107 protein-coding genes and 1 tRNA gene are annotated in these 105,547 nt (G+C 67.2%); 60 read left to right on the top strand and 48 right to left on the bottom strand.

Going from position 1 to position 105,547, the window contains the following annotated elements; all coding sequences use genetic code 11:
- Window positions 1-251: hypothetical protein (locus TW83_RS21795; protein WP_204245726.1), on the top strand; the 251-nt coding region annotated here is incomplete at its 5' end.
- Between the two features lie 105 nt (window positions 252-356).
- Here the strand turns inward: TW83_RS21795 and TW83_RS06540 are convergent.
- From TW83_RS06540 to leuB, 5 genes are all read right to left on the bottom strand, one after another.
- On the bottom strand, window positions 357-1,397 hold the full coding sequence (locus TW83_RS06540) for a serine/threonine-protein kinase (protein WP_045981964.1): 1,041 nt from the start codon (window positions 1,395-1,397) through the stop codon (window positions 357-359).
- Window positions 1,391-1,813, bottom strand: a complete 423-nt coding sequence (locus tag TW83_RS06535; protein ID WP_204245725.1) for a hypothetical protein — start codon at window positions 1,811-1,813, stop codon at window positions 1,391-1,393. The genes TW83_RS06540 and TW83_RS06535 overlap by 7 nt, the downstream gene beginning before the upstream one ends.
- 774 nt (window positions 1,814-2,587) lie before the next feature.
- Window positions 2,588-2,664 (bottom strand) — tRNA-Pro (locus TW83_RS06530).
- A gap of 49 nt (window positions 2,665-2,713) precedes the next feature.
- Entirely contained in the window at window positions 2,714-3,664 is a 951-nt protein-coding gene (locus tag TW83_RS06525; RefSeq protein ID WP_084697306.1) for a DMT family transporter, read from the bottom strand.
- A gap of 6 nt (window positions 3,665-3,670) precedes the next feature.
- Window positions 3,671-4,792, bottom strand: coding sequence for a 3-isopropylmalate dehydrogenase (gene leuB, locus TW83_RS06520; RefSeq protein ID WP_045981962.1), 1,122 nt, complete (start codon window positions 4,790-4,792; stop codon window positions 3,671-3,673).
- A gap of 172 nt (window positions 4,793-4,964) precedes the next feature.
- Here leuB and TW83_RS06515 point away from each other — a divergent pair, with 172 nt between their 5' ends.
- From TW83_RS06515 to TW83_RS06485, 7 genes are all read left to right on the top strand, one after another.
- A complete protein-coding gene (locus tag TW83_RS06515; RefSeq protein WP_052714679.1) occupies window positions 4,965-5,468 on the top strand; it encodes a hypothetical protein in 504 nt (167 codons plus the stop codon).
- A gap of 88 nt (window positions 5,469-5,556) precedes the next feature.
- Window positions 5,557-6,744 (top strand): MFS transporter, encoded by a 1,188-nt coding sequence (locus TW83_RS06510; protein ID WP_045981961.1) that lies wholly within the window; start codon window positions 5,557-5,559, stop codon window positions 6,742-6,744.
- Window positions 6,737-7,765 carry a glycosyltransferase family 4 protein gene (locus tag TW83_RS06505; RefSeq protein WP_045981960.1) on the top strand — a complete coding sequence of 343 codons (1,029 nt, stop codon included), beginning with the start codon at window positions 6,737-6,739 and terminating at the stop codon, window positions 7,763-7,765. Before TW83_RS06510 ends, TW83_RS06505 begins: the two co-directional genes overlap by 8 nt.
- On the top strand, window positions 7,762-8,379 hold the full coding sequence (locus TW83_RS06500; RefSeq protein WP_045981959.1) for a glycosyltransferase family 29 protein: 618 nt from the start codon (window positions 7,762-7,764) through the stop codon (window positions 8,377-8,379). The genes TW83_RS06505 and TW83_RS06500 overlap by 4 nt, the downstream gene beginning before the upstream one ends.
- Before the next feature lie 84 nt (window positions 8,380-8,463).
- Window positions 8,464-10,422 (top strand): M28 family peptidase, encoded by a 1,959-nt coding sequence (locus TW83_RS06495; RefSeq protein WP_045981958.1) that lies wholly within the window; start codon window positions 8,464-8,466, stop codon window positions 10,420-10,422.
- 189 nt (window positions 10,423-10,611) lie between these two features.
- The gene (locus TW83_RS06490; protein WP_045981957.1) at window positions 10,612-11,634 is read left to right on the top strand and encodes an aspartate-semialdehyde dehydrogenase; all 1,023 of its coding nucleotides are present in this window, start codon (window positions 10,612-10,614) and stop codon (window positions 11,632-11,634) included.
- 3 nt (window positions 11,635-11,637) lie between these two features.
- A complete protein-coding gene (locus tag TW83_RS06485; protein WP_045981956.1) occupies window positions 11,638-12,237 on the top strand; it encodes a DedA family protein in 600 nt (199 codons plus the stop codon).
- Window positions 12,238-12,259: 22 nt separating this feature from the next.
- On the opposite strand, the gene TW83_RS06480 is transcribed toward TW83_RS06485, so the two are convergent.
- Window positions 12,260-12,907 (bottom strand): carbonic anhydrase, encoded by a 648-nt coding sequence (locus tag TW83_RS06480; protein WP_045981955.1) that lies wholly within the window; start codon window positions 12,905-12,907, stop codon window positions 12,260-12,262.
- Between the two features lie 140 nt (window positions 12,908-13,047).
- Here TW83_RS06480 and TW83_RS06475 point away from each other — a divergent pair, with 140 nt between their 5' ends.
- Genes TW83_RS06475 through TW83_RS06465 form a run of 3 tightly spaced genes read left to right on the top strand, consistent with a single transcriptional unit; the run spans window position 13,048 to window position 15,677 of the window.
- Window positions 13,048-13,425: a hypothetical protein gene (locus TW83_RS06475; protein ID WP_045981954.1), complete on the top strand. Its 378-nt coding sequence runs from the start codon at window positions 13,048-13,050 to the stop codon at window positions 13,423-13,425.
- 57 nt (window positions 13,426-13,482) lie between these two features.
- Window positions 13,483-14,853 (top strand): leucyl aminopeptidase family protein, encoded by a 1,371-nt coding sequence (locus TW83_RS06470; protein ID WP_045981953.1) that lies wholly within the window; start codon window positions 13,483-13,485, stop codon window positions 14,851-14,853.
- Window positions 14,853-15,677 (top strand): NlpC/P60 family protein, encoded by an 825-nt coding sequence (locus tag TW83_RS06465; RefSeq protein ID WP_045981952.1) that lies wholly within the window; start codon window positions 14,853-14,855, stop codon window positions 15,675-15,677. Before TW83_RS06470 ends, TW83_RS06465 begins: the two co-directional genes overlap by 1 nt.
- Here TW83_RS06465 and truB read toward each other — a convergent pair.
- Genes truB through rbfA form a run of 3 tightly spaced genes read right to left on the bottom strand, consistent with a single transcriptional unit; the run spans window position 15,667 to window position 17,779 of the window.
- Entirely contained in the window at window positions 15,667-16,560 is an 894-nt protein-coding gene (gene truB, locus TW83_RS06460; RefSeq protein ID WP_045981951.1) for a tRNA pseudouridine(55) synthase TruB, read from the bottom strand. The two genes, TW83_RS06465 and truB, sit on opposite strands and share 11 nt — an antisense overlap.
- Before the next feature lie 60 nt (window positions 16,561-16,620).
- Entirely contained in the window at window positions 16,621-17,328 is a 708-nt protein-coding gene (locus TW83_RS06455; RefSeq protein WP_232303339.1) for a phosphodiester glycosidase family protein, read from the bottom strand.
- A gap of 31 nt (window positions 17,329-17,359) precedes the next feature.
- A complete protein-coding gene (rbfA, locus tag TW83_RS06450; RefSeq protein WP_045981949.1) occupies window positions 17,360-17,779 on the bottom strand; it encodes a 30S ribosome-binding factor RbfA in 420 nt (139 codons plus the stop codon).
- Between the two features lie 72 nt (window positions 17,780-17,851).
- Between rbfA and dapB the strand changes: the two genes are divergently transcribed.
- On the top strand, window positions 17,852-18,691 hold the full coding sequence (gene dapB / locus TW83_RS06445) for a 4-hydroxy-tetrahydrodipicolinate reductase (protein WP_045981948.1): 840 nt from the start codon (window positions 17,852-17,854) through the stop codon (window positions 18,689-18,691).
- Here the strand turns inward: dapB and TW83_RS06440 are convergent.
- A complete protein-coding gene (locus TW83_RS06440) occupies window positions 18,682-19,281 on the bottom strand; it encodes an SH3 domain-containing protein (RefSeq protein WP_045981947.1) in 600 nt (199 codons plus the stop codon). The genes dapB and TW83_RS06440 overlap by 10 nt on opposite strands.
- Window positions 19,282-19,380: 99 nt before the next feature.
- Here TW83_RS06440 and tsaE point away from each other — a divergent pair, with 99 nt between their 5' ends.
- The 5 genes from tsaE to trxA all read left to right on the top strand — a co-directional run bounded on the left by tsaE (window position 19,381) and on the right by trxA (window position 28,117).
- Complete coding sequence (tsaE, locus tag TW83_RS06435; RefSeq protein WP_045981946.1) at window positions 19,381-20,757, top strand: tRNA (adenosine(37)-N6)-threonylcarbamoyltransferase complex ATPase subunit type 1 TsaE; 1,377 nt, start codon at window positions 19,381-19,383, stop codon at window positions 20,755-20,757.
- Complete coding sequence (locus TW83_RS06430) at window positions 20,757-21,410, top strand: nucleotidyltransferase family protein (protein ID WP_045981945.1); 654 nt, start codon at window positions 20,757-20,759, stop codon at window positions 21,408-21,410. The genes tsaE and TW83_RS06430 overlap by 1 nt, the downstream gene beginning before the upstream one ends.
- The gene (gene addB / locus TW83_RS06425; RefSeq protein ID WP_045981944.1) at window positions 21,403-24,351 is read left to right on the top strand and encodes a double-strand break repair protein AddB; all 2,949 of its coding nucleotides are present in this window, start codon (window positions 21,403-21,405) and stop codon (window positions 24,349-24,351) included. Before TW83_RS06430 ends, addB begins: the two co-directional genes overlap by 8 nt.
- A complete protein-coding gene (gene addA, locus TW83_RS06420) occupies window positions 24,344-27,715 on the top strand; it encodes a double-strand break repair helicase AddA (protein ID WP_239441297.1) in 3,372 nt (1,123 codons plus the stop codon). Before addB ends, addA begins: the two co-directional genes overlap by 8 nt.
- 81 nt (window positions 27,716-27,796) lie before the next feature.
- On the top strand, window positions 27,797-28,117 hold the full coding sequence (gene trxA / locus TW83_RS06415; RefSeq protein WP_042251409.1) for a thioredoxin: 321 nt from the start codon (window positions 27,797-27,799) through the stop codon (window positions 28,115-28,117).
- A gap of 34 nt (window positions 28,118-28,151) precedes the next feature.
- On the opposite strand, the gene TW83_RS06410 is transcribed toward trxA, so the two are convergent.
- A complete protein-coding gene (locus TW83_RS06410; protein WP_045981942.1) occupies window positions 28,152-29,051 on the bottom strand; it encodes a hypothetical protein in 900 nt (299 codons plus the stop codon).
- A gap of 99 nt (window positions 29,052-29,150) precedes the next feature.
- On the opposite strand from TW83_RS06410, the gene hslV reads away from it, so the two are divergent.
- The 3 genes from hslV to TW83_RS06395 all read left to right on the top strand — a co-directional run bounded on the left by hslV (window position 29,151) and on the right by TW83_RS06395 (window position 31,318).
- Window positions 29,151-29,705, top strand: coding sequence for an ATP-dependent protease subunit HslV (hslV, locus tag TW83_RS06405; protein ID WP_045981941.1), 555 nt, complete (start codon window positions 29,151-29,153; stop codon window positions 29,703-29,705).
- A gap of 63 nt (window positions 29,706-29,768) precedes the next feature.
- Window positions 29,769-31,076, top strand: a complete 1,308-nt coding sequence (gene hslU / locus TW83_RS06400; protein ID WP_045981975.1) for an ATP-dependent protease ATPase subunit HslU — start codon at window positions 29,769-29,771, stop codon at window positions 31,074-31,076.
- 62 nt (window positions 31,077-31,138) lie between these two features.
- Window positions 31,139-31,318, top strand: a complete 180-nt coding sequence (locus TW83_RS06395) for a PLDc N-terminal domain-containing protein (protein WP_045981940.1) — start codon at window positions 31,139-31,141, stop codon at window positions 31,316-31,318.
- Between the two features lie 51 nt (window positions 31,319-31,369).
- On the opposite strand, the gene TW83_RS06390 is transcribed toward TW83_RS06395, so the two are convergent.
- Both TW83_RS06390 and TW83_RS06385 read right to left on the bottom strand, forming a co-directional pair.
- Window positions 31,370-31,981 (bottom strand): Smr/MutS family protein, encoded by a 612-nt coding sequence (locus TW83_RS06390; protein ID WP_045981939.1) that lies wholly within the window; start codon window positions 31,979-31,981, stop codon window positions 31,370-31,372.
- Window positions 31,981-32,643, bottom strand: a complete 663-nt coding sequence (locus tag TW83_RS06385; RefSeq protein ID WP_045981938.1) for a Tim44/TimA family putative adaptor protein — start codon at window positions 32,641-32,643, stop codon at window positions 31,981-31,983. The genes TW83_RS06390 and TW83_RS06385 overlap by 1 nt, the downstream gene beginning before the upstream one ends.
- 111 nt (window positions 32,644-32,754) lie before the next feature.
- Between TW83_RS06385 and TW83_RS06380 the strand changes: the two genes are divergently transcribed.
- Genes TW83_RS06380 through TW83_RS06370 form a run of 3 tightly spaced genes read left to right on the top strand, consistent with a single transcriptional unit; the run spans window position 32,755 to window position 34,482 of the window.
- Window positions 32,755-33,294 carry an FxsA family protein gene (locus TW83_RS06380; protein WP_045981937.1) on the top strand — a complete coding sequence of 180 codons (540 nt, stop codon included), beginning with the start codon at window positions 32,755-32,757 and terminating at the stop codon, window positions 33,292-33,294.
- Between the two features lie 57 nt (window positions 33,295-33,351).
- On the top strand, window positions 33,352-33,867 hold the full coding sequence (gene secB / locus TW83_RS06375; protein WP_045981936.1) for a protein-export chaperone SecB: 516 nt from the start codon (window positions 33,352-33,354) through the stop codon (window positions 33,865-33,867).
- A 6-nt stretch (window positions 33,868-33,873) separates the two neighbouring features.
- On the top strand, window positions 33,874-34,482 hold the full coding sequence (locus TW83_RS06370; RefSeq protein ID WP_045981935.1) for an HD family hydrolase: 609 nt from the start codon (window positions 33,874-33,876) through the stop codon (window positions 34,480-34,482).
- A 54-nt stretch (window positions 34,483-34,536) separates the two neighbouring features.
- Here the strand turns inward: TW83_RS06370 and TW83_RS06365 are convergent, their stop codons facing one another.
- From TW83_RS06365 to TW83_RS06355, 3 genes are all read right to left on the bottom strand, one after another.
- Window positions 34,537-34,848 carry an H-NS histone family protein gene (locus tag TW83_RS06365; RefSeq protein WP_045981934.1) on the bottom strand — a complete coding sequence of 104 codons (312 nt, stop codon included), beginning with the start codon at window positions 34,846-34,848 and terminating at the stop codon, window positions 34,537-34,539.
- Between the two features lie 80 nt (window positions 34,849-34,928).
- On the bottom strand, window positions 34,929-35,480 hold the full coding sequence (locus TW83_RS06360) for an ActR/PrrA/RegA family redox response regulator transcription factor (RefSeq protein WP_042252328.1): 552 nt from the start codon (window positions 35,478-35,480) through the stop codon (window positions 34,929-34,931).
- Between the two features lie 77 nt (window positions 35,481-35,557).
- A complete protein-coding gene (locus tag TW83_RS06355; protein ID WP_045981933.1) occupies window positions 35,558-36,187 on the bottom strand; it encodes an SCO family protein in 630 nt (209 codons plus the stop codon).
- Window positions 36,188-36,279: 92 nt separating this feature from the next.
- Here TW83_RS06355 and TW83_RS06350 point away from each other — a divergent pair, with 92 nt between their 5' ends.
- Together TW83_RS06350 and TW83_RS06345 are read left to right on the top strand one after the other, a co-directional pair.
- Window positions 36,280-37,626: an ActS/PrrB/RegB family redox-sensitive histidine kinase gene (locus tag TW83_RS06350; RefSeq protein ID WP_239441296.1), complete on the top strand. Its 1,347-nt coding sequence runs from the start codon at window positions 36,280-36,282 to the stop codon at window positions 37,624-37,626.
- Between the two features lie 65 nt (window positions 37,627-37,691).
- A complete protein-coding gene (locus TW83_RS06345) occupies window positions 37,692-39,284 on the top strand; it encodes a PAS-domain containing protein (RefSeq protein WP_239441295.1) in 1,593 nt (530 codons plus the stop codon).
- On the opposite strand, the gene TW83_RS06340 is transcribed toward TW83_RS06345, so the two are convergent.
- The 7 genes from TW83_RS06340 to TW83_RS06310 form a co-directional block, all read right to left on the bottom strand.
- Window positions 39,285-43,763, bottom strand: coding sequence for a translocation/assembly module TamB domain-containing protein (locus TW83_RS06340; protein ID WP_045981931.1), 4,479 nt, complete (start codon window positions 43,761-43,763; stop codon window positions 39,285-39,287).
- Window positions 43,763-45,622, bottom strand: coding sequence for an autotransporter assembly complex family protein (locus TW83_RS06335; RefSeq protein ID WP_045981930.1), 1,860 nt, complete (start codon window positions 45,620-45,622; stop codon window positions 43,763-43,765). The genes TW83_RS06340 and TW83_RS06335 overlap by 1 nt, the downstream gene beginning before the upstream one ends.
- A gap of 113 nt (window positions 45,623-45,735) precedes the next feature.
- A complete protein-coding gene (locus TW83_RS06330; RefSeq protein ID WP_045981929.1) occupies window positions 45,736-46,662 on the bottom strand; it encodes a glucokinase in 927 nt (308 codons plus the stop codon).
- Window positions 46,663-46,676: 14 nt separating this feature from the next.
- Entirely contained in the window at window positions 46,677-47,783 is a 1,107-nt protein-coding gene (gene ugpC, locus TW83_RS06325) for a sn-glycerol-3-phosphate ABC transporter ATP-binding protein UgpC (RefSeq protein ID WP_045981928.1), read from the bottom strand.
- Between the two features lie 3 nt (window positions 47,784-47,786).
- Window positions 47,787-48,641 carry a carbohydrate ABC transporter permease gene (locus tag TW83_RS06320; RefSeq protein ID WP_045981927.1) on the bottom strand — a complete coding sequence of 285 codons (855 nt, stop codon included), beginning with the start codon at window positions 48,639-48,641 and terminating at the stop codon, window positions 47,787-47,789.
- Window positions 48,631-49,503: a sugar ABC transporter permease gene (locus tag TW83_RS06315; RefSeq protein WP_045981926.1), complete on the bottom strand. Its 873-nt coding sequence runs from the start codon at window positions 49,501-49,503 to the stop codon at window positions 48,631-48,633. Before TW83_RS06315 ends, TW83_RS06320 begins: the two co-directional genes overlap by 11 nt.
- A gap of 65 nt (window positions 49,504-49,568) precedes the next feature.
- Entirely contained in the window at window positions 49,569-50,810 is a 1,242-nt protein-coding gene (locus TW83_RS06310; RefSeq protein WP_045981925.1) for an ABC transporter substrate-binding protein, read from the bottom strand.
- 181 nt (window positions 50,811-50,991) lie between these two features.
- Here TW83_RS06310 and TW83_RS06305 point away from each other — a divergent pair, with 181 nt between their 5' ends.
- The 3 genes from TW83_RS06305 to TW83_RS06295 all read left to right on the top strand — a co-directional run bounded on the left by TW83_RS06305 (window position 50,992) and on the right by TW83_RS06295 (window position 53,587).
- Window positions 50,992-51,696, top strand: a complete 705-nt coding sequence (locus TW83_RS06305) for a response regulator transcription factor (protein ID WP_045981924.1) — start codon at window positions 50,992-50,994, stop codon at window positions 51,694-51,696.
- Window positions 51,683-53,095 (top strand): ATP-binding protein, encoded by a 1,413-nt coding sequence (locus tag TW83_RS06300; RefSeq protein ID WP_052714677.1) that lies wholly within the window; start codon window positions 51,683-51,685, stop codon window positions 53,093-53,095. The genes TW83_RS06305 and TW83_RS06300 overlap by 14 nt, the downstream gene beginning before the upstream one ends.
- A 69-nt stretch (window positions 53,096-53,164) precedes the next feature.
- Complete coding sequence (locus tag TW83_RS06295) at window positions 53,165-53,587, top strand: hypothetical protein (RefSeq protein WP_045981922.1); 423 nt, start codon at window positions 53,165-53,167, stop codon at window positions 53,585-53,587.
- On the opposite strand, the gene TW83_RS06290 is transcribed toward TW83_RS06295, so the two are convergent.
- The 4 genes from TW83_RS06290 to TW83_RS06275 form a co-directional block, all read right to left on the bottom strand.
- Entirely contained in the window at window positions 53,588-54,328 is a 741-nt protein-coding gene (locus tag TW83_RS06290) for an amino acid ABC transporter ATP-binding protein (protein ID WP_045981921.1), read from the bottom strand.
- Window positions 54,325-54,999, bottom strand: a complete 675-nt coding sequence (locus TW83_RS06285; protein ID WP_045981920.1) for an amino acid ABC transporter permease — start codon at window positions 54,997-54,999, stop codon at window positions 54,325-54,327. Before TW83_RS06285 ends, TW83_RS06290 begins: the two co-directional genes overlap by 4 nt.
- A gap of 1 nt (window position 55,000) precedes the next feature.
- The gene (locus tag TW83_RS06280) at window positions 55,001-55,756 is read right to left on the bottom strand and encodes an amino acid ABC transporter substrate-binding protein (protein ID WP_045981919.1); all 756 of its coding nucleotides are present in this window, start codon (window positions 55,754-55,756) and stop codon (window positions 55,001-55,003) included.
- A gap of 172 nt (window positions 55,757-55,928) precedes the next feature.
- Complete coding sequence (locus TW83_RS06275; RefSeq protein WP_045981918.1) at window positions 55,929-56,555, bottom strand: enoyl-CoA hydratase/isomerase family protein; 627 nt, start codon at window positions 56,553-56,555, stop codon at window positions 55,929-55,931.
- Window positions 56,556-56,630: 75 nt separating this feature from the next.
- On the opposite strand from TW83_RS06275, the gene TW83_RS06270 reads away from it, so the two are divergent.
- The 3 genes from TW83_RS06270 to TW83_RS06260 all read left to right on the top strand — a co-directional run bounded on the left by TW83_RS06270 (window position 56,631) and on the right by TW83_RS06260 (window position 60,444).
- Window positions 56,631-58,253, top strand: coding sequence for a hypothetical protein (locus TW83_RS06270; protein ID WP_045981917.1), 1,623 nt, complete (start codon window positions 56,631-56,633; stop codon window positions 58,251-58,253).
- 66 nt (window positions 58,254-58,319) lie between these two features.
- Window positions 58,320-59,681, top strand: a complete 1,362-nt coding sequence (locus TW83_RS06265; RefSeq protein ID WP_045981916.1) for a TldD/PmbA family protein — start codon at window positions 58,320-58,322, stop codon at window positions 59,679-59,681.
- Window positions 59,668-60,444 (top strand): 3'(2'),5'-bisphosphate nucleotidase CysQ, encoded by a 777-nt coding sequence (locus TW83_RS06260; protein WP_045981915.1) that lies wholly within the window; start codon window positions 59,668-59,670, stop codon window positions 60,442-60,444. Before TW83_RS06265 ends, TW83_RS06260 begins: the two co-directional genes overlap by 14 nt.
- Here TW83_RS06260 and TW83_RS06255 read toward each other — a convergent pair.
- Window positions 60,441-61,979 (bottom strand): hypothetical protein, encoded by a 1,539-nt coding sequence (locus TW83_RS06255; RefSeq protein WP_045981973.1) that lies wholly within the window; start codon window positions 61,977-61,979, stop codon window positions 60,441-60,443. The two genes, TW83_RS06260 and TW83_RS06255, sit on opposite strands and share 4 nt — an antisense overlap.
- Window positions 61,980-62,076: 97 nt before the next feature.
- On the opposite strand from TW83_RS06255, the gene TW83_RS19250 reads away from it, so the two are divergent.
- From TW83_RS19250 to TW83_RS06240, 3 genes are all read left to right on the top strand, one after another.
- Window positions 62,077-63,135, top strand: coding sequence for a phosphatase PAP2 family protein (locus tag TW83_RS19250; RefSeq protein ID WP_052714673.1), 1,059 nt, complete (start codon window positions 62,077-62,079; stop codon window positions 63,133-63,135).
- Complete coding sequence (locus TW83_RS06245; protein WP_157001375.1) at window positions 63,126-64,952, top strand: hypothetical protein; 1,827 nt, start codon at window positions 63,126-63,128, stop codon at window positions 64,950-64,952. The genes TW83_RS19250 and TW83_RS06245 overlap by 10 nt, the downstream gene beginning before the upstream one ends.
- Before the next feature lie 78 nt (window positions 64,953-65,030).
- Window positions 65,031-65,408, top strand: coding sequence for a hypothetical protein (locus TW83_RS06240; RefSeq protein ID WP_045981913.1), 378 nt, complete (start codon window positions 65,031-65,033; stop codon window positions 65,406-65,408).
- Between the two features lie 118 nt (window positions 65,409-65,526).
- On the opposite strand, the gene TW83_RS06235 is transcribed toward TW83_RS06240, so the two are convergent.
- The 7 genes from TW83_RS06235 to TW83_RS06205 all read right to left on the bottom strand — a co-directional run bounded on the left by TW83_RS06235 (window position 65,527) and on the right by TW83_RS06205 (window position 72,255).
- Window positions 65,527-66,192 (bottom strand): PqiC family protein, encoded by a 666-nt coding sequence (locus tag TW83_RS06235; protein WP_052714671.1) that lies wholly within the window; start codon window positions 66,190-66,192, stop codon window positions 65,527-65,529.
- Window positions 66,193-66,194: 2 nt separating this feature from the next.
- The gene (locus tag TW83_RS06230; RefSeq protein ID WP_052714669.1) at window positions 66,195-68,246 is read right to left on the bottom strand and encodes an MlaD family protein; all 2,052 of its coding nucleotides are present in this window, start codon (window positions 68,244-68,246) and stop codon (window positions 66,195-66,197) included.
- Window positions 68,247-68,288: 42 nt separating this feature from the next.
- The gene (locus TW83_RS06225; protein ID WP_045981912.1) at window positions 68,289-68,951 is read right to left on the bottom strand and encodes a paraquat-inducible protein A; all 663 of its coding nucleotides are present in this window, start codon (window positions 68,949-68,951) and stop codon (window positions 68,289-68,291) included.
- A complete protein-coding gene (locus tag TW83_RS06220) occupies window positions 68,948-69,643 on the bottom strand; it encodes a paraquat-inducible protein A (protein ID WP_045981911.1) in 696 nt (231 codons plus the stop codon). Before TW83_RS06220 ends, TW83_RS06225 begins: the two co-directional genes overlap by 4 nt.
- A gap of 78 nt (window positions 69,644-69,721) precedes the next feature.
- Window positions 69,722-71,446 carry a sensor histidine kinase gene (locus TW83_RS06215; protein ID WP_239441294.1) on the bottom strand — a complete coding sequence of 575 codons (1,725 nt, stop codon included), beginning with the start codon at window positions 71,444-71,446 and terminating at the stop codon, window positions 69,722-69,724.
- Between the two features lie 76 nt (window positions 71,447-71,522).
- Window positions 71,523-72,089, bottom strand: a complete 567-nt coding sequence (locus TW83_RS06210) for an RNA polymerase sigma factor (protein WP_045981909.1) — start codon at window positions 72,087-72,089, stop codon at window positions 71,523-71,525.
- Window positions 72,090-72,144: 55 nt separating this feature from the next.
- Window positions 72,145-72,255, bottom strand: coding sequence for a NepR family anti-sigma factor (locus tag TW83_RS06205; protein WP_231558891.1), 111 nt, complete (start codon window positions 72,253-72,255; stop codon window positions 72,145-72,147).
- Between the two features lie 131 nt (window positions 72,256-72,386).
- Here TW83_RS06205 and TW83_RS06200 point away from each other — a divergent pair, with 131 nt between their 5' ends.
- The gene (locus TW83_RS06200; RefSeq protein ID WP_045981908.1) at window positions 72,387-73,190 is read left to right on the top strand and encodes a response regulator; all 804 of its coding nucleotides are present in this window, start codon (window positions 72,387-72,389) and stop codon (window positions 73,188-73,190) included.
- A gap of 36 nt (window positions 73,191-73,226) precedes the next feature.
- Here the strand turns inward: TW83_RS06200 and TW83_RS06195 are convergent, their stop codons facing one another.
- The 4 genes from TW83_RS06195 to TW83_RS06180 are packed head-to-tail and all read right to left on the bottom strand — an operon-like array spanning window position 73,227 to window position 76,316.
- Window positions 73,227-74,117, bottom strand: a complete 891-nt coding sequence (locus TW83_RS06195) for a YihY/virulence factor BrkB family protein (RefSeq protein WP_232303326.1) — start codon at window positions 74,115-74,117, stop codon at window positions 73,227-73,229.
- Window positions 74,118-74,177: 60 nt separating this feature from the next.
- Window positions 74,178-74,885, bottom strand: a complete 708-nt coding sequence (gene dnaQ / locus TW83_RS06190) for a DNA polymerase III subunit epsilon (protein ID WP_045981907.1) — start codon at window positions 74,883-74,885, stop codon at window positions 74,178-74,180.
- Complete coding sequence (coaE, locus tag TW83_RS06185; protein ID WP_045981906.1) at window positions 74,878-75,465, bottom strand: dephospho-CoA kinase; 588 nt, start codon at window positions 75,463-75,465, stop codon at window positions 74,878-74,880. The genes dnaQ and coaE overlap by 8 nt, the downstream gene beginning before the upstream one ends.
- On the bottom strand, window positions 75,462-76,316 hold the full coding sequence (locus TW83_RS06180) for a shikimate dehydrogenase (protein ID WP_045981968.1): 855 nt from the start codon (window positions 76,314-76,316) through the stop codon (window positions 75,462-75,464). The genes coaE and TW83_RS06180 overlap by 4 nt, the downstream gene beginning before the upstream one ends.
- 492 nt (window positions 76,317-76,808) lie before the next feature.
- Here TW83_RS06180 and TW83_RS06175 point away from each other — a divergent pair, with 492 nt between their 5' ends.
- The 7 genes from TW83_RS06175 to TW83_RS06155 all read left to right on the top strand — a co-directional run bounded on the left by TW83_RS06175 (window position 76,809) and on the right by TW83_RS06155 (window position 84,060).
- A complete protein-coding gene (locus TW83_RS06175; RefSeq protein ID WP_045981905.1) occupies window positions 76,809-77,255 on the top strand; it encodes a CopD family protein in 447 nt (148 codons plus the stop codon).
- 127 nt (window positions 77,256-77,382) lie between these two features.
- The gene (rho, locus tag TW83_RS06170; protein ID WP_045981904.1) at window positions 77,383-78,654 is read left to right on the top strand and encodes a transcription termination factor Rho; all 1,272 of its coding nucleotides are present in this window, start codon (window positions 77,383-77,385) and stop codon (window positions 78,652-78,654) included.
- Between the two features lie 10 nt (window positions 78,655-78,664).
- Window positions 78,665-79,930, top strand: coding sequence for a tRNA uridine-5-carboxymethylaminomethyl(34) synthesis GTPase MnmE (gene mnmE / locus TW83_RS06165; RefSeq protein WP_045981903.1), 1,266 nt, complete (start codon window positions 78,665-78,667; stop codon window positions 79,928-79,930).
- 12 nt (window positions 79,931-79,942) lie between these two features.
- On the top strand, window positions 79,943-81,802 hold the full coding sequence (mnmG, locus tag TW83_RS19755; RefSeq protein ID WP_084697302.1) for a tRNA uridine-5-carboxymethylaminomethyl(34) synthesis enzyme MnmG: 1,860 nt from the start codon (window positions 79,943-79,945) through the stop codon (window positions 81,800-81,802).
- Window positions 81,799-82,389, top strand: coding sequence for a 16S rRNA (guanine(527)-N(7))-methyltransferase RsmG (gene rsmG / locus TW83_RS19750; RefSeq protein WP_084697296.1), 591 nt, complete (start codon window positions 81,799-81,801; stop codon window positions 82,387-82,389). Before mnmG ends, rsmG begins: the two co-directional genes overlap by 4 nt.
- Window positions 82,382-83,167, top strand: a complete 786-nt coding sequence (locus TW83_RS06160) for an AAA family ATPase (protein ID WP_045981902.1) — start codon at window positions 82,382-82,384, stop codon at window positions 83,165-83,167. Before rsmG ends, TW83_RS06160 begins: the two co-directional genes overlap by 8 nt.
- Complete coding sequence (locus TW83_RS06155) at window positions 83,167-84,060, top strand: ParB/RepB/Spo0J family partition protein (RefSeq protein ID WP_045981901.1); 894 nt, start codon at window positions 83,167-83,169, stop codon at window positions 84,058-84,060. Before TW83_RS06160 ends, TW83_RS06155 begins: the two co-directional genes overlap by 1 nt.
- A gap of 42 nt (window positions 84,061-84,102) precedes the next feature.
- Here TW83_RS06155 and TW83_RS06150 read toward each other — a convergent pair whose 3' ends face one another.
- From TW83_RS06150 to rph, 5 genes are read right to left on the bottom strand one after another with little or no spacing between them, the layout of a single operon-like run.
- Complete coding sequence (locus TW83_RS06150) at window positions 84,103-84,447, bottom strand: YbaN family protein (RefSeq protein WP_239441293.1); 345 nt, start codon at window positions 84,445-84,447, stop codon at window positions 84,103-84,105.
- Between the two features lie 15 nt (window positions 84,448-84,462).
- Window positions 84,463-85,629: a radical SAM family heme chaperone HemW gene (gene hemW / locus TW83_RS06145; protein WP_045981899.1), complete on the bottom strand. Its 1,167-nt coding sequence runs from the start codon at window positions 85,627-85,629 to the stop codon at window positions 84,463-84,465.
- The gene (locus TW83_RS06140; RefSeq protein ID WP_045981898.1) at window positions 85,626-86,000 is read right to left on the bottom strand and encodes a RidA family protein; all 375 of its coding nucleotides are present in this window, start codon (window positions 85,998-86,000) and stop codon (window positions 85,626-85,628) included. Before TW83_RS06140 ends, hemW begins: the two co-directional genes overlap by 4 nt.
- The gene (locus TW83_RS06135; protein ID WP_045981897.1) at window positions 85,993-86,601 is read right to left on the bottom strand and encodes a non-canonical purine NTP pyrophosphatase; all 609 of its coding nucleotides are present in this window, start codon (window positions 86,599-86,601) and stop codon (window positions 85,993-85,995) included. The genes TW83_RS06140 and TW83_RS06135 overlap by 8 nt, the downstream gene beginning before the upstream one ends.
- A complete protein-coding gene (gene rph, locus TW83_RS06130; protein ID WP_045981896.1) occupies window positions 86,598-87,311 on the bottom strand; it encodes a ribonuclease PH in 714 nt (237 codons plus the stop codon). Before rph ends, TW83_RS06135 begins: the two co-directional genes overlap by 4 nt.
- An 86-nt stretch (window positions 87,312-87,397) precedes the next feature.
- On the opposite strand from rph, the gene hrcA reads away from it, so the two are divergent.
- From hrcA to TW83_RS06075, 11 genes are all read left to right on the top strand, one after another.
- Entirely contained in the window at window positions 87,398-88,453 is a 1,056-nt protein-coding gene (gene hrcA / locus TW83_RS06125) for a heat-inducible transcriptional repressor HrcA (protein WP_045981895.1), read from the top strand.
- A 6-nt stretch (window positions 88,454-88,459) separates the two neighbouring features.
- Window positions 88,460-88,990 carry a nucleotide exchange factor GrpE gene (locus TW83_RS06120; RefSeq protein ID WP_045981894.1) on the top strand — a complete coding sequence of 177 codons (531 nt, stop codon included), beginning with the start codon at window positions 88,460-88,462 and terminating at the stop codon, window positions 88,988-88,990.
- Between the two features lie 107 nt (window positions 88,991-89,097).
- The gene (gene gfa, locus TW83_RS06115) at window positions 89,098-89,682 is read left to right on the top strand and encodes an S-(hydroxymethyl)glutathione synthase (RefSeq protein ID WP_139598320.1); all 585 of its coding nucleotides are present in this window, start codon (window positions 89,098-89,100) and stop codon (window positions 89,680-89,682) included.
- Between the two features lie 108 nt (window positions 89,683-89,790).
- Window positions 89,791-90,921 (top strand): S-(hydroxymethyl)glutathione dehydrogenase/class III alcohol dehydrogenase, encoded by a 1,131-nt coding sequence (locus tag TW83_RS06110; protein ID WP_045981892.1) that lies wholly within the window; start codon window positions 89,791-89,793, stop codon window positions 90,919-90,921.
- Window positions 90,922-91,000: 79 nt separating this feature from the next.
- Window positions 91,001-91,633: an ATP-dependent Clp protease proteolytic subunit gene (locus tag TW83_RS06105; protein ID WP_045981891.1), complete on the top strand. Its 633-nt coding sequence runs from the start codon at window positions 91,001-91,003 to the stop codon at window positions 91,631-91,633.
- Window positions 91,634-91,647: 14 nt separating this feature from the next.
- Complete coding sequence (locus TW83_RS06100) at window positions 91,648-92,151, top strand: GNAT family N-acetyltransferase (protein ID WP_341872746.1); 504 nt, start codon at window positions 91,648-91,650, stop codon at window positions 92,149-92,151.
- Complete coding sequence (gene fghA / locus TW83_RS06095; RefSeq protein WP_045981889.1) at window positions 92,141-92,974, top strand: S-formylglutathione hydrolase; 834 nt, start codon at window positions 92,141-92,143, stop codon at window positions 92,972-92,974. Before TW83_RS06100 ends, fghA begins: the two co-directional genes overlap by 11 nt.
- 169 nt (window positions 92,975-93,143) lie before the next feature.
- Window positions 93,144-94,946: a methanol/ethanol family PQQ-dependent dehydrogenase gene (locus TW83_RS06090; protein ID WP_045981888.1), complete on the top strand. Its 1,803-nt coding sequence runs from the start codon at window positions 93,144-93,146 to the stop codon at window positions 94,944-94,946.
- 129 nt (window positions 94,947-95,075) lie between these two features.
- On the top strand, window positions 95,076-95,738 hold the full coding sequence (locus tag TW83_RS06085) for a c-type cytochrome, methanol metabolism-related (protein WP_045981887.1): 663 nt from the start codon (window positions 95,076-95,078) through the stop codon (window positions 95,736-95,738).
- A complete protein-coding gene (locus tag TW83_RS06080; RefSeq protein WP_045981886.1) occupies window positions 95,735-96,556 on the top strand; it encodes a quinoprotein dehydrogenase-associated putative ABC transporter substrate-binding protein in 822 nt (273 codons plus the stop codon). The genes TW83_RS06085 and TW83_RS06080 overlap by 4 nt, the downstream gene beginning before the upstream one ends.
- Window positions 96,553-97,083 (top strand): PQQ-dependent catabolism-associated CXXCW motif protein, encoded by a 531-nt coding sequence (locus TW83_RS06075; RefSeq protein ID WP_045981885.1) that lies wholly within the window; start codon window positions 96,553-96,555, stop codon window positions 97,081-97,083. Before TW83_RS06080 ends, TW83_RS06075 begins: the two co-directional genes overlap by 4 nt.
- Here the strand turns inward: TW83_RS06075 and TW83_RS06070 are convergent.
- From TW83_RS06070 to TW83_RS06060, 3 genes are all read right to left on the bottom strand, one after another.
- Window positions 97,058-97,921, bottom strand: a complete 864-nt coding sequence (locus tag TW83_RS06070) for a YncE family protein (protein WP_204245723.1) — start codon at window positions 97,919-97,921, stop codon at window positions 97,058-97,060. The genes TW83_RS06075 and TW83_RS06070 overlap by 26 nt on opposite strands.
- Before the next feature lie 66 nt (window positions 97,922-97,987).
- Window positions 97,988-98,545, bottom strand: a complete 558-nt coding sequence (locus TW83_RS06065; protein WP_045981884.1) for an SRPBCC family protein — start codon at window positions 98,543-98,545, stop codon at window positions 97,988-97,990.
- The gene (locus TW83_RS06060) at window positions 98,542-99,048 is read right to left on the bottom strand and encodes a DUF3280 domain-containing protein (RefSeq protein ID WP_045981883.1); all 507 of its coding nucleotides are present in this window, start codon (window positions 99,046-99,048) and stop codon (window positions 98,542-98,544) included. The genes TW83_RS06065 and TW83_RS06060 overlap by 4 nt, the downstream gene beginning before the upstream one ends.
- A gap of 175 nt (window positions 99,049-99,223) precedes the next feature.
- Between TW83_RS06060 and TW83_RS06055 the strand changes: the two genes are divergently transcribed.
- From TW83_RS06055 to TW83_RS06030, 6 genes are read left to right on the top strand one after another with little or no spacing between them, the layout of a single operon-like run.
- Window positions 99,224-100,396 carry an ABC transporter substrate-binding protein gene (locus tag TW83_RS06055; protein WP_045981882.1) on the top strand — a complete coding sequence of 391 codons (1,173 nt, stop codon included), beginning with the start codon at window positions 99,224-99,226 and terminating at the stop codon, window positions 100,394-100,396.
- Window positions 100,397-100,404: 8 nt separating this feature from the next.
- Window positions 100,405-101,376, top strand: coding sequence for a YVTN family beta-propeller repeat protein (locus tag TW83_RS06050; protein WP_045981881.1), 972 nt, complete (start codon window positions 100,405-100,407; stop codon window positions 101,374-101,376).
- 37 nt (window positions 101,377-101,413) lie between these two features.
- On the top strand, window positions 101,414-102,031 hold the full coding sequence (locus tag TW83_RS06045; RefSeq protein ID WP_239441292.1) for a hypothetical protein: 618 nt from the start codon (window positions 101,414-101,416) through the stop codon (window positions 102,029-102,031).
- A 6-nt stretch (window positions 102,032-102,037) separates the two neighbouring features.
- Window positions 102,038-102,760: an ABC transporter ATP-binding protein gene (locus tag TW83_RS06040; RefSeq protein WP_045981880.1), complete on the top strand. Its 723-nt coding sequence runs from the start codon at window positions 102,038-102,040 to the stop codon at window positions 102,758-102,760.
- Window positions 102,757-103,581 carry an ABC transporter permease gene (locus tag TW83_RS06035; RefSeq protein WP_045981879.1) on the top strand — a complete coding sequence of 275 codons (825 nt, stop codon included), beginning with the start codon at window positions 102,757-102,759 and terminating at the stop codon, window positions 103,579-103,581. Before TW83_RS06040 ends, TW83_RS06035 begins: the two co-directional genes overlap by 4 nt.
- Window positions 103,578-104,168 (top strand): hypothetical protein, encoded by a 591-nt coding sequence (locus tag TW83_RS06030; RefSeq protein ID WP_045981878.1) that lies wholly within the window; start codon window positions 103,578-103,580, stop codon window positions 104,166-104,168. The genes TW83_RS06035 and TW83_RS06030 overlap by 4 nt, the downstream gene beginning before the upstream one ends.
- Here the strand turns inward: TW83_RS06030 and TW83_RS06025 are convergent.
- Window positions 104,165-105,151 carry a glycosyltransferase gene (locus TW83_RS06025; protein ID WP_045981877.1) on the bottom strand — a complete coding sequence of 329 codons (987 nt, stop codon included), beginning with the start codon at window positions 105,149-105,151 and terminating at the stop codon, window positions 104,165-104,167. The genes TW83_RS06030 and TW83_RS06025 overlap by 4 nt on opposite strands.
- A gap of 172 nt (window positions 105,152-105,323) precedes the next feature.
- Between TW83_RS06025 and TW83_RS06020 the strand changes: the two genes are divergently transcribed.
- Window positions 105,324-105,547 (top strand): dTDP-4-dehydrorhamnose 3,5-epimerase family protein (locus TW83_RS06020; protein ID WP_045981965.1); only part of this gene is annotated, 224 nt, incomplete at its 3' end.

Here is a 105,547-nt window from a genome sequence, read left to right as displayed (position 1 = left end):
ATCTTCACCGGGTCGATACACTCCTGGCTATTAATCTCCGATTGGCAGCAGCCGCTCACCCGACAGGCTGTATCGTATATCCTCACCGCTGCCAGAAAACGTTCTGGCCTCTGCGCACTTATCGCGAATTGATCTGGCTGCGAGATACATCAAAATCTCAGCTGCTAGGCGGATATGTAGAGCATCCTATTTCTTGTCATTTTTCACTTCACGAAAGTCGACGTAAAAATCAAGGGATACTGGAGCGTTGAGAAAGCGCTCTAAGCCCTCTTTTCTCTCTCGAAGGCCTCGTGGAGCGCTTTTAGGAGCCTTTACTTCTCGTCTTTTGTAGTTTGCTGGGTTGTTCGAGAGGGTTTTCATCCTTCATTCCTCAGGACCCGTTTGACTTGGGCCGTTGTCATTGTGGCCAGACAATGCTCATTCTTGCGCCGCGACCTGCCGTTCCTCAAAGATATAAACTCTGTTGAGCCATCTACCATCACGCTGAAACACTTCTCTGTGTCTCCCTCATGGCGGCGCCAAGTCTTCCGATCGGCATCTTGTTCAAACTGCCAGTCAAAGCAGCTATCGACTTTCGCAAGCTCATTTGCCAACTCAAGCGCAGAGGAATACCGATTTTGAGGATCTGGTTGTAAGCATCGCACGATTGCCCGCTTTAGTCTATCAGGGATATGTTCTGCGAAGATAGAGCGATCCGGGAATGTTCCGGCGCGCAGCGACTCAGCAAACTCTCGGCGGTCCAGTGCCCCGGCAGCGTCGCGGAAGTTGTCGAACTGCTCCCGTAGGGCACCTTGGCCGCAGCACATCCGGTAGAGCGTTAGGCCGACTTGGTAGATGTCAAACCGGAGATCATATGGCGGACCCACCGTCGCTTCGGGTGCGGCGATGAGCATGTAAAGCTGATCGGGCTCAGCCTGCCCAAAATACATTTGCTTCGCTAATCCGAAGTCTGACAGCAGAGCTTCTCCCCGATCAGAAAGTAGAACATTGTCTGGTTTGATATCGAAATGGATCAAGCCTTTAGAGTGAATGTTATGGAGGCCAGAAAGGAGTTGGCAGCCGAGCCTAACAATCTCTCTTACGGTAAGGTGCCTATCATTAAGAAGCGACTTCAGAGAGCCAACGCTATAATACGGGAGCGCGATATAGATATTGTCCGCGTCCTCACACGCGTAGATTATAGGAACTACGTTCTGATGTGAGGTGGCGTATAGTGATTTTGCCTCATTGAAGTACTCCGCGGCTGACCTTAATTTTCCCTTGCTTATACATTTCATTACAATTTGAGCGTCCATTTGGACGTCGTGCACGATATGTGCGGTCGAGTTTCTACCGTCCTGACCGATCTCTCGGATTCGGTGGAACTCAATCTCTGCGCGATTGTGGGGTTTTAGCACTTTTCCGCTCCCATTGCGCAAAGGATAGCTTCTCGTTTTTCTTTACTGATATCAGCCCAGTTCTGAATATCCACTTCGGCTGTACCGTCAACCATCGGTAATATTTCGTCCCTGTTCTTACCAATGCGGGCTGCAATGGTGGATATTTGCCCGTAGTAATATTTTTTCAGCCCACTGCTCGCGAAGGCCTCGATTATGACTCCTTCAATCTGAATTCGATCAATGTTCTTCTGTTGTGAGCTTGGTTCCGTAGTTCGAACGCCAGCCTGCTCTACCTTGTATTCCCTAAGAATATCCAGAACGTTGCTCCGCACGTACTTCAGGGCATCATGGGTTTCGAAAGCAAGTGGTATTACGATCTCATCAATCGTAACAATTGATGAATCTTGTGTATCTACGATGGCGTAATAGATCACCTTCGGCGTTGCCCTGATCCCGATAGTAATCACACAGAAACTCCACCTTGGCGTGTTTATGACTTTCGCGGAATCTACCTATGGACATCTCGTCCATCAAGATGCTTCGAGACACAGAGGCTTGATTCCCCCTGTGAGGCCGTATGCCGCATGTAGCGGTATATTTCCGCATCTACTTTGAAATTAAACGATTCCGTTACCAGACGAGATGTATCGCAGACATCTTCTCTGCGCGGCCCATGCGGTGCCTGCTGCGATCCACGAAAAACTCCGGCTAACTGCAAACGACATGCCAGCTCGTGCTACACGATGCCATTGACGACCAGCTCGACGAAGTTGCACTGCAGCTGTGTCCGGCTTGATGAATGTCCGGATTCGGGCCGAAATTGCCCGCTGATGACCTGATCTGCGGACTGGTTTAGCGATCGTTGTCCTCACCGTCGCTCCATTGGTCATCTATGAGCGCCTTCAGTTCGGCCGATGTAAGCGTTTGCTCGCTGTCGCGCTGACTTGCCCTTTCCTGCAAAGCTGCGATGCGCATTTCCCGCGGCCTCGCTCGATCTGCTATAGGATTCGGAGGTGCCTGATCGCTTCTTCCCATGTTCCTGGCCCCGAGATTGACGCGGGGAGGATAAGCGGACGGCTGCCCCAAACAAAAATTTCGCTGCAAGGAGCGAGCGAAGAATCCTCGAGGATTACGTCAGCCTTGCTGCCGTAAAGGAAGAATAGTGGCCACTTCAGGAAGACTTCAGTGGCAATCCACAATCGGGGAAATGGTCGGAGCGAGAGGATTCGAACCTCCGACCCCCTGCTCCCGAAGCAGGTGCGCTACCAGGCTGCGCTACGCTCCGACCGTAGGACGGGCAGGTAGCGCGACGATCCGGAGAATGCAAGCCCCCATCAGCCACGGGGCGCCCACAATCTTTGCAGGATCGTCGATTTCGGCGCCGTCACCGTCTCGGCGCGCAGGCGGGCGCTGGTGGCGGGGCGATTGGCGCTGACGCCGCGGCCTTCGCGCCAGACGATGTAGATGCCCGAGGCGATGATCACCCCCGCGCCCAGCAGGGTGGCGGGGTCGACGCCCTCTCCGAACAGGAACCAGCCATAGCCGGTCGCCCACAGGATCTGCGAATACTGCATGGGCGCCACGATCGCGGCCTCTCCGGTGCGATAGGCCATGATGACCAGGAACCCGCCCATCAGGCCCAGCCCGGCGATGATGCCGGTCATCGCCAGATGCACCAGCTCCATCGGCTGATAGCTGACCGAAAGCGCCGCGCCGGTCGCGAAGAAGTTGCCCAGCATCGGCCACATCATCAGCACCATCGGGCGTTCGGCCCGGCCAAGGCGGCGGATGATCACCGCGGCCAACGCGCTGGCCGTGGCGCCGGCCATCGCGGCGATGTGGCCCAGCTGGATCTCCTGCCCGCCCGGGCGCAGCACGATCAGCACGCCGGTCAGGCCGACGATGACAGCGGCCCAGCGGTGCCAGCCGACCCTCTCGCCCAGAAGCGGGATCGACAGGATGGTGATCAGCAGGGGCGTCGTGAACAGGATCGCATAGACCTGCGTCAGCGGCAGGGTCGAGAAGGCGAAGAACCCCGCCATCCCCGCCACCACGGCGCACAACGTGCGCAGGATCACCCAGCCCGGATTGGCCGGGCGCAGCGTGCCGGGCTGGGGGTCGCGCATCAGCACGATGCTGACCAGCGGGAACGACAGCAGCGATGCGAAGAACAGGATCTGCATCGCCGGATAGATGGCACCCAGCGACTTGATCACCACGTCATGCGTGGCATAGAGGCCCATCGCCGCAAGCTGCAGCAGCGCGCCCCTGACATTGGCGGTCAGGGCCAATCAGGCCTCCAGCGCGGCGACGATGGCATCGCCCATCTGCGCCGTGCTGATCGGGGTGCCGCCGTCGGGCCCCATCAGGTCGGCGGTGCGCAGGCCGTCGGCCAGCACACGCTCGACCGCGGCCTCCAGCGCGTCGGCCGCGGCACCCTCGCCGAAGGAATAGCGCAGGGCCATGGCGAAGGAGAGGATGCAGGCGATCGGGTTGGCCTTGCCCTGCCCCGCGATGTCGGGTGCCGATCCGTGGACCGGTTCGTACAGCGCCTTGGGCCGGCCGTTCGCCATCACCGCGCCCAGCGACGCGGAGGGCAGCATGCCCAGCGAGCCGGTCAGCATCGCCGCCGCGTCCGACAGCAGGTCGCCGAACAGGTTGTCGGTCACGATCACGTCGAACTGGCGCGGCGCGCGCACCAGCTGCATCGCGCCGTTGTCGGCATACATGTGCGACAGGGCCACGTCCGGGTATTCGTTGTCATGCACCCACTGGACCTCCTCGCGCCAAAGGATGCCCGATTCCATCACGTTGGCCTTTTCCATCGAACAGACCTTGTTGCCGCGGGCGCGGGCCAGCTCGAAGGCGGACCGGGCGACGCGGCGGATCTCTCCGCTGGTGTAACGCTGGGTGTTGATGCCGACGCGGCCACCCTCGTTGTCGGGATTGTTGTCGTCGGAATGGATGCCGCGCGGTTCGCCGAAATAGACGCCCGAGGTCAGCTCGCGCACGATCAGGATGTCCAGGCCGGCCACCACTTCGCGCTTCAGGCTGCTGAAGTCGGCCAGCGCGTCAAAGCATTGCGCCGGACGCAGGTTGGCAAACAGGTCCATCTCCTTGCGCAGGCGCAAAAGGCCGCGTTCGGGTTTCACGCTGAAATCAAGAACGTCGTATTTCGGGCCGCCGACCGCACCCAGCAGGACCGCATCCACCGCCTGGGCCTTGGCCATCGTCGCATCCGCCAGGGGCACGCCATGCACGTCATAGGCCGCGCCGCCCACCAGGTCATGGGTCACGTCGAAGGCCATGCCGCGGTTCGCCTGGAACCAGTCGATGACCTTGACCACCTCGGCCATGACTTCGGGGCCGATCCCGTCGCCGGGCAGGATGAGAAGCGAATAGCGGTCGGACATGATCCCTCCTTCAGGTGCCAGCCGCGACAGCGCAGGCTGCGGCTTCGGGTTAGACGCCGCCCGCCCTAGGGTCAAGCGCGGCGGGGAACGGGCGCTCACGACAGTTTGCCTTGCGCCCGGGGGGCTGCTGGTCGACCCTGTCGCCCGACCAGCCCTGTGAATGAGGAATGCGATGACCCGCTGGACTGTCCTGATGATCGCCGCCGCGGCGGCGCTGACGCAACCCGCCCTGGCGCAGACCTCGGACGGGGTGCCGGGCGACCGGGTCGTGGTACCGCTGCCGGACGTGTCGGGGCTGTCCGACGACGAGGCGCAGGCGCTGGCGCACGACGTCGCGCAGATGACCGTGATCACCGCGGAATGCCCCGAACACGATGTCAGCGGCCCGGAATTTCAGCTGATGGCCGGCACCACGGATGCGCTGACCGAACGGCTGGGGCTGGACCCGGTCAGCTATGACCGCGACTATGTCCGCCCGGCCTTTGCCGTGGTCGAGGAGGCGGATGCCTGCGATCGCCTTGGCCCGCAGGTCCCCGAGCTGATCGCCCGGCTGGAGGGGATGGGCGGCAGCACCCAGCCCGTGACGCCGGGCCTGGCCGAGGCCGCCGCCGCCAAGGCCGCCGCCGCGGGCACCAGCGACACGGCCCCCGACCCGGAAGCCGCCCCCGCCGAATAACGCCCCGCCGCCCCCGGCGTGATTTGCACATCTTGCAGCTTCCGCGTCCTTGGCCCAGCTTGGCGCCGGGGAACGGAGGAACGAATTCATGCTCAAGGCCGGATTGGTCAGCCTGGTGCTGGCCTATATGCTGTCGCAATTCTATCGGGCCTTTCTGGCCGTGCTGGCCCCGGTGCTGCAGGATCAGGTCGGCGCCGGCCCCGGCGATCTGGCCCTGTCATCGGGGCTGTGGTTCATCGCCTTCGCGCTGATGCAGCTGCCGGTGGGGGCGGCGCTGGACCGGTTCGGACCGCGCCGCACGGTGGCGTGGCTGATGGCGGTGGGTGGGGCCGGAGGCGCGGTGATCTTTGCGATGGCAGACGCGCCGTGGCACCTGCATCTGGCGATGACCGCATTGGGCATCGGTTGCTCTCCGGCGCTGATGGGGCCGTATTTCATCTTCGCGCGCGAATACCCGCCCGCGTCCTTCGGGATGCTGGCCGGGGTGCTGGTGGGGTTCGGATCGCTGGGCAACATCCTGGGCGCCTCGCCCCTGGTCTGGGTGATCGAGGCCGCGGGCTGGCGCCAGACCCTGTGGGGTCTTGCGGCCGCGACGCTGATGGTGGCCGCGCTGGTCCTGGCGGCGGTGCGCGACCCGGCGCGGCTGGGCGCGGGGCATCCGCAGGGCTCGATCGGTCAGATTCTGCGCCTGCGCGCGCTGTGGTTCATCGTGCCGCTGTTCGGCGTGAACTATGCGGTGACGGCGGCGATCCGCGGATTGTGGGCCGCCCCCTGGCTGGAGCAGGTGCATGGTGCCGACGCGACCCAGATCGGCCGCGTCACGCTGGCGATGGGCCTGGCCATGGTCGCGGGCAGCTTTGCCGTCGGGCCCGCCGCGCGCTTGGCCGGCAGCGCGCGCCGTGCGACGATGCTGTTTTCCGCGGTGATGATCATCACGCTGGCGGTGATGTGGCAGGCCCCCGCCCTGCCCCTGCCCGCGGTGACCGCGTTGCTGGTCGTGCTGGGGTTCTTCGGGTCGGCCTATCCTTTGCTGATGGCGCACGGGCGATCGTTCCTGCCACCACATCTGGTGGGTCGCGGGATGACATTCCTCAACATGATCTCCATCGGTGGGGTCGGGGTGATGCAGTTCGCGTCGCGCCCGGTCTATGCCGCGGCACAGGGTGCCTATGCGCCCGCGCAGGCCTTCGCTATGCTGTGGCTGTTCTTCCTGATCCCGCTGGCGATCGGGTTCCTGCTGTATTTCCTGACGCCCGAGGCCGCCGCCCATGACTGACCCGCTGATCGTCGCACCGAACCTGAAACGTCGCCTGTCCGGGGTGACGGCGACGGTGGTGCGGCTGATCCCGGTCCAGGCGCGGATGATCGACATCCGCGCGACCGGCCCCGGCCTGCCCGTGGATGTCCCGCACATTCCCCTGGTGCGCGCGGCCACCCTGCCCCGCGACCGATGGCGGGTGTGGCACGCGCGCCGCAACACCGAGATGGCGCTGGGGCTGATCCTGCGTCGCCTGCTGCGGCGCCGGTACCGCCTGCTGTTCACGTCCGCCGCCCAGCGCAGGCACACCGGCTTCACCCGCTGGCTGATCCGGCAACAGGACGCACTGATCGCGACCTCGCCCCAGGCGGCCAGCTATCTGGAACGCCCCGCGACCGTGATCCTGCACGGGGTCGACACGGACGTGTTCCACCCCGCCCCGGACCGTGCGGCTTTGCGCGCGCGGCTGGGCATGGACCCGGACGCTGTGCTGATCGGCTGCTTCGGCCGCATCCGTGCGCAGAAGGGCGTCGATCTGCTGGTGCAGGCGGGGCTGGAACTGCTGCCCTCGCGCCCGCGGGTGCAGATCATCTTCACCGGCCGCATCACCCCCGACAACCGGACCTTCGCCGATGACCTGCAGGCGCGCATCAAGGCGGCCGGGCTGGACGGTCGCATCCGCTTCCTGGGCGAACTGCCGTGGGACCAGGTGATCGCGCATTACCAGGCGCTGGATCTCTTTGCCGCCCCTGCCCGCTGGGAGGGCTTCGGCCTGACGCCGCTGGAGGCCGCCGCCTGCGCCGTCCCCACCGTCGCCGCCCGCGTCGGCGCCTACGAGGCGCTGATCCGCGACGGCCAGACCGGCAGCCTGGTCCCGAAAGACGACGCCCCCGCCCTGACCGCGGCGCTGGCCCGCTGGCTGGACGACGACGCAGGCCGCGCCGCGGCGGGTCAGGCCGCCCGCGCCCATGTCACCGCGAACCACGCCATTGAGGGCGAGGCGCGGGCCATCGTCGACGTCTATCGGTCGCTGCTGTGAACCGGTTGGCCTTTGCCACGGCGCGCCTGATGCGCCGCGACGCGCCTCTGGCCGCGCTGTCGGTCCCGCAATCCGCGTTGCTGGCCGACCTGTCGGGCCGCCATGTCGCGCTGATCGGCAATGCCCGCGCGCTGGCCGATCAGGCCCACGGGGCACGGATCGATGCCGCCGACAGGGTCGTCCGCATCAACCGCGCGCCGATGCCCAGCCCTGCCAGCCACGGTACGCGCACCGACTGGCTGGGACTGGCCACGCGCCTGCCGGACGCGGACCGTGCGCGCCTGGACCCCGGCCGCATCCTGTGGATGTCGCCCAAACGCAAGCGGCTGGACTGGGACAGCGCGTCCAGCCCCGGCTTCTACCTGCACCCCTTGGCGGATATCGACATGCTGGCCGGGCGGCTGGGTGTGCCCCCCACGACGGGCGCGATGCTGATCGATCTGTGCCTGCGCAGCGATCTGGCATCGCTGACGCTCTATGGTTTCGACTTCTTCGCCAGCCTGTCGCTGTCGGGACGGCGCAATGCCGCGCAGGTGCCGCATGATTTCGCGGCCGAGGGCGCCTGGGTCGCCGACCTGTTGCGCCAGGACCACCGTCTGACGCTGATCCGCTGAGGCGGCCTTGCACGCGCTGCGCGCTGTGCAATCCTGTGCGCTTCCCCCGCGCGGGGGACACCAAAAAGCAGGCAGGGAAACCCCATGAGAACCATCAAGGCCGCCTTGGCCTCCACGGCGCTGATCTGCGCCACCCCGGTATTGGCGCAAGATTTCGGCGCCTATGGCTATGATACGATGCGCGATTTGGCGCTGAATTATCCGGGCCGCTTCACGGGCGCGCCGGACAGCGGTACGACCTTCTTCAATGCGGCCCAATACATGCGCGACCGCCTGTCCTTCGGCAGCAACGCGGTCGTGCGTCAGGACTTCACCGCCACCAGCCGGTCTGGCGCCACGCTGGGCCCGTCGCAAAACCTGGTCGTGTCGATGCCCGGCGCCAGCGACCGCTTCATCGTGGTGGGGGCGCATTTCGACAGCGCCGGAACATCGCCCGACCTGCAGGGGGTCGACGACAATGCCTCGGGCGCGGGGGTGCTGACCGAACTGGCGGCGCACATGACCGGGCTGTCCACCGATGTCGGCCTGGAGTTCGTGGCCTTCGGCGCCGAGGAGGTCGGCCTGCAGGGGGCGGCCCATTACGTCGACACCCTGGGCGGCCGCCGCGACGACATGGCCGGGATGATCAACATCGACAGCCTGATCACAGGCGACTTCATGTATGCCCATGCCGGGACCGAATACCTGGAGAACCCGGCACTGCTTTCGCTGTGGACCCGCGCGCACGCCATCGCGGACGAGCTTGGCATCGACCTGCGCAGCAACCCCGGACGGAACCCGGACTATCCGATCAACACCGGCTGCTGTTCCGACGCCGCCGTGTTCGAAGGCTACGGCATCCCGATCCTGTGGCTGGAGGCGACGAACTGGGACCTGGGCGATCTGGACGGCTATACCCAGACCGACAGTCCGCTGATCCCCGGCGGTTCGACCTGGCATGACCCGACCGAGGACAACTGGGCGTTCCTGCTGGCGGCCTTGGGCCCTGAACGGTTCGAACAGCGCATGCGCGACTATGCCCGCATCCTGACCCGCCTGCTGGTCGAGGAGACGGGCGCCGACCTGGTGGCGTCGTCCCAGGACGCGGCCCTGTCGGCGGCCCAGATCGCCGATCTGGCCACCCGACAGCAGGCTGACCTGGCCGCCCTGTCGCTGCGCGCGACGCGTGACCGCCTGGGCGCGGATGCGCCCTTTGGCCAGATCACGCCCTCGATCGCGGTGCAGGGCCTGGCCACGCCGGACAGCAGCGCGACCTTCGGGCGCGACGGCGGGGCTGCGCTGATGGCGCGGGCGGGCGCGTCGTACCAGGTGGCCCCCGGCCTGTCTTTGGGCGGCCAGCTGGCCTATGCACGCACCGGCGACGACCTGCGCAGCGGCGACGACCTGGAATCGACCGGCTATCAGCTGTCGCTGGACGCGGCCTATGAGATGAACGACGACTGGGTGATCGGCGCGGTCAGCTGGGGCAAGTCGGACCTTGAGGGCACGCGCGACTTCGTGCTGCGCTCGGGCCTGGGCGCGACCATCGTCGAACGGGATTTCGACTGGTCGACCAACGCCTATACCCTGGGCGCGCGGGTCCAGGCCGGGCGCGACTATGCGCTGGCATCGGGCGTGACCTATGGTCCGGTCGTGGGGCTGGATTACAGCCGCACCCGGATCGGCGGCTTTTCGGAAGGGTCGGGCGACCGCCGCGCGGTCACCTATGCAGGCCAGGCCATCGAAAGCCTGGAGGTCCAGCTGGGCGGTCGCGTCGGCACCGATCTGGCCGTGGCCGGGCGCGACGTGACGCTGTCGGCGCAAGGCACGCTGGTCCACGACCTGGCCGAGGGCGCGCCCTCGCGCATCCGTGTGACCGACAGCACCGGCAACGACCGCCGCGTGACGCTGGATGGACAGGACCGCAACTTTGCCCGCATCGGCCTGTCGGCCCAGACGGCCCTGTCCGACCAGGCCGATGCCTGGGTGACGCTGGACAGCCGCATCGGCCATGACGCCGGATCGCAGGCGACCGTCGGCGCGGGCCTGGGCCTGCGGTTCTGAAAACCGCTTGTGCGCGTCCGGTCAGCCGGGCGCGCACAAGCCGTCCCTGCGGCGTTTCGCGGCAGTCGCCGGGGCCGCCCGACCTGTTGCCGGAACCCCGCGGCCGGGTGCGGACCTGCAACGCGCGCTGGCGTTGCGCGGCCGTTTGCGGTAAATGCCCCCGACCGCAGAAAAAGGAGCTCCCCCGAAATGGGTTACAAAGTCGTCGTCGCCGGCGCCACGGGCAATGTGGGCCGCGAAATGCTGAACATCCTGGACGAACGCCAGTTCCCCGTGGACGAGATCGCCGTGCTGGCGTCCCGCCGCAGCCAGGGCACCGAGGTCAGCTTTGGCGACAAGACTTTGAAGATCAAGGACATCGAGCAGTTCGACTGGACCGGCTGGGACATCGCGCTGTTTGCCATCGGATCGGATGCGACCAAGATCCACGCCCCCAAGGCCGCGGCCGCCGGCTGCGTGGTGATCGACAACTCCTCGCTCTATCGCTACGACGCCGACGTGCCGCTGATCGTGCCCGAGGTGAACCCCGACGCGATCCAGGGCTATGCGAAAAAGAACATCATCGCGAACCCCAACTGCTCGACCGCGCAGATGGTCGTGGCGCTCAAGCCCCTGCATGACCGCGCCCGCATCAAGCGCGTCGTCGTCTCGACCTACCAGTCGGTCAGCGGCGCGGGCAAGGAGGGCATGGACGAGCTGTGGGACCAGACCAAGGGCATGTACGTGCCGGGTCAGGAAAAGGAACCCAAGAAGTTCCAGAAGCAGATCGCCTTTAACGTGATCCCGCAGATCGACGTCTTCATGGAAGACGGCGCGACCAAGGAAGAATGGAAGATGGTCGCCGAGACCAAGAAGATCATGGACAAGTCGATCAAGGTCACCGCGACCTGCGTCCGCGTCCCCGTCTTCGTCGGCCATTCGGAATCGATCAACATCGAGTTCGAGGATTTCCTGGACGAGGACGAGGCCCGCGACATCCTGCGCGAGGCGCCCGGCGTCATGGTGATCGACAAGCGCGAGCCCGGCGGCTACATCACCCCCGTCGAATGCGTGGGGGAATACGCCACCTATGTCAGCCGCATCCGCCAGGACGGCACGGTCGAGAACGGCCTGAACCTGTGGTGCGTCAGCGACAACCTGCGCAAGGGTGCGGCGCTGAACGCGGTGCAGATCGCCGAACTGCTGGGCAACCGCATCCTGAAGAAGGGCTGATCCTTGTTCGAATGGATCACCGGCCTGCTGGAAAGCGGGGGGGCCTGGGCAATCTTTGCCCTGATGCTGCTGGAAAACATCTTTCCGCCGATTCCGTCGGAACTGATCATGCCGCTGGCGGGGTTCAACGCCGCCCGCGGCGGCACGCCTCTGTGGCTGGCGATCCTGGCGGGCGGGGTCGGATCGACCCTGGGCGCGTGGTTCTGGTACGTGATCGGGGTGGCCTACGGCCCGGCGCGGATGCGCCGCGTCGTGGTCCGCTATGGCCGCTGGCTGACGCTGACGCCCAACGAGCTGACCTCGGCCGAGGGCTGGTTCGCCCGGCATGGCGGGGCTGCGGTCTTCTTCGGCCGCTTCCTGCCCACGATCCGCACGCTGATCTCGGTCCCCGCGGGGCTGGCGCAGATGCCGGTGGGGCGGTTCCTGCTGTTCACCGCCATCGGCAGCTTCATCTGGACGGGCGGGCTGGCCATCGCCGGCTATGTCCTTGAAAACGGCTATGAGGCCGTCAGCCACCTGATCGATCCGCTGTCCACGGCGATCGTTCTGGGCTTTGTCGCGCTGTATGTCTGGCGGGTCATCCGCTGGCGGCCCGACGCCTGAAGACGCGCCGGGCGGGCGGGTGTCAGATCGACACCCACCGCCTGCCGCCGTCATCGGCCTGCAAAAGCGTGCCTTCGCTGATGTCGTGCAGCAGACCGTGCAGCGACATTTCCCCGGACTCGACCGCCGCGCGGACGAAGGGGAAGGTCATCAGGTTCTCCAGCGACACCAGCACGGCCTCGCGCTCCAGCGCGTTGACCTGTTCGGCTTCGGGCAGGTCCTTCACGCGGTCATAGCCGGGGCGCAGGATGTCCATCCAGCGACCGACGAAGCTGGTCTTATCCTCCAGCTCGGGCGCGGCGCCCGAACACATCGCGTGGCATCCCTTGACGCCGCCGCAATTGGTGTGGCCCACCACGATCAGATGCGCGACCTTCAGCGCCGTGACGGCGTATTCGACCGCCGCCGAGGTGCCGTGCTGCAACCCGTCGGGCGCATAGGCCGGCACCAGGTTGGCAATGTTGCGGTGAATGAAGAACTCGCCCGAATCGGCGCCGAAGATGCTGGTCACGTGCACGCGGCTGTCGCAGCAGGAGATGACCATCGCGCGCGGGCGCTGCCCTTCGGTCGCCAGCCGGCGGAACCAGGCCGCGTTCTCGGCATAGGACGTCGCCTTCCAGCCGTGGAAACGCTTGACCAGATATTGCGGCAACGGAGACAGGTCGTTCATCTGGCACCTCGCTTTCTGACAGGGGTGATAGGCCGGGATTGAGACAAATTCGAGCCTTTTCTTGATCCCGCCTCAAGGCTTTCTTCACTGCTTGCCCCGCATGGTCGGCGCGTGCGGGGACAGATCCCCTGGAGGTGCGGATGGCACAAATTTCGGCTTTGGCCATATCAGAGGCGGTCCGCGTGGACAGCCGCCGCGTCGCGGAAATCGTGGCCGAGCTGGGCGAGACATCGGCCCAGCATGTCATCGGCCTGGCGCTGGAACAGCTGGCGGCGGCGCTGACGGCGGTGGACGGTGCGCTGGACGACGCGGACCTGGCACAGGCGGCGGCGCATGCCGAACGCATGTCGCGCCTGGCCTGGCAGATCGGCCTGCTGTCGCTGGCGGGCGTCGCGATGGACCTGGGCAGCACCGCCGAACGCGGCGACGTGCCGGCGCTGGCCGCGATCCGCGCGCGCCTGCTGCGGGTGGGCAACCGGTCGCTGACGGCGATCTGGGACCGGACGGCCCTGGCCTGAGGTTGCAGTCGGGGCGCGGTGCTGTAGGCTGTGCGCCGAACTGCCAAGGACCTGCCCATGACCCCCGAATTTGCGCCCGCCTCTGATGCCACCCTGCCGCTGTGGCTGGTCTGGACCGGCGACCCCCTGCCCCAGGACGCGGGCGACTGGCCCCAGGCCTGCGGGTTCGCGGCCAAGGCGGGACAGCTGTGCCTGCTGCCCGATGCGTCGGGCGGGCTGCGCGGCGCGATCATGGGTCTGGGCGAGCGGGCGCAGGCCGGCCGCGACCGGTTCCACCTGGCCCGCGCCCATGCCCTGCCCAAGGGCGACTGGCATCTGGCCGGCATCCCGCAGGGTCTGGACCCCGATCAGCTGGCGCTTGGCTGGCTGCTGGGCCAGTACCGGTTCACCCGCTACAAGGGCGCGCCGGTCCAGGGGCCGCGGCTGGTCTGCCCGGAAGGCGTGGACGCCGACCGCCTGCTGGCCATCGCCGCGGGCGAATTCCTGACCCGCGACCTGATCAACACCCCTGCCAGCGATCTGGGCCCCGACAAGCTGGAGGCCGCCGCGCGCGGTCTTGCCAACGATCTGGGCGCGCGGGTCGAGGTGATCTGCGGCGGCCAGCTGCTGAAGCAGAACTTTCCCCTGATCCACGCGGTCGGCCGCGCCGCCGCCTGCGAGCCGCGGCTTATCGACATCCGCCTTGGCGATGCGGGACCGATGCTGACCATCGTCGGCAAGGGCGTGTGCTTTGACACCGGCGGGCTGAACCTGAAACCCGGCGCCTCGATGGGGCTGATGAAGAAGGACATGGGCGGGGCCGCGACCGCGCTTGGCCTGCTCAAGATGCTGGCGCGCAGCGGCGCCGCATCGGGCCTGTGCCTGCGGGTGCTGATCCCGGCGGTCGAGAACAGCGTCGCGGGCAACGCCTTCCGCCCCGGCGACGTGCTGGCCAGCCGCAAGGGGCTGTCGGTCGAGGTGAACAACACCGACGCCGAGGGTCGCCTGGTGCTGGCCGACGCGCTGACCTATGCGGCCGAGGAAAGCCCCGACCTGATAATCTCTCTGGCGACGCTGACGGGGGCGGCGCGGGTGGCGCTTGGTCCCGACCTGCCGCCGCTTTACTGCGACGACGACGCGACCGCGACCGCGATCCAGGCCGCCGGGATGCAGGTCGGCGACCCGGTCTGGCGGATGCCCTTCTGGGACGCGTATGAATCGCTGATCGAACCCGGCATCGCTGATCTGGACAACGCCCCCGCGGGCGGAATGGCCGGGTCGATCACCGCCGCCCTGTTCCTGCGCCGCTTTGCCGAGGGCGCGGGACGCTATGCGCATTTCGACATCTATGGCTGGCAGCCCACCGCCGCGCCGGGCCGCCCCAAGGGCGGCGTCGGGCAGGGCGCGCGCGCGATCCTTGCCGCGCTGCCGCAGATTTTGGCGCGCTGATGGACCGCCGTCTGACGCCCGCCACCGACCGCGTGGCCCTGGACAGCCTGCGCGGCGTCCTGGACCGGCCGTCCTTCGTGCCGGGACAGCCCGCACGGGTGATCATTCCAGTGGTCGACCTGCTGGACGCCCCCGAAGGCCGCCGCGACCGGCAGCTGAACTTCGGGGCCGACGTGACGGTGATCGACCGCGAGGCGGGGATGAGCTTCGTGCGCGCGGCGCTGGACGGCTATTGCGGCTGGATCGCCGACACCGCGCTGAGCGGCAGCCTGCCGCCCATCACCCACCGCGTCACCGCGCCGGCCACCCATGTCTATCTGGAACCCGACATGAAGCGGCCCGAGCGGTTTTCGCTGTCCCTAGGCGCGCGGGTGTCGGTCACCCAGGTCCAGGGCCGCTTTGCCACGCTGGCGACCGGCGGCCATGTCCCGGTCCAGCATCTGGCCGACGGCCCGGCCGACGACCCGGTTCCGGTCGCGGAAAGCCTGCTGGGCACGCCCTATCTGTGGGGGGGGAACAGCCGGGCGGGGATCGATTGTTCTGGGCTGGTGCAGGCCGCACTGACCGCCTGCGACATCGCCTGCCCCGGCGACAGCGACCTGCAGCGCGCGACGTTCGCGCAGACCGACACGATCGCGCGGGGCGATCTGCTGTTCTGGCCGGGCCACGTGGCGATGGCCGTGTCGGCGGATCTGATGATCCACGCCACCGCCTGGACCATGTGCGTCACGTTCGAGCCGATCCGCGACGCCATCGCCCGCATCGACGCGGCGGGCGAGGGGCCATTTCTGGGCGCCCACCGCCCCGGTGGCATCACAGGTTGAACACCCGGTCGGGCTGAACCATGCCGCCCTGATAGCGGCCGATGCAGACCGGCCCCCTGGCGTCCTGGACCCAGACCAGCTCGCCCCATTCGGCGCCGCCGGTCACCTCTCCGGGATTGCCGTTGCGGATGCGGATGCCGCCTTCGGTCGTGGCGCGCAGCATGGGCAGGTCGGCCAGGCCCGTCTCCAACGGCAGGATCTGCGTCTCCAGCCAGTCCTGCGCGTCACGGTCGACGCGGTCGAAGGCCACCCCGGCGCTGGCCTCGAAGGGGCCGGACCAGGTGCGGCGCAGATGCGCGACATGGCCCAGACAGCCCAAGGCCCGGCCCAGGTCGCGCGCGATCGAGCGGACATAGCCGCCCTTGCCGCAGACCATCTCAAGGCGGGCGGTGTCGGCCTCGGCCTCCAGCAGGGTCAGGCTGTCGACCCACAGCGGGCGCGCGGCCAGCTCCATCTCGACCCCCTCGCGGGCCAGGTCATAGGCGCGCTCGCCCTCGACCATGACGGCGGAAAAGGCGGGCGGGACCTGCATGATGTCACCGGTAAAGCCCGCCAGCGCCGCCTCGACCTGCGCTGCGGTGGGGCGGTCGTCGCTGGTGCGGACCACGCTGCCGGACGCGTCGTCGGTGGTCGTCTCGGACCCCCAGTTCACCACGAAGTCATAGCATTTCAGCGCGTCGGTGACGATCGGCACGGTCTTGGTGGCCTCGCCCAGGGCGACGGCCAGGACGCCGGTCGCGTCGGGGTCCAGCGTGCCGGCATGACCGGCCTTCTTGGCGTCCAGCGCCCAACGCACCTTGGCCACGACGGCGGTCGAATTGACGCCCGCGGGCTTGTCCACGATCAGCCAGCCGTTGATGTCCCGGCCCTTCTTGCGCGCCATGATCACTCCTGAAAAAACAAGGGCCGGGGGATAGACCCGCGGCGGGCAGGGGTCAACCGGTCACTCGACCAGGCCGATGATCGGACCCATGCTGCGCCCGAAATCGGCCCGGTTCACCGACGGCGCATAAAGCCGCGAGATCGAGCCGTCGAAATACAACGCATCGCGCACGCCCAGCCCGTCGCGGAAGAACCGCCCGAATTCGTGGAACGTCACCGGCCTGTTCGAGATCGCGAACCACGCGGTCTGCCCGTCGGGCGACACGCCGACCCCGTTGCGGATATAGCGGCTGTCGCTGTCGGCCAGGAACCGCGGATGCAGATCGCCGTCGATCACCAGCATCGGCCCGGACTGGCTGGCCAGTCGGCAGTCGGGGCGCGTCTCGGCAAAGCTGACGCTTTCGATGACCTGAAAGGGCTGCGCGCCGCCGGTGCAGAAGACGCCGTTGGGCAGCATCCCGAAATTGTCGCGGCTGGCGCCGGTGACGATGGGCGACAGTTCTACCCCGTCGACGACCAGCAGACCCACCGGACGGTAATCGGCATGGAACATGCCCGCATTCATGGCAAACGACAGCGTCTGACCCGCGTCCAGCGTGCGGCGGACATTGGCGAAATTGCGCAATGGCGCGCCGTCGGGGCCGTCCTGGAACAGCCGCAGGGCGGGTTCCTGCGCGGCCTCGACCTGGCACAGCACATAGCCCTGGCCATCATGGTCCACGCGTTCGCATTGCGCGGCCCCCGACGGCAGCGCCATCGCGACCAGCATTCCGACCGCCACCGCCGCCAGACGCGGCAGATCAGGCGTCATCGTCGTCCCGGTCCGGGGCGGCGACGTCGCGGCGCACGCGCTCGTCCTCGAACAGGCGGCGGGTGTCGTCCATGCGGTCGAAGGTCTCGTCCAGCTGGAACCGCAGCTCGGGCGCGAATTTCAGCGTCATGGCCTTGGCGACCAGGTGGCGCAGTTCCGGGGTGTTGCGGCGCAGCGCGGCCAGCGCCTCGGGCGCGTCGCGGCCGCCCAGCGGCAGCACATAGGCCGTCGCCACCTTGAGGTCGGTCGACATCGACACCTCGGCCACGGTGATGGAATGACGGTTCAGGTCGGGGTCGTGCACGTCCGCGCGCGCAAGCACGTCGGCGAGGGTACGACGGATCAGTTCGCCCACGCGCAGCTGGCGCTGCTTGGGGCCCTGACCTTGGGAATTGCGGTTCTGTGCCATGCGTCCCGATGTAGGGGGTCGCGGCGCGGGCCGCAACCTTGTATCACGCCCCAAAGCCAACAGGGGTGGACCATGAGCGATTTGCAGAACACCGATCAGCCGCAGCGGCCGGGCGTCGTGGTGACCGGGGCATCGGGCCGGATGGGCCGGATGCTGATCCGCCTGATCCTGGACAGCGACCACCTGCGGCTGGTCGGCGCGTTGGACCGCGCAGGCCACGACTGGATCGGGCAGGACATCGGCACCGCGATGGGGCGCGCGCCGGCCGGCGTCACGGTCAGCGACGACGCGGTGACGGCCATCGCCCAGGCGCAGGCGGTGATCGACTTCACCAGCCCCGATGCCACGGTGGCATTCGCGGAACTGACCGCCCAGGCGCGCGCCGTCCACGTCATCGGAACCACCGGGCTGGAGCAGCGGCACCTGGACGCGCTGGCGGCCGCCGCCCGCCACGCGCCGATCATCCGTGCCGGCAACATGAGCTTGGGCGTGAACCTGCTGGTCGGGCTGACCCGCAAGGTCGCGGCCGCCCTGGGCACCGACTGGGACATCGAGGTGGTCGAAAGCCATCACCGCCACAAGGTCGACGCCCCGTCGGGCACCGCCCTGATGCTGGGAGAGGCCGCGGCCCAGGGACGGGGCGCGGCGCTGGACGACCTGCGCGTGCCGGCCCGCGACGGCATCACCGGGGCCCGCGCACCGGGAAGCATCGGCTTTTCCGCCATCCGCGGGGGCGACGTGGTGGGCGAACATGACGTGATCTTCGCCGCCGACGGCGAACGCATCGTGCTGCGCCACCTGGCCACCGACCGCGCGATCTTTGCCCGCGGCGCGATCCGCGCGGCGGTCTGGGGTCAGGACAAGGGTCCGGGTCAGTACGACATGATGGATGTCCTTGGCCTTCAGGGCTGAATAGAGCAACACCCCGACAGCATCCGCGGTGCGTCGCCGTGGATGACCACATGGGCGCGCATTCCGAACAGGCGATCCGACATGCCGTCCGAACACAGCTGCGGAATGGCGGTCAGGGTCAGCCCGTCGGCCACGACCGCGCGGGTCGGGTCGCGGAAGATGCCGGTGGACAGGACCGCCCGGACGGGGCGCGTGTCTTCTGGCATGTCGGGACCGCCCAGCACCACGCTGTCGCCCTGCGGGATGAAGGCCCAGAACGGCTCGGTGCCAAAGCACTGGAATGCCGCGGGCAGGGCGCCGTCCTGCCAGACGTCGACGCGGTAATCCAGATAGCGGTCGGACACCCAGCCCGACCCCTCTCCGGTGTTGACGCGCGACCAGCCGGCGCGCTGCTCGACCACCTCGACGTGGGTCGCGTCAAAGGCCAGCGTGCCGATGATCGGCGCGGAGGCATCCGGCTCGACCCGGATGTTCAGCACGTCGTCGGCCGCGACCCGCGCCACGTCGAACAGGGTGGGCAGGATGTATTCCTGGGTGGCCAGTGCCGGGCCCGACAGGGCCAGCGTCAGGACAAGGGCGGTGCGCAGCATGGGGCCTCCGGTCGGTTTCGCCGTCAGCCTAGCGCATTCGCGCGCGCCGTCCATCCACGCCCTGTTTCCCCCGCCCGCGCGACAGGCTAGAACCGGGGCATGAACACGCGCCTGATCGCCACCGAGACCCTGACCGCAGCCCTGGCCCGGATGCTGGCCGCCCAGATCGCGCCCCCGGCGACGATCCTGCTGGACGGTCCGGTGGGCGCGGGCAAGACGCATTTCGCCCGCGCCTTCATCCGCGCCCGCCAGGGCGATGCGGCCGAGGACGTGCCCAGCCCCACCTTCACACTGGTCCAGACCTATGACGACCCGATGGGCACGCAGATCTGGCATGCCGACCTGTACCGCCTGACCGACCCGTCCGAGTTGACCGAACTGGGCCTGAACGAGGCGATGGAGGACGCGATCTGCCTGATCGAATGGCCCGACCGGCTGGACCACGTCCCGCCCGGCGCCATCATCATCGCGATCGGCGCAGACCCGGACCCCGACCTACGCCGCATCGACATGGCGTTCCCCGGCGCCGACCGTCTGGCGGCGCGGGCGGCATTCGTCGTCACGGCGGGGCATGGCGATGCGCGGGTGCTGCCCTTGGCGGGCGATGCCTCGGCCCGGCGGTATTTCCGGCTGCCGGGGGTGGGCGTGCTGATGGACGACCCTTCGGGGTCCGTGGCGCCGTTCCTGACGATGACCGACTGGCTGCGCGGCCGCGGGTTCGGCGCGCCCAGGGTTCTGGCGCAGGACGCCGATCAGGGGTTCCTGCTGCTGGAGGATCTGGGCGACGATCTGGTGGCACGCGTGCTGGCCGACAGGCCCGATCTGGGTCCGCTGATCCACGACCGCATCACCGACCTGCTGGTCGACCTGCACCGTCAGCCGGTCCCCGCTTTCGTGGCGCCGCTGGACGGGCCGGCGATGGGCGATCTGGCGGCGCTGTTCGTCGATTATTATCCGGGGGCCGACCTGCCGGACCTGCCCGCGCTGATCGCCGATCTGCACGACTGCCTGTGCGGCGATCTGCCCCCCGCCATCAGCCTGCGCGATTTCCATGCCGAGAACCTGGTCTGGCGCGGCGACGCGCCCCTGGGCCTGCTGGACTATCAGGACGCGGTGGCCGCGCACCCGGCCTATGACCTGGTATCCGCCCTGCAGGACGCGCGCCGCGACGTGGACCCGGCCACGGAACAGGCGCAGATCGCCCGCTATCTGGCCGCGACCGCCGTGGCCGAGGCCCCGTTCCGCGCGGCCTATGCCCTGATCGGCGCACAGCGGGCGCTGCGCATCCTGGGTGTCTTTGCCCGGCTGGCGATCCGGAACGGCAAGCCGCGCTATCTGGCCTTCATGCCGCGGGTCTGGGCGCATCTGCAGCGCGACCTGGCGCATCCGGCGCTGGCGCCTCTGCGGGCCATGCTGGCGAACGTGCCCGCCCCCGACGCCGCCCTGCGCGAAAGGATCGCCCGATACCGTCCCTGATGATCTTTGCCGCGGGCCTGGGCACGCGGATGCGCCCGCTGACCGACGACCGGCCGAAACCGTTGATCCCGGTTTCGGGACGCACCCTGCTGGACCGCGCGCTGGACCTTGGCCGCGACGCGGGCGCCGCGCCCATCGTGGTCAACACGCATTACCTGGGCGATCAGATCGAACGGCATCTGGCCGGTCAGGAGGTCGCGATCAGCGCCGAGCCGGACCTGATCCTGGACACCGGCGGCGGGCTGCGCCAGGCGCTGCCCCTGCTGGGACCGGGGCCGGTGATGACGCTGAACCCCGACGTGGTCTGGACCGGGCCGAACGTCCTGTCGGCGCTGATGGCGGCGTGGGACGACCGCATGGACGCGCTGCTGGCGCTGGTGCCGCTGGCGCAGGCCACGGCGCGGCAGGGGGCGGGCGATTTCAGCTTGGATGGCGGACGCCTGAGCAGGCGGGGCGACTATGTCTATGCAGGCGCCCAGATCATCCGCACCGATCGGCTGGCCGAAATCGGCGATGCAGTGTTTTCGCTGAACCGCCTGTGGGATCTGATGATCGCGGACGGGCGCGCGCATGGGCTGATCCATCCCGGCGGCTGGTGCGACGTAGGATATCCCGCCGCCATCCCCCTGGCCGAGGCGCTGCTGGATGGCTGAGATGCGCGGTCTTTACGCGCTGCCCCCCGGCGTGGATTTTGCCGACGCCTTCGTGCGGGGCCTGCTGGAGCGGATGGCGGACCAGCCGCCCGAGGCGCTGGCCGGGGTCACCGTCTTCGTCAACGCCGCGTCCACGCGCGGGGCGCTGTATCGTGCCTTCGACAGGGCGGGGCCGCTGCTGCTGCCGCAGATCCGGTCGATCACCGGGGTCGATCCGGGGCCCCTGGTCATGCCGGCCCCGCCGGTGCCGCCCCTGGCGCGGCGGCTGGAACTGGCGCGGCTGATCGCGCAGATGCTGGCCATGCGTCCCGATCTGGGGGCGGGTCATTCGATCCCGGTGCTGGCGCAGTCCCTGTCCCAGCTGATGGTCGAGATGCAGACCGAAGGCCGCGACCTGTCCGACCTGGAGGCGATCGACACCGGCGATCATGCCCGCCACTGGCAGAACGCGCTGGCCTTCCTGCGCATCGCGGCCCAGTTTCACCTGGGCGACCCGTCCCAGGACCGCCCCGCCCGCCAGCGCGCCGCGGCCCAGGCCGCCGCCCGCGACTGGCCGCAGGGCATCGATCTGCCGCAGGGCCCGGTGATCGTCGCGGGGTCGACCGGATCGCACGGGGCGACGCGGTTGTACATGCAGGCGGTGGCCGCGCTGCCCAACGGCGCCGTGGTGCTGCCCGGTTTCGATTTCGACCAGCCCGCCCCGGTCTGGGATGGGCTGGAGCGCGCCGACGATCATCCGCAGGCGCGGTTCGCGCCGCTGATCGCGGAGGCGGGCTATCCCCAGCGCTGGACCGCGGTGCGGCCGCCATCCGAGGGGCGCAACCGGCTGATCTCTCTGGCGCTGCGGCCCGCGCCGGTCACCGACCAGTGGATCGCCGAGGGCCCCGCCCTGCCCGACCTGATCGCCGCCACCGCGGATCTGACCCTGATCGAGGCCGACCAGCCCGGCCAGGAAGCCGAGACCATCGCCCTGATCATGCGCGACGCCGCCGAACGCGGCGGCGAACAGGTCACGCTGATCGCGGCCGACAGCGGCCTGATCCGGCGCGTCACCGCGGCGCTGGACCGCTGGCACATCCGCCCCGACGACAGCGCGGGCCGGCCCCTGCCGCTGACCGCGCCGGGCCTGTTCCTGCGCCAGGTGGCCGCGCTGTTCGGTCAGCCGCTGACCATCGACCGGCTGCTGATCCTGCTGAAGCATCCGCTGACCGCGACCGGATCGACCGCGATCGGGCGCAACGACATGCTGCGCGAGACGCGCGAGCTGGAACTGCAGCTGCGCCGGAACGGCCCGGCCTTTCCCGATGCCGCCACGCTGGCCGATTGGGCGACCAAGGGCGACGGCACGCGCAAGATCTGGGCGGAATGGCTGGCCGCGATGCTGTCGCGCATCACCGCCGTGGCCCGCGACCGGGCGCCGCGGCCCCTGCCCCATCGGCTGGCCGACCTGCTGGGCCTGGCCCAGGCCCTGGCGGCGGGACCGGATGGCGATGCGGAACGCTCTCAGCTGTGGCAGGACAAGGCCGGGCAGATGGCCCGCGCGGTGCTGGACCATCTGGTGGAACACGCGGCGCTTGGCCCCGACATCGGCCCGGGCGACTTCAGCGCGCTGCTGGTCACCGAACTGCAGGCCAAGGCGGTGCGCGACGATGTCGAGGCACATCACTGCCTGCGCATCCACGGCCCGCGCGAGGCGCGTCTGCACGGCCACGGCACCGTGATCCTGTCCGGCCTGAACGAGGGGGGCTGGCCGCAGGCCCTGTCGCCCGACCCCTGGCTGTCGCGCCAGATGCGCGCCGCTGCGGGCCTGCCCTTGCCCGAACGCCAGATCGGGCTGGCGGCGCACGACTTTCAGCAGGCCGTGGCTGCCGACCGGGTCTATCTGACCCGCGCGAAACGCGATGCCGAGGCCGAGACCATCCCGTCGCGCTGGCTGAACCGGATGCTGAACCTGATGGGCGGGCTGCCGGATCGCGGCGGTCCAGAGGCGCTGGCCCGGATGCGGGCGCGCGGTGCGGAATGGCTGGCCCTGGCGCAGGCCGTGGCGCGGCCCCCCGCCCCGGTGCCCCCGGCGGCGCGCCCCTCGCCCATCCCGCCGCTGCCCCTGTTCCCGGACCTGCCGGTGACGGACGTGTCGCTGCTGATCCGCGACCCCTATGCGGTCTATGCCAAGCGCGTGCTCGGCCTGCGCGCGCTGCCCCCGCTGCGCCCGCAGCCCGACGCGTCGCTGCGCGGCCAGACCCTGCATGCCATCGTCGAGGCGCTGCTGCACAGCCGTCCCACCCCCGACACCCCGCCCGAGGTTCTCAGGGACCGGTTCCTGGCGCTGACCGACCGGGTGCTGGCGGACGAGGTGCCCTGGCCCGCCGCCCGCGCCTTCTGGTCGGCGCGCATCGCGCGGATCGCCGACCGCATCGTCGCGGACGAGCTGACCCGCCTGGCCGAGGGGCGGCCGATGGTCGTGGAGCATCGCGGAAAGGTGCCCGTGGCGGACCTGGGCATCACCCTGACCGCCAAGCCCGACCGGATCGACCTGCTGACCGACAACCGCGTCGTGGTCTATGACTACAAATCCGGCACGCCGCCGACCGACGCGATGATCCGCCATTTCGACAAGCAGCTGATGCTGGAGGCCGCGATGGCGCGCCGCGGCGGGTTCGACGCGCTTGGCCCGGTGGACGTGGCGGGCCTGCGCTACATCCAGCTGGGCGGAGAGGGCAAGACCCACCCACGCGAACATGACGACCTGGTCGAGGCCGAGACCTGGGACGGCTTCGTCCGCCTGCTGCGGTCCTATGTGACCGGAGAGGCCGGGTTCACCGCGATGCGTGCGCCCCAAAGCACGTCCTATGCGGGCGATTACGATCACCTGGCGCGGTACGGCGAATGGGCGTTGACCGATGCCGCGGCGCCGCGAAAGGTGGGCGATCATCATGGATGAGGCGACGCTGAACCAGATCGCGGCGGCCGATCCGCTGCGCTCGACCTGGCTGACGGCCAATGCCGGGTCGGGCAAGACCCGCGTGCTGACCGACCGTGTCGCGCGGCTGCTGCTGGCGGGGACGCCGCCCGAACGCATCCTGTGCCTGACCTATACCAAGGCCGCCGCGACCGAGATGCAGAACCGCCTGCTGGCGCGGCTTGGAACCTGGGCGATGCTGCCCGAATCCGCCCTGCGTGCCGAACTGGCCCAGCTGGGCGAGGGGGGCGATCCCGACCTGCCCGCCGCGCGGCGCCTGTTCGCCCGCGCGATCGAGACGCCGGGCGGCCTCAAGGTGCAGACGATCCACAGCTTTTGCGCCGCCGTCCTGCGCCGCTTTCCGCTGGAGGCCGGGGTGCCGATGGGGTTCGCGGAACTGGACGACCGCAGCGCCCGCGCCATGCGCGCCGAGATCATCGAGGCGATGGCCGAGGAATCCCACCCCGCCATCGCGGACCTGACCCGCCTTCAGGGGGGCGACGACCTGGACGGGTTCCTGGCCGGGCTGTCCCTGGCCGATTACGCGGACGCCCCCGACGCGGCGGCGATCTGGGCCGCGCTGGACCTGCCCCCCGGCCTGACGGCGGACAGCCTGCTGGCCGGGGTCTTCACGGGCGGCGAAGGTGATCTGGCCGATGCCGTGATCCCGCCGCTGCGGGGCAGTTCCGCCAATGACGTCAAGCTGGCCGAGGCGCTGGCGCAGGTGAACTGGCGCGATCCCGGCATGGACGACCTGTCCCGCCTGTTCGGGTGTCTGCTGTTCGGTGGCAGCGCCAAGGTGCCGTTCGGTGCCAAGACCGGCAAGATCCCGACCAAGGCCATGGCCACCGGCCCCTGCGCCCCCTTCATGGACGATCTGGATGCCCTGATGGAGCGGGTCGAGCTGGCCCGCCCGCAGGCGCTGGCCCTGGCGGCGGCGGAACGCACGCTGGCGCTGCACCGGTTCGGGCATGCCTTCGCGGCGCGCATGAACGCGGCCAAGGCGGCGCAGGGCTGGCTGGATTTCGACGACCTGATCGGCCGCACCGCCGCGCTGCTGGAGGAATCCAGCATGGCGCAATGGGTGCTGTGGCGTCTGGACGGCGGCATCGACCATATCCTAGTCGACGAGGCGCAGGACACCAGCCCCGGCCAGTGGCGGGTGATCCGCCGCCTGACCGACGAATTCACCAGCGGCGCCGGCGCACATGACCGGCCCCGCACGCTGTTCGTGGTGGGCGATCCGAAACAGTCGATCTATTCGTTCCAGGGTGCCGACATCACCGTGTTCGAAGCGATGCGCGACCGCTTCGCCGCCGATTTCCAGGCCGTGCAGGCGCCCATGCAGCAGCGCGGGCTGGCCCACAGCTTTCGGTCGTCGCCCGCCGTGCTGGCGCTGGTCGACGCGGTGTTCCAGGGAGAGGCCGCGACGGGCCTGGGCGATCCGCCCCGGCACGTGGCCTTCAAGGCGGCCCTGCCCGGCCGCGTGGACATCTGGCCCGCGCTGCCCAAGCCCGACAAGACCGACCCCGAGGACTGGACCCGCCCGGTCGATGCGCCGTCCGAAAACGACGCCGACACGCAGCTGGCCCGCCATGTCGCGATCCAGATCCGTGCGATGCTGGGCAGTCCCATCATCGACGCGAAATCGGGCCAGCCGCGGCCCCTGCATGCGGGCGACATCCAGATCCTGGTCCAGCGGCGCGGCACGCTGTTCGCGGCGCTGATCGCGGCGCTGAAATCGGCGGGCCTGCCGGTGGCGGGGGCCGACCGCCTGCGCCTGGCGGGCGAGCTGGCCGTACGCGACATCATCGCCACCTTGTCGGTGCTGGCCACGCCCGAGGACGACCTGTCGCTGGCGGCTGCGCTGCGCTCTCCGCTGTTCGGGCTGTCCGAGGACGACCTGTACCGCCTGGCCCATGGCCGCCGGTCGCGCGAATACCTGTGGATGCGCCTGCGCGAATCGTCCCACGTGGACGCACAGGCGGTGCTGAACGACCTGGCCGGGCAGGCCGACTATCTGCGCCCGCACGACCTGATCGCCCGGCTACTGACCCGCCATGGCGGCCGCGCCGCCCTGTTGGCCCGCCTTGGCCCCGAGGCCGTGGACGGCATCGACGAGCTGATGTCCCAGGCCCTGGCCTATGAGCAGGTGGAAACCCCGTCCCTGACCGGCTTCCTGGTCTGGCTGGCCCAGGATGAGGTCGAGGTGAAACGACAGCTGCCCGGCGGCGCGGGCGGTCTGATCCGGGTGATGACGGTACACGGATCGAAGGGCCTGGAAAGCCCCGTGGTGATCCTGCCCGAGACCCAGGTCCGCAAGCCCAACAACCGCCAGGCGCTGGTGCGTCTGGACGACATGCCGGTCTGGCGCGGCGCCGCGCCCGAACGCTGCGACGCGGTCGCGATGGCCGTCGCCGAATGGCAGCGGCGGCAGGAGGAGGAGCGGCGGCGCCTGCTGTATGTCGCGATGACGCGGGCCGAAAGCTGGCTGATCGTGGCCGCCGCCGGCGACACGGGCGAGGGGCTGGACAGCTGGCACGCGATGGTCGCCGAAGGCGCGGGCCGCACCGCCCTGACGCGTCAGGACCTGCCGATCGAAGGCGTCGGCACCGGGCTGCGCCTGTCCTGGGGCGACTGGCCGGCAGAGGCCGAAAGCCCGGCCCCCGATGCGGCCGTGCCGGTCGCGGCGCCGGACTGGGCGCTGCGCATGGCCCCGCCCGCGCCTGATTTCGTAGGCCCGGTGACGGCCAGCGGGCTGGGCGGCGCCAAGGTGCTGGCCGGGACCAGCGCAGGCGACCGCGACGCTGCGATGCTGCGCGGCACGCGGCTGCACCTGCTGCTGGAGCATCTGCCCGCCCATCCCGCATCCGACTGGCCGCGCATCGCCCGTGCGATCCTGTCGGGGGCCGAAGGCGGCCTGCCCGACGCCCCGGACATGGCCGACCTGCTGGACGAGGCCCACGCGGTCCTGTCCGCGCCGGCCCTGACGCAGGTTCTGCAGCCCGGAGAGGGCGCCCGCATCCTGTCCGAAGTCGCGCTGACCGCGCCCGTCGCAGGCCTGGGGACGCTGAACGGGGTGATCGACCGGCTGGTGGTGACCGACGCGCTGATCACGGCCGTCGACTACAAGACCAATGCCGACGTGCCACAGGATGCCGATGCCGTGCCGGAGGGCATCCTGCGGCAGATGGCGGCCTATCGCGCGGCGCTGCGGGGCATCTGGCCGGACCGCCCGATCCGCATGGCGGTGCTGTGGACGGCGACGCGCAGCCTGATGACGCTGCCCGATGCGCTGCTGGACCGGGTGATGGCGGGGCTGGTCAAGGCGACCCCTGCCCCTTGACCCGTCCCCATGCGGCCCATACCTGTTGGACAGAACCCGACCTGCCGGCCCGTCCGGCCCATCCCCAAAAGGAGCCCGAACATGGCCACCGTGCATGTGAACGACGCTGAATTCGACGCTGAAGTGCGTCAGGCCGACACCCCCGTGATCGTCGATTTCTGGGCCGAATGGTGCGGCCCCTGCAAGCAGATTGGCCCCGCCCTGGAAGAGCTTTCCGACGAATATGCCGGCAAGATCAAGATCGTGAAGATCAACGTCGACGAGAACCCCGAACAGGCCGCGGCCCTGGGCGTGCGCGGCATCCCCGCCCTGTTCATGTTCAAGGGCGGAGAGGTCGTGTCGAACCGCATGGGCGCCGCCCCCAAGGCCGCGCTGAAAAGCTGGATCGACGAATCCGTCTGATCTCTGCCTGATTTGTGCGAAAGGCAGCGGCGCCTCAGACGGGCCAGCCGCCTTTTTTCATGGCCGCCAGCAGGCGGTCGTCGGCATCGGGCGCCATCATGTCCAGGCTGGTGCGGCGCAGGAACCAGTCCAGGAATTTCGCGGTCGGGGGTGCGTGGTCCGCCGCCATCGCCACGGCGCGGTCGGCGCCCAGGTGCCCCGCGTTCAGCGTGACGTGATGATAATCCGACAGGGCGAACAGCACGACGGGCTTGCCCAGGATCAGCCCGTCGAAGCCCACCCCGCTGTTCTGGGTCACGACGAAGGCGCAGTCGCGCAGGCGCGCGCCCGTGTCACCGCCGATGGTCAGGTTCGGATGATCGCGGGCCAGGCGGTCCAGGGCCGCGCGGTCGGCATCGTCATAGACCTCCTTGGGGTGCAGGGTCGCGATGCAGGGCCGGCCCGTGCGGGCGGCGGCGCGGATCATCTGGACGGGGCTGGCCGACTGAAAGCTGCGCTGGCGGCGGATGTGGCCCTGCAGCGGGATCAGGATGTGATCGCCCCGCACCGGCTCCGGCCCCGGCAGCACGCGGTCGCGCAGGCGGCGGGCAAAGTTGTGCGCGGCACCGTCCTCGATCCGGGCGGGATCGAACGAGGCCTGCGCGATGGGCCAGCGCCAGCGTTCGGCCACCCGCTCCAGCCGCCAGTAGGGATAGTGATAGGCGAGGCGAAAGGTCAGCGCGTGGTCATGGGTCGGACGTTCCATGTTGAACAGCGCATGGCCGGGGCGGTCGGGAGCCTGCGCGCGCGCATCGGGGCCGGACCGCGCGATGCGGATCTGCCAGCCCCGGGGTTCCAGCAGCGCGCGGATGCGGTTCAGGATGCCCAGCTTGCCCGCCTGCGCGGTCTGCAGGACGGGCGGATGCAGATATACGGTCAGCAGCAGATCGCTCATGGCGCGACGCTAGGGGGGGACCGGACGGTTTTCAACGGGTTGCAAGCCGGGCGGGGCGTCCATATCTGCTGCCCCAACGTAGACAGAACGGAGCGCGCAATGGCTGATGACAAGTTTCCCGGCTGGCATGGCACCACGATCCTGGCGGTCCGCCGGGGCGGCAAGGTGGTCGTGGCGGGCGATGGGCAGGTCAGCGTCGGTCCGACCGTGATGAAGGGCAGCGCGCGCAAGGTGCGCCGCCTGGCCCCCGGCGGGCGCGACGTGGTCGTGGGCTTTGCCGGATCGACCGCCGATGCCTTCACCCTGCTGGAACGGCTGGAGAAGAAGCTGGAGGCCGCGCCCGGACAGCTGCAGCGCGCCTGCGTGGATCTGGCCAAGGATTGGCGCATGGACAAGTACCTGCGCAACCTGGAGGCCATGCTGATCGTGACCGACGGGACCGACCTGCTGGTGGTGACCGGAGCGGGCGACGTGCTGGAGCCCGAGCATGACGTGGCGGCCATCGGGTCGGGCGGAAACTTTGCCCTGGCCGCGGCGCGGGGGTTGCTGGAGAGCGATCTGGATGCCGAGGCGATCGCGCGCAAGGCCATGCAGATCGCGGCCGACATCTGCGTCTATACCAACGGGCGTCTGACGGTCGAAACCATCGGTTGATGGGTATTTGGACAAAGAAGAAGGGGCGCGCGGTGCACGGCGCCGGACCCCGTGGAGAACGACATGAGTGACCTGACCCCCCGCGAGATCGTATCCGAACTGGACCGGTTCATCATCGGGCAGAGCGATGCCAAGCGCGCCGTCGCCGTGGCCCTGCGCAACCGCTGGCGCCGCAAGCAGCTAGACGACGACCTGCGCGACGAGGTGTATCCCAAGAACATCCTGATGATCGGACCGACCGGTGTCGGCAAGACCGAGATCAGCCGCCGCCTGGCCAAGCTGGCCAACGCGCCCTTCATCAAGGTGGAAGCGACCAAGTTCACCGAAGTGGGCTATGTCGGTCGCGATGTCGAACAGATCATCCGCGACCTGACGGACGCCGCCATGATCGACACGCGCGAGCGGATGCGCGAGGCGGTCAAGGCCCGTGCCCACAAGGCCGCCGAGGAGCGTGTCGTCGAGGCGCTGGCCGGCAAGGACGCCCGCGACGGCACCCGCCAGATGTTCCGCGACAAGCTGAAGCGCGGAGAGCTGGACGACACGGTGATCGAGCTGGAGGTCCAGGACAATTCCAACCCGCTTGGCGGGATGGAGATGCCGGGCCAGCCGGGCCAGCCCTTGGGCGGGATGATGGATCTGTCGGGTCTGATGAAGGCCTTCGGCGGCCGCAAGGTGCGCCGCAAGGTGACGGTGGCGGAAAGCTATGAGCTTCTGATCGCCGAGGAGGCCGACAAGCTGTTGGACGACGATGCGGTCAAGGCGACCGCGCTGGAGGCCGTGCAGCAGAACGGCATCGTCTTCATCGACGAGATCGACAAGGTCTGCGCCCGTGCCGAGGCGCGCGGCGGCGATGTCAGCCGCGAGGGCGTCCAGCGCGACCTGCTGCCGTTGATCGAGGGCACGACGGTCAGCACGAAATACGGCGCGGTCAAGACGGACCACATCCTGTTCATCGCCTCGGGCGCGTTCCATGTGGCCAAGCCGTCGGACCTGCTGCCCGAATTGCAAGGCCGCCTGCCGATCCGGGTCGAACTGCGCGCCCTGACCGAGGAGGATTTCATCCGCATCCTGACCGAGACCGACAACGCCCTGACGCGCCAGTACACCGCGCTGATGCAGACCGAGGGCGTGACCGTCGATTTCACCCAGGACGGCATCGCCTCGCTGGCCCGCATCGCGGCCGAGGTGAACGCATCCGTGGAGAACATCGGGGCACGCCGGTTGTACACCGTGATCGAGCGGGTGTTCGAGGAGCTGTCCTTCACCGCCCCGGACCGCAGCGGCCAGTCGGTCAGCGTCGATGCCGATTTCGTGGAACGCCATCTGGGCGATCTGTCGCGGTCGACCGACCTGTCGCGCTACGTGCTGTGAACGGGGGAACCTGCGGCCAGCCTGTGGTGTTGGCTGGCTGAACACAACAGGGGACGGATCACATGGGTTGGCTTTTCAGCGTCATCATCTTTGCACTGGATGTCTGGGCGATCGCGCAGATCATCAACACCAATGCCAGCAACAAGTCCAAGATCCTGTGGATTCTGCTGATCGTGATCCTGCCGGTGGTCGGCCTGATCATCTGGTACTTTGCCGGACCCAAGTCCAACGTCAGGCTTTGACGCGACCACACTGACCTGACGCCAGCGCCCCCCGATTTCGGGGGGCGTCTTTCATTGCGGCCTGCGCAGATAGACGTAATAGGCGCCGTCGCCGCCATGACGGAAATGCGCGGTCGTCACCTGCTGGACCACCGCCGCCAGGGGCGGGCTGTGCAGCCAATAGGGCACCTGATGGCGCAGTGCGCCGGGCCGCGTCGGCAGCGGGCCGTGGTCGCCCCGCCCCTTGCCCGTGATGACCAGCACCAGCCGCAGCCCTGACGCATGGCAGGACAGGATGAACCGCAGCAGTTCTGGTCCCGCCGCGGCCAGCGTCAGCCCGTGCAGGTCCAGACGGGCCTCGGGGCGCAGCTTGCCCTGGCTCATCTTGCGATGCGTGCGGGCATCCATTCGCAGCCCGGCTTGGGCCAGACGTTCGGCCGGGGTCTGAGGGCGCGCGACGACGGGGGTGGCGGGCTTGGCCGCCTGACCGATGCGGAACCGGGGCATCGCCTGCGGCTGCGGCGGTGCGGCGGCCGGGGCGACCGCGGGCGGTGCGACGAATGCGGAAAAGGCCGCCAGATCGGCGGCCTGTCCTTTGCGCTTGGGGTCAAGCGGCTCTGCGGTTCGGGCGACGCGGGACCACAGGTCCCGGTCTTCGGGCGTCAGGCCCCTGCGCCGGCGCATCAGCTTGTCGCGACAAGCTGCCAGTTCGGATCATCCTGGCCCATGCGGCGCGCAAAGGTCCAGGTGTCCTTCTGCTTGCGCGAAGCCTTGGGATCGCCATCGATCACCGTGCCGTCGGCGTCTCGGGTCGCGGCGATCAACTCTCCGACGAATCGGATCGAGATCTCGGCAAGACCGGTCGCGGGGTCGAACTCCGCCGCGGCCAGCTTGGTGTCGCGGGTACCCAGATAGGTCGCCTCGACCGTCTGGCCGTTGGCAACGCGCTGGTCGATCACCGACTGGAACGCCTCTGCCACGGGATCGGACAGGAACGGGCGCACCTCGGTCAGATCGCCCCGTTCGAAGGCCATCAGGATCATCTCATAGGCGCTGCGGGCACCGCCCAGGAAATCGCGCAGCCCGAACGACGGTTCGACCCGTTTCATCGCGGCCAGCGCCTTGGCCGCGGCACCGCCGGCCTCGGCATGGTCCAGGATGTCGTGATCGACCTCTTCGGCGGACCCCTCGATCACCTCGAAACGGGCGGGCGTGGTGCTGGCCGTCGGCTGGTCGACCTGCGGCGGCTCAAAGCCGTCACGCGTCCCCAGCACGTTTTTCAGCCGTAGGATCAGGAAGATCGCGATCCCGGCAAGGACGATCAGCTGAAGAAGCGGGTTGGACATGCAGGCAACCTCTGGGTCATAACGGGTCGTTGGTATCGGGCGGTCTGTGCATTATGTAGGGAGTGCCTCGGCGCAAGTCCAGTTTCCGCGCCGGCAGGAAGGGGAATTCACATGCGGCTGATCGCCATGTTTCTGGTGGTGCCGATCATCGAGATCGCGCTGTTCATCCAGGTCGGGGGCCTGATCGGCCTGTGGCCCACGCTGGCGCTGGTGCTGCTGTCGGCGGTGGCCGGCGTCGCCATCATGCGCAGCCAGGGTGCGCGGGCCGGCATGCAGATCCAGCGCAGCCTGGCCGAGATGCGCGATCCGTCACGCCCGCTGGCGCATGGCGCGATGATCATCGCCGCGGGCCTGCTGCTGCTGCTGCCGGGGTTCTTCAGCGATTCCTTGGGTCTGCTGCTGTTGATCCCCGCGGTCCGGACGATGCTGATGGCGCAGCTTGCGCGCCGCGTTCGCGCATCGCGGGTCCAGATGCATGCTGCGACGATGCGCCGCGACCCGCATCGCCCGCCCTATGACAAGGGCGTGATCGACGGCGAATTCGTCGTGGCCGACGAGGACGACCGCCGTCCGCCCGTCGATCTGCCGCTGGACACCGACGACACGGGCCCCTCGCGGCCGGGACGCGGGTCGGGCTGGACCCGGCATTGAGGGCAGGCGGCCGGCCTGCTACAAGCTGGGACAAATCCGCATCACAAAGGTAGGACCATGGCCGAAGAAACCCCGCAGAACGGCGCACAGCCCGCAGCAGCGGCACAGCCGCGCATGCAGATCATGGCACAGTTCATCCGCGACCTGTCCTTCGAGAACGCCGTGGCCCAGAAGGGCGCACCCCAGGGCGAGGTCCAGCCCGAGATCACCGTCCAGGTCAGCCTGGACGCCCGCAAGCGCGGCAGCGACACCCAGTTCGAGGTGATCACCAAGTACCGCGTCACCTCGACCAACAAGGGCGACGGCGCGACGCTGTTCCTGGCGGAGCTGGACTATGGCGGGGTGTTCCAGATCGAGGGCGTGCCGCAGGATCAGCTGCACCCCTTCCTGATGATCGAATGCCCGCGGATGCTGTTCCCCTATGTGCGTCGCATCATCTCGGACATGACCCGCGACGGGGGATTCCCGGCGTTCAACATGGACCCGGTCGATTTCGTGGCGCTGTATCGCCAGGAACTGGCGCGCCGCGCCCAGACCGCGCAGGCGGCACCCGCCGATCAGCGCCTGTCCTAAGGCCCGATGGCCAAGCCCGCATCGCGTGCCTGGCAGCGGATGCTGTCGGGCCGCAGGCTGGACCTGCTGGACCCGACGCCCTTCGACATCGAGATCGAGGACATCGCCCACGGTCTGGCCTTCGTCGCACGCTGGAACGGCCAGACGCGCGGCGACTGGCCCTATTCGGTGGCCGAACATTCGTTGCTGGTGGAACAGATCTTCGACGGGCTGAACCCCGGCAGCGATCCCTGCTGGCAGCTGGCGGCCCTGCTGCATGATGCGCCGGAATACGTGATCGGGGACATGATCTCTCCGGTCAAGGCGGCATTGGGGCGGGAATACGGGGCGATGGACGAACGGCTGGCCTCGGCCATCCACCGTCGGTTCGGCCTGCCCGCGACGCTGCCCGTGACGGTCAAGCGGCGCATCAAGGCCGCCGACCGCGTGTCCGCCCGCCTGGAGGCCGTGACCATCGCAGGCTTTGCCCTGCCCGAAGCGCGGCGTCTTTTCCCCGTCCCCGAGGCGCAGATGCTGCCAGACCTGCAGATCACCCTGCGCCCGCCCGCCCAGACACGGGCCGCGTATCTTGAACGGTTCGCACAGCTGATCGCCCTGATCGACAAGACACGCTGATACGCAAAAGGGGGCCGCAAGGACCCCCTGTCGATCACGTCGGCGATGCGTGGATCAGATCAGCAGATCGTCCAGCTCCTTGCCGCTTTCCAGGCATTCCTGCACCCAACGCGGTTTGCGGCCGCGACCCGTCCAGGTCATCGTCGGGTCCTGCGGGTTGGCGTATTTCGGGGCGACGGTCCCGGACTTGCGCGTCTTGGCGCCGGTCAGCTCGGACAGGTTGAAGCCATGCTCGCGCGCGGCTTCCTCGATGGCCGTCAGGGCTTCGCGCCGCTTGCGGTCCTCATAGGAGTTGATCGCGCGATCCAGCTTGGTCCGCAGGTCGCGCATTTCCTTGAGGGACATGGTGTCGAAATCGATGCTCATTGGTTCCGGTTTCTATATAGAGAATGTTAATCCCCATCTAATATAGACCGTTTTTTTAAACGTTCAATATATTTAAATCGTCAGCGTGGTCCGCGTTTTGCCAGAATACGCTGCAATGTGCGGCGATGCATATGCAATCGGCGCGCGGTTTCACTGACATTACGCTCGCATTGCTCATAGACGCGTTGAATATGCTCCCACCGCACGCGATCTGCGGACATCGGGTTTTCCGGTGGCGGCGGCAGCAATTCACCGCTGGACAGCAATGCGGATGTCACGTCATTCGCGTCGGCGGGCTTTGCCAGATAATCTGTGGCACCCATCTTCACCGCGGCGACGGCCGTGGCGATGGCGCCGTATCCGGTCAGGACGATGATGCGGGCATCGGCGCGCCGTTCGCGCAGCGCCTCGACCACGTCAAGGCCGTTCCCGTCCTCCAAACGCAGGTCCACGACCGCGTAGGCGGGCGCACGACGTTCGATCAGGCGCATCGCACCGGCCACGGTCAGCGAGGTTTCCGGCTGAAACCCGCGCTTTTCCATCGCGCGCGCCAGGCGGGTCACGAAGATCTCGTCATCGTCGACCAGCAGCAGCGAGGCGTCGGGGCCGATTTGAGCGTTCAACTGATCCATCTGTTGGCCTTTTCACGGAATTTAACGGCAAATGGGCAGTCGCGCGGGCAATATCAAACCCCATGCGACAAACTGCCTTATGCAGAGGCATCGGCATAACAGGCGACGGTCTCGGCAATCTGTTCGGGGGTGGTTTCGCGGGAAAAGAATTCGACCGTCTTTCCGCCGGGCATCACCAGATAGGTATTTGTCATGTGATCGACCAGATAATATTCCTGATCCTCTTCGTCATTCAGCTTGAAGTAATTGCGCCAGCCCTTGTTTACGGCGGCAATCTCCTCGTCGCTGCCGGTCAGGCCGATCATGCGGTCGGAAAACAATTCGGTATAGTCCGCCAGAACCTCGGGGGTGTCGCGGCGGGGATCGACGGTGACAAAGACGGTCTGCACATCCTCTCCGGCCGCTGTCAGCAGCGCCTCGGCCTCGGCGTTGCGGGCGCTGTCCAGGGGGCAGACGTCGGGGCAGAAGGTATAGCCGAAATAGAGAAGCGTCGGCTTGTCGAAGACATCCTGGTCGGTGACACGCTGGCCGTCGTCGCGCGTCAGGGTGAAGGGCGTGCCAAAGGCGTCCATGCCCCCCGCGACGCTGCTGCTGCTGCATTGCACGAACTGGTCGTCGCCCGGACGCATGGTCAGGAACAGCGCCCCGCCCGCCAGCACGCCGATGGCGGCCGCAGTGCCGATCAGCAGGATTTTCCGGTCCGTCATTGGCGGGCCTCCTTCGCGTGTCAAATGCCCGCATTGATCGTCCATCGGCGCGCGGGTATCAAGATCGGGCAATGTCGCAGCAAGGGTCGACGATGTCCACATCCACAGCCCCCGACGACATCGCCGATCCCGACCTGCACAAGGCCATGTCGCGGCCGATCGACACCCCCAAGGCCGAACCGATCCGCATGCGCACGCTGGTGCTGTTGCGCTGGTTCGCCATCGGCGGGCAGATGGCCGCTGTCATCGTCGCGTGGATGATGGGCATCGGCTTCGTCAAGACGCCGATCATCCTGCTGATCGCGGCGTCGATCACCATGAACCTGTGGCTGTTTTTGCGCCCGCACAAACGGACCTCTCCTGGGCGCGCGGTGCGGCAGCTGTCCTTCGACCTGGTCCAGATCTCGACGCTGATGGCGCTGACCGGGGGGATGGCCAATCCCTTCGCGCTGCTGGTGCTGGCGCCGGTCACGATCGCGGCCGCGTCGCTGAACGCGCGGCAGGTGCTGGCCCTGGGGCTGGCCACGGTGGCGCTGATCTCGGTCGCGGCGGTCTTCGGGCTGCCGCTGCGCGATCCGGACGGCCAGATCCTGCGGATGGAGCCGATCCTGGCCGTCGGCCACTGGGTCGCACTGGTCATCGGCGTGGTGTTCTTTGCGGGCTACGCGCATCGGGTGACGGCGGAACTGTCGGACACCTCGGGCGCGCTGTTCGCGACCCAGATGGCCCTGTCGCGCGAACAGCGTCTGCAGCATCTGGGCGGCGTCGTGGCGGCCGCCGCGCACGAGATGGGCACCCCCCTGGCCACCATCAAGCTGATCGCCGGCGAACTGGCGGACGAGCTGCGCGACCGCCCCGACCTGCATGCAGACGCCATCGCCCTGCGCGACAGCGCCGACCGCTGCGCGGCGATCCTGCGCAGCATGGGGCGCGCGGGCAAGGACGACCTGCACATGCGCGCGGCCCCGCTGCGCGCCGTGCTGGAGGACGCCGCCCAGCCCCACATGGACCGCGGCCCCCTGATCGAGATCCATGCCGAAGGCCCGGTGATCCACCGCGATCCGGCCATCATCCACGCGCTGCGCAACCTGATCCAGAACGCCGTCGATTTCGCCGAAAGCCGCGTCGTGATCGAGACCCAGGTGACGCAGGGCGCGCTGGTCGTCACGGTGCGCGATGACGGGCCGGGCTATCCGCCGCATCTGCTGTCACGGATCGGCGACCCCTATCTGACCCGGCGCGCCGAGGCGCAGCGCGGCAGCTACGAAGGGATGGGCCTGGGCCTGTTCATCGCCAAGACGCTGCTGGAACGGTCGGGCGCGCGGCTGACCTTTGCCAATGGCGGGCCGGGTGCCATGGTGTCGGTGCGCTGGCCGCTGGACCGCATCCGCGCGCATGACCGGATCGCGCTGGCCCACAATCCGACCTTCGACGCCTGAGTTTCTTAACGCCCTGTTAATCAAGCCCGGATTATGGTCCCATCGAACGGAAGGGGGCGTCGGCAGTGGACATTCAGGGTGCAGGTCTTGTGGCGATGGCGGTCCTGTGCGGGACGGCGTCGGTTCTTCTGGCGGCGGCGGTGATCCGGGTCTGGGACCGCCGACAACCGGGACAGGGCCGCGCGGCACGGGCCGGCCACGCGCTGGACGGCAAGGTGCAGCCGATGGTGTTCCTGTTCCGCGCCGCGCGCCTGGTCGACGCGACCGCGCCGGCCCGCGCGCTGCTGGACCGGATGGGCGCGCCGGATGACGACTGGCTGCGTCTGATGCGCTGGATCGGACCGCGCTTTCCCGACGCGCCCGACCGCCTGTCCATGTTGCCCCGCCTTGGCCGGATCGAGCTGGTGGGCCAGCAGGGGCGGGGCAGCGCGACCCTGCGCCTTGTAGCCGAGGATCTGGGCGACCGGCTGTGGCGCGTCAGCGTCACCGATCCGGGTGCCGAACATGCGGGCATCGTGGTCGATTCGATGTCCCTGCAGGCGATGGAGGAAGAGCTGGACCTGCTGCGCGGCGCGCTGGACCAGACGCCGATGCTGGTCTGGCGCCTGGATGAGGAGGACCGCGTAACCTGGGCCAACGCCGCCTATCTGCGCCGTGCCGAGGCCCGGTCCGACGAGGCGCTTGGTTGGCCCCTGCCCCGCCTGCTGGACGCGCCGCGCCCCGTGCCGGGTGCGGGCACCGCCACCCGCCGCGCCGGACTGGAGGATCAGGGCGCGGTGTCCTGGTACGACTGTCACAGCCACCGCATGGGCGACGAGGTGATGATGTTCGCCCTGCCCGCGGACGCCGCCGTGCGCGCCGAACGCAGCCTGCGCGATTTCGTCCAGACCCTGACCAAGACATTCGCCGACCTGCCAATCGGGCTGGCGATCTTCGACCAAGGCCGGAACCTGCAGCTGTTCAACCCGGCGCTGATCGACCTGACTAACCTGCCGACGGGCTTCCTGACCGCGCGGCCGTCGCTGTTCGATTTCCTGGACCAGCTGCGCGAACAGCGCATGGTGCCCGAACCCAAGGACTATCGCAGCTGGCGACAGCACATGGCCAATCTGGAAAGCGCTGCCGCCAACGGCCACCACGTCGAGACATGGTCCCTGCCGGGCGGTCAGACCTATCGCGTGACCGGCCGCCCCCATCCCGACGGCGCGGTGGCCTTCCTGTTCGAGAACATCACCTCCGAAATGTCGCTGACCCGCGAATTCCGGGCAGAGCTGCTGCTGGGCGCGCATGTCTTGGACGGGCTGGAGGACGGGCTGGTGGTCTTTTCGGACGCAGGCCAGCTGGTCCTGTCGAACCAGGCCTATCGCGGCTTGTGGGGCGCGCCGCCCGAAAGCCTGGCCGATGCCATCGCCACCTGGGAGGCCGCGGCCCCCGCCGGGCGGGGCTTTGCGGCACTGCGCGACGCGCTGAACCATGCCGATGCCCCGCGGGCCAGCGGCGCGATGGCCGGCCCCCAAGGCCAGCTGCTGGGCTGGACCGTCACCATCCTGTCGGGCGGGCGGCGGATGCTGCGATTCGGAATTGCTTCGGGTCAGGTGATGTCCCAGGGCTTGCCCCAGGACACGCGCCCCCTGTCCAGTGCGATCGGCGCCGACTGATCAGTAGTCGCGCTCGAAGAACACTCCAAGCGAGCTGCCCCCGTCGCTGCCCACCGATCCCCGCGCCCGCAGCGATTGCGTGATGTCCAGGTTAAGGTTGATCGACGACCGCCCTCCCTCGCCCACCGAAACGTCGGTATAGACGTTCTCGGACAGATAGCGTCCGGCACGCAGTTCGATGTTGCCCTCGTCGTCGGTCGTCAGGTCCAGGTCGTCCAGGCCCGCGCTTTCGCGCAGGTTGCTGATGATCCCGTCGCCGCCGCGCCCGGCCAGCACCGCGATGGCATTGGCCAACTGTGCCGCCTGAAGCGGGCTGATGCTGTCCAGCCCCCGCCCGAACAGCAGCTGGGACAGCACCTCCTCCTGCGGCAGTTCCGGAGAGGATTCGAAGGTGATGTCAGGGTCGCGGACCTCTCCGTCGATGATGATGCGGGTGGTGATCTCGTCGCGCTCGGTCTCGGCGACCAGGCGAATGACGGGGATCAGGCTACCCTGCAGCTCGACCAGACCCTCCGTCAGGTTGAAGCGACTGCCCAGCAGGTCGACCCGGCCGCGGATCAGCTGCAGGTTGCCGATGGGGATCGCGTTGCGGGCGGTGCCCTGGATGCGGAAGCCGCCGCCCAGTTCCGCGTCGATCCCGCGGCCGCGGATGAACACCCGGTTGGGCGCGTTGATGACCAGGTCCAGCGCCGGCGGCCGTCCCGGCGTGGCCGGCGGCCCCGACATGCCCGCGTCGCGCGAGGCCTGGCTGGGATAGGGCTCCAGCCCGGCCTTGGCGCGCGTGGCGCGGACCGGCGGGCGCTGGTTGCCGACATGGGTGATGTCGGGGATCGCCCGCGCGCCGCCCAGGCCGGTCGAGGGGATTCGGATCTCGGTCTCACCCAGGTCGATGCGGCCGGACAAGGTCTGGCCGGTCGCGGCCGTTCCGCTGAAGCGGACCTGCCCGTCGATGATCGTCTGGTACAGGTTCGGGTCGCGCAGCACGACCTGCGCCAGCGCGACCGAGATGTCGGTCGCCCCGTTCGTCAGGTCCACCGGCCCGGACAGCGTCACCCGCCCCCCGGCCGAGACGTTGGCCGCCCCGTCGATCTGCAGCCGCCCCGACTTGAACCCGGCGGTGACGTCGATCCCGTCCAGCCGCACCCCCTGGCCCGGATCGGCCAGCTGGCCGTTCGTCAGCTGCACCTGTCCCGACACCGCCTGCAGCGACGGGGCGCCCTGGACACGCAGGTTGATCGCCAGCGGGCCCGACACGCTGCGGGTCCGCAGGGTCGTGTTGGCCAGCGCGGAATCCGCGCTGCCATTGACGCCCAGATCGACGGTCGATCCGTCGCGGGCGGCGGTGCCCGCGATGCGCAGGTCGGTGCTGCCCGGCGCGGTGGCGCGCAGGTCGACCGCAAAGGACGGGCCCTCCTCGCGCACGGTTCCGGTCACCGCGACGGCGCCCGGAAATTCGGGGACGATCAGTCCCAGATCGGCCAGCCGCGCGTTCAGGTTGATGCCCGTCGCGGGCGCCCCGTCCGCGGTCACCTGCAGTTGCGGGTTGGTCACGTTCAGCCGCTGGACCGAGATGCCCTGCGCCCCCTGGCTGGCGGCCACATCGAACCGGGTCTGCCCTGCCAGGATCGGATCGATCCGCGGCTGGCCCAGGGACAGGCCGCTGGCGGTTCCGGTGGTCTCGATCCGGCGCGTGGTGCCGTCATCGGTCAGCCGCGCGTCGGCTTGGACCGCGCCGCTGATGCCGTTGCCAAGGAACCGCAGATCGCCCGCGTTCAGCGTGGCCGCGACATCGGTCGCCCCGGCGCCGACCTGGCCGGTGGCACTGGCCGACAGGCGCGGGTTCTCGACCTGCGCGGTGTCGATGGTGAAGATGCCGCCCTGTTCGGTGCCGGTCACGGACAGGCGCGTCTCGCCCGCAAGGGCGCCGTCCACCTGCGCCTGGCCGAAGGACAGGTCGCGCCCGGTCCCGGTCACGGCCAGCCTGCGGATGCCGTCACCGGCCTCGGCAAAGCTGCCCTGCGCCTGCAGGCTGCCGCGCCATCCCGGCCCGAAGGGCGCCAACGACGCGACGTTCACGTCGCCGGTCAGATCGGTGACGCCCGGACCATAGGTTCCCTGCACCACCGCGCGCATCTGGTCATTGGTCAGCCGGCCCTCGGTGATCGTCACGACCCCGTCGCGTTCCGACGCCTGCAGCGCCAGCTGGGTCGTCCCGGTCAGCGCGCCATCCGCCCCCGTCGCGCCCAGGGACAGGTCCTGCCCGCTGCCCGTGACCTCGATCAGCCTTGCGCCATCCTCCTCGCGCAGCGTGGCGCGGGCCTGAAATCCGCCCGCCCAATCGGCGCGGATCGAGGACAGGTCAACGACCGCCACCTGCGCGACGGCGTCCAGCGCGCCTTGGGCAAAGCTGCCCTGCGCATCCGCGCTCAGCTGCGGGTTGGCCAGCCGGAAATCCTCCAGCTGAAAGCCCTGCGCCGTCTGCAGCGCGCTGGCGGTCAGCTCGGTCTGCCCGCTCAGCGCATTGTCCAGCGCCTCGATGCCGATGCGCAGATCCTGGGCCTGACCGTTCAGGGTCAGGCGGCGCTGGTTCTGCGGTCCGGTGACCTCGGCCGTGGCATCCAGCGACCCGCCCAGTTCTGGGCCGGCATCCGCCAGCGACGGCATGGACACCTGCGCGCGCAGATTGCTGGAGGTCGAGTTGATCAGGCCCTGCGCGGTCGCGGTCAGGCGGCTGGCGTTGACGCGGAAATCCTCGACCTCAAGGCCCAGCTCGTCGCGGCGCGCCTGCAGCAGGATCGTGGATTCGCCGTCCAGCAGCCGGACCAGCTGCGGCTGGTCCAGCGCGATGTCGCGGCCCGACACGCGCGCGTCGATGTCGAAGCTGCGGTTCAGCAGGACGTAATAGCCCTCGACCGTGGCATCCGCGCTGCCGGTCAGCGGCCGGCCCGCGACGCCCGACAGGCGCGTCAGATCGGTATACCGGGCACCTGCATCCACCGACAGCGTGATGCCGCTGCCCAGGCCCGAGACCAGGAAGTTGCCGTCCAGACCGTAATCCGCGCCGCGGACCCGCAGGTTCGTGATGTCGACCGCGTTGCCGGGGGTAAAGTTGAACCCGGTCCGCCCCTCGATCTGCGGGCCCACGGCCTCGGCCAGGGACGCGTCGTCAAAATCCAGATCGCGGGCGGCAAAGTCGATGGCGCCGATGACCTCGGACAGGGCGCCCTCGTCCAGGAAGATCTGGCCGCGCCCGGCCAGGTCCAGCGCGCCAAGCGCCACCCCGTCCAGGTTCAGCGCGCCGATGCCCCCGTTCAGGCGCCAACCGTCGCTTTGCGCCGCGTCATAGTCAAAGGTCAGCCGCCCGGAATCCACCGTCGCCCCCTCGCCCGCGAAGGGCAGCGGGACGGGCACCTGCGGGGCGCCCGCGTCGCGGCCCAGCATCACCTGCAGATTGGCCTGCTGGGGCGCGGACTGGTCGTTCGTCGACAGCGACCCGGCAATGCGCAGCGCCTCGGTGCGGATGTCCAGACGCGGAATGTCCAGGCGGCCAGTCTCGGCCCGCCAGCCTTCGGCCAGCAGCTGGGTGTCCTGCCCAAAGAAGGCCCGGTCCTGCGGTCGCAGCAGCGACGCGACATCGCCGCCCAGCTGGAACCGGAATCCGGTGCCGGGGGTGCCGTCGGCGCCGGTCTGGCCGTTGGCGCTGACCTTTCCGGTGATGCGGGGCTGGCCGTTCGTGGCCAGACGGATGTCGGCGGCGAAATCGCGGATCTGGCCCTCGCCGCTGATCTGGGCAGTCAGGGCGGGCTTGTCATAGATGCCGACAAGGTTGGCCAGCAGACCGTCGGCGGCCTCGTCCAGGCCCAGGTTCAGGCGCAGGATCTGCGTCTCGTTGGCATAGCCAGCGTCCAGCACGAACTGGCCGCGCGGGCCGTCCAGGCGGTCGACGGTCAGCTGGGCCGTGCCCTCGCCCCCCTCAAGGCTGATGCCGCCCGAGATGCTCAGCGCGGCCTCGACCCCGATCACCGGCTCGCCCAGCATCACGCGGTCGGCGCGGATCTGTTCGATGTTCAGCGACACGGGCAGTTCGGGCAGCGCAAAGACCGGCGCCTCGGCCTGCACGGCCGGTTCGTCCGACTGTGGCAGGCGGGGCAGCAGGATCTCGTCGGCGGACAGCTCCGCGATCTCGATCCGGCGGCGCAGCAGGGCGCTGCGGTTCCACTGGATCGCGCCGTTGCGCAGGGTCAGATAGGCGCCGTCCTCGTCCGAGATGCGCAGTTCGGTGAAGGTCGCGCGCGAGGACAGCGCGCCCTGGAACCCCTCGATCACCACCTGGCGCCCCTCTCCGGACAGGTTGCTTTCCAGCAGTCCGGTCAGAAATCCGCGGTCGCTGTCGGCCTCGGCGCTGATCTCGGCGGCGCTTTGGCCCAGCACGGCCATCGGGAACAGGACGACAAAGGCGGTGATCCAGAACTTGCGCATCAGAATGCCTGCCCCAATCCAAGGTAAAGTTGCACGCCGTTGCCGGTGTCGCCGCTGACCGGGCCGGCCACGTCGAACCGCAGCGGACCGATCGGCGTGTCATAGCGCACGCCCAGACCGGCGCCCGCATGATCGTCGCCCTCGCCGCCGAAGGCGTCGCCCGTCCAGACCTGGCCGTAATCGGCAAAGGCCACGACGCCGATCTTCTCGCGCACCTGGACGCGGAATTCGGCCGTGGCGCTGGCGACCGACAGGCCGCCGGTCTTGATCGGGCCGTCCGGGCCCGCGATCTCCTCGACCCCCAGGGACTGATAGGGATGGCCGCGCACCGTGCCGCCCCCGCCCGAGAAGAACAGATAGTTGCGCGGCGTGGTCGCAAGCTCGCTGCCAAAGACCGACCCCGCCCGCGCCCGGCCCGCCAGGGTGAACCGGTCATCGGCGCCGAACGACCGGAAGGCCCGCCCCTCGGCCAGGGCGCGCATGCCGGAACTGGTATCCTCGAATCCGGCAAAGGGCGTCACCTCGGCGGACAGATAGAAGCCGCGCTTGGCGTTGTTCTGATCCTCGCGGCGGTCCCAGATCACGTCCATCGGCAGGGCCAGGACCTTGAAGTCGGTGCGCCCGTTGGCGTCGAAGACGCGCGAGTACTGGTATTCCAGCGCCGCGTCGGCGGTCAGGCGATCGCTGAAGATGTGGTTCAGACCGAAACCCAACGTCGCCAGGTCCTCGTCGTAATCCTCCTCGCGCATCTGGGCCACCTCGGCCTCGACATAGGCGGTGGTGTCGGGGGTGATCGTGGCGGGGCGTTCCAGACGGATCGTCAGCTCGTCGTCGCGGTCGCTGGTCTCGGATCCGATGTCCTTGATCCGCCCGTCGATGCGCAGACGCTCGCCCCCGCCCAGCAGGTTGCGGTGCATCCAATAGGCCGACACCAGCGCCCCGTCCGTGGTCGAGATCTCGGCGCCGGCCCCGATGCGCCGGGGGGGCTGTTCGACCACGGCCAGGTCCACGTCCAGCGTGTTGCCGGGGCTCAGCGTCTCTGCCTCCTGCAGGGTGATCGCCGAGAACACGCCGGTGCGGCGCAGGCGCTGGCGGACGGTGTCCAGTTCCTGGGGGTCGAAGCGCTCTCCCTCGGGGAAGCCGGCGATCTTGCGCAGGCGGCGTTCGTTCAGGCGCTGGTTGCCGCTGACGGACATGCGCCCGAAGGTGACGGCCGGGCCGGGTGACAGGGCGATGCGGCTGTCGACCTGATCGGCGTCGTGATCGGCCACGATCTGCTGGTCGGCGACATCGGCCTTGGCATGGCCATAGGCGCGCCAACCGTCCACACCCGCCAGGGCCGTGCTGCGCATGACGCCGGTGCCCGCGATCTCGCCCGTGGCGTATTCGTCCGGGACCTCGGTGCCGGGGGCCACCGGGGCCATCTGGGCGCGTGAGAAGCGGAAGACCGGGCCGGGATCGACGGTCACGACGACACGGGACACCTGGGCGGGCGCGTCCAGGGGCGCCACCTCGGCGGCCTCGACCCCGTCCAGGGTGATGGTCACGGCGCCGTCGTAGAACCCCTGATCGTACAGCAGGCCCAGGATGCGGGCGTAATCGCCGCGCGCGGCCGCCAGCACGTCCTGTCCGGTGGTGCGATCCTCGTTCAGCGCGCCGGTCAGCAGCAGCGATTGGCGGATCTGGCGGGTCAGCCCCTCGTCCCCGCCGGCGACCTGCACGTCCAGCGCGACGGGCCCCTCGGATTCGCTGCTGCCGCCGAACAGGCCCGAGAACGGAGAGCTGCTTTGCGCCATCGCGGCACCCGCCACGCCAAGCGCCGTCCCTGCCACCAGGATCGCCCTAAGATATGCCCGCATCGCCTGCCCCGTCTTTTTGCTTGCGGCAATTCAAACAGGATCGACGGGGCGAATCCAGCAATCTTTGGGGATTTTCCCGGATTGGCAGTTAACCTTTGCGGGACCGGCGAAGCCTAGCTCAGGGCCGCCAGGCAGCCGTGCAGCGCCGCCATATCGTCGCGGATCAGAAAGACCGGCGTGTTTTCAGGGATATGGCGCATGTGGCTTTCCGCCAGGAAGGCCGGTTCGAACAGCGCCATCCGGTCGGCGATGCTGCGGCCCACGCTGCCGGCCAGGAACAGCCCCTCCAGCGGCATGAAGCGCAGCGACAGTTCGCGGCACAACAGCCCGACCAGTTCGGCGAACAGGTCATAGGTCGCGACGGCCGCCGGATCGCCCGCCTCGGCGGCGCGGGCGACGTCCTCGCTGCGCATGGGGGCGGTGCCGGTCATCGCGGCGTGCAGGCGCGACAGGCCGCGGCCCGCGAACGTCTCCTCGGTCGAAAAGAAGCCGGCCGCGGCGTCGGTGCCGACGCGGTCCTGCAGGCGGGCCATGATGTTGGCGGGCAGATGGGTGTGCCCCTCCTCGGCCTCAAGGACGGTGATCGCGCCGCCGGGCAGCACGCGCACCGCGCAGACGTTGAAGCCCGTGCCCAGGCCCACGACCAGCGCCTGCCCGTTACGGGCGCGGGTCACGGGGGCCGCGCGCAGCGTGCCCAGCTGTTCGCCCGCCAGCGACGGGGTGGAATAGCCAAGCGCCGACAGGTCGTTGATCAGCCGCACCTGGTCGGCATCGGTCAGCCGCGCCAGGTTGTCCTCGTCAAAGGACCAGTCGCGGTTGGTCAGCCGCGCGCGTCCGCCGCTGACCGGTCCCGCCACGGCGATGCACATGGACGAGATGTTGGGCTGGTGCTGTTCCGCCATGAACTGGCGCACCACGTCGTCGAAGCTGGCAAAGTCGTCGCCCTTGAAGCGGGTGACCGTGCCGGCGTCGATGGACCCGTTGCGCGCGATCGCCATCCGCGCATTGGTTCCGCCCACATCGCCCAGAAGCATCGCCATGCTGTCACCCCTTCTCAGTTCAGCCGTTCCCCGTCCTTAGGCGAGAAGTACGACACTTTCGAGAGGTCGAATGCCAGCGGAAACGGCTGGCGCGCCCGGACGGCGCTTTCCGCGCGCAGCCGCGCGGTGACAGCCTTGCCGCCCAGATGGGTGACGGCGAAGGTGTCGGCACCCGCCGGCTCGACGATCTCGATCATCACGTCGCCGCCTGCACCCTGCGCGGTTCCGGGCAGATGGGCGTTGCCCGTCGCCTCGTGGATGTCCTCGGGGCGCACGCCCAGGACGATCTGGTCGGGCAGGTCGCGGGCAACTGGGTCGGTGATGACCAGCGGCGTGTCGCCGGGACGGTCGATCTCGATCCGGGTCTGGCCCGCCTCGGACCGGACGCGGGCCGGGATCAGGTTCATCGCCGGGCTGCCCATGAAATCGGCCACGAACATGTTGGCGGGCTTGTTGTAGATCTCGGCCGGGGTGCCGATCTGCTGGATCACGCCGCCCTTCATGACGACGATCTTGGTGGCCAGCGTCATCGCCTCGATCTGGTCATGGGTGACATAGACGATGGATGCGTTCAGGTCCTGGTGCAGCTTCTTGATCTCGGTCCGCATAGACACGCGCAGCTTCGCGTCCAGGTTGGACAGCGGTTCGTCGAACAGGAACAGCGCGGGGTCGCGGACCAGGGCGCGACCCATGGCGACGCGCTGGCGCTGGCCGCCCGACAACTGGCCCGGCTTGCGGTCCAGCAGCGGCTCGATCTGCAGCTGGCGCGACACCTCGGCAAGCTTGGTGGCCTGGGTCGCCTTGTCGACGCCGCGCACCTTCATGCCGAAGGTGATGTTCTTGGCGACCGACATCGTCGGGTAGAGCGCATAGGACTGGAACACCATCGCGATGTCGCGGTCCTTGGGGCTGACGCCCGTCACGTCGCGGTCGGCGATGCGGATGGCGCCGCCGGTGATCGGCTCCAGCCCCGCGATGCAGTTCAGCAGCGTGGACTTGCCGCAGCCCGACGGGCCGACCAGCACCAGGAAGTCGCCCTCGTCGATGCTGATGTTGATGTCGTGCAGAATATGGGTGTCGCCATAGGCTTTCTGCAGGTGGTCGATTTCCAGAATGGGCATGGCTTATCCCTTGACGCTGCCGGCGGTCAGGCCGCGGATGAAGTATTTGCCGGCGACGACATAGACCAGCAGCGTGGGCAGGGCGGCGATGATCGCCGCGGCCATGTCCACGTTGTAGGCTTTGACGCCGGTGGTGGAGTTGACGATGTTGTTCAGGGCGACGGTCACGGGCTGCGACCCGGCCCCGCTGAAGCTGACGCCGAACAGGAAGTCGTTCCAGATCTGCGTGAACTGCCAGATCACCGACACGGTGATGATCGGCAGAGAGATGGGCAGGAAGATCGACCAGAAGATGCGGAAGAACCCTGCCCCGTCGACCTTGGCCGCACGCACCAGTTCCTGCGGGATGGTGACATAGTAGTTGCGGAAGAACAGCGTGGTGAAGCCCAGGCCATAGATCACGTGGACGAAGATCAGCCCCGGAATGGTGCCGGCCAGCCCCATCAGGCCCAGCATCTGCGCCATCGGCAGCAGCACCACCTGGAACGGGATGAAGCAGCCGAACAGGATCGCGGCAAAGAACAGGTTCGCGCCGCGAAAGCGCCACTGGGCGAAGACATAGCCGTTCAGCGCCCCGATGATGGTCGAGATCATCACCGCGGGCACGGCCATCAGGACGCTGTTCCAGAAGAACGGGCGCAGGCCCTCACACTGGGTGCCGGCGCAGGCGGATGACCAGGCCTCGGCCCAGGGGGCGAAGGTGATCTCTCGCGGCAGGGCCAGCAGGCTGCCGGTGCGGATCTCCTCGAGGGATTTCAGCGATGTCGTCAGCATGACGAACAGCGGCATCAGGTAGAACAGGGCGAACAGGATCAGGATCCCGTACAGGCCCCACCGCAGCACGGTCTTACTTGTCATGGCGCGGCCTCAATTCGCTGTAGAGATAGGGAACCACGATGGCGAAGATGACCATCATCATGATCATGGCGCTGGACGCCGCCTGCCCCAGGTCGCCGCGCGAGAACGCCATGGCGTACATGTAGGTCGCGGGCAGGTCGGTGGCATAGCCCGGTCCGCCGCCGGTCAGCGCGATGACCAGGTCGAACGCCTTGATCGCCAGGTGCGCCAGCACGATGAAGGCCGACAGGAAGATCGGCGCCATCGTCGGGATGATGATCGCGGAATAGATGCGGTGCGTGGGAATGCCGTCGACCTGGGCCGCGCGGATGATCTCGGTGTCGACCGAGCGCAGTCCCGCCAGGAACAGCGCCATCACGAACCCGGATGCCTGCCAGACGGCCGCCAGCACGACGGTATAGATCGCCATTTCGGGCTTGATCAGCCAGTCGAAGGTGAAATTTTCGAACCCCCAGCCGCGGATCGCCTGCTGGATGCCCAGGCCCGGGTTCAGGATCCATTTCCAGGCGGTGCCCGTCACGATCAGCGACAGCGCCATGGGATAGAGATAGATGGTGCGCAGGACGCCCTCTGCCCGGATCTTCTGGTCCAGGAAGATTGCCAGCATCAGCCCGATCGCCATCGAGATGACGATGAACAGGGCGCCGAAGATGAACAGGTTGTTCATCGCCACGTCCCAGCGGGGGGCGTCGAACAGCCGCTGATATTGCGTGATACCGTCCAGTTCATAGCGCGGCATCAGCCGCGAGCGGGTGAAGCTGATCCAGGCCGTCCAGGCGATGAAGCCATAGACAAAGACCAGGATCGCCACGAAGGACGGCGCCAAGACGACCTTGGGCACGTTGCGTTCAAGCCATTCCATTCCGGTAAACCCCCAAAGAAAAACCCCGCGCCCGCGATCCGGGGCGCGGGGTCGTCAGGCCGTGATCACATCGCGTTGGCGACGGCGTCGGCCAGTTGCGCCACGGCGTCGTCCGACGACATGTCGCTGTTGAAATGCGCGGTCACCACGTCGGTGATCGCACCGGCCGGCGCGCCGCGCAGCGCCATGCCATGCGCATAGCTGGGCAGCAGAGAGCCGTTTTCCGCATCCGCGGTCATGTCGGCGTTCGACTGCTTGGCGCAGTCGTCGAAGTCGTCCAGCGCAACGTCGGTGCGGGCCGGGATCGAGCCCTTGTTCAGGTTGAACGTCTTCTGGAAGTCCGGGCCCATGATCAGGCTGGCCAGAAGGGCCTGGCCCTGCTGCTTGTCCTCGCCGTCCAGCTCGAAGAAGGCGAAGCTGTCGACGTTGTAGAGGAAGCCCTCGCCCGGGGTGGGCGCGCAGACGAAGTCGACGCCCGGCTGCTTGCCGGCGGCCAGGAACTCGCCCTTGGCCCAGTCGCCCATGATCTGGAAGGCGGCCTCGTTGTTCATGACCATGGCCGTGGCCAGGTTCCAGTCACGACCCGAGAAGTTGTCGTCGACAAAGCCGCGAATGGTCCGCATCTGGTCGAAGACCTGCTTCATCGTGTCCGAGGTCAGCGCCTCGGGGTCCAGATCGACCAGCGCCTGCTGATAGAATTCCGGCCCGCCCAGGCCCAGAACGACCGTCTCGAAGATGGTCGCGTCCTGCCAGTTCTGACCGCCATGGGCCAGGGGCGTGATGCCCGCGGCCTGCAGCTTTTCGGCCGCGGCGTTGAACTCTTCCCAGGTCGTCGGCATCTCGATGCCGTTCTCGTCCAGGATCTGCTTGTTGCCCCAGATCCAGTTCACGCGGTGGACGTTCACCGGTGCGGCGCACCACTGGTCCTCACACTTCATGTGGGCGGCGATCTGCGCGGGCAGCACGTCCGCCCAGCCGTTCTCCTCGGCAACGGTGCCGATGTCGGCCAGGCCGGTCTCCTCGTACCATTCCTGGATCGCGGGGCCCTTCAGCTGCACGGCGGTCGGCGCGTTGCCGGCCAGCACGCGCGCGCGCAGTGCGGTCATCGCGGCGTCACCGCCGCCGCCGGCCACGGGCATGTCGGTCCAGGTGCCACCCTCGGCCGCGAACTGCTCCTGCAGGACGGCGACCGATTTCGCCTCGCCGCCGGACGTCCACCAGTGCAGCACCTCTGCGGTGGGTTCGGCCATCGCCGGCGCAGCCAGCATCACGGCGGTCGAAGCCGCCAGAACGGATTTGATGTTCATGGATCCTCCCAGATCTATCCCGCGCGGATTCGGTGATCCGCGTGTGGGTCGATCATGCCGCAAGCCCAGTCATGTCCGCAACGCAGTGCAGCCATGCGTCCAGCAGTTTTCGCAGCGTTACGTTACAAACTGTTACGTAACCCCTTCCTGCGATGCTAGATCACGGATCGGAGGACCGTTGATGAGCCTGCACCGCCTTCTGCTGGTCGAGGATGACGCCGACATGGCCGCCATGCTGGCCGCCTATCTGCAGCGCCACGGCCTGCACGTGACGCGCGCCGACAGCCGCGCGACCGCACTGGCCGCGCTGCGCGGCGGCCGGGTGGACCTGATCCTGCTGGACGTGTCCTTGGGCGATGACGACGGCGTCGCCATCTGCGCCGAGATCCGCGAGGCGCAGGACGTGCCCATCATCATGGTCAGCGCCCTGTCCGCCGACCACCAGCGCATGGCCGGCTACGAGGTCGGTGCGGACGACTATATCGCCAAGCCCTTCAACCCCGACCTGCTGCTGGCGCGCATCCGGGCGGTGCTGCGCCGCGCGGGCCGCGCGCCCAGCCTGTCGCACCGCAAGCGCGACAGCGTGCTGCGGTTCGCGGGCTGGCGCTATGACGCGCGGCGCGACGAGGTGACCGCCCCCGGCGGCTGGCAGGTCAGCCTGTCGTCGCGCGAGACCGCGCTGCTGCGGGTGTTCCTGGCCAATCCGCTGATCCCCCTGACCCGCGACGAGATCGCCGCCGCGCTGGACGACGACGAGGCGGCCGAGGGGCGCGCGATCGACATGCTGGTCGGCCGCCTGCGCCAGAAGACCGACCCGGCGCTGATCCGGACCGAACGCGGGCTGGGCTATGTGCTGTCGGCCGAGGTCGCGCGTGACGCTGACTGACCGCCTGTCGCTGCGGGTGGTGGCAAGCCTGTGGGTCGTGCTGGCGATGCTGGCGGGCGGCGGGTCGGTCTGGCTGTGGACCGCCAGCGACACGGCCTGGGACGCGCATCTGAACCGCGCCTATATCGCCGGTCTGGCGCTGGCCGACAGCCTGGAGGCGGGCAGCGCCCTGCCCCAGGGCCTGTCGCAGGTCCAGCTGCGCGCCGCGCCCGACCTGCCGCCCGGCTGGCGGCAAACGGTGATCACCCTGACCGGCGGCGGCAGGCCCGACCTGTCGCAGGGCGCGCGGCTGTCGGTGCGCATCCAGTCGCCTGATCTGACCTATCCCGCGGCCGAGGTCCAATCCGTCGGCGGCGGCAGCCAGGCCGCGGGCCTGGCCTCGATCACACGCACCCTGGCGCGGTTCTGCAGCGAGCCGCGGCTGTTCGTGCAGCAGGACACCGGCCCATGGATCCGCGTGGACGGTGCGCCCGTCTGGGGCTGCCAGGCCGCGCCGCCCGACCGCCGCCTTCTGGCCGGGGCGCTGGCCCTGGGGGCGCTGGCCCTGCTGCTGGGCTGGGTGGCGGGGGTCGCGGGGGCGTTCACCGCCTTTGCGGCCGCGCTGCGCGATCACCGCGCCCGCACCGCCGCCCTGCCCGTCGGCGGCGTGATCGAGCTGCGCCAGACCGCCGAGGCCGTGAACGCCTATGTCGCACAGGACCGCGCCGCGCTGGAGAACCGGGCCCTGGTCCTGTCGGGGGTCAGCCACGACCTGGGCACTCCCGCCACCCGCCTGCGCCTGCGCAGCGCGATGATCGAGGATGCCGCCCTTCGCGACCGCCTGGACCGCGACATCGACGAGATGACGACGATGATCGACGGCGTCCTGACCTATACCCGCGCCGAGATCGGGGCCGAACCGTTCCGCCAGCTGTCCCTGACATCCCTGGCCGAGGCGGTCGTGGCCGATTATCAGGACGTGGGCCTGCCCGTGACGCTGCGCCAGTCGTCGCTGCCCCCTGCCCGCGCCGGCACGCTGTTTTCACGAACCACCAGCCGTCCGACGGTGGACAGCCACGCCCTGCTGATGCGCGGCCAGCCCACCGCACTGCGCCGCGCGCTGTCCAACCTGATCGACAACGCGTTGAAATACGGGCGCGAGGCGCAGGTGCTGACCGGCGGCGACGCGGACGAGGCCTGGATCTCGGTCACCGACCGCGGATCGGTCCTGACCGAGGACGACTTGGCGCGCCTGACAGGGGCCTTTCAGCGCGGAGAGAATGCCGGCACCGCCAGCGGCGTCGGGCTGGGCTTGGCCATCGTGTCGACCATCGCCGCGCAGCATGGCGGACGGCTGGAATTCCACCGCGCGCCGCAGGGTCTGGAGGCCCGCCTGGCACTGGCGCGCAGTTGGGCGTAAGAGGGGCCGACGGAACTCTTGCGAACAAAACCGCGTTTTGTTGGGGAATTCGCAAGAAAGGCTATCATCATGACCCGTGCAGACCGCATCACCCGCCTTGGCTGCGCCGGCGTCGTGGCGCTGCTCAGCGTCACGCCGGCGTTGTCGGCCAGCCCCAATCAGCCGGTTCAGGGCTGGAGCGCGATGCAGGGCATCGAGCCTGCCGCCCTGTTGGAGGACATCCAGACCATGCCGGTGTCGGAAATGGCGGTCGACGACCAGCCCTATTGCGCCGATGATGCGGAAATCGCCGCGACGCTGGAACAGGATTTCGCGGAACATCCCGTCGACATGACCGGCGTGCAAGGCACGCAGCTGTGGGGGTCCGATCAGCTGGGGACATGGACACTGGTCGCGCCGCGCGATGATCAGACCAGCTGCATCATCGCTAGCGGCATCGGCTTCAGCGATGACCGCAGCACGCAGGCCTATTTCCAGGTAGCAGGGTTGTAATCAGCCCACGCGACGCAGGAAGGCCCGTGTGCGGTCGTCCTGCGGATTGCCGAAGATCTGCGCAGGCGGCCCCTGTTCCACGATCCGCCCACCTTCCATGAAGACCACCCTGTCCGCGATTTCGCGGGCAAACTGCATTTCATGGGTCACGATCAGCATGGTCTGGCGTCCGTCAGCAATGCGGCGGATCAGGTCCAGAACCTCGCCCACCCATTCGGGATCCAACGCGCTGGTCGGTTCGTCGAACAGCATCAGGTCCGCGTCCAGGGCCATTGCGCGACCGATGCCGACGCGCTGCTGCTGACCGCCGGACATGGCCGCCGGATAGCTGTCGCCCCGATCCGCCAAGCCGATCTGGGCCAGAATGTCATCCGCCCGCGCCCGCGCCTTGTCGGCGGGCCAGCCGCGCACAGTGGTCAGCCCTTCGGTGATGTTCCCGCGGGCGGTCTTGTTGGCGAACAGCGCATAATTTTGGAACACGAACCCCGTCCGCCGCCGCAGGCCCAGGATCTGCGCCTTGGTCGCGCGTGCGGCATCGACCGTCACGTCGCCCATGCGGATCGTGCCCTGATCGGGCGTGTCCAGCCAGTTCAGGCAGCGCAGCAGGGTCGATTTCCCAGTTCCGGACGGCCCGATGATCGCCACGCGTTCGCCCGGCTCCAGGCACAGGTCGATGCCGTCCAGAACCGTGTTGTCGCCAAAGCGCTTGACCAGTCCGGTGATCTCGATCTGACAGCTCATCGCGCGACGGCCTTTCCAAGGCTGGATTCCAGCCGGCGCTGGCCGACCGACAGGGTTTCGACGATCACCCAATAGAACAGCGCGACCACCAGGAACGCCTCGAGGTACAGAAAGCTGCCTGCGGCCTCCTTCTGGGCGGCGCCCATCATCTCGGTCACCCCCAGGGTGAAGGCCAGCGAGGTGCTTTTGATCATGTCGATGAAATAGTTCATCAGCGTCGGCGCCGCGGTCCGCGCCGCCTGGGGCAGGATGATCCGGCGCAGCAACTGGCCTTGGGTCATGCCGATGGAGGCTGCCGCCTCCCACTGGCTGCGGTCGACGCCCAGGATGGCGCCACGGATGCTTTCGGCCATATAGGCCGAGAAATGCAGCGTCAGGCCGATGATCGCGGCGGTGACGCCGTCGATGCCGGTCATCGCCGGCACGATCTGGGGCAGGCCGAAATAGAACAGGAACAGCTGCACCAGCAGCGGCGTGCCGCGGAAGAAGCTGATGAACACCGCCACGATGCGGTCCAGGACCGGCACGCGCAGCACGCGCACGATGGCCAGCGCCGACCCCAGGGTCAGCGCCGCCACCATCGCGACGATCGCCATGAACAGCGTCAGCGGCACATAGCCGGCGATGACCGGGACCAGGTCCCACATGTAGGCGGTGTCCAGAGGCCGCATGTTACTGCGACACGGGCTGCGTCACGTCGGCATCCAGCCATTTCTGAGAGATCTCGGCCAGGGTGCCGTTCTCCTTCAGGGTGGTGATGGCCGCGTCAACGCGGTCGCGCAGCGCCTGACCGGCCTCGTCGTTGCGGAAGGGCAGGGCGTTCCTGATCTCCGAGAAGGGCTCTCCGGCCAGTTCCAGCGGCAGCGGGCTCTGCGCGATCACCTGGGCCGAGGACACGCGGTCCATGACGAAGGCATCGACCCGGCCCAGCGCCGTGTCCTGTTCGATGTTGCTTTCATATGTGCGGATGTCGATCTGGTCAGCATTGGGCAGTTCGCGCAACAGCTGTTCGAAGTTCGATCCCAGGTTCACCGCGACCGTCTTGCCGTCCAGGCTGTCCGGCCCCTCGATCGCGGCCGGGTTGCCCTCGCGCGTGACGATCTGGGCGCCGTCATAGACATAGGGCTGGGTGAAGGCGAATGCCGCCTCGCGTTCGGGGGTGATGGTGATCTGGTTGGCGATGGTGTCGATGCGGTTCGATTCCAGCGCGCCGATCAGGCCTGAAAAGGACATCGTGACGAATTCGACCTCGTCGCCGGTCTCTTCGGCGATGGCGTTCAGGAAATCCACCTCGAAGCCCTGCAGTTCATCCGCACGGGTGAAGGTGAAGGGGAAATAGCCGCCGGACATGCCGACGCGGATCGTGTCGGCCGCGGCGGGCAGGGCGGTGGTCAGGGCAAGGGCGGCGGTCAGGACAAGCGTGCGCACGGGAAATCTCCATAGGTTCTTGGACGTTACCTGCGATCTGGCAATGCGATCCGCAAGCGGGGCGGTGGCAGAAAAGGACAAAGATGCGGCAGGCCGCAGCACCGCGGAACAAGCCCTGCTGGCGCAACGGCGGGCGGGGAACTTCGTTCCATGACGGGTCCGGAGACCGCGATCAAGCGCGCGAAGGCCGCGTCATCGCCTTGATCGTGGCGACATGGGCGGGGTCGGCGGCCAGGGCATCGGTGGCCAGGGCGCGCGCGGCGTCCATCAGGTCGGGCGCGGGCAGGATGCGGTCGACCAGGCCCCAGGCCAGCGCCTCGGGCGCGTCGATCCGGGCGCCGGCCATCAGGATCATCCGCGCCCGCGCGGGCCCCACCAGCGCCACCAGGCGCGCCGGGTCGCTTGGCTGCGGCAGAAAGCCCAGCCGCATCACCGGATAGAAGAACCTTGCATCGGGCACCGCCAGGCGGATGTCGCAGGCCAGCGCCATGCCGAAGGCGCCCCCGGCCAGCGACCCGTTCAGCGCGGCGACGGTCAGGCAGGGCAGGGCGGCCAGCGCGGCGGACAGATCCTCCCATTCGGGGGCCGTGGCCAAGCCCGCGCGGGCCTGGTCCAGGTCCGCGCCGGCCGAAAAGACCCGGCCCGCCCCGGTCAGGATCAGCGCCCGCGCGCCGCTGTCCAGGGCCTGCGCCACACCCGCGCGCAGGTCGCGCAGCATGTCGGCGGTCAGGGCGTTCGCCTTGTCGGGGCGGTCGATCGTCAGCAGGGACAGGCCGTCCCGGTGGTGGCTGCGGATCACGACTTGTTCCCTTTCCCTTTCGGCGGCACTGTGTCAGGAATCCCCCCGATTTCAGGTTTGCGAAAGGTATCCGCCATGAACCGTCCCCTTGCAACCTCGGCGCTTGCGCTGATCCTGGGCGCGGGCCCGGCCCTTGCAGACGTCACCCCCGCCGAAGTCTGGCAGAGCCTGCAGGACAGCTATGAACAGATGGGCTATGCGGTCCAGGTCGGTTCCGAGTATGCCTCGGACGAGGCGATCACCCTGACCGACGTGGTCCTGACCGTCGACGGAGAGGCCGATGCCCCGGACATGGTCCTGACCCTGCCCGAAATCGTGCTGACCGCGGTCGGCGATGGCACCGTGCGGTCGGTCGTGGGCGGCCAGATGACGCTGGAGAGCAGCGCCGTGCCCGAGGGCGACGACGAGGCCGTGGGCTTTTCGATGACCATGGACGCCCCCGGCAACGAGACGATCAGCTCGGGCACGCCCGAAGCCCTGACCCATGACGTGACCATGCCCACGCTGACCATGTCGGGCCGCGCGCTGGACGACCAGAACGAGGTTCCGCTGACCGCCACGCTGACCGGCGTCACCGGTAGCCAGACCGTCACCACCGCCGCCGACGGCGCCAGCACCCAGACCTTCGAGGGTCGCGCCGATGCGCTGGAGGCGCAGATCACCGCCTCGGGTCCGTCGCTTGCCGCCACAGATGCGCCTGAAACCGAGACCGCGCCCGACGCCACCGACGCGCCGGAGGCATCCGAGGCACCCGACGCCCCGGCGGCCACCGCAGAGACCGACGATTTCCAGGCCGCGATCACCATCGCCGACCTGACCATGCAGGGCGACGGCACCAGTCCTGCGGGCGAGGTCAACTTTGGCAGCCAGCCCACGCAGGCGCTGCAGGCGGGCTTTGGCGGCAAGGGCAGCTTTGCGATGGGCGCGACCAGCGGCAGCTTCACCGCCAGCACCCTGACCGCGGATGGCAGCCGGAACGATTCCGAAGGCAGCTTCCAGGCGGCAAGCGGCACGCTGGCCGTCGGCATCTCCAAGGACGGCCTGTCCTATGAAGGCGGGCTGACCGACATGACGACCAACCTGACCGCCACGGACATGCCCTTCCCGATCGCCTATGGCGCGGCGGAGAACCGGTTCCGGCTGGCCATGCCGATCGTGGCATCCGACCAGGAACAGCCCTTTGCGCTGACCTATGTGCTGGACGGGCTGACTCTGGACGACGCGATCTGGCAGGCGCTGGACCCCGAGGCGGCGCTGCCGCGCGATCCGGCCAGCCTGACCATTGACTTGGAGGGGACGGCCCTGCTGACGCAGAACTTCATGGATCCCGACTTTCCGCAGCCGGTGGAGCCGGGTCCTGACGGCGCCGCGCCCATGCCCCTGCAGCCGCGCAGCCTGACCATCAAGGAACTGGCCCTGGACGCCGTGGGCGCCACCGCCGACCTGTCCGGTGCGCTGACCTTCGGCGAGGATCCCAGCCAGCCCCTGGGCAAGATCGAGGGCACGTTCGGCGGCATCAACAGCCTGCTGGACACGCTGGTCGCGATGGGCGTCGTGCCGCAGGAACAGCTGATGGGTCCGCGCATGATGATGGCGATGTTCGCCCGCCCGGTCGAGGGCAACCCCGACCAGCTGCAGACCGAGATCGAGTTCCGCGACGGTGGCGCGATCTTTGCCAACGGCCAGCAGATCCAATGATCCGCATTCCTTGACAGCGGGCCGGGGCATCCGTCCCGGCCTGATCCTTTCGCCTGTGAGGCCCGTATGACCGACGCCGCCGACCCCCTTCGCCTTCAGCGCCTGTCCGAGGCGCTGATCGATGCCGCGCGCCGTGCCGGGGCCGACCAGGCCGACGCGCTGGCCGTCGACGGGCGGTCCGTCAGCATCGACATGCGGGCCCGCGCGCTGGAACAGGCCGAACGCGCCGAAGGGCTGGAGATCGGGCTGCGCGTGCTGGTGGGCGGGCGCCAGGCGGCGGTGTCGTCGTCCGACCACCGCGACGCCGCCATCGTCGAGATGGCCGCCCGCGCCGTCGCCATGGCGCGCGAGGCGCCGGTGGACGATCATCTGGGCCTGGCCGATCCAGGCCAGCTGGCGCGCCATCGCGACGCCGCCGGCCTGGAACTGGCCGAGGACGCGCCCGAACCCGAACCCCAGCACCTGCAGGACCTGGCGCAGCGCGCCGAGGCCGCGGCGCTGGACGTGGCGGGGATCTCTCAGGTCGAGGCGGCCAATGCGAGCTACAGCCAGCGGCGCATGTGGCTGGCCGCGTCGAACGGGTTTTCGGGCGGCTATGCCCGGACCGGGCATTCGCTGTCGGTCGTGGCGATCACCGGCGAGGGGCTGCGGATGGAGCGCGATTATGCGGGCGAATCCCGCACCTTCGCCGCCGACCTGCCCACCCCCGAGGAGATCGGCGCCCTGGCCGCGGAACGCACGCTGGCCCGCGCAGGCGGGCGCAAGCCGCCGACGGGCGCCTATCCCATCCTTTATGACCGCCGCGTGTCGGCCTCGCTGATCGGCCATCTGCTGTCGGCGGTGAATGGGTCGTCCATCGCGCGCGGGGCCAGCTGGCTGCGGCGCGACCTGGGCCAACCCGTCCTGCCCGCCGGCATGGACCTGGCCGAGGATCCGCTGCGCCCGCGCTATCCCTCGTCGCGCCCCTTCGATGCCGAGGGACTGCCCACGCGGGCGCGGATGATCGTGGCCGACGGCGTGCTGCAGGGCTGGACGCTGGACCTGGCCACGGCGCGCAAGCTGGGGATGGACAGCACCGCATCGGCGGCGCGGGGGCTGGCCTCAAGCCCGTCCCCCAGCCACAGCAACGTCATCCTGACGCCGGGGCGCGTCAGCCGCCAGGACCTGATCGAACGGATGGGCACCGGCCTGATCGTGACGTCGATGCTGGGGGCGTCGGTGAATGGCACCACGGGCGATTATTCCCGCGGCGCGGCCGGGTTCTGGGTTCAGGACGGCCGCATCGCCTGGCCGGTGAACGAATGCACCATCGCGGGCAACCTGCGCGACATGCTGATGACGCTGGAGGCCGCCGACGACGCCCTGCCGTGGCGCGGAACCGAGGTGCCCAGCCTGCTGGTCCAGGGCATGACCGTTGCCGGGGGCTGAGGCCGACCTGGACCTGCTGACCGCCGCCGCGCGGGACGCGGGGCGGATCGCCCTGCGGTTCTGGCGGCGCGATCCGCAGGCCTGGGACAAGGGCGGCGGCGCCGGCCCGGTGACCGAGGCCGACCTGGCGGTCAACGACGCCCTGCACGCGACCCTGACCGCCGCGCGCCCCGATTACGGCTGGCTGTCCGAGGAATCCGAGGCCGACCCCGCCCGCCTTGACGCCGAACATTGCTTCATCATCGACCCGATCGACGGCACCCGCGCCTTCATCGACGGGCAGGACGGGTTTTCCCATTCGCTGGCCGTGGCACGGGGCGACCGGATCGTGGCCGCGGTCGTCCACCTGCCGGTGCTGGACCTGACCTATGCCGCCCATGTCGACGGCCCCGCCACGCTGAACGGCGCCCCCATCGCCCCGACCAATGCATCGATCGAGGGCGCACGGGTGCTGACCTATCGCGCGGTGGCCGATGCGCCGAACTGGCACAGCGGCATGCCCGGATTCCGGCGCGAGTTCCGGTCTTCGCTGGCGTGGCGGCTGTGCCTTGCGGCCGAGGGACGGTTCGACGCGGCGCTGTCGCTGCGCGCGGCGTGGGAATGGGACATCGCCGCCGGGGCGCTGATCGCGGAACGCGCGGGCGCGCGCGTGACCGACCGGCGGGGCCAGCCGATGCGGTTCAACAGCGAGGCCGCGCAGGTGGACGGGCTGATCGTGGCAGGCTCGCGCCTGCACGGCGCGCTGCTGGCCGCGCTGCGCTAGATCAGCCGTGATCCCGCGACCTGCAGCAGGCCCAGCCTGCGCAGGCTGTCCACCGGGTATCCGTCGCTGCCCATCAGGTCCAGGCTGAAATCCGGCTCCAGCCTGCGCAGGGCCAGGAGGGCGCGGACGGTGCCCTCCTCGTCGCGCTGCGCGTATCGCAGGGCGGCCAGAAAGCGCAGGGCAGGGCGGTTGTCGGGGGCAAAGCGGTGCACGGCCTCCAGGTGGCGGGTGGCGGCGGACAGATCGCCCGCGCGCATCATCGCCACCCCGATTCCCAAGTGCCAATTGGCGGGGTTCAGACTGGACAGCGCCTGGTCCAGCCCGGCCCGCGCCTGCGCCGCGGAATCGGCAAAGCGGTCGACACCTGCCAGCGCGCGGGAATGGGCCAGCCGCGCCAGGGGGTTGCCCGGATCGGCCAGCACGGCCTGGCGCGACAGGTCGAAGGCGATCTGGTCGCGGTCCAGATAGGCCTCGACCACCGATTGCACGGCCAGGGCGGTGGCGTGGAAGGGCGCGGCCCGACGGGCGCGGGCGGCAAGCTCTGCCGCCTCGGCGATGGCCTGGCGGGGATCGGGGGTCAGGCGTTCAAAGGCGTGGGTCGTGCGGATCCAGGCGCGCAGCGACAAGGTCACCGCCGGGGTGATGCTGTCGCCCAGCTGCGCCAGGACCTGATCGGCGCGCGCCAGACGGGACGCGGAAAAGCTGAACACGTCCGCGAACGAGATTCCCATCGCCGCCCCAAGCGCCCGCCCCTGGTCCAGCACCTGCAGCATCCCCAGGCAACAGCGCGCGGCCAGGTCGTCCAACCGTCCGTCCAGGCCGGCCAGCGGCGCCGTCAGCCGCTGTGACCACATCACCCGGCCCGACGGCTGGTGGATCAGCCGCACCAGCAGGCTGAAGACGCCGCCCTGCACGTTCGCCATCGACGATACCCGCACATAGGCCCCCCGCGGCGCAGCCCCCGGCGAAAGGACCGCGATGGGCAGAAGGTCTGCGGCCCTGCCCGCGGCCTCGGACAGGATCATCGTGGCAAGCACCATCGCATCCTGCCCGATGGACACCGGGTCGGACAGCAGCAGGTCGGGCATCGCATCCGCCGTGGCGACCTGGGGCGTACGGGCGGCCGCGGTCTGGCGCGCATCGCGCAGCCAGTCCTCGAACTCCGGGTCGGGAATATCCAGGTCGGCCGCGAATTCGGGCACCTGGCCGTCGGGACCGGGGCGGGCGGCCAGATCCACCTGCACCCGGTCGGGGTCCAGCCCGACCCAGCCCGGCCCCGTGACCAGCGCGTCGCGGGCGGGGCCAAGGCCCTGGCGGATCTCTCTCAGCAGTTGGCGCAGGCTGGCATTGCCGTGATCGGGGTCGCGGTCGCTGAACAGCAGGTCCTGCAGCCGCGCCCGCGTGACGCGCAGGCCCCGGGCCGTGCCCAGTACCGCCAGCGCCCCCCGGGCCCGCATGCCCCGCGGCGTCAGACGGCGGTCGCCTGGGCCGGTCATCTCGACCGGACCGATCAGGTGCAGGGTCAGACGGTCCATGGCGTTGTCCCAAAGGGCGATTTGCAAAAGGTTATCCAATCACGGCTTCGTGTGATAGATTAATCGGGTCACCCGTTCCTGTTTTCCCTGGTGCATCATGTCCCTGTTCCACGCCAAACATGCCAAGCATGCCAAGTCCGACGACATGCCGGACGGCCAGGTGGCGCTTTTGTCCCTTGCCCTGATGCGCACGCGCGATGCGATCGCGGGGACCGAGGATCCGCAGGGCCGGGACGGTTCCCCCGCCATGCTGGCACCGGGTGCGCGGCTGGCGCGGCTGGACCCGGACCACCGCGCCGCAATCCTGTTGGCGGAACTGTCCGAGGACCTGCCCCTGTCGGCCGATGACGGGGTCGCCGGTGCATCATCCGCCAGCCTGCTGTGCCGCCAGGCGGACGGAACCTGCGCCTCGCTGGTGCGGATCGACCGGCCCGATCTGGTGCAGTTCCGCGAGGCTGCGGCGATGGTCGGGCATTACGCCGAACTGCGCCCCGACCGCGCCCCCGAGATCGAGGTCCAGACCCACGGCCTGATGCCGTTCTTTGCCGCGATCCGCCCCCTGGAGGCGTCGCGAAACCCCGCCACGCTGGAGATGCTGGCCCGTGCGATGGACCTGACCACCGCCGCGGTCATGCGTCTCAAGCTTGCGCTGGCATGCCCGCGCCCCACGCAATTCAGCGACCTGATCCAGCCGATGATCGCCTGTCCCAGCCATCCCACCCTGCCCAGCGGCCATGCGACCCAGGCCTTTTGCCTGGCCACGCTGCTGACGCGGCTGGACGACCCACAGGCGCCGCCGCGGGCCGACGACCCGCTGTTCCGACTGGCCTGTCGCATCGCGGTGAACCGGACGGTGGCCGGCGTGCATTTCCCCGCCGACAGCGCCGCGGGGGCGGTGCTGGGGATGCAGCTGGCGCATTACATGCTGGCCCGCGCCGATCCGGCCGCGACCGCCCACGGGGCGCAGTTCGACGGGCGGCTTTATCACGACGGCGGGGCCGTGCGCGATTTCCACTATGGCATCCTGGCCGAAATTCTGAACGACGCCGATCCCGCCACAAGGCTCAGGGGACCTGCACTGACCCCGCGCCCCGCACCGTTATGGGCCACGCTGGTCGCGCGCGCCCGGGACGAACGGGCGGACCAGTGGAGCTGACAGCCATATGGACCACCCCGGGTGCCGCCCCGGCGGGGCTGTCGCCCGCGCTGGTGGAGTGGTGCCGGCGACACCGAGTCCCCCCGCCCACATCCGCGCCCGACCTTCCCGCGCTGATGGCGCAGGCGTTCGGGCGGATGGATCGGTCCTGGTTCCTGCCATCCGCGGTCCTGCCCCCGGACGCGGTGAACCGTGACCCGGCCCCTGCGGGCGCCGGTCCGCTGATGGCTGCGGGCGCGCTGCCGGACCCGGACCGGGGCTGCATCATCGCCGTCATCGACGATGCCATTCCGTTCGCACATCAGCACCTGCGCCTGCCGGGGGCGCTGTCGCGGGTGGCGTCGCTGTGGGTCCAGGATGCCCGCGTCGATCCCAACGGTCCGGGCCGCGACCTGCCATGGGGAATCGAGCTGCGGGGCGCCAGGATCGGCGGCTGGCTGGCGGGACTGGAATCGGGCGCGATCGCGGCCGAGGATGCGGTCTATCGCAGGGCCGGGGTCGTGGCCATGGACCGCCGCACGACGCACAGCGCGGCCTTTGCCGCGGGTCACGGCGCGGCGGTGGCGCTGTTGGCCGCGGGCTTTGCACCGGACGATCCGCGTGCCCGCGATCATCCGGTGATCGGGGTGACGCTGGCCCCCGGGGTGATCGCGGACACCTCGGCCACGCTGGCCCAGGACCCGCTGCTGGCCGCCATCGTCTTCGTCATCACCCGCGCCCGGATGCTGTGCCGCCAGGTCGAGGCCGCGCATGGCCTGCCTGTGGACAGCGTGCGCCTGCCCGTGGTGCTGAACCTCAGCCTGGGGCTGACGGCGGGGCCGCGCGACGGCACGGGCCTTCCGGAACGCTTTCTGGATGCGCTGGCGACCCATGCGTCCACCGGACTGGGGCCGGTGCATGCGGTGCTGCCCACCGGCAATCATCGCATGGCGCGCTTGCGCGCGACCCTGCGTGCCCAAGGCAGGATCGGATGGCAACTGCCGCCCGACGACGCGACCCAGACCCCGCTGGAGATCTGGGGGCCGGTCCGTCCCACGCGACCGGACTGGCCCATGCGGATCGGGCTGACGCCGCCCGGCGGGACCGAGGCCCGGACCCGCTTTTGCGCCCCCGACCAGTCCAGCACGCTGCGCGACGGGCGGGGGCGCGACCTGGGGCGGGCGTTCTATCGGGTGATGCCGCATCCCGACGGCTGGCGCGAATGCATGACGCTGATCATGGCGCCGACCTGCCCCGCGGCCGCGGACGACAGCTGGGCGCCGCCCGGCCGGTGGGGGCTGGCGCTGGTGCGGGGGGACGGCGATCACGCGGTGTCGGTCCAGCGTGACGACGTCCTGCGTGGCTTCCCGCGAGAGGCGCGGCAAAGCTGGCTGTCCCAGCCAGCCTATGCCGACATGGACGCCCGGGGGTTTCCCGTCCTGCTGGACCCGCGGGCCACTGGCCCCGCGCGGGTACAGCGGGCGAACACGGTGAACGCCTATGCGACGGGGCGGCACAGCCTGCGGGTGGGCGCGGTGGACCGGAGCGGGCGGGGGCTGGCCTATGCGTCGTTGATCGGGGTGGCGCAGGGCGGTGATCTCTTGGCCTGCGTGGACCGGTCGCAGGCCCGGCCCGGCATGATCGTGCGCGGCCGCACCAGCGGCAGCTTTGCCGTCATGAGCGGCAGCTCGATGGCGGCCCCTCAGGCGACACGCTGGCTGGCCGGACACCTCGCCGACGGGGCGCGGCCCGACAGCCGCGTGGCGATCATCCGGCTGGCGCAGGGGGCGACAGACGTTCCCGTGCCGGTCCTGCCGACCGAATTGCGACGGGACTGATCCTTTCACGCCGGTTTCACGGCGGCATGCGAATCACGATGCACAGGACGAACGGATCGTCCGCACGGGGGACAGGCGATGAAGGACAAGGACACCGCGGAATTCCAGGACATGCTGGCCGCCCTGCGGATGCTGGGCGCGGACCCGGCGCCCGGCGCGTCGGTCGGGCGGGCGATGGCGCGGATGCAGACCACCGGCACCGCCGACCGGCCCAGCTGGGCCGCGCTGCAGCGGCTGGAGCGCGAGAACGAGCTGTTGATCGATCACGCGGAGATGCTGGCCTGCGCGCTTGGCGCCTGTCCAAACTGTTGGGGCACGCTTGAGGATTGCGAGGAATGCGGCGGCGTCGGGCGGCCCGGCGCCTTCAACCCGGACCGCACCTGCTTTGACCATTTCGTGCTGCCGGTCATCATCCGGGTGCTGGGCCACGGGCCCACCGAGACATCCGGCGCCTGATCCGCGCCGGAAGGGATACCTGCAGGGCCGTCTGTCGTGAGCGGTGTGGTGGTATTGGTGCCCGTCCTGCGGGTGGATCGGCGGAAGGCCGTCTGGGGCGGCCTTCCGCCGATCTTTTTCAGAACAGCGGCGGCAGGTCGAACGGATCGGACGCGGCCGGACGCGTGGTGGCGATGGTCGCCCCCGGCCCCGACAGCGTCGCGATCTGCTGTGCCAGGATCGAGATCGCCTGGCTGGCCGCGGCCGCCGTCGCGGCCGGCCCCTGCGCGGTCATCGGAACGCGGATGTCAAAGCTGCGCGCGTGGTTCGTGCCGCCCCCCGAAAGGCCGTCGTCGGACACGAAATACCGCCCCGACAGGCGATAGGTGGTGTCAGCCTGCGCCAGGGCGCGTTCGACGCGCACCTCCAGGATGCGGGCGGGGGGCTGGGCCAAGGGCCAGGGCTCGCTGATGACGGTGGCGCCGGACACGTCGCTGATCGCGCGGGCCAGCGTCGTGGTAAAGGACCGGGCCGGGTCGTCCGCCCACAGGTTGTCCGAATTGGACCGCACCGCACCGTCGCCGGTCTGGAACGCGACCTCTTGGTCGGCGGCGTATTCGGGCAGGGACACGTCCTTGAGTTCCGCGGTGCCAAGGCGGTTGGGCACCTGGACCCCGGCCACCGGGGGGTCGATCAGGAAACGCCCGGTCTTTTCCGGATTGGAACAGGCGCCCAGCAGGGACGCCCCGATCAGGGCGGCGATGGGCAGGGCGGGCAGGCGCAGGGCGCGGTGGGGCAGCATCATGTCTATCGTCCCAGAATGAAGGCGCGGGGGTTGCGTTCGATCAGCCGGGCGACCGAGCCGATGGAGGAGGTGGCACGCCGCAGCTCGCGCAGCGCCCCGATCAGTTCGTTGTTGAAGGCCGACCGGTCGCCATAGCTGGCAAACAGCGTGTCGGCCCGCGCCGCGGTGACCTGCAGGCGCTGTAGCAGGTCGGGCAGCTGCTGGACCGAGGCCGCGATCTGGTCGGCGGCCTGGCTGGCGCTGTCCAGCGCGTTGTTCAGGCTGCCCACGGCGTTGCCGTCGCGCAGGTCGTCCAGCAGGCCCGTGGCCGATTCCAGCACGTTGGACAGGTTGCGCGGCAGCTGTTCGGCATCCTCGCTGCCCAGCATGGCGCGCAGGTCGGCCAGGATTCCCTCGGCCTGCAGGCTGATCTCGGCAAAGCCGAACTCCTCGACCGAGGCTGCGGCGCTGTCGATCTGTTCGACCATCTCGGGGACGCCCACGGCGGCCTCGGACACGGCGGTGAAGGCGGCGGAGGCCTCGTCCAGCATCCGGGCCAGGGTCTGGCCGCTTTCGGCCTGCCGCAGGTCGCCCGTGATGGCGCTGATGTCGGCCAAGGCAACGCTGCCCCCCTCGATCGCCTCGCGCAGCGCACCGGGGATCGCGCGGGTATCCTGCGAGGTCGCCAGCGCGGTGATCCCGTCCAGCGTGTCGCGGGCCGAGGTCAGCAGCTCCTCGATGGGCAGGTTGCCGATGCGGTTGACCAGTCCCTGGGCGCTGGCGGTGAAATCGTCCAGATCGCCGGGCACCGAAGGGATCAGCGGGTTCGGACCCGTTTCCAGGTCGATCGTCGCCGGGGCCGCATCGGGCATGTCGACCAGCTCGACCATCAGGGTGGTGCCCAGGAATCCGGCGCTGGCCACGCGCGCGCGCAGGCCGTCGCCGACCTCCTCGGTCAGCAGGGCCAGCGCGTCATCGGCGGTCGATCCGTCCGGCAGGCCCATCCGCCGCGGAGAGATCACCATGCTGACCAGCTGGCGCGGCACAGTGTTGCCCTGCTCATCCTCGGTCAGGCTGACGGCCAGGTCGGTCACGCGACCGACGCGCAGGCCCTGGAACTGGACATCGGCGCCGGTGGACAGGCCCTCGACGCTGTCGTCGATCAGGATCCCCACGCGCAGCAGGCGGGTATCGTCATCCTCGAACCGGGCGGTGCGGGCCGTGCCCTCGTCCACCTGAACGGCGAATTCCTGTCCGGGTTCGATGGGCGCGCCGCCGCTGACGAAGGTCTCGAAGGCCACGCCGCCCTGCAGGAGCGACGACAGCGAATTGACGTTCAGCGCCACCCCCTGCGTCCCAAGCGAGACCGAGAAGCCGGACGTGTCCCAGAAGACGGTCGCGCTGGTCAGCCGCGCGTCATGGGGCGCCTCGACAAAGGCGTCCACGATGACGCGGTCGGTGCCGGAATCCACGCGGATGTTCTCCAGCCGACCAACTTGAACGCCACGGAACAGGACCGGGGCCCCTTCGGACAGGCCGTCGGCGGTCTCCATCGACAGGGTGACCCAGGTGCCGGGCTGATCGTTGCGGATCAGCGGCGGGCGGTCCAGTCCGGTGAAGCGTGCGGCCGGCTCGGACACCTCGGCGTCCCAGTAACCCTCGATGAAGGCGCCGCTGAGGACCGTGTCCAGACGGGTGACCCCCTGGGCGCTGACCTGCGGGCGGACGATCCAGAAGGACGCGTCGGCATCGATGAACTGCGCCACGTCGGTGTCCACGCGGACCGACACCACGACCCGCGACAGATCGTCGGTGAACTTGACCCCCTCGACCCCGCCCACGGTGATCTCGCGAAAGCGCAGGGTGGTCTCTCCGGGCGTGATGCCGGTGGCGTCCGCGAATTCGATCTCGATCACGCTGCCCCGGTCGCGGAACGCGTTCCAGGCGATGCCAAGCGTCACGATCAGCGCCACGATGGGCACGATCCAGATGACGTTGATACCGGCCTGGGCCGCGCGGGCGGCCGTCTTGCGCACCGGGCTGGCCGGCGTCAGGGGCGGGGGTGTGTCCGTCATGAGGTCGTGATCCTTGGGCGTTCGTACTGGAAATGCAGGTGGTCAGGGTTCGCGGCGGGTGCGCAAGGGCAGGCCGCGCCAGATCAATCGTGCGTCAAAGCTTTGCGCAGAAAGCATCGTGAAAGCAACCGACAGGGCAAAGGACACCGCGGCCGGTCCCGGCCGGATCGAGGCGACGAAGCCCAGCTGCACCAACGCCGACAGGATGGCCACGACAAAGACGTCGATCATCGACCAGCGACCGATAAATTCGACGACCTCATAGACCTTCAGCCGCGAATGGGCCTGGTCCACGCTGGCCGGGCGGCCCGCGACGACGGCCAGCCAGGCGATGGCCAGGAACTTGCCCACCGGCACGATGACCGAGGCCACGAAGACGATCAGCGCGATGTCGTAATTGCCGTAATGCATCAGCTCGACCACGCCGCCCAGGATCGTCGCCTCGGAGTTGCCGGCAAGGCCCGCGAAGGTCTGGGTGCTCATCATCGGGAAGACGTTGGCGGGGATATAGGCGATCAGCCCGGCCAGCCACCACGCCCAGACCTTCTGCAGGCCGCGCCGGTCGGGCGCGACCAGATGCGCGCCGCAGCGGTGACAGCGGGCCTGATCCTGGGGCCAGACCCGGCCGCAACGGTGGCACCCCGACAGACCGGCGCGATGCGCGGTCAGGACGGGGGCATCGGACTGTCCGGCAGGCGCGCTCATGCGTCGCCGGGGGCGGTCAGGGGGGCGGGGGTCTTGGCCTGATACTCGGTCTTCATACCGGTATCCTCGATCGCGTCCCAGATCGAGGTCTGGCACATGAAGGCGCGGCTGGCGAGGTTCACGAAGATCAGCGCGCAGAATGCCCAGAAGGCCGGGCCCAGATGGACGGTGGCAAGACCTGCGACCTTGATCAGCGCGACCGCGGTGCCGATGACAAAGATCTCGGCCATGGACCAGGGGCGCAGCAGCTCGGACCAGCGGAAGGCGATGGCCGCGTGGCGATGCGGAGGACGCCCCTGCGCCAGCGGGACCAGCGTATAGAGCAGCAGGAACGCCCGCAGGATCGGCAGGCCGATGATCATCGCCAGCACCGCCAAGACCAGCGGCAGCAGAACCCCGTCGGCAAAGGCCAAAGCCACGTCGAACAGCGAGCTGGCATTGCCGAAGCCCATCGCCGACACCTCGAGGAAGGGAAAGAACACCGCCCCCACCAGCAGCACCATCGAGGTGAAGGCCAGCGCGATCAGCTGCGCGAACGCGCCGTCGCGCGGCTTGGCCAGGACCGTGCCGCAACGGATGCAGCGCGCGGTCTCTCCGACGTCCAGATCCTCCTGGACATGCAGGGCGTCGCAGAGCGGGCAGGCGATCAGCCCTTCGCCGGTCGACAGATCATATGTTTGTTCCCGTTCCATGCGCCGAAGATAAGCCTGACGGCCTGCGGTGCAAGCATGGCGCGAGCGGGCCACGCAGAATTGCACGCAGGCGCGGCGCTAATGCCGCGATCCGGCCCGCGCCGCCGATGTCAGGACGACCTGTCGCGGGCTGTTACCGCCCGCGGAACCGGCCTGGCCAAGCCGGAAGGTCAGCGCCAGGCGATAGGCGCCGGGCTGGGAATCGGTGGTGACATCGCCTTCCAGCTGCATCGAGAACGCCTCGATCAGCTGGCTGCCCAAGCCGGTGCCGCCCGCGGCCTCGTCCGGGCCGGTGGAGTTCACCACCTCCAGAAGGCCCTGCCCCGGCGTGGGAGAGGTCAACGACACGCGCACCCACGGATCGCCGCCATCCGCCGGATTGCCCGCGTATTTTATGGCGTTGGTGAAGGCTTCGGTCGTCAGCAGGGTCAGCGGCACCGCCTGGTCGGGCAGCATCGTCAGCGGCTGGATGTCGGTCTGCACCTGCAGGTGACGGCCTGCGCTGGCCGATGCGGTGGTCAGCTGGGCGATGATGTCGGTGATCAACCGGTCGGCATAGACCTGATCCAGCTGTTCGGCTTGATACAGGTTTCGGTAGATCGTGGCCAACGCCGCCACCCGGTCCTGGACCGAGCGTAGCACGCGCTTGGCGTCCCGGTCGTCGATCAAGCGGCTTTGCATATTGATGATCGAGGCGATCAACTGAAGGTTGTTCTTGACCCGGTGATGGACCTCCTTGAGGAGGACGGTCTTTTCGGCGACGGCCTGCTCCATCGCCTCTTCGTCGCGGATCAGGATGCGGGCCATGTTGTGAAAGGTCTGGCTGACATCTGCGATCTCGGTCGGCGCATCGGCCAGGACCGGGGGCGGGCTGTCACGATTGCCGATGGCGAAACGACGCATCTGTCCGCGCAGGACGGTGATGTGGCGCAGGACCAGCCGGAACACCGCGAAATAGGCGACCGCCAGCGACACGACCCACAGCGCCACCGGCAGCATGACCGCGCCAAAGCGCGACAGCTGGAACAGCCCGACGCCGGCGATGCTGGGGCTCCAGCTGCCAAGGGCATAGACCAGGCCGGGGACCACCGGCACGACGGTGAAGACGCGCATCTCTCCGCTATTGGCGCGGGTGCGGAAGGTCGCCTCGCCTTGTCCGGGCAGGCTGACCAGGGGCACGTCGCGGGGCAGCAGCTGGGCCGGGTCGTCGCCTTGGCTGGTATCCGCGATCAGCACGCGGCCGGAATTGTTGAAGGTCAGGATACGCGCGCCTTCGGTCCCGAAATCCATCGCGTGGGTCGAACGCAGCAGCTCCTGCGTCAGGGACAGGGCGGTCAGGCCCAGGAATTCGCGGTCGCGATACAGGGGCTGCAGCACGACCACGACGGGTTCCCGGCTGACCGGCCCCTGGGCCATGGCGGTCACGGCGGTCATCGGGTTCTGCATGAACTCGCGGACCATGTCGCTGTTCGACAGGTCCAGCTGCGGGTCGTCCGGCCCGGCGGAACTGCATTCGACGCGCCCGTCCACCGGCACGAAGGCCGCATGGCGATAGGTGCCGCTGCGCTGCACGAAATTGCGCAGCAGATCCGAACACATGCCGGGCTGGCCCGCGCTTTCCAGGATCGCGGGGCCCAGGGCGTCGGCGGCCCCCAATGCGCTTTGCAGCAGAGCCCGCTCTCCGGCGGCGGCCGATGCGGTCCGGCCCAGCAACGCGATTTCGGCGCTGCGTTCCGCCTCGCGCGACAGGTGCAGGTTCTGGACAAGGGAGATCAGGCCGATCGGAAGGATCGCGATGGACAACAGCGCCCCGAGCCGAAACCCGAGACGCCGCGTGAATTCCATCCGTTGGGTGATCCGCCTCAGCACACCGCCCGCCTCAGCGAGAACTGTAGTTGTTCTGCGCCATGACGGCCAGGGTCGCCTGGTCGGTCATGCTCAACTCCTCACCCTGTTCCAGGTGCAGCAGTTCAGCCAGCTTCCGGCGCCCGCGATTGGCGCGCGACTTGACCGTGCCGACGGCGACCTTGGTCATCTCGGCCGCTTCCTCGTAGGAAAAGCCCGATGCGCCGACCAGGATCAGTGCCTCGCGCTGTTCGTCGGGCAGCTTGTCGAAGGCCGCGCGGAAGTCGCGAAGGGCAAGGCGCCCGTCATGGTCGGGCCGCGTCGCCTGGCGGGCGGCATGGATGCCGTCGCTGTCGCTGACCTCACGCTTGGTCTTGCGGCGCGACGAATAGAACGTGTTGCGCAGGATGGTGAACAGCCAGGCGCGCAGGTTCGTTCCGGCCTGGAACTTGTCCATGTTCGTCCACGCCTTGACGATGGTGTCCTGCACCAGATCATCGGCCGACGCCCCCTCGCGGGTCAGCGACAGCGCAAAGGCCCGCAATGCGGGCAGGTGATCGACCAGCTGGTCGCGCGGATGAACCGAAGGGGAATTGGTCATGGAAATGAAACACCGGAAAGCTTGGGGATCGAGGAACGCCGGGCCGGGAAACGGATCATTCCTGTTCCTTCAACTTCTTCAGCAGTTCCAGAAACCGATCGGGGATCTGGTCAGTTGCATCCTGCTCATAGACGCGTTTCAGGTTCTCATCGATCTGTTTTTCCACAGCCGCTCTCCTGCGGTCGTCTCGCTTTGGTGTCATATTCGTGTCAGTCCCGACAAACTTGTGCGCACAGCATGCAACCGATAGGGGGTTCAGTTGGTTCCCTGCAATACGCGATTTAAGAGGACTGTGTAATGACTGTTGCCGATCTGGCCCAATCCATCGGGCGCGAGCTTCCGTTTCTGCGTCGCTACGCGCGCGCCCTGACCGGCAGCCAGCGCGCCGGCGACAATTATGCAGCCGCCACGCTGGAGGCGATCCTGACCGATCGCAGCGTTCTGGACGGCGAAGACGACCTGCGCATCGCGCTGTTCAAGACGTTCCACGTGATCTGGCAAAGCTCGGGCCAGCCGGTGGACGATGCCGAGATGTCCGAACGTGAACGCCGGGCCCAGGGCCATCTGCGCGGCCTGACGCCAAACTCGCGCGAGGCATTGCTGTTGCGCACGATCGAGGAGCTGCGCGCCGACCAAATCGCCCGCGTGATGCAGATCGAGGCCGCCGAGGCGGAGGAACTGGTTCAGATCGCCCTGAACGAGATGGGCCAGGCGCTGCGCGGCAAGGTCATGGTCATCGAGGATGAGATGATCATCGCGATGGACCTGAAGGGCATCGTTCAGGCAATGGGCCATGACGTCACCGGCGTCGCCCGCACCCACACCGCCGCGATCGAGCTGGCGGGCAAGCACCGTCCCGACCTGATCCTGGCCGACATCCAGCTGGCCGACGGATCGTCGGGCGTCGACGCCGTCAACGAGCTGTTGGGCAGCATGGGCGACATCCCGGTGATCTTCATCACCGCATTCCCGGAACGCCTGTTGACGGGCGACCGCCCGGAGCCGGCCTTCCTGATCTCCAAGCCCTACAGCGAGGAGCAGGTGCGTTCGGCGGTCAGCCAGGCGATGTTCTTTGCCTCGACCGAGGGCCTGAACGCCTGAGGACAAGGACAGGGGCGCCCCGACCGGGCGCCCTTTTCACTTTGCCTTCTCGGCCAGCAGTTCGTCAAAGCCGCGCCGTGCCTCGCGTGCCGCACGCATCCGACGACGCCGCGCCAGTTCGACATTGATCAGCGCACCCAGCAGCACCGAGAACCCCGCCAGATAGAACCACATCAACAGCGCCACCACGGTCCCGATCGAGCCGTAGATGCGGTTATAGCTGTTGAAGCTGCCCAGATAGGCGGAAAACGCGATCGACCCTGCCGACCATAGCACGGCCGCGAACAGCGCCCCCCAGGTGAAGATCGGGGTGCGCGGCGTCTTGACGTTGGGACCGTAGCGATACAGCACCCCGATGGTCACGATCACCAGCAGGAACATCCCCGCCCAAGGCAGCACCGTCAGCAGCGATGCCCGCACGGGCGCAAAGACCAGGAAGTTCAGCAGCACCGGCACCACGACGATCGTCGCCAGCCCTGCAAGGGAGATCCCGACAATCACTAACGTCAGCGCATAGGCCAGCACGAAGCCGAAGATCGTCGAATGCGCCCGCACCCCATAGGCGGCGTTCAAGCCGCGGATCAGGGCGTCCACCCCCGCCCGCGCCGCGACGGTGGCGATCATGAACGATACGAACGACGTCCACCCGACCGATGTCTGGCCATTTTGCGTCAGCGTGGTCACCTGGTCGTCGACGATGTCGGACGCGCCGTCCGGCAGGAATTCATGCGCGACGTCCAGATAGGTCAGGACGACCATCGGGTCGAACCACAGGCTCCACAGCGCGATGATCGCGGCCAGTCCGGGAAACACCGCGAACATCGCATAGAACGCGACGCCCGCCGCGATCAGCGTCATGTGGGTCTTGTCCATCCGTTCGAAGATGGCGCCCCAGAATGATCCCAGATCCCGCAGCCAGTCCAGCATCCCGCCCCGCATCCCTTTTCGTCAGCATGGTCCGCGAAACCGGCCCGCGCAAGACCGCCGTCAGGTCATGGCGAAGCGCGCCCAGACCGAATCCTCGCCCAGCTTGGCCACGAATTGGGCATGGGCCTGCGCCTCGTCCGGGGTCAGGCGGGGCGGCAGGGGGCGGGGACGCGCGGCGCGCGGGCGCATCTGGCCATCGGGGCTGCGGGCAGCGTCGTCCTGTGCACCGGGCTTGTCCAGGACCAGGTCAGGCTGGCGGCCACCGATCAGTTCCAGATAGACCTCGGCCAGCAGTTCGCTGTCCAGCAAGGCACCGTGCAGCTCGCGACCCGAATTGTCCACGCCGAAGCGGCGGCACAGCGCATCCAGCGTCGCGGGCGATCCCGGAAACTTCTCGCGGGCCAGCATCAGCGTGTCCAGCGCCCGCGACCATGGCAGCGGCTTGTGCCCCGCGCGTTTCAGTTCAGCGTTCAGGAATTTCATGTCGAAGCTGGCATTGTGGATCACCAGCTTGGCGTCGTCGGCGATGAAGTCCATGAAATCACTGACGATCGCCGCGAATTTCGGCTTGTCGCGCAGAAAGTCGTCGCCCAGGCCGTGGACGTCGAACGCCTCCTTGGGCATCGACCGTTCAGGGTTGATGTAGACGTGGAAGGTGCGCCCGGTGGGCAGGTGGTTCATCAGCTCCAGCGCGCCGATCTCGACGATGCGGTCGGCACCCTCGGCATCGAAGCCGGTGGTTTCGGTGTCCAGGACAATTTCACGCATGGGGGGCAACCTCGTTCACGATGCGGGCGACGGCGGCACGGGCGCCATCCAGGCTGTCGGTCGGAATGATCCAGTCGGCGCGCGCACGTTTGTCCGCGTCGGGCATCTGGCGTGCCAGGATCATGGCCAGCGTATCGCGCGTCATGCCCGGACGCGCAAGCACGCGGGCCGCCTGAGTGGCAGGATCGGTGGACACCACCGCGACCCCGTCCAGATCGGGGGGATGCGCGCTTTCGAACAGCAGGGGGATGTCCAGGACGACCAGGGGTGCGCCCACATGTCGCGCCAGGAAATCCTGCCTGTCCCGTGCGACCAGGGGGTGGACGATCCCCTCCAGCCGCGCCAGTGCGGCAGGGTCGGCGGCAAGCGCGGTCCTCAGCGCGCCCCGGTCGATTCCGCCCTGAGCCAAGGCCGCGGGAAAGGCGGCGGCGACCGGCGCCACGGCCAATCCGCCCGGGGCATACAGACGATGGACGGCCTGATCCGCGTCCCAGACCAGGTGACCAAGATCGCGGAACATCTGTGCCGTGGTGGATTTGCCCATGCCGATGCTGCCGGTCAGGCCAAGACGAAAGGTCATTCCAGCGCGACCCGCCGCGCTTCGTCATCGACATCGGGGCGCTGGCCGAACCAGCGTTCAAAGCCTGGGGCCGCCTGGTGCAGCAGCATTCCCAGACCATCGACCACGCGGCATCCGCGGGCCTGCGCCTCGGTCAGGAAGGGGGTCATCAGCGGGGTATAGACCAAGTCTGTGACCAAGGCACCGGGCGACAGCGCGTCCAGCGGCACCCGCAGCGGCTGTTTTCCATCCATCCCAAGCGAGGTGGCGTTGACGACGGTGGATGCGCCTTCCAGCATGTTGCCGACTTGGGCCCAATCATAGACGACCAGGCGCGCCCCGAACTCTGCCTTGATCTGTTCCGCCCGCAGCCGCGTCCGGTTGGCGATGCGCAACTCCTTGACGCCGCTGTCCAGCAGGGAGGCGACCACCGCCCGTGCCGCACCCCCCGCACCGATCACCGCGGCAGGGCCCAGATCGGGCTGCCAGTCGGGTTCGTTCTGCCGCAGGTTAGCGATGAAGCCATAGCCGTCAGTATTGTCGGCATGGATCTTGCCGTCGGGGCGAAAGATCAGCGTGTTGGCGGCACCGATCAGGGCCGCGCGGTCCGTGACCGTGTCGGCCAGCGTCAGGACCGCCTCCTTGTGGGGAATGGTGACATTGGCGCCGACGAAACCGGCACGCGGCAGGATGCGCAGAACTTCGGCCAGATGTTCGGGCATTACCGGGATCGGCACGTAATGGCCGGGCAGGCCATAGCGGGCCAACCAATGTCCGTGTAGGCGCGGAGAGCGCGAATGCGCGATGGGCATGCCGATCACGCCGGCCAGGGGCGCGTGGGTGATCTGGCTGGCGGGCAGGTCGTCTTGCATCGGCTTGATCATCACATGGCGTCTTTCGGTGCAGACTAGGCACACGGACGGCGTGACGAAAGCCCCTGTCGGCATCTGGCGGCATATCCGTGGCGGATCGGGCAGGCACGCTGTGGACAAATCTTCGGAGGAATCGGCGCCGGGGTTGGTGGCAACCCGCGTCAATCCGCTGCCTGTCCTGATTTGCCCTTGGAACAAAGCAGAAACAGTAAAGCGTTTTCCACAGGGGGACGAATCGGGCGTCCCGATCGGGCGGCCTGTGGAGGAATCAGCGGCCAGATCATTATCCGCAAAGTTATCCACATATGATCGCTTTGTTTACAAAAGGTTTTCAGGTCGGCTTGCCGCTTTCGCACATGCTTGTCCACAACGCCCGATTCTGAGGAAATCCCGGTGAACAGAGTCCAATTCCTGCTATCCACAGGCCCTACTTCAACAACATTCCTTTCTTTATCTTTCTTATTTAAGAGAAGACCGAAGAGAGGTTTCGCGATGATCGACGGACTGGCCGTAATTTATCCCTATGTGAAGGCGTTCCACGTCATGGCCGTCATTTCGTGGATGGCGGGCCTGTTCTACCTGCCCAGGCTGTTCGTCTATCACGCCGAACGCAGTAGGGAATCGGCCGAACCGGTCGCAAGCTTCATGATCATGGAACAGAAGCTGCTGCGGCTGATCATGAACCCGGCAATGATCGCCACGTGGATCAGCGGGTTGGCCCTGGTGATGACGCCGGGCATCGTCAGCTGGGACATGACCTGGCCGTGGGTCAAGGCGGCCTGCGTGATCGCGATGAGCGTGTTTCACATGTGGTGCGCGCGTGAACGACGGCATCTGTCGGCCGGAATGGCCCTTGCCGGGCGGTCCTATCGGATGATGAACGAGGTGCCGACCCTGCTGATGGTGGGGATCGTGACCGCCGTGATCGTCAAGTTCTGATCGAAAAGATTGACTCGTGACCGGCGCGGCCTTATCTGCGCCCCAACCCCCGCCGTCCGGTACGGGATTCCCTTGAACACCTGTCTGCTCCGTCCGATACGTCGCGCGGCCGAAAGTTTGCATCAGAATGACCGAAGAACGCCTGAATCTGTCCGACCTCAAGGCAAAGAGCCCCGCCGACCTGCTGTCGATGGCGGAGGAGTGGGAGATCGAGAACGCCTCGACCATGCGCAAGGGCGAGATGATGTTCTCGATCCTCAAGGAGCATGCCGAGGAGGGCTGGGAGATCGGCGGCGAAGGCGTGCTGGAGGTCGTCCAGGACGGCTTCGGCTTTCTGCGGTCGACCGAGGCGAACTATCTGCCCGGACCGGACGACATCTATGTCAGCCCGGACATGATCCGTCAGCACTCGCTGCGTACGGGCGACACGGTGGACGGCGTCATCCGTGCGCCTGGCGACAACGAACGGTATTTTGCGCTGACGAAGGTCGAGAAGATCAACTTTGAAGAGCCGGAAAAGGCCCGTCACAAGGTCGCATTCGACAACCTGACGCCGCTGTACCCCGACGAACGCCTGAACATGGAGATTGAGGATCCCACGGTGAAGGATCGCAGTGCCAGGATCATCGATCTGGTGGCGCCGATCGGCAAGGGTCAGCGGTCGCTGATCGTGGCACCGCCGCGGACGGGCAAGACGGTTCTGCTGCAGAACATCGCCCATTCGATCGAGAAGAACCATCCGGAATGCTATCTGATCGTCCTGCTGATCGACGAGCGCCCCGAGGAAGTGACGGACATGCAGCGCAGCGTGCGCGGCGAGGTCGTGTCCTCGACCTTCGATGAACCGGCCAGCCGCCACGTTGCGGTGTCCGAGATGGTCATCGAAAAGGCAAAGCGTCTGGTCGAGCATAAACGAGATGTTGTGATTCTTTTGGACTCTATCACAAGACTTGGTAGAGCGTTCAACACCGTTGTCCCAAGCTCGGGCAAGGTGCTGACCGGTGGTGTCGATGCGAATGCATTGCAGCGGCCCAAGCGGTTCTTCGGCGCGGCACGCAATATCGAGGAAGGTGGAAGTCTGACGATCATCGCCACGGCGCTGATCGACACCGGATCGCGCATGGACGAAGTGATCTTCGAGGAATTCAAGGGTACGGGCAACAGCGAGATCGTTCTGGACCGCAAGGTCGCAGACAAGCGCGTCTTCCCGGCCATGGACATCCTGAAATCCGGTACGCGGAAAGAGGAACTGCTGGTCGACAGCAAGGACCTGCAGAAGACTTATCTGCTGCGTCGCATCCTGAATCCGATGGGCACGACTGACGCCGTTGAGTTCCTGATTTCCAAGATGAAACAGACCAAGAGCAACGCCGAGTTCTTCGACTCGATGAACGCCTGACGAGGCAGCCATGGACCTGATCTTTGCAGAAGCCACCCCGCCCGGGCGGGGGGGAGTTTCTGTCATCCGTCTGAGCGGCACGAATGCTCGGCTGACTGCCGAGCGTCTTGTCGGCCAAATGCCTGACGCGCGTCATGCGTATTTTCGGACCTTGAGGTACGACGACGAGCCAATCGACCAGGTTCTGGCAATGTGGTTCCCAGAGGGTCAGAGTTTTACCGGCGACGAAGTGGCAGAACTGCATCTGCATGGTGCACCTGTGATCTCACGACGAGTCGGGTCCGCGCTGCTGTCCATGGGTGCCAGACCAGCGGACGCCGGTGAGTTCACACGGCGGGCCTTTCTGAACGGCCGGATGGATCTTGCCGAAATCGAGGGGCTCGGTGATCTCCTTGCAGCAGAGACGGAGGCTCAGCGTAAGCTGGCCTTGCGCACCGCGAGCGGCGAGCTGGCCCAAAAGGCGTTGGAATGGCGGCAACTTCTGATCGAAGCTGGCGCTTTGGTCGAGGTCAGTGTTGATTTCGCGGACGAAGACGTTCCTGATGAGGTCCCCAATCGGGTTTTCGAAGCAATCGCCGAACTGCGCGAAGCGCTGCAGCGCGAGTTGGCAGGATTTTCGTCAGCCGAACGGATCAGGATGGGGTTTGAAGTCGCTATCATCGGACCGCCAAATGCCGGAAAATCGAGTCTCCTGAACAGGTTGGCCCAGAGAGATGTGGCGATCGTATCTGATCGGGAGGGAACGACAAGAGATGTGATTGAACTTAAGTTTGATCTGAACGGGTTGCCCGTGACGTTTCTTGATACGGCAGGTTTGCGGGAATCCGAGGATGCTGTTGAGAGGATTGGGATAGACCGTGCATTGAGCCGCGCGAAAAGTGCTGATCTGCGTATCCATCTTTCGCGTAGCGGAGATATCGTCCAGGAACTTTGGCATCCTGATGATGTCATTGCGGTCAGCCATGCGGACATCCGTGAAAGTGACGCCGATCTGACACTATCCGCAGTGACCGGGCATGGTATTGACAAAATGATTGGTATAATCGGTGAAATACTGAGAAACCGTGTTTCTTCTGCAGGTTTGATCAGTCATGAGCGGCAGCGTTTAGAAATCATCACCGCACTTGAGGCAGTTGAAGGCGTAGGGGAATTGCCCGCAGAACTTATTGCGGAGAAGCTTCGTCTATCTGCAGTGTCGTTAGATCGCTTACTTGGAAGAATCGGTGCGGACGACTATCTTGATGTTATCTTTTCGTCGTTTTGCATCGGCAAGTAGGAGTTGTTTCACGTGAAACATTACGACGTCGCAGTCATCGGTGGGGGGCACGCAGGCTTGGAAGCAGCTACCGCTGCGGCGCGCCTTGGTGCAACCGTAGCCCTGATCACCATGCGCCGCGAGGACATCGGTACGTTATCCTGCAATCCTGCTATCGGTGGACTTGGTAAAGGTCATCTGGTCCGCGAAGTCGACGCGATGGACGGTGTGATGGGACGGCTGGCTGATCAAGCCGGTATTCAGTTTAGACTTCTGAATCGTCGAAAGGGGCCTGCAGTTCAAGGGCCTAGGGCTCAGATGGATAGAGATCTTTATCGCGCCGCCGCTTGGGAGCTTATCTCCAGCTACGTTGGCGTTGATATCGTGTTCGGCGAGGCTGTTGAATTTCTTGGCGATGCAAAAGTTGTCGAAGGTGTAAGCCTATCCGACGGAAGAGACGTGCGTGCTAAATCGGTTGTCTTGACAACAGGCACGTTCCTCAATGGCATGATACATATTGGCGACGTCAGCCGTCCTGCCGGTCGTTGGGGGGATAGGGCGGCAAGCAGGCTTGGTGAAAGCCTTGCCAAGTTTGCCCTGCCACTGGGTCGGCTGAAAACTGGAACGCCGCCGCGGATCAGAAAATCGTCAATCGATTGGGATAGTCTGGAATCTCAACCAGGTGACGAAACGCCGGTCACCTTCTCTTATCTTCCTGCCGTGTCGTTAGTTCAGCAGATCGATTGCAAGATCACACATACAAATGCGACGACACATCGAATCATCAACGATAATATTCAGAAATCTGCGATGTATGGCGGTCACATCAGTGGTCGCGGACCCAGATATTGCCCCTCGATCGAGGATAAAATAATTCGCTTTGCCGACAAAGATTCCCATCAGGTATTTCTGGAGCCGGAAGGATTGGATAGCAATATCGTTTACCCGAACGGCATTTCAACTTCTCTGCCTGAGGATGTGCAGCTAGCTTATGTTCGGTCCATCCGGGGGATGGAGAACGCTGAGATCACTCAGCCAGGGTATGCGGTCGAGTATGATTATATCGACCCTACGTCCCTAGATACGACACTCGCAGTCAGGTCAGTTCGCGGCCTGTTCTTGGCAGGTCAAATTAACGGAACGACAGGATACGAGGAAGCAGCGGCCCAAGGACTCGTTGCTGGCTTGAATGCCGCGCTTAAGGCGGCGGACAAGGCACCTGTGACCTTTAGTCGGACAAACAGCTATATCGGTGTGATGATCGATGATCTGGTCACTAGAGGCGTGACAGAACCTTATCGCATGTTTACATCGCGCGCCGAGTTCAGATTGACCTTGCGGGCGGACAATGCAGATCAACGTCTTACCCCGATGGCAATAGAGATAGGGTGCGTTTCGAATGAACGGTCTGTGTCGTTTCAGGCGCGTCAATCGAAATACACTTACGCACGCGATCGTCTTAGTTCTGTTTTCTTATCATCAAATGATCTGAGCAATGCCGGATTCCACGTCTCAAGGGACGGCCAAAGAAGGACTGTATTTAGCTTGCTCGGTAATAGCGATATCAATCCGGACAAACTCGCAGATATTGTTCCTGAACTGGCTGCTGTCGCCAGTGAAACATTGGTGCAGCTGCGGAACGATGCTTTGTATGAGCAATATACTGGTCGGCAAAACAAAGATGCTGAATTAATCAGAGCTAATGAGGCTTCATCTCTCGACCCTGATATTGACTACAGCGGCTTGGGTGGTCTCTCGTCGGAATTGCGTGGAAAGCTTTCGGATCGTCGACCTAAAACTGTGTTCGAAGCTTCAAAGATTGAGGGAATGACGCCAGCCGCTTTGACGCTATTGATCGTCGCTTCGAAGACAAGCGTGCGTCGTACTGCATGATCGTTTCACGTGAAACACATGAGAGGCTTATCGCATACGAGGCTCTTGTAGGGAAATGGAATGCAAAAATAAACTTGGTTGCGCCTTCGACACTTCCGGAGTTCAACTCAAGACATATTCAGGACAGCATTCAGATCTTCGACCACGTACAATTTCCGGAAGGGAATTGGGTAGACCTTGGAAGCGGCGGCGGACTTCCTGGAATAGTTGTCTCTATATATGCTCAGAAGGCCCCGTTGACAGTGTCCTTAGTTGAAAGCGATCAGCGGAAATCGGCGTTTTTGCGCGCCGTCATTCGAGAGCTATCGTTGCAAAATGTATCGATCCTGACAGGTCGGATAGAAAATGTACCCCCACTAGCCGCAAACTTTGTTTCTGCTCGGGCGCTTGCACCATTGTCGGTCCTTCTTTCGATGGTCCGAAGGCACATGCACCAAGACGGTACCGCAATATTTTTGAAAGGCCGTTCGTGGAAAGCGGAATGCGACGAAGCAAGGAAGGAATGGCGATTTGACGTTACCAGCTTTCCAAGTAAAACAGATTCAGACGCAGCCATCCTGAAAATTACCGGAGTCTCGCATGCCTGAACAGCATATTGTGGCAATCGCGAACCAGAAGGGCGGCGTTGGCAAGACGACGACCGCTGTTAACTTGGGTGCTGCCCTGGCGCAAGCAGGCTATCCGACGATACTTGTCGACCTGGACCCTCAAGGAAACGCGTCTACGGGACTGGGGATTGGGACCGAAGACCGTGATTTCACGGTCTATGACCTTTTGACCGGCGATGCGGATCTCATGACTGCAGCCGTCGACACTGCGGTTCCGAACCTGCGGGTTGTGCCATCGACATCCGATCTTGCGTCTGCCGATGTACAACTGTCCCAAGTTGCTGATCGCACGCGTCTTTTGGAACGCCAGTTATCTGATGCACCACATGGAACGATCGTGCTGATCGACTGTCCGCCGGCCTTGGGTCTGTTGACGGTTAATGCGATGGTCGCGGCGTCCAGTGTTCTTGTTCCGCTTCAGGCGGAATTCTATGCCTTGGAGGGTTTGTCGCAATTGCTGGGTACGGTGAAGCAGGTCCGCCAAGGCGCCAATCCCAAGCTCCGCATCAATGGCATTCTTCTTACGATGTCCGATTATCGGAACAACTTGTCGCAGCAGGTGGAGGCAGACGCGCGCGAGACGCTTGGCGATCTTGTCTATCCCACGGTCATTCCCAGGAACGTCCGCGTGTCCGAGGCCCCGTCACATGCGCAGCCGGTGTTGATCTATGATCCGTCGTCAAAGGGCAGCCACGCCTATCGTCAATTCGCGACCGAATTCACGGCGCGCCTGAAACTGATCCCGGAGATTGCGTGATGTCGGACAGCAAAATTGCGAAACGTGGCCTTGGCCGGGGTCTGTCCGCATTGATGGCCGACATGGACCTTGGCGACAGCGCAGGTCCCGCGCAATCGCGAGACCGCATGATGCTCCCGATTGAGCAGATCACCGCTAATCCTGACCAGCCGCGTCGGACCTTTGATCCGGATGCGTTACAGGAGCTTGCCGCCTCCTTGCGGCAGCGCGGTGTGCTTCAGCCCCTTATCGTGCGTCCCCACCCACAGGACAAGGATCTCTATCAGATCGTCGCGGGCGAACGGCGCTGGCGTGCGGGCCAAATGGCGCAACTGCATGAGATGCCGGTCATCATCCGCGACATGTCGGATACCGAGGTTCTTGAAGTCGCCATTATCGAGAACATTCAGCGTGCCGACCTGAATGCGATCGAAGAAGCGGCATCGTTCCGGCAACTGATGGACCGTTTCGGTCATACGCAGGAAAAACTGGCCGAAGCGCTGAACAAGAGCCGCAGTCACATCGCAAACCTCCTCAGGCTGCTGTCATTACCCGATTCTGTCCAGGATATGGTCAAGGACGGCAAGCTCAGTGCGGGGCACGCCCGCGCCTTGATCACCGCGCCCAACGCTGCGCAGTTGGCCCGTAGGGTCAGTGAAAAAGGCCTGTCGGTCCGTGATACCGAAGAGATGGTGCGAAAGCTGTCGCAAGACGGCGGTGAAAAGCCGCGCAAGGCCTCGCGAAGCGCTGCAAAGGATGCCGATACCAAGGCGCTGGAGGCAGATTTGGGTGCTCATCTGAAGATGCGCGTGCAGATTTCACATGGCGGTGCAGACGGGGGGCAGTTGACGATCACCTATCGTGATCTGGACCAACTGGATCAGCTGTGCCAGCTTCTTGGAGGCAATCGCTGACCATATATAGTATATGGTAAGAAAATTACTGCCAAATCCTGATTATTGGCTGGGCCGCGTTACAAGAAATAGCGCGACCAGCCCACAGATCGCCGCCTGAGTCGCGACGACCCAAGGCGGCATCCCCACCCACCACGAAATGCCGACCCCGGAGCTCATTGCGATGATGGCCCAGATCTTGGCAAATCGCCCGACGACACCACGTTCCTGCCACGCACGCACGGGTGGTCCGTAGGTGGGGTGATCCAGGATCCGACGCTCCAATGTCGGAGAGGATCGTGCAAAGGCCCACGCGGCTACCAGAAGGAAGGGGACCGTGGGCACCACCGGCAAGGCGACACCGATGATCCCGCACAAGGCAAACAGCCACCCCAAGACCAGCCACATCCGCCGCCGCATCGGTCAGGCCGCCAGTTCGCGCAGAATCGCGTTCAGCACCGGCCGGCCCTGCGCGGTTGCCTGGATGCGCCCATCACGGCGGTCGATCATCCCCATGTCGATCAGTGACGTCACCGCATGCTCCTCCAGCGGCGTGCCGGACAAGGCCGCATAGCGCGCTTCCTCCAGGCCTTCGGTCAGGCGCAGGGACATCAACAGGTACTCGGTCGCCTGCTCATGCGCGGGAATGGCGTCGCGCGGCACTTCTCCGGTTCCGGTTGTTTCCACCGCCTGAATCCAGGCTCCGGGCATGCGATGCGCCTCGGTCGCCATGCGTCCGTTGGGCAGGGTCAGCCGTCCATGCGCACCGGGACCGACGGCCGCCCAGTCCCCCTGGCGCCAATAGACCAGATTGTGACGGCTCTGCGCGCCGGGGCGGGCGTGGTTCGAAATCTCATAGCATCCCATGCCGGCAGCCTCGCACAGGTCCTGGGTGTCGAAATACATGTCGGCTGACAGGTCGTCATCGGGCAGGTCGCGCAGCTTGCCCGCCTCGGCCCGTGCGCCAAACGCCGTGCCGGGCTCGATCGTCAGCTGATACAACGACAGATGATCCACGGCCATGGACAGCGCCTCGCGCAGTTCCGCCCGCCAAGCGGTGCGATCCTGGCCCTGTCTGGCATAGATCAGGTCGAAACTGACCCTGTCGAAGACGCTGCGCGCGACGTCGAATGCCGTGCGCGCCTCGGCCACGGAATGCATGCGGCCAAGCCGGTGCAGGTCGGTGTCGTTCAGTGCCTGTATCCCCATCGACAGGCGGTTCACACCCGCATCGGCAAATCCGCGAAAGCGGCCCTTTTCGACGCTGGTCGGATTGGCTTCCAGCGATATCTCGATATCGTTGGCAAAGCCCCATCCGGCCCTGGCGGCGCGGATCACCGCATCGACTGTTTCAGGCAGCATCAGCGATGGGGTGCCGCCTCCAAAGAAGATGCTGCCCAGATGCCGGTCCGGCGTTTCGGCGGCAAGGCGCGCGATCTCGGCGGACAGGGCGTCGGCCCATCGGCGCTGATCGACATGGGCCACGACATGGCTGTTGAAATCGCAATAGGGGCACTTGGCCGCGCAGAAGGGCCAATGCACATAAAGGCCGAACCCCCCGGCACGCCAATCCTCGCCCGGGACCGTCATCCGCGGAACGCCGTGACTTCGATCTCGACGCGCATCTCGGGCCGGATCAGGCCCGCGACCACCATCGTGGCCGCAGGCCGGATGTCGCCAAGCGCATCGGACAGGGCAGGGGCGATGACGTCGACCAGCGCGGCATCGGTGATCGTGTACTGCACCCGAACGATGTCGGCGGGCGCAAAGCCCGCCTGCTTCAGCACCGAGAAGATCGTCGTGAAACAGTTGCGCGCCTGCTGGCAGGCGTCCTCCGGCATAGTCATGTCGGCATAGTCGTAACCGGTGACACCCGACACGAAGCACCAGTCGCCCTTGACCACGGCGCGGCTGTAGGCCAGCCGCGCCTCGAAGGGCGATCCGGTGGTCAGCCTATGCAAAGCAGGCCTCGATCATGCGCGACACGGCGCGGGCGCGATGGCTGAGGCTGTTCTTGGTCTTGGCGGGCATCTCTCCAAGGGTGACGGGGTGTCCGTCGGGCTGGAAGATCGGGTCATAGCCGTGACCCTCGGCCCCGCGCGGCGGCCAGACGACCTGGCCCGGCAGAACGCCCTCGAACACCTCCTCGTGGCCGTCGGGCCACATCAGCACCAGCGTGCAGCGGAACTGCGCACGACGCGGGGCAGGGGCGTCCACGGCCTCCAATTCGCGCCAGGTGCGCTCCATGGCCATGGCGAAATCGCGGCCCTGGGGCGTTTCGGCCCAGTCCGCGGTCTGGACGCCCGGCGCGCCGCCCAGGGCATCGACGCAGATGCCGCTGTCGTCCGACAGGACGGGCAGGCCGGTCGCCTGCATGGCGGCGCGTGCCTTGATGCGGGCATTGCCGACGAAGCTGTCCTCGGTTTCGGCGGGTTCGGCCAGACCCATCTGGGCCGCGCCGACCACCTCGACGCCATAGGGCGCCAGCAGGGCGCGCATCTCGTCGAGCTTGCCGGCGTTGTGCGTCGCGACCAGCAGCCGCTTGTCGGTGAACTGCCTCATGCCACGGCCGCCTTCTGCGCGGCGACCAGATCGGCCATCCCGGCCTCGGCCAGGTCCAGCAGACGTCCCATCTCGTCGCGCGAGAAGGTCGCGCCTTCGGCCGACATCTGCACCTCGATCAGGCGGCCCGCACCGGTCAGCACGAAGTTGCCGTCGGTCCCGGCCTCGCTGTCCTCGGCATAGTCCAGGTCCAGAAGCGGCTGACCCGCATAGATGCCGCAGCTGACGGCCGCCACGTGGTCCAGGATCGGGTCGCTGGAGATCGCGCCGGCCTTCAGCAGCTTGTTCACCGCCAGCCGCAGCGCCACCCAGCCCCCGGTGATGGACGCACAGCGCGTGCCGCCGTCCGCTTGGATCACGTCGCAGTCGATGCTGATCTGGCGTTCGCCCAGGACGCTGCGGTCGATGCCCGCGCGCAGGCTGCGGCCGATCAGGCGCTGGATCTCCTGCGTGCGGCCCGACTGCTTGCCCTGGGCTGCCTCGCGGCGGTTGCGCGTGTTCGTGGCGCGTGGCAGCATGCCGTATTCGGCCGTGACCCAGCCCAGGCCGGTGCCTTTCAGGAAACGCGGCGGGTTGTCCTCGATGGTGGCGGTGCACAGGACATGCGTGTCGCCGCACCGGATCAGACAGGACCCCTCGGCGTGGCGCATCACCCCGGTTTCAATTGAAATCGGACGCATTTGGGCTAGATTCCGGCCGGACGGGCGCATGACTGTTCCTTTTCGTGAGGTTAGGATGCCCATACCGTCCGGGGGCACCATCACGCAACCCCACCGAGGGTCACAAGACGGGGCGCATGAACCAGGAATCGCTGCTGCACGAGATGAACGACCGGTCCCGCGAGGTGTTTCGCCGGGTCGTCGAATCCTATCTGGAGACCGGAGAGCCGGTGGGCTCTCGCACCCTGACCCGCGCGCTGTCCGAAAAGGTCAGCGCCGCGACCATCCGAAACGTGATGCAGGACCTGGAATTCATGGGCCTGCTAGACAGCCCGCATGCATCCGCAGGGCGCCTGCCGTCGCAGATGGGCCTGCGCCTGTTCGTCGACGGCATGATGGAGATCGATGCCGTCAATTCGACCGACCGTGCCGCCATCGACCAGACGCTTGGCAATGACGACCCCGAGACCGGGGTGCTGCTGGACCGTGTCAGCACGGCGCTGTCCTCGATCACGCGCGGCGCGTCGCTGGTCCTGATGCCCAAGCACGAAGCGCCGATCCGCCATATCGAATTCGTCAGCCTGGGTCCGGATCGGGCGCTGGTGGTTCTGGTCTTTGCCGACGGCCATGTCGAGAACCGCATCTTTACCCCCCCGCCCGGCCAGACCCCGTCATCGATGCGCGAGGCCGGCAATTTCCTGAACGCCATGGCCGAGGGCAAGACATTGGCCGAACTGCGCGGCCATCTGTCCCAGCAGATCAACGCCCGCAGGCGCGAACTGGACGTGCTGGCCGCAGAGCTGGTGGAATCGGGCATCGCGCTGTGGGGCGCCGAGGCCACCGACCCGCGCCTGATCGTGCGGGGACGCGCGAACCTGCTGGACCGCGAGGCCGCCGACCTGGACCGCATCCGCGTGCTGTTCGACGACCTGGAACGCAAGCGCGACATCGTCGAGTTCCTGGAACTGACCGAACGGGGCGAGGGTGTGCGCATTTTCATCGGCTCCGAGAATAAGCTTTTTTCACTTTCGGGTTCCGCTCTGGTGGTTTCACCCTATATGAATGCCGACCGGAAAATTGTGGGTGCGGTGGGTGTCATCGGGCCGACCCGGCTGAATTACGGCCGGATCGTGCCGATCGTCGATTATACCGCGCAGCTGGTCGGGCGGGTGCTGTCCGGCCGGAAAGGATGAAGTGAAATGACCGAGCAGAACGAACAGCCCATGGACGAATTCATGGATGACCCCCTGGCAGAGCCCGATGACGCGCTGGCCCAGCTGACCGCCGAGCGCGACGAGCTGCGCGACAAGTGGATGCGCGCGTTGGCCGATGCCGAAAACTCGCGCAAGCGGGCCGACAAGGACCGCCGCGACGCCGAGAATTACGGCGGATCGCGCCTGGCACGCGACCTGCTGCCCGTGCATGACGCCCTGACGCGTGCGCTGGACGCCGCGGGAGAGGAGCAGCGCACCGCCGCCGCCGCCCTGATCGAGGGGGTCGAACTGACCCTGCGCGAGCTGTCCAACGTGTTCACTAAGCACGGCGTGACCATCATCCGCCCCGAGGCCGGCGACAAGTTCGACCCCACCCACCACGAGGCGATGTTCGAGGCCGCGGTCCCCGGCACCGTCGCGGGCCACATCATCCAGGTGATGGATAACGGCTTCATGCTGCACGACCGCCTGCTGCGCCCGGCCAAGGTCGGCGTGTCCTCGACCCCCGCCAGCTGACCGATTCGCAGCCCGGTCCGCGGGCCGGGCTGCTACCTTCCGCTGACTTGCCGAATGTTCCCGATGGCGCGACGCTTGGTCACACCGGTCAGCCAGAGGAGGGGATGATGACCAGCACTCAGGGGGTGCATATCCACCCTGCCGTCGATCACGGCATCGCGAAAGGCAGCCCGGGCTTCTCGGGCGGGGTCCTGACGTGTCACTGCGCGACCAACCCGGTCAAGGTCCGGGTCAGCGCGCAGACCGCCCACAACCATGTCTGCGGCTGCACCAAGTGCTGGAAACCCGACGATGCGGTGTTCAGCCAGATCGCCGTGGTGTCCCGCGATTCCGTTGAGGTCCTGGAGGGCGCCGACAAACTGGAGGTCGTGGACGCTGGTGCCGCCATCCAGCGCCACCGCTGCCGCGAGTGCGGGGTGCACATGTACGGCCGGATCGAGAACAAGGACCATCCGTTCTACGGGCTGGACTTCGTGCATACCGAACTGTCGGGGGAACAGGGTTGGTCGGCGCCGGAATTCGCGGCATTCGTCAGCTCCGTCATCGAATCGGGGGTCGAACCAAGCCGCATGGACGGCATCCGCTCGCGCCTGCGCGAACTGGGGCTGGAGCCCTATGACGCGCTGTCCCCACCGCTGATGGACGCGATCGCCACCAGCATCGCCAAGCGCTCCGGTGCGCTGCCCGCTTGACGGGGATGCGCATTAGACTGGAAGAACAGCCAAGGGGCCGCTTGTCGGCCCCTTAGACCTGACTGAAACGCCCGACCGACAAGCCCGTGAGGGAACAGGAGAATAGTCATGAGAACCCGTGCCGCCGTGGCCCTAGAGGCCGGCAAACCGCTGGAAGTGATGGAGGTCAACCTGGAAGGCCCCAAGGCCGGCGAGGTCATGATCGAAATCAAGGCCACCGGCATCTGCCATACCGACGAATTCACCCGTTCGGGCGACGACCCGGAAGGCATCTTCCCCGCCATCCTGGGCCATGAGGGCGCGGGCGTCGTGGTCGAGGTCGGCCCCGGCGTCACCTCGCTGAAGGTCGGCGATCACGTCATCCCGCTCTACACGCCGGAATGCCGCGAATGCGCGTCCTGCCTGTCGGGCAAGACGAACCTGTGCACCAAGATCCGCGCGACCCAGGGCAAGGGCCTGATGCCCGACGGCACGACCCGCTTCAGCATGCTGGATGGCACGCCGATCTATCACTACATGGGCTGCTCGACCTTCGCCAACCACACGGTCCTGCCCGAGATCGCGGTCGCTAAGGTCCGCGAGGACGCTCCCTTCGACAAGATCTGCTATATCGGCTGCGGCGTGACCACCGGCATCGGCGCGGTCATCAACACTGCCAAGGTCGAGATCGGCGCCAAGGCGGTGGTCTTTGGCTTGGGCGGCATCGGCCTGAACGTCGTGCAGGGCCTGCGGCTGGCGGGCGCTGACATGATCATCGGCGTCGATCTGAACAACGACCGCCGCGAGATGGCCGAACGCTTCGGTATGACGCATTTCGTCAATCCCAAGGAAATCGACGGCGGCATCGTCCAGCACATCGTCGAGATGACCAAGACCCCCTTCGACCAGATCGGCGGCGCCGATTACAGCTTTGACGCGACCGGCAGCACCAAGGTGATGCGCGACGCGCTGGAATGCACCCACCGGGGCTGGGGCGTGTCGGTGATCATCGGCGTGGCCGCGGCGGGCGCCGAGATCAGCACCCGCCCGTTCCAGCTGGTCACCGGCCGGGTCTGGAAGGGCACGGCCTTCGGCGGCGCGCGCGGGCGGACCGACGTGCCCAAGATCGTCGACTGGTACATGGACGGCAAGATCGAGATCGACCCGATGATCACCCACACGATGCCGCTCGACGACATCAACAAGGGCTTCGATCTGATGCATCACGGTGAATCGATCCGCTCGGTCGTCCTTTACTGATCCTTCATGGCTGCTTAGGTAAAAGAACGGCGGGGCCCCGGTCCCGCCGTTGCCATGAGAGAGAACAAGGAGCAGGCCGATGCGTCACCAGTGGCTGGACGATGACGACGACGAACCGCAAGAAGACGACCGCCGCCACAAGGAAGAGGGCGGGCTGGGCCTGCCCGAAGGCGACAAGATCGGCAAGCTGTACTTCAAGTCGCGCACGGTGATCGTCGCCGGCGCCATCAACGACAAGCTGGCGCAGCGCACCGTGGCCCACCTTCTGGCCTTGGCCGAGGAAAGCGACAAGCCGATCAACATGCTGATCTCGTCCCCCGGCGGGCATGTGGAATCGGGCGACATGATCCACGACGTGGTCAAGTTCATCCGTCCCACCGTGCGCACCATCGGGTCGGGCTGGGTCGCCAGCGCCGGCGCGCTGATCTTCGTGGCGGCGAAGAAGGAAAACCGCTACTGCCTGCCCAACACCCGCTTCCTGATCCACCAGCCCTCGGGCGGGATCGGCGGCACGTCCTCGGACATGATGATCCAGGCGGAACAGGTGCGCCTGATGCGCGATCGCCTGAACCAGATCTTCGCCGAGGCGACCGGTCAGAAGGTCGAGCGGATCGAAAAGGACACGCAGCGCGATTTCTGGCTGAACACGCAGGAGGCGCTGGATTACGGCCTGCTGGGCCAGGTGATCCGCAGCGCGGACGACCTGAAATGACGGCAGGGGGCGGATTGACCATCCGCCCGGCCACCCCCGCCGATCACGATGCGATCTGGGCCATCCTGGAGCCCGTCTATCGTGCCGGTGAGACCTATTGCATCCCCCGCGACATCACCCGCCCCGAGGCGATCGCCGACTGGTTCGCGCATCCCTTCACGGCCTTCGTCGCGGTGCTGGACGGCCGCATCCTGGGGACCAGCCATGTGGGCGCGAACCGCCCCGCAGGCGGGTCGCATGTCGCCAACGCGTCCTTTGCGACCCATCCGGACGCGCGGGGCCGGGGCGTCGCCCGCGGGCTGGTCGAACATGCGAAATCATGGTCCGCCGCGCAGGGATTCGCCGCGATGCAGTTCAATTTCGTGGTGTCGACCAATGCCGATGCCGTCCATTTGTGGCAGAAGGCCGGATTTTCCATTGTCGGCCGGCTGCCGGAGGCGTTTCGTCATCCCCAGCTTGGACCGGTCGATGGGCTGGTCATGTTCCACACCCTGAAGGGAGAGCCCGATGAGCCTTGAGACCCTGTCCGAAACCCGCAGCTTCGGCGGCACCCAAGGCGTCTATCGCCACAAGTCGCAGGCCACCGGCACCGACATGACCTTTGCCGTCTACCTGCCGGAGATGGCGCTGCACGGGCGCGTACCGGTTCTGTGGTACCTGTCCGGCCTGACCTGCAACCACGAGAACGCGATGACCAAGGCCGCCGCCCAGCAGTGGTGCGACGAGGCCGGCATCGCGATCATCTTTCCCGACACCTCGCCCCGCGGCGAGGGTGTGGCCAACGACGAGGCCTATGACCTGGGCCAGGGCGCGGGCTTTTACGTGAACGCCACGCAGGACCCGTGGAAGCCACATTTCCAGATGTGGCACTACATCGTTCATGAACTGCCCGAACTGGTGTCCGACAATTTCGCCATCGACCGCGATGCGATGGGCATCACCGGCCATTCGATGGGCGGGCACGGCGCGCTGACCATCGCGATGACCCATCCAGACCGCTACAAGTCGGTGTCGGCCTTCTCTCCGATCGCGAACCCGACGGAATCGGACTGGGGTCGCAAGCAGTTCACGGCCTATCTGGGCGAGGATCGCGCCACGTGGCGGGCCCATGACGCGACGCTGCTGATGACCGAGAAGGGCTATCCCGGAGAGGTGCTGATCGACCAGGGCGCCAACGACCAGTTCCTGGACCTGCTGCGTCCCGAATCGTTGGCTCATGCGATGATGGCACGCCGCCAGCCCGGTCAGTTCCGCATGCATCCGGGCTATGACCACAGCTACTTCTTCGTCCAGAGCTTCATGGCCGACCATGTCTTCTGGCATGCCGAACGGCTGACCTGAACCGATTGCCGAACATTCCCGATGCCCCTGCCGTTTTCCCATAAGACTTTAGGGGCAAAGGGCAGGGGCCGCGATTGACGCAAGGGGGTGCCCGACCAACTACTTGGACATGGAATGCCGCGGGGGGAGGAAATCCGCGGCGCTTATCCAGGGAGCGGAGGAGCACTCGATGAAACATCTCTTGAACAGCGCGGCTGTCGCGCTGCTTTTGACCGGCGCATCGGCTTACGCGAATGAAAGCGTCCTGACCGAGACCGCCGAGGCCGGACAATGGGCCATTCAGACCGGCGACTATGCCAACACCCGGTATTCCGAACTGGACCAGATCACCCGTGAGAACGTCGGCGATCTGCGCGTCGCCTGGACCTTCTCGACCGGCGTGCTGCGCGGACACGAGGGCGGGCCGCTGGTCGTGGACAACGTGATGTATGTCCACACGCCCTTTCCGAACAACATCTTCGCGCTGGACCTGAACGACAACGGCAAGATCCTGTGGCGCTATACGCCCCAGCAGGACCCCGAAGTCATCGCGGTCATGTGCTGCGACACCGTCTATCGCGGTCCGGCCTATGCAGACGGACTGATCCTGTCGCACCAGGCCGACACGACGCTGGTGGCGCTTGACGCCAAGACCGGCGAGGTCAAGTGGTCGGTCAAGACCGGCGATCCGGCCGTCGGAGAGACGAACACCGCGACCGTGCTGCCAGTGGGCGACAAGGTGATCGTGGGCGTGTCGGGCGGCGAATACGGCGTGCGCGGCCGCATCACTGCCTACAGCCTGGCCGACGGGTCCGAAGTCTGGAAAGCTTATTCGACCGGCCCCGACGAGGAGATGCTGGTTGATCCGGAAACCACCATGCACTTGGGCAAGCCCATCGGCGCCGACAGCTCGCTGAACAGCTGGGAAGGCGATCAGTGGAAGATCGGCGGCGGTTCGACCTGGGGCTGGTATTCCTATGACCCGGACCTGAACCTGGTCTATTACGGCACCGGCAACCCGTCGACCTGGAACCCGTCGCAGCGTCCCGGCGACAACCGCTGGTCCATGACCATCATGGCCCGCGACGCCGATACCGGCATGGCCAAGTGGTTCTACCAGAAGACGCCCCATGACGAATGGGACTATGACGGCGTGAACGAGAACATCCTGGTCGACAAGGAAATCGACGGCCAGATGCGCAAGCTGCTGGTGAACTTCGACCGCAACGGCTTCGGCTACACGCTGGACCGCGAGACGGGCGAACTGCTGGTGGCCGAAAAGTTCGACCCGGCCGTCAACTGGGCAACCGAAGTCGACATGAACAAGGACTCCGAGACCTACGGCCGTCCGCTGGTCGTGTCGGAATACTCGACCGCCCAGAACGGCGAGGACACCAACACCACCGGCGTCTGCCCGGCGGCACTGGGATCCAAGGACCAGCAGCCGGCGTCCTATTCGCCGAAGACAGGCCTGTTCTATGTGCCGACCAACCACGTCTGCATGGACTATGAACCCTTCCGCGTCGCCTATACCGCGGGTCAGCCCTATGTCGGCGCGACGCTGTCGATGTATCCGGCGCCCGAAAGCCATGGCGGCATGGGCAACTTCATCGCCTGGGACGCCGTCGCGGGCGAGATCAAGTGGTCGCTGCCCGAGCAGTTCTCGGTCTGGTCGGGCGCCTTGGCGACCGCGGGCGACGTGGTCTTCTACGGCACGCTGGAAGGTTACCTGAAGGCTGTCGACGCCGAGACGGGCGAGGAGCTCTACAGCTTCAAGACGCCGTCGGGCATCATCGGCAACACGATGACCTACGAGAACAACGGCAAGCAGTATGTCGCGGTTCTGTCGGGTGTCGGCGGATGGGCCGGCATCGGTCTGGCGGCTGGTTTGACCAATCCCAATGACGGTCTGGGTGCCGTGGGCGGATATGCGGCCCTCAGCGACTATACCGAACTGGGCGGTCAGCTGACCGTGTTCGAACTGCCGGACTGATCTGCCGGCCGCGGGGCGTCTCATACTTTCGTTCCGCATACGCAAGCGTGACCTATGACGGCGCCGCCCCAGCATTAGACTGGGGCGGAACCGTCTGAGGAGACAGACGACTTTGGGAGGACTTCCGACATGAAAGCCATCACCAGCCTCACGGCGCTGGTCCTGGGCGCGTCCTTGGCCGGCATGGCCTGGGCGCAGACCGAAACGACGCCCCCGGCGGATGCGGGCGCTGGTGCGGCCGCCGCCGTGTCGGGTGATGCCGCGGCAGAGGCCCCCGCCGATGCCGCAGCCGCCGAACCTGCAGCCGACGCAGCCGCCGAAGGGACCGAGACCGCAGCGGCAGGCGCCCATGTCCTGCCCAACGGCCAGGACATGACCCCGGTCGAGGAGCTGGACGGCCGCTGGCGCAATGACGAGGGCATTCCGACCTTCAAGGTCGAGGATGGCGTCGTCGATTTCGCTACCTTCAATGGTTTCCGCCGCTATCACGCGGAATGCCATGTCTGCCACGGTCCCGACGGTGAGGGGTCGACCTATGCCCCCGCGCTGAAGGAATCTGTGCTGCGCATGGATTATTACGACTTCATGCAGGTCGTGGCGTCAGGCCGGCAGGGCACGAACTCGGTCATGCCCGCCTTTGGCACCAACAAGAACGTCTGGTGCTATATCGACGACATCTACGTCTATCTGGTGGCGCATGGTACCGGCGAGATCGGTCGCGGTCGTCCGGCGGAACGCGCCGACAAGTCCGAAGACTATACCGCGCAGGAAGATTCCTGCATGTCCAGTTGACGGCCCTTGGACGCCTTGCTGCGCTGGTGCTGGCGGCGGGGGTGCTGTCCACCCCGGCTGCGGCACAGGTGGCGGACCTGCGCTCCACCACCCAGTTCCGGGTCTGCGCCGACCCCGCGAACGCGCCGATGTCCAGCCGCGACGGTAGTGGGTTCGAGAACAAGCTGGCCGAGTTCTTCGGCCAGCAGCTTGGACTGCCGGTGACCTATTTCTGGTTCCCGTCGGGCATGGGGTTCGTGCAACGCACCCTGCGGGAGGGCAACTGCGACGTGGTGATCGGCTATGCCCAGGGGGACGAACTGGTCCAGAACACCAACCACTACTACACCTCGGTCTATGGCATCGTGACGCGCAAGGACGGTCCGCTGGCCAAGGTTGACCGCCTCAGCGACCCGGCGCTGAAGGAGGTCGGCATCGGCGTCGTGGCTGGAACGCCGCCTGCCACGCATCTGGCGCGGGCGGGTCTGGCGCCCAACATGCGCGGCGCGGACCTGTTCGTTGACCGCCGGGTCGAGGATCCGATGGGCGATCTGCTGGAGGATGTCCGCAGTGGTGCGACGGGCGCCGCCGTGCTGTGGGGCCCGTTGGCCGGACCGCGCGTCAAGGACGACCCCGACCTGCAGTTCACGCCCCTGCTGCACGAGGACGCGTCGCCGCGCCTGTTCTTCCGCATCACCATGGGCGTGCGCCCCGAGGAGCAGGAATGGAAGCGCGAGTTGAACAGCTTGATCCGTCGCAATCAGGACGGCATCAACCAGATCCTGCACGATGCCAGGGTGCCGCTGGTCGACGACTATGGCAAGGAAGTGCTGCCGTGATCCGGCTGCTGGTGCTGGCGCTGCTGCTGGCACCCGCGGCGCGGGCCGAAACCGTGCCTGAGCCCGACACCTATCACGGCGAACCCTATCGCTCTCCGGTTCCTGCGACCCTGGCCGGGGCGCAGGTCATTGATGTGGGTCAGGCCATCGCCATGCAGGGGCAGGCGGCGTTTCTGGACGTGCTGCCGCGGCCCAAGGCCAAGCCCGCGGGCCTTCCAGAAGGGACGATCTGGAACGAGCCGCCCCACCGCTCGATTCCCGGCGCCGAATGGTTGTGGGACACCGGGTACGAAGCACTGTCCCCTGCCGAGGAAGCGCGCCTGCGCGACGGATTGACCCGCGCCAAGGCCGGCGATCCCGATCGCCCCGTGGTGGTCTTCTGCCGGTCCGACTGCTGGATGAGCTGGAACGCCGCGCGGCGGGCGGTCGAATGGGGCTTTGACCCGGTGATCTGGTTCCCCGGCGGCACGGATGCATGGGAACAGGCCGGTCAGCCGCTGGTCACCGTGGACCCTGTCGCCCCGTAAAGCTGCCGAAGGCGCGGGGACCTGATGGCATGTCGATGCTGTGCGTCACCACCAGCGTCTTGGCGTCCAGAATCGTAAGCGTGTCCGAATCCCAGTTCGCGACGGCGACGCCGCTGCCGTCGGGCAGGGTCGCGATTCCTTCGGGATAATCGCCCACGGTGACGGTCGCCACCGGGTCCAGCGTGGCCGCGTCGAACACGGTGACGGTGCCGTCATACTGATCGGTGACGAAACCCCGCCCCCCGGCAAAGGCGACGGCATAGGGATGGCTGCCGGTTGGCACCTGGCCCGTCAGCAGCCCCGCGACAGGATCGATGACCGACACCACATCCCCTTGTACATCGGCCGAAAACAGCTGTCCGTCATGGAAGGTCACGCCGAAGGGATGCGCCCCGGCCGTCGCCACGCGATGCAGCAGCGCCCCGGTTCCGGCGTCGAATATGCTGACCTGATCCGAATCACGATCGGCCGTCGCCACCAGGCCCATACCGTCGGTCGCCACGCCTGCCGGCGCGTCGCCGGTGGGCGCGCTCCAGACCGGCTGCAGGTCGGCATCCAGCCGGGTCAGCCGCGCACCGTACCAGTCGGTGACGAAGACCCCGCCATCGCCCGCCGCGGCCAATCCGAAGGCCCCGGCGCCCAGGTCCCGATGGGCCAGCGGTCGGGCGTCTTCGTCCAGCACGTGCAGGCGTCCGCTGTCGGCGGCAATGACATACACGCATCCGGCCTGCGGGTCATAGGCCACAGGCGCAGGGGCATCGGGAATGTCGGCCGTCGCAATGATCGCGCCCGTCCCCAGGTCGATCACCGACAACGCATCGGCGTTCTGCGAGGTCACGAACGCAAGATCCCCGGCCAAGACCGGGGACCCTGTCAGCAGCAGCGCCAAGAACGCGCCCCGCACCTATTCGACGCGGCCAAAGCGTTCCGCCAGGGCGTCCAGCCCGGCCTGATAGACGCCGTCGACCGCTGCGATGGCGGCATCGTCGTTCAGTTCGGCCGGGGGTTCGTTGTTCGGGAAACCGCGATAGAAGCCGCCCTTCCACAGGACCTCGGCCTTGCCGTCCTTGTCGCTGACCTGCAGCGTCGAGGAGTAGTTGGTCACCGGCAGGACCGCCGTGTCGACCTCGGTAATCATGTACTTGTACATCATCTTGTCGTTGTCGATGGCCATCAGCTGTTCGGTGATGGTGGGCGCCCCATCGCCGTTCAGTGTCAGCACGCGGGTCGATTCGTCGGGAACGTCCGCTGCCGCGCCCTCGGGCGTCATCGCGGTCGAGGCAACCACCGGATGCCAGCTCATGTCGTCGAAGCGGCCGATCACCTCCCATACCTCGGCGGGGGTGGCATCCAGCGTCACGGTCTTTTCCGTCTTCAGGCGCGACGGGCCATGCGCCCCCGCCATCCCCGTCAGGGCCAGCACCGCACCAAGCGCGCCCGCCAGAACTGTCGTCGTCCTCATTCCTTCCGTTCCTCCCGAAAGATCACATTTCTCAGCAGATAGCTGTAGCCGCGCCGAAACGCGTCATCGGTGTTGCCGCGGATCTCGACCGATCCGGCGCGCACGGTCTCTCCGGTTTCGGCATCGCGCAGGGTCAGATTGACCGACTGGATCAGGTTGGAGACCTTCTGCACCTCTCCGGCGATGGCATAGTCCGATCCCATCCCGCGGGCGATCCTGGTATCGGCGCCGTTCGACCGGACCGGGTTCAGGATGCCCGCCACCGCCTCGGCCGGGGGCGGGGTCAGGGCAAAGCCGCGTCTGGTCAGGTCTTCGGCGATGAAATCCTCGACCATGGCGATGCGCGCGGTCTCGTCCGCGCGGACGCCGTTGATGGCGCCCTCGGTCGAGGTGTCGATGTAATGCAGGCCGAACCAGGTCGCGGTCCCCGGGGGCGGTGCCGGCTGGGCAAGGGCGGCCATGGGGGCCAGCAGCAAGGTCGATATCAGGCCGAAACGGGTCATTCCCCGACCATGCGCCGGGGTCGGGCAGGCGTCCATTAAGACAAAAGGTGCAGCCGCCCCCGACTTTGGGTTGAGGGAAAAGTTCCCGGACGAAACGGGAACAATAACCGGCTTGCCGCATCCCGGATCACCCCCCACCATGCCTGCAGGGAGAGACGAAATGTTCAAAGGAATCATGGGACTTTTGGCTGGTGCCGTGGCACTGGCCCAGCCCGTCGCGGCCCAGACCCCGGACCCGGTGCAGATCCGCACGGCCGTGCTGCGGGTCGACGACCCTGGCCTGCCGCCGATCTCGCGGCTGGACCTGATGCCCGCCGATCTGGGTTTTGCAGGCGCGCGCCTGGCGATCGAGGACAACGACACCACCGGCCGCTTCATGGGCCAGGACTTCGAGGCCGAGGAGGTGGCCGCCACCCCCGAGACCGCCGAGGCCGAGATGGCACGCTTGCTGGACGAGGGGGTGCAGTTCATCGTGCTTCTGGCCGATGACGCGACGACCCTGGCCCTGGCCGACCAGGCGGGGGACCGGGCGATGGTCTTCAATGCGATGGCGCGCGGCGACAACCTGCGCGGGACCGATTGCCGGTTCAACACGATCCACGTCGCGCCAAGCCGCGCGATGCTGACCGACGCCATGACGCAGTTCCTGATGTGGAAGAACTGGCCCCGCTGGTTCCTTATCCACGGCAGCCATCCCGAGGACCAAGCCCTGGCCCAGGCCTGGCGCACCAGCGCCGCCAAGTTCGGCGCCCAGATCGTCGAGGAGCGTGAATACACCGATACCGGCGGCGCGCGCCGCACCGACAGCGGTCACGTGCAGGTCCAGGCGCAGATGCCCGTCTTTACGCAGCGCGCCGCGGACCATGACGTGGTCATCGCCGCGGACGAGGCGGACGTCTTCGCCGCCTATCTGCCCTATCTGACCTGGGACGCGCGCCCGGTGGCGGGCTCTGCCGGGCTGGTGCCGCGCAGCTGGCATCCGGCGATGGAGGCCTGGGGCGGCACCCAGTTTCAGAACCGCTTCGAGAAGCTGGCCGCCCGCCCGATCCGCGAGGAGGATTACCAGACCTGGCTGTCGCTGCGCATCGTTGGAGAGGCGGCGACCCGCACCAATTCCGGCGACCCCGCCGCGCTGAAGGAGTTCATCCTGTCCCCCGATTTCGACGTCGCGGGGTTCAAGGGCCAAGCCCTGACAGTGCGCGACTGGGACCACCAGGTGCGCCAACCCATCCTGCTGACCACCGGCGTGCTGACCACCTCGGTCAGCCCGCAGGACCAGTACCTGCATCAGACCAGCCAGCTGGACACGCTGGGCGTCGACCGCCCCGAAACCCAATGCCAATTCTGAGAGGCCGCATGCGACATCTTCTGAGTGCCACCACCGGGCTTGCGCTGATGCTTGCCGCCGGACCCGCCCTGGCGAACCGCGTCTTCGTCACCAACGAACGCAGCAACGACGTCACCGTCCTGGACGGAGAGACGTTCGAGGTCATCGGAACCTATCCCGTGGGCAACCGCCCCCGCGGCATCACCATCAGCCCCGACGGGACCGAGCTGTATGTCTGCGCGTCGGACGACAACCTGGTGCGCGTCTTCAACCCCGAGACGATGGAGGAGATGCACACCCTGCCGTCCGGTCCCGACCCGGAACTGTTCGTGCTGCACCCGTCGGGCAACCCGCTGTTCATCGCCAACGAGGACGACAACATCGTCACCGTGGTCGACACCAAGACCCACCAGATGCTGGCCGAGGTGCCGGTCGGCGTCGAGCCCGAGGGCATGGGCGTCAGCCCCGATGGCAAGGTCGTGATCAACACGTCGGAAACGACGAACATGGCGCATTTCATCGACACCGAGACGTTCCAGATCACCGCCAACGTGCTGGTCGACAGCCGCCCGCGCTTTGCCCAGTACACGGCCGACGGAACCAAGCTGTACGTGACGTCCGAGATCGGCGGCACGGTCAGCGTGATCGACCCGGCCACGCAGACGATCACCAAGAAGATCAGTTTCGACATCCCCGGCGTCCTGCCGGAGGCGATCCAGCCGGTCGGCGCGCGTGTGACGTCCGACGGGTCCAAGCTGTTCGTGGCCCTGGGGCCGGCCAACCGGGTCGCCGTGATCGACGCTGCCACCGACGAGGTGACCGATTACCTGCTGGTCGGGCAGCGGGTCTGGCAGCTGGCCTTCAGCCCGGACGAGAAATACCTCTATACCACCAACGGCAATTCCAACGACGTGTCGATCATCGACGTGGCCGCCAACGAGGTCGTCCGCTCGGTTCCCGTGGGGCAGCAGCCCTGGGGTGTCGTCGTCGCCCCGGACTGATCCGGCATCCCTGCATATCCTGAGGAGGAGAGATTCCATGACCACGCTGACGAAACTGATGTCCGGTGCCGCCTTGGCCCTGATCCTGGCGGTGCCCGCTACCGCCCAGGATGCCGCGGTCCCCGACGCCTCTGCCGAGCAGGCACCCGGCGGCGATGCCGTTGTGGGCGAACCCGCCGAGGCGGGCACCCAATCGGGCGAGGCCGTCGAGGCGGACGAGGATGATGACGACGAGGAGGAGGAAGAGGCCCCGTCCGAGGGGACCTATGACGCGACCGGCATGTTCGATTACGGCTTTTCTGGCCTTCTGGCGCGAGAGAACCGCACCGACCTGGCGCCCCTGACGCTGGCATCCGGCCAGCCCGTCGCGGGCGGCGAATACACGATCAAGTCGGGCGGTTACTATCGCATCAACATCGTGGCCGACGGCAGCCAGGAGCTGGCCCTGTCGGGCGGCGACTTCTTCCGCGCGATCTGGATCAACGAGATCGTCATCGGCGACACCGAGATCCGGCCGATGGGCGTGCACAGCATCGAATTCGATGCCGACGGCACGGCGGTCCTCAGCTTTGTCGCGGTGCTGCCCGGTCGATACACCTTGTCAGTGCCGGGTTCTTCGGGCGACAGTCTGCAAGCCGTCTTCAACATCCAGTAGGGTTCATTGACCGCCGCGTTGCAGATCGACCATGTCAGCCACAATTTCGGTGCCGTGCAGGCACTGGACGATGTGTCGCTGACGGTGCCGCGCGGCGGATTCACCGCCCTTCTGGGGGTGAATGGCGCGGGCAAGACCACGCTGTTCTCGCTTGTGACGCGGCTCTACAACAACCGGTCGGGGATGATCCGCGTGGCGGGCCACGACCTGCGGCGCGAACCGTCGCAGGCGCTGGCCCGTCTGGGCGTGGTCTTTCAAAGCCGCGCGATGGATGCCGACCTGACGATCCGCCAGAACCTGATCTATCACGCCAGCCTGCACGGGATACCCGGCAGGCTGGCGCGGCCACGCATCGACCAGGTGCTGGGCCAGGTCGATCTGGCCGACAAGGCCGACACCCGCGTCACCGCCCTGTCCGGCGGCCAGTCGCGCCGGGCCGAGATCGCGCGCGCCCTGATCCACAGCCCCGACCTGCTGCTGCTGGACGAGGCGACGGTGGGCCTGGACGTGAAGTCGCGGGCCGAGGTGCTGGCCCTGACCCGCCGCCTGATCGCCCGCGATGGCGTGTCCGCCCTGTGGGCCACCCATATCATGGACGAGATCGACCCCGCCGACGACCTGGTGATCCTGCATCGCGGCCGGGTGCTGCGGCAGGGTCGCGCCGCCGACATCGCCGGGCCGCACGGGCTGACGCGGGCCTTCCTGGACCTGACCGGAGTCGCGCCATGACCGCACCCACCGACCGCCCCCGCGGCTGGCTGACCGCCTTTCTGGGCATCGCGCGCCGCGAGACGCTGCGCTTCGTCAACCAGCGCGGGCGGTTCTTGGCGGCACTGGTGCGCCCGCTGGTCTGGCTGTTCATCTTTGCCGCCGGGTTCCGCGCCGTGCTGGGTCTGTCGATCACGCCGCCCTATCAGACCTATGTCCTGTACGAGGTCTACGTGACCCCCGGCCTGGTCGCGATGATCCAGCTGTTCAACGGCATGCAGTCGTCGTTGTCGATGGTCTACGACCGAGAGACCGGGGCCATGCGCACGCTGCTGGTCAGCCCGTTTCCGCGTTGGTACCTGCTGGGATCCAAGCTGATCGCGGGGGTGATCGTGTCGATCATCCAGGTCTTCACCTTCCTGGCCATCGCGTATTGGTGGGGCATCCGCCCGCCCGTCTGGGGCTATGTCACCGTGATCCCGGCGCTGATCCTGTCGGGGCTGATGCTGGGCGCGATGGGTCTGTTCCTGTCCAGCGCGATCCGCCAGCTGGAGAATTTCGCGGGTGTCATGAACTTCGTGATCTTCCCGATGTTCTTTGCCTCGTCCGCGCTGTACCCGCTGTGGCGCATGCGCGAAAGCAGTCCGCTGTTGCACGACATCTGCGCCGTCAATCCCTTCACCCACGCGGTCGAGCTGATCCGGTTTGCGCTGTACATGCAGGTGAACTGGACCGCCCTGGCGGTGGTCCTAGGATGTTTGGCGGGGTTCTTCGGCGCGGCGGTCTTCATGTATGATCCGCAAAAGGGCCTGTGGGCCCGGCGGAAAGGAGGTCCCGCATGATCCGCATCACCCTGGCCCTGGCGCTGCTGGCCGGTCCCGCCTTCGGCGCGGCGGGGACCGATCCCGACTGGCCCTGCATCCAGCGCAAGCAGCCGCATCTGTCGATGGGCCAGGTCTGGACCGGCCCCATCCCGGACGACGAGACGCTGGCCCTTGCCCGCGATCCCGACATCGCCCGTCTGGCCGAACGCCTGGAACAGCGCCGCCTGCCGATCGAGGAGGCCGAGACGGAGATCGCCGAATTCGGAGCCGAGGCCCCAGACACGCATCTGGTCGCACTGATGCAGGCGATCTTCGACCGGATCGACAGCGACCGCAGCGCGCTGATCGCGGGCATCGCGCGCTATGGCCGGTCGCAGGTGGACCTGTCAGAACGGATCGAGGAACGCCGCGCCCGCATGGCCGAAATGGAGGCCGCCGAGGCCCCCGATTTCGACGCCATCGACGCCGAGGAAAAGGCCCTGGACTGGGATCAGCGTATCTTCACCGAACGCCAGCAGTCGCTGACCTATGTGTGCGAGACGCCGGTGATCCTGGAACAGCGCATCTTCACGCTGGGCCGCGCCATCGCCGGCCAGCTGGACTAGGGCGCGTCGCTGCGCGACAGTCGCAGGATGTCGTCATGGCTGCGGTCCAGCCGTCCAGCCAGCCCGTCGCGCACTGCCTGATCCAGGATGGTCCGGAACAGGGCGGCGTCCGGTCCGTAATCCGCGGCCTTGCGCCGCCACTTGCACAGCAGCACCGGGACCAGCGGCCAGAACCACGGTCCCGCCGCTACCCGATAGGCCATCAGCGCATTGCGATACATGTAGAATACCTTCCACATCGGGCGCAGCACGACACCACCCTGCGCCTGCAGGGCCGTGGTGTCGTGATCGAACCGCACCTGCGGCGCGAACCCGATGCGCAGTCCGGCACGGCGCATCTGCAGCGTGTACAGCTGGTCGTCGCCATAGATGAACAGGCGCGGGTCGGGTAGCCCGGCCCGCTGCAGCGCCGCGCGCGACAGGAACAGGCCGACGAAGCTGCTCATGTCCACCGGCAAGACCGGTGACCCGGTCCGGTAATCACCGTCGCCCAGATGGAACCCGGCACGGCCGCGGCCCAGTGGCATCCGCGCCAGGGTGCGCAGGAAGGCCCCCGGATTCCAGAACGGATTGCGATAGGGGCGGTTCATCTCGCAGATGCGGCCGTCGGGGTGATGCACCGCGGCGCCGATCGCGTCCCATTCCGACAGATCCATTGCCCGGAAGGCGTCGATGGCGCCGGGCGCGGGGCGACCGTCATCGTCCGTGACCACGGTCCAGTCGGCCTGCGCCTCGTCTCGCGCAAGCTGCATGCCGACGGAAAACCCGCCCGCCCCGCCCTGGTTCGTGGCGCTGCGATGGACGCGCAGGCGCGGGTCGTTCAGCGCCGAAAGCCAATCGGCGGTCCCATCGGTCGAGGCATTGTCGACCACGATCACGTGATCGACCGGCTGGTCCAGCAGGCGCGCGACCGTGACGGTCAGCTTGTCCAGCCGGTTGTGCGTGACCACCACGGCGGCGATCGAGGGTCGGGTATGGGCCATGGCGTGCCGATCATGTCATCTGCCGGCAGGCTGCGGCCGGGTCCGACCGCGCGATACCACGAAGGGCATTTGTGCAGCAACCGCCACCCATGCTGGTTTTCCGTGCCGGACGGGGCTGACAAGGCGCGTCGATGCCCCTAGACATCGTGCAGGACAACCGCCCGAGGCAAAGATGCAGATCGAAACAACCCCGCTGCCCGGAGTGCTGCTGCTGACGCCGGCCCGTCATGGCGATGCGCGCGGCTTCTTCTCGGAAAGCTGGAACCGCAGGACGCTAACCGATGCCGGGGTCGTGCTGCCCGAGTTCGTGCAGGACAACCATTCGATGTCCGCGCAGACCGGCACGCTGCGGGGTCTGCATTATCAGTCGCCCCCCTTCGCGCAGGGCAAGCTGGT

Origin of the sequence: Paracoccus sp. S4493, assembly GCF_000967735.1 — a bacterium.
In the GTDB taxonomy this organism is placed as follows: Bacteria; Pseudomonadota; Alphaproteobacteria; order Rhodobacterales; family Rhodobacteraceae; genus Paracoccus; species Paracoccus marcusii.
This window is presented reverse-complemented; position numbering and strand designations above follow the sequence as displayed.

Bases quoted from the DNA above. Each gene is read 5' to 3' on its own strand.
- TW83_RS06305 (WP_045981924.1), top strand. From the start codon at position 50,992: ATGAGCCTGCACCGCCTTCTGCTGGTCGAGGATGACGCCGACATGGCC.
- TW83_RS06510 (WP_045981961.1), top strand. From the start codon at position 5,557: ATGCTCAAGGCCGGATTGGTCAGCCTGGTGCTGGCCTATATGCTGTCG.
- TW83_RS19250 (WP_052714673.1), top strand. From the start codon at position 62,077: ATGTCCCTGTTCCACGCCAAACATGCCAAGCATGCCAAGTCCGACGAC.
- TW83_RS06370 (WP_045981935.1), top strand. From the start codon at position 33,874: ATGGCCAAGCCCGCATCGCGTGCCTGGCAGCGGATGCTGTCGGGCCGC.
- TW83_RS06160 (WP_045981902.1), top strand. From the start codon at position 82,382: ATGCCTGAACAGCATATTGTGGCAATCGCGAACCAGAAGGGCGGCGTT.
- dnaQ (WP_045981907.1), bottom strand. From the start codon at position 74,885: ATGCGTGAAATTGTCCTGGACACCGAAACCACCGGCTTCGATGCCGAG.
- TW83_RS06265 (WP_045981916.1), top strand. From the start codon at position 58,320: ATGACCGACGCCGCCGACCCCCTTCGCCTTCAGCGCCTGTCCGAGGCG.
- TW83_RS06045 (WP_239441292.1), top strand. From the start codon at position 101,414: ATGACCACGCTGACGAAACTGATGTCCGGTGCCGCCTTGGCCCTGATC.
- TW83_RS06285 (WP_045981920.1), bottom strand. From the start codon at position 54,999: ATGCGGCCTCTGGACACCGCCTACATGTGGGACCTGGTCCCGGTCATC.
- truB (WP_045981951.1), bottom strand. From the start codon at position 16,560: ATGGCGCGCAAGAAGGGCCGGGACATCAACGGCTGGCTGATCGTGGAC.
- TW83_RS06180 (WP_045981968.1), bottom strand. From the start codon at position 76,316: ATGCAAGACGACCTGCCCGCCAGCCAGATCACCCACGCGCCCCTGGCC.
- TW83_RS06365 (WP_045981934.1), bottom strand. From the start codon at position 34,848: ATGAGCATCGATTTCGACACCATGTCCCTCAAGGAAATGCGCGACCTG.
- TW83_RS06505 (WP_045981960.1), top strand. From the start codon at position 6,737: ATGACTGACCCGCTGATCGTCGCACCGAACCTGAAACGTCGCCTGTCC.
- TW83_RS06515 (WP_052714679.1), top strand. From the start codon at position 4,965: ATGACCCGCTGGACTGTCCTGATGATCGCCGCCGCGGCGGCGCTGACG.
- TW83_RS06150 (WP_239441293.1), bottom strand. From the start codon at position 84,447: ATGTGGCTGGTCTTGGGGTGGCTGTTTGCCTTGTGCGGGATCATCGGT.
- fghA (WP_045981889.1), top strand. From the start codon at position 92,141: ATGAGCCTTGAGACCCTGTCCGAAACCCGCAGCTTCGGCGGCACCCAA.
- TW83_RS06475 (WP_045981954.1), top strand. From the start codon at position 13,048: ATGGCACAAATTTCGGCTTTGGCCATATCAGAGGCGGTCCGCGTGGAC.
- TW83_RS06055 (WP_045981882.1), top strand. From the start codon at position 99,224: ATGGGACTTTTGGCTGGTGCCGTGGCACTGGCCCAGCCCGTCGCGGCC.
- TW83_RS06470 (WP_045981953.1), top strand. From the start codon at position 13,483: ATGACCCCCGAATTTGCGCCCGCCTCTGATGCCACCCTGCCGCTGTGG.
- TW83_RS06175 (WP_045981905.1), top strand. From the start codon at position 76,809: ATGATCGACGGACTGGCCGTAATTTATCCCTATGTGAAGGCGTTCCAC.
- TW83_RS06335 (WP_045981930.1), bottom strand. From the start codon at position 45,622: ATGCGGGCATATCTTAGGGCGATCCTGGTGGCAGGGACGGCGCTTGGC.
- secB (WP_045981936.1), top strand. From the start codon at position 33,352: ATGGCCGAAGAAACCCCGCAGAACGGCGCACAGCCCGCAGCAGCGGCA.
- TW83_RS06380 (WP_045981937.1), top strand. From the start codon at position 32,755: ATGCGGCTGATCGCCATGTTTCTGGTGGTGCCGATCATCGAGATCGCG.
- rbfA (WP_045981949.1), bottom strand. From the start codon at position 17,779: ATGGCACAGAACCGCAATTCCCAAGGTCAGGGCCCCAAGCAGCGCCAG.
- TW83_RS06240 (WP_045981913.1), top strand. From the start codon at position 65,031: ATGAAGGACAAGGACACCGCGGAATTCCAGGACATGCTGGCCGCCCTG.
- TW83_RS06295 (WP_045981922.1), top strand. From the start codon at position 53,165: ATGACCCGTGCAGACCGCATCACCCGCCTTGGCTGCGCCGGCGTCGTG.
- TW83_RS06480 (WP_045981955.1), bottom strand. From the start codon at position 12,907: ATGAACGACCTGTCTCCGTTGCCGCAATATCTGGTCAAGCGTTTCCAC.
- TW83_RS06395 (WP_045981940.1), top strand. From the start codon at position 31,139: ATGGGTTGGCTTTTCAGCGTCATCATCTTTGCACTGGATGTCTGGGCG.
- TW83_RS06330 (WP_045981929.1), bottom strand. From the start codon at position 46,662: ATGGCGATGCTTCTGGGCGATGTGGGCGGAACCAATGCGCGGATGGCG.
- addA (WP_239441297.1), top strand. From the start codon at position 24,344: ATGGATGAGGCGACGCTGAACCAGATCGCGGCGGCCGATCCGCTGCGC.
- TW83_RS06465 (WP_045981952.1), top strand. From the start codon at position 14,853: ATGGACCGCCGTCTGACGCCCGCCACCGACCGCGTGGCCCTGGACAGC.
- TW83_RS06390 (WP_045981939.1), bottom strand. From the start codon at position 31,981: ATGCGCCGGCGCAGGGGCCTGACGCCCGAAGACCGGGACCTGTGGTCC.
- TW83_RS06310 (WP_045981925.1), bottom strand. From the start codon at position 50,810: ATGAACATCAAATCCGTTCTGGCGGCTTCGACCGCCGTGATGCTGGCT.
- TW83_RS06135 (WP_045981897.1), bottom strand. From the start codon at position 86,601: ATGAGGCAGTTCACCGACAAGCGGCTGCTGGTCGCGACGCACAACGCC.
- TW83_RS06085 (WP_045981887.1), top strand. From the start codon at position 95,076: ATGAAAGCCATCACCAGCCTCACGGCGCTGGTCCTGGGCGCGTCCTTG.
- rsmG (WP_084697296.1), top strand. From the start codon at position 81,799: ATGATCGTTTCACGTGAAACACATGAGAGGCTTATCGCATACGAGGCT.
- hslV (WP_045981941.1), top strand. From the start codon at position 29,151: ATGGCTGATGACAAGTTTCCCGGCTGGCATGGCACCACGATCCTGGCG.
- TW83_RS06230 (WP_052714669.1), bottom strand. From the start codon at position 68,246: ATGACGGACACACCCCCGCCCCTGACGCCGGCCAGCCCGGTGCGCAAG.
- tsaE (WP_045981946.1), top strand. From the start codon at position 19,381: ATGAACACGCGCCTGATCGCCACCGAGACCCTGACCGCAGCCCTGGCC.
- hemW (WP_045981899.1), bottom strand. From the start codon at position 85,629: ATGACGGTCCCGGGCGAGGATTGGCGTGCCGGGGGGTTCGGCCTTTAT.
- TW83_RS06200 (WP_045981908.1), top strand. From the start codon at position 72,387: ATGACTGTTGCCGATCTGGCCCAATCCATCGGGCGCGAGCTTCCGTTT.
- TW83_RS06410 (WP_045981942.1), bottom strand. From the start codon at position 29,051: ATGAGCGATCTGCTGCTGACCGTATATCTGCATCCGCCCGTCCTGCAG.
- TW83_RS06120 (WP_045981894.1), top strand. From the start codon at position 88,460: ATGACCGAGCAGAACGAACAGCCCATGGACGAATTCATGGATGACCCC.
- hslU (WP_045981975.1), top strand. From the start codon at position 29,769: ATGAGTGACCTGACCCCCCGCGAGATCGTATCCGAACTGGACCGGTTC.
- TW83_RS06235 (WP_052714671.1), bottom strand. From the start codon at position 66,192: ATGATGCTGCCCCACCGCGCCCTGCGCCTGCCCGCCCTGCCCATCGCC.
- TW83_RS06270 (WP_045981917.1), top strand. From the start codon at position 56,631: ATGAACCGTCCCCTTGCAACCTCGGCGCTTGCGCTGATCCTGGGCGCG.
- TW83_RS06360 (WP_042252328.1), bottom strand. From the start codon at position 35,480: ATGGATCAGTTGAACGCTCAAATCGGCCCCGACGCCTCGCTGCTGCTG.
- TW83_RS06255 (WP_045981973.1), bottom strand. From the start codon at position 61,979: ATGGACCGTCTGACCCTGCACCTGATCGGTCCGGTCGAGATGACCGGC.
- TW83_RS06315 (WP_045981926.1), bottom strand. From the start codon at position 49,503: ATGGAATGGCTTGAACGCAACGTGCCCAAGGTCGTCTTGGCGCCGTCC.
- TW83_RS06110 (WP_045981892.1), top strand. From the start codon at position 89,791: ATGAGAACCCGTGCCGCCGTGGCCCTAGAGGCCGGCAAACCGCTGGAA.
- TW83_RS06320 (WP_045981927.1), bottom strand. From the start codon at position 48,641: ATGACAAGTAAGACCGTGCTGCGGTGGGGCCTGTACGGGATCCTGATC.
- TW83_RS06340 (WP_045981931.1), bottom strand. From the start codon at position 43,763: ATGCGCAAGTTCTGGATCACCGCCTTTGTCGTCCTGTTCCCGATGGCC.
- gfa (WP_139598320.1), top strand. From the start codon at position 89,098: ATGACCAGCACTCAGGGGGTGCATATCCACCCTGCCGTCGATCACGGC.
- TW83_RS06225 (WP_045981912.1), bottom strand. From the start codon at position 68,951: ATGAGCGCGCCTGCCGGACAGTCCGATGCCCCCGTCCTGACCGCGCAT.
- TW83_RS06155 (WP_045981901.1), top strand. From the start codon at position 83,167: ATGTCGGACAGCAAAATTGCGAAACGTGGCCTTGGCCGGGGTCTGTCC.
- addB (WP_045981944.1), top strand. From the start codon at position 21,403: ATGGCTGAGATGCGCGGTCTTTACGCGCTGCCCCCCGGCGTGGATTTT.
- coaE (WP_045981906.1), bottom strand. From the start codon at position 75,465: ATGACCTTTCGTCTTGGCCTGACCGGCAGCATCGGCATGGGCAAATCC.
- ugpC (WP_045981928.1), bottom strand. From the start codon at position 47,783: ATGCCCATTCTGGAAATCGACCACCTGCAGAAAGCCTATGGCGACACC.
- leuB (WP_045981962.1), bottom strand. From the start codon at position 4,792: ATGTCCGACCGCTATTCGCTTCTCATCCTGCCCGGCGACGGGATCGGC.
- TW83_RS06430 (WP_045981945.1), top strand. From the start codon at position 20,757: ATGATCTTTGCCGCGGGCCTGGGCACGCGGATGCGCCCGCTGACCGAC.
- TW83_RS06195 (WP_232303326.1), bottom strand. From the start codon at position 74,117: ATGCTGGACTGGCTGCGGGATCTGGGATCATTCTGGGGCGCCATCTTC.
- TW83_RS06090 (WP_045981888.1), top strand. From the start codon at position 93,144: ATGAAACATCTCTTGAACAGCGCGGCTGTCGCGCTGCTTTTGACCGGC.
- TW83_RS06350 (WP_239441296.1), top strand. From the start codon at position 36,280: ATGTCCACATCCACAGCCCCCGACGACATCGCCGATCCCGACCTGCAC.
- TW83_RS06355 (WP_045981933.1), bottom strand. From the start codon at position 36,187: ATGACGGACCGGAAAATCCTGCTGATCGGCACTGCGGCCGCCATCGGC.
- hrcA (WP_045981895.1), top strand. From the start codon at position 87,398: ATGAACCAGGAATCGCTGCTGCACGAGATGAACGACCGGTCCCGCGAG.
- TW83_RS06030 (WP_045981878.1), top strand. From the start codon at position 103,578: ATGATCCGCATCACCCTGGCCCTGGCGCTGCTGGCCGGTCCCGCCTTC.
- TW83_RS06060 (WP_045981883.1), bottom strand. From the start codon at position 99,048: ATGACCCGTTTCGGCCTGATATCGACCTTGCTGCTGGCCCCCATGGCC.
- TW83_RS06065 (WP_045981884.1), bottom strand. From the start codon at position 98,545: ATGAGGACGACGACAGTTCTGGCGGGCGCGCTTGGTGCGGTGCTGGCC.
- dapB (WP_045981948.1), top strand. From the start codon at position 17,852: ATGAGCGATTTGCAGAACACCGATCAGCCGCAGCGGCCGGGCGTCGTG.
- TW83_RS06050 (WP_045981881.1), top strand. From the start codon at position 100,405: ATGCGACATCTTCTGAGTGCCACCACCGGGCTTGCGCTGATGCTTGCC.
- TW83_RS06035 (WP_045981879.1), top strand. From the start codon at position 102,757: ATGACCGCACCCACCGACCGCCCCCGCGGCTGGCTGACCGCCTTTCTG.
- TW83_RS06290 (WP_045981921.1), bottom strand. From the start codon at position 54,328: ATGAGCTGTCAGATCGAGATCACCGGACTGGTCAAGCGCTTTGGCGAC.
- TW83_RS06025 (WP_045981877.1), bottom strand. From the start codon at position 105,151: ATGGCCCATACCCGACCCTCGATCGCCGCCGTGGTGGTCACGCACAAC.
- trxA (WP_042251409.1), top strand. From the start codon at position 27,797: ATGGCCACCGTGCATGTGAACGACGCTGAATTCGACGCTGAAGTGCGT.
- TW83_RS06495 (WP_045981958.1), top strand. From the start codon at position 8,464: ATGAGAACCATCAAGGCCGCCTTGGCCTCCACGGCGCTGATCTGCGCC.
- TW83_RS06455 (WP_232303339.1), bottom strand. From the start codon at position 17,328: ATGCTGGTCGCGATGGCGCTGCCGTCGGGGGCCGCGCAATGCGAACGC.
- TW83_RS06440 (WP_045981947.1), bottom strand. From the start codon at position 19,281: ATGCTGCGCACCGCCCTTGTCCTGACGCTGGCCCTGTCGGGCCCGGCA.
- TW83_RS06220 (WP_045981911.1), bottom strand. From the start codon at position 69,643: ATGGAACGGGAACAAACATATGATCTGTCGACCGGCGAAGGGCTGATC.
- mnmE (WP_045981903.1), top strand. From the start codon at position 78,665: ATGGACCTGATCTTTGCAGAAGCCACCCCGCCCGGGCGGGGGGGAGTT.
- TW83_RS06105 (WP_045981891.1), top strand. From the start codon at position 91,001: ATGCGTCACCAGTGGCTGGACGATGACGACGACGAACCGCAAGAAGAC.
- TW83_RS06210 (WP_045981909.1), bottom strand. From the start codon at position 72,089: ATGACCAATTCCCCTTCGGTTCATCCGCGCGACCAGCTGGTCGATCAC.
- rho (WP_045981904.1), top strand. From the start codon at position 77,383: ATGACCGAAGAACGCCTGAATCTGTCCGACCTCAAGGCAAAGAGCCCC.
- TW83_RS06385 (WP_045981938.1), bottom strand. From the start codon at position 32,643: ATGTCCAACCCGCTTCTTCAGCTGATCGTCCTTGCCGGGATCGCGATC.
- rph (WP_045981896.1), bottom strand. From the start codon at position 87,311: ATGCGCCCGTCCGGCCGGAATCTAGCCCAAATGCGTCCGATTTCAATT.
- TW83_RS06490 (WP_045981957.1), top strand. From the start codon at position 10,612: ATGGGTTACAAAGTCGTCGTCGCCGGCGCCACGGGCAATGTGGGCCGC.